Source organism: Methylomonas subterranea (assembly GCF_024505185.1).
Lineage (GTDB): Bacteria > Pseudomonadota > Gammaproteobacteria > Methylococcales > Methylomonadaceae > Methylomonas > Methylomonas subterranea.
The window spans coordinates 1-89,321 of the sequence record NZ_JANIBJ010000019.1; the positions used below are offsets into that span (position 1 = coordinate 1).

At 54.3% G+C, this 89,321-nt stretch carries 82 protein-coding genes and 1 pseudogene; 32 read left to right on the plus strand and 51 right to left on the minus strand.

Features of this window, described 5'->3' with window-relative positions; genetic code table 11:
* Nucleotides 1-49 precede the first annotated feature (49 nt).
* The 9 genes from NP590_RS11250 to NP590_RS11290 form a co-directional block, all read right to left on the minus strand.
* Nucleotides 50-1,399, minus strand: a complete 1,350-nt coding sequence (locus NP590_RS11250; protein ID WP_256602484.1) for a zonular occludens toxin domain-containing protein — start codon at nucleotides 1,397-1,399, stop codon at nucleotides 50-52.
* A gap of 4 nt (nucleotides 1,400-1,403) precedes the next feature.
* Nucleotides 1,404-1,751 carry a DUF2523 domain-containing protein gene (locus NP590_RS11255; protein ID WP_256602485.1) on the minus strand — a complete coding sequence of 116 codons (348 nt, stop codon included), beginning with the start codon at nucleotides 1,749-1,751 and terminating at the stop codon, nucleotides 1,404-1,406.
* A 2-nt stretch (nucleotides 1,752-1,753) separates the two neighbouring features.
* Entirely contained in the window at nucleotides 1,754-2,662 is a 909-nt protein-coding gene (locus NP590_RS11260; RefSeq protein WP_256602486.1) for a hypothetical protein, read from the minus strand.
* 536 nt (nucleotides 2,663-3,198) lie between these two features.
* On the minus strand, nucleotides 3,199-3,429 hold the full coding sequence (locus tag NP590_RS11265; RefSeq protein WP_256602487.1) for a hypothetical protein: 231 nt from the start codon (nucleotides 3,427-3,429) through the stop codon (nucleotides 3,199-3,201).
* A 43-nt stretch (nucleotides 3,430-3,472) separates the two neighbouring features.
* The gene (locus NP590_RS11270; RefSeq protein ID WP_256602488.1) at nucleotides 3,473-3,622 is read right to left on the minus strand and encodes a hypothetical protein; all 150 of its coding nucleotides are present in this window, start codon (nucleotides 3,620-3,622) and stop codon (nucleotides 3,473-3,475) included.
* Nucleotides 3,623-4,036, minus strand: coding sequence for a hypothetical protein (locus NP590_RS11275; RefSeq protein WP_256602489.1), 414 nt, complete (start codon nucleotides 4,034-4,036; stop codon nucleotides 3,623-3,625).
* Nucleotides 4,037-4,056: 20 nt separating this feature from the next.
* Nucleotides 4,057-5,205 (minus strand): phage/plasmid replication domain-containing protein, encoded by a 1,149-nt coding sequence (locus NP590_RS11280; RefSeq protein ID WP_256602490.1) that lies wholly within the window; start codon nucleotides 5,203-5,205, stop codon nucleotides 4,057-4,059.
* Nucleotides 5,206-5,207: 2 nt separating this feature from the next.
* Nucleotides 5,208-5,552 (minus strand): hypothetical protein, encoded by a 345-nt coding sequence (locus NP590_RS11285; protein WP_256602491.1) that lies wholly within the window; start codon nucleotides 5,550-5,552, stop codon nucleotides 5,208-5,210.
* A gap of 122 nt (nucleotides 5,553-5,674) precedes the next feature.
* Entirely contained in the window at nucleotides 5,675-6,370 is a 696-nt protein-coding gene (locus NP590_RS11290) for a hypothetical protein (RefSeq protein ID WP_256602492.1), read from the minus strand.
* A gap of 120 nt (nucleotides 6,371-6,490) precedes the next feature.
* Here NP590_RS11290 and NP590_RS11295 point away from each other — a divergent pair, with 120 nt between their 5' ends.
* Nucleotides 6,491-6,853 carry a helix-turn-helix domain-containing protein gene (locus tag NP590_RS11295; RefSeq protein ID WP_256602493.1) on the plus strand — a complete coding sequence of 121 codons (363 nt, stop codon included), beginning with the start codon at nucleotides 6,491-6,493 and terminating at the stop codon, nucleotides 6,851-6,853.
* Between the two features lie 119 nt (nucleotides 6,854-6,972).
* Here the strand turns inward: NP590_RS11295 and hemN are convergent, their stop codons facing one another.
* The 10 genes from hemN to ccmA are packed head-to-tail and all read right to left on the minus strand — an operon-like array spanning nucleotide 6,973 to nucleotide 15,136.
* The gene (gene hemN / locus NP590_RS11300; protein ID WP_256602494.1) at nucleotides 6,973-8,352 is read right to left on the minus strand and encodes an oxygen-independent coproporphyrinogen III oxidase; all 1,380 of its coding nucleotides are present in this window, start codon (nucleotides 8,350-8,352) and stop codon (nucleotides 6,973-6,975) included.
* Entirely contained in the window at nucleotides 8,352-9,551 is a 1,200-nt protein-coding gene (gene ccmI / locus NP590_RS11305; RefSeq protein WP_256602495.1) for a c-type cytochrome biogenesis protein CcmI, read from the minus strand. The genes hemN and ccmI overlap by 1 nt, the downstream gene beginning before the upstream one ends.
* Nucleotides 9,548-10,006, minus strand: a complete 459-nt coding sequence (locus tag NP590_RS11310; protein WP_256602496.1) for a cytochrome c-type biogenesis protein — start codon at nucleotides 10,004-10,006, stop codon at nucleotides 9,548-9,550. Before NP590_RS11310 ends, ccmI begins: the two co-directional genes overlap by 4 nt.
* The gene (locus tag NP590_RS11315; protein WP_256602497.1) at nucleotides 10,003-10,542 is read right to left on the minus strand and encodes a DsbE family thiol:disulfide interchange protein; all 540 of its coding nucleotides are present in this window, start codon (nucleotides 10,540-10,542) and stop codon (nucleotides 10,003-10,005) included. Before NP590_RS11315 ends, NP590_RS11310 begins: the two co-directional genes overlap by 4 nt.
* Entirely contained in the window at nucleotides 10,535-12,484 is a 1,950-nt protein-coding gene (locus NP590_RS11320; RefSeq protein ID WP_256602498.1) for a heme lyase CcmF/NrfE family subunit, read from the minus strand. The genes NP590_RS11315 and NP590_RS11320 overlap by 8 nt, the downstream gene beginning before the upstream one ends.
* The gene (ccmE, locus tag NP590_RS11325; protein ID WP_256602499.1) at nucleotides 12,481-12,915 is read right to left on the minus strand and encodes a cytochrome c maturation protein CcmE; all 435 of its coding nucleotides are present in this window, start codon (nucleotides 12,913-12,915) and stop codon (nucleotides 12,481-12,483) included. The genes NP590_RS11320 and ccmE overlap by 4 nt, the downstream gene beginning before the upstream one ends.
* The gene (gene ccmD / locus NP590_RS11330; protein ID WP_256602500.1) at nucleotides 12,912-13,076 is read right to left on the minus strand and encodes a heme exporter protein CcmD; all 165 of its coding nucleotides are present in this window, start codon (nucleotides 13,074-13,076) and stop codon (nucleotides 12,912-12,914) included. Before ccmD ends, ccmE begins: the two co-directional genes overlap by 4 nt.
* Complete coding sequence (locus NP590_RS11335; RefSeq protein ID WP_256602501.1) at nucleotides 13,073-13,834, minus strand: heme ABC transporter permease; 762 nt, start codon at nucleotides 13,832-13,834, stop codon at nucleotides 13,073-13,075. The genes ccmD and NP590_RS11335 overlap by 4 nt, the downstream gene beginning before the upstream one ends.
* Nucleotides 13,835-13,838: 4 nt before the next feature.
* Nucleotides 13,839-14,513 carry a heme exporter protein CcmB gene (ccmB, locus tag NP590_RS11340; RefSeq protein ID WP_256602502.1) on the minus strand — a complete coding sequence of 225 codons (675 nt, stop codon included), beginning with the start codon at nucleotides 14,511-14,513 and terminating at the stop codon, nucleotides 13,839-13,841.
* Complete coding sequence (ccmA, locus tag NP590_RS11345; protein ID WP_256602503.1) at nucleotides 14,504-15,136, minus strand: cytochrome c biogenesis heme-transporting ATPase CcmA; 633 nt, start codon at nucleotides 15,134-15,136, stop codon at nucleotides 14,504-14,506. Before ccmA ends, ccmB begins: the two co-directional genes overlap by 10 nt.
* A gap of 292 nt (nucleotides 15,137-15,428) precedes the next feature.
* Between ccmA and NP590_RS11350 the strand changes: the two genes are divergently transcribed.
* From NP590_RS11350 to NP590_RS11385, 8 genes are all read left to right on the plus strand, one after another.
* Nucleotides 15,429-16,223: a hypothetical protein gene (locus NP590_RS11350; protein WP_256602504.1), complete on the plus strand. Its 795-nt coding sequence runs from the start codon at nucleotides 15,429-15,431 to the stop codon at nucleotides 16,221-16,223.
* 226 nt (nucleotides 16,224-16,449) lie between these two features.
* A complete protein-coding gene (locus tag NP590_RS11355) occupies nucleotides 16,450-16,965 on the plus strand; it encodes a hypothetical protein (RefSeq protein WP_256602505.1) in 516 nt (171 codons plus the stop codon).
* Between the two features lie 467 nt (nucleotides 16,966-17,432).
* Complete coding sequence (locus NP590_RS11360; RefSeq protein WP_256602506.1) at nucleotides 17,433-17,585, plus strand: hypothetical protein; 153 nt, start codon at nucleotides 17,433-17,435, stop codon at nucleotides 17,583-17,585.
* Nucleotides 17,586-17,594: 9 nt separating this feature from the next.
* The gene (locus NP590_RS11365) at nucleotides 17,595-18,119 is read left to right on the plus strand and encodes a cupredoxin domain-containing protein (RefSeq protein WP_256602507.1); all 525 of its coding nucleotides are present in this window, start codon (nucleotides 17,595-17,597) and stop codon (nucleotides 18,117-18,119) included.
* Nucleotides 18,112-19,731, plus strand: a complete 1,620-nt coding sequence (locus NP590_RS11370) for a b(o/a)3-type cytochrome-c oxidase subunit 1 (RefSeq protein WP_256602508.1) — start codon at nucleotides 18,112-18,114, stop codon at nucleotides 19,729-19,731. The genes NP590_RS11365 and NP590_RS11370 overlap by 8 nt, the downstream gene beginning before the upstream one ends.
* A 2-nt stretch (nucleotides 19,732-19,733) precedes the next feature.
* Entirely contained in the window at nucleotides 19,734-20,381 is a 648-nt protein-coding gene (locus tag NP590_RS11375) for a c-type cytochrome (RefSeq protein ID WP_256602509.1), read from the plus strand.
* Nucleotides 20,382-20,462: 81 nt separating this feature from the next.
* On the plus strand, nucleotides 20,463-21,254 hold the full coding sequence (locus NP590_RS11380) for an Aq_1264-related membrane protein (protein WP_256602510.1): 792 nt from the start codon (nucleotides 20,463-20,465) through the stop codon (nucleotides 21,252-21,254).
* A 45-nt stretch (nucleotides 21,255-21,299) separates the two neighbouring features.
* Nucleotides 21,300-22,907, plus strand: coding sequence for a methyl-accepting chemotaxis protein (locus NP590_RS11385; RefSeq protein WP_256602511.1), 1,608 nt, complete (start codon nucleotides 21,300-21,302; stop codon nucleotides 22,905-22,907).
* A 209-nt stretch (nucleotides 22,908-23,116) separates the two neighbouring features.
* Here the strand turns inward: NP590_RS11385 and NP590_RS11390 are convergent, their stop codons facing one another.
* On the minus strand, nucleotides 23,117-24,175 hold the full coding sequence (locus NP590_RS11390) for an efflux RND transporter periplasmic adaptor subunit (RefSeq protein ID WP_256602512.1): 1,059 nt from the start codon (nucleotides 24,173-24,175) through the stop codon (nucleotides 23,117-23,119).
* Nucleotides 24,172-27,438: an efflux RND transporter permease subunit gene (locus NP590_RS11395; RefSeq protein WP_256602513.1), complete on the minus strand. Its 3,267-nt coding sequence runs from the start codon at nucleotides 27,436-27,438 to the stop codon at nucleotides 24,172-24,174. The genes NP590_RS11390 and NP590_RS11395 overlap by 4 nt, the downstream gene beginning before the upstream one ends.
* A gap of 148 nt (nucleotides 27,439-27,586) precedes the next feature.
* Here NP590_RS11395 and phoU point away from each other — a divergent pair, with 148 nt between their 5' ends.
* Complete coding sequence (phoU, locus tag NP590_RS11400) at nucleotides 27,587-28,279, plus strand: phosphate signaling complex protein PhoU (protein ID WP_256602514.1); 693 nt, start codon at nucleotides 27,587-27,589, stop codon at nucleotides 28,277-28,279.
* Between the two features lie 241 nt (nucleotides 28,280-28,520).
* On the opposite strand, the gene NP590_RS11405 is transcribed toward phoU, so the two are convergent.
* The 6 genes and pseudogenes from NP590_RS11405 to NP590_RS11430 all read right to left on the minus strand — a co-directional run bounded on the left by NP590_RS11405 (nucleotide 28,521) and on the right by NP590_RS11430 (nucleotide 34,378).
* Nucleotides 28,521-28,682 (minus strand): hypothetical protein, encoded by a 162-nt coding sequence (locus NP590_RS11405; protein ID WP_256602515.1) that lies wholly within the window; start codon nucleotides 28,680-28,682, stop codon nucleotides 28,521-28,523.
* Between the two features lie 187 nt (nucleotides 28,683-28,869).
* On the minus strand, nucleotides 28,870-31,569 hold the full coding sequence (locus NP590_RS11410) for a DEAD/DEAH box helicase (RefSeq protein ID WP_256602516.1): 2,700 nt from the start codon (nucleotides 31,567-31,569) through the stop codon (nucleotides 28,870-28,872).
* 18 nt (nucleotides 31,570-31,587) lie between these two features.
* Nucleotides 31,588-31,851: a type II toxin-antitoxin system RelE family toxin gene (locus NP590_RS11415; protein WP_256602517.1), complete on the minus strand. Its 264-nt coding sequence runs from the start codon at nucleotides 31,849-31,851 to the stop codon at nucleotides 31,588-31,590.
* Nucleotides 31,841-32,053, minus strand: a complete 213-nt coding sequence (locus tag NP590_RS11420) for a YlcI/YnfO family protein (protein ID WP_256602518.1) — start codon at nucleotides 32,051-32,053, stop codon at nucleotides 31,841-31,843. The genes NP590_RS11415 and NP590_RS11420 overlap by 11 nt, the downstream gene beginning before the upstream one ends.
* A gap of 122 nt (nucleotides 32,054-32,175) precedes the next feature.
* Nucleotides 32,176-32,700, minus strand: a pseudogene (locus tag NP590_RS11425) (endonuclease domain-containing protein).
* Nucleotides 32,701-32,902: 202 nt separating this feature from the next.
* Complete coding sequence (locus NP590_RS11430) at nucleotides 32,903-34,378, minus strand: site-specific DNA-methyltransferase (protein WP_256602519.1); 1,476 nt, start codon at nucleotides 34,376-34,378, stop codon at nucleotides 32,903-32,905.
* A 366-nt stretch (nucleotides 34,379-34,744) separates the two neighbouring features.
* Between NP590_RS11430 and NP590_RS11435 the strand changes: the two genes are divergently transcribed.
* Nucleotides 34,745-34,987, plus strand: a complete 243-nt coding sequence (locus tag NP590_RS11435; protein ID WP_256602520.1) for a hypothetical protein — start codon at nucleotides 34,745-34,747, stop codon at nucleotides 34,985-34,987.
* Nucleotides 34,988-35,439: 452 nt separating this feature from the next.
* Here NP590_RS11435 and NP590_RS11440 read toward each other — a convergent pair whose 3' ends face one another.
* Nucleotides 35,440-39,057: a hypothetical protein gene (locus NP590_RS11440; protein WP_256602521.1), complete on the minus strand. Its 3,618-nt coding sequence runs from the start codon at nucleotides 39,055-39,057 to the stop codon at nucleotides 35,440-35,442.
* A 264-nt stretch (nucleotides 39,058-39,321) separates the two neighbouring features.
* Here NP590_RS11440 and NP590_RS11445 point away from each other — a divergent pair, with 264 nt between their 5' ends.
* From NP590_RS11445 to NP590_RS11460, 4 genes are all read left to right on the plus strand, one after another.
* The gene (locus tag NP590_RS11445; protein ID WP_256602522.1) at nucleotides 39,322-40,770 is read left to right on the plus strand and encodes a sensor histidine kinase; all 1,449 of its coding nucleotides are present in this window, start codon (nucleotides 39,322-39,324) and stop codon (nucleotides 40,768-40,770) included.
* Between the two features lie 14 nt (nucleotides 40,771-40,784).
* Nucleotides 40,785-41,360, plus strand: a complete 576-nt coding sequence (locus tag NP590_RS11450) for a hypothetical protein (RefSeq protein WP_256602523.1) — start codon at nucleotides 40,785-40,787, stop codon at nucleotides 41,358-41,360.
* A 129-nt stretch (nucleotides 41,361-41,489) separates the two neighbouring features.
* A complete protein-coding gene (locus NP590_RS11455; protein ID WP_256602524.1) occupies nucleotides 41,490-43,100 on the plus strand; it encodes a sensor histidine kinase in 1,611 nt (536 codons plus the stop codon).
* A complete protein-coding gene (locus NP590_RS11460; RefSeq protein WP_256602525.1) occupies nucleotides 43,093-43,821 on the plus strand; it encodes a response regulator transcription factor in 729 nt (242 codons plus the stop codon). Before NP590_RS11455 ends, NP590_RS11460 begins: the two co-directional genes overlap by 8 nt.
* A gap of 38 nt (nucleotides 43,822-43,859) precedes the next feature.
* Here NP590_RS11460 and NP590_RS11465 read toward each other — a convergent pair whose 3' ends face one another.
* From NP590_RS11465 to NP590_RS11475, 3 genes are all read right to left on the minus strand, one after another.
* On the minus strand, nucleotides 43,860-44,939 hold the full coding sequence (locus NP590_RS11465) for a lytic transglycosylase domain-containing protein (RefSeq protein ID WP_256602526.1): 1,080 nt from the start codon (nucleotides 44,937-44,939) through the stop codon (nucleotides 43,860-43,862).
* A 362-nt stretch (nucleotides 44,940-45,301) separates the two neighbouring features.
* The gene (locus tag NP590_RS11470) at nucleotides 45,302-45,817 is read right to left on the minus strand and encodes a hypothetical protein (protein ID WP_256602565.1); all 516 of its coding nucleotides are present in this window, start codon (nucleotides 45,815-45,817) and stop codon (nucleotides 45,302-45,304) included.
* A 169-nt stretch (nucleotides 45,818-45,986) separates the two neighbouring features.
* Entirely contained in the window at nucleotides 45,987-46,904 is a 918-nt protein-coding gene (locus NP590_RS11475) for an MlaA family lipoprotein (protein ID WP_256602527.1), read from the minus strand.
* A 346-nt stretch (nucleotides 46,905-47,250) separates the two neighbouring features.
* On the opposite strand from NP590_RS11475, the gene NP590_RS11480 reads away from it, so the two are divergent.
* Nucleotides 47,251-48,012, plus strand: coding sequence for an ATP-binding protein (locus NP590_RS11480; protein ID WP_256602566.1), 762 nt, complete (start codon nucleotides 47,251-47,253; stop codon nucleotides 48,010-48,012).
* A 98-nt stretch (nucleotides 48,013-48,110) separates the two neighbouring features.
* On the opposite strand, the gene NP590_RS11485 is transcribed toward NP590_RS11480, so the two are convergent.
* Nucleotides 48,111-48,317, minus strand: a complete 207-nt coding sequence (locus tag NP590_RS11485) for a hypothetical protein (protein WP_256602528.1) — start codon at nucleotides 48,315-48,317, stop codon at nucleotides 48,111-48,113.
* 558 nt (nucleotides 48,318-48,875) lie between these two features.
* Between NP590_RS11485 and NP590_RS11490 the strand changes: the two genes are divergently transcribed.
* The 3 genes from NP590_RS11490 (at nucleotide 48,876) to NP590_RS11500 (ending at nucleotide 51,274) form a co-directional block, all read left to right on the plus strand.
* The gene (locus NP590_RS11490; RefSeq protein WP_256602529.1) at nucleotides 48,876-49,283 is read left to right on the plus strand and encodes a DUF2750 domain-containing protein; all 408 of its coding nucleotides are present in this window, start codon (nucleotides 48,876-48,878) and stop codon (nucleotides 49,281-49,283) included.
* Nucleotides 49,284-49,769: 486 nt separating this feature from the next.
* A complete protein-coding gene (locus tag NP590_RS11495; RefSeq protein ID WP_256602530.1) occupies nucleotides 49,770-50,288 on the plus strand; it encodes an RNA polymerase sigma factor in 519 nt (172 codons plus the stop codon).
* Between the two features lie 17 nt (nucleotides 50,289-50,305).
* Nucleotides 50,306-51,274: a FecR family protein gene (locus NP590_RS11500; RefSeq protein ID WP_256602531.1), complete on the plus strand. Its 969-nt coding sequence runs from the start codon at nucleotides 50,306-50,308 to the stop codon at nucleotides 51,272-51,274.
* Nucleotides 51,275-51,712: 438 nt separating this feature from the next.
* On the opposite strand, the gene NP590_RS11505 is transcribed toward NP590_RS11500, so the two are convergent.
* From NP590_RS11505 to NP590_RS11525, 6 genes are all read right to left on the minus strand, one after another.
* Nucleotides 51,713-52,435, minus strand: coding sequence for an HIRAN domain-containing protein (locus tag NP590_RS11505; RefSeq protein WP_256602532.1), 723 nt, complete (start codon nucleotides 52,433-52,435; stop codon nucleotides 51,713-51,715).
* The gene (locus tag NP590_RS11510; RefSeq protein WP_256602533.1) at nucleotides 52,435-53,421 is read right to left on the minus strand and encodes a HipA domain-containing protein; all 987 of its coding nucleotides are present in this window, start codon (nucleotides 53,419-53,421) and stop codon (nucleotides 52,435-52,437) included. The genes NP590_RS11505 and NP590_RS11510 overlap by 1 nt, the downstream gene beginning before the upstream one ends.
* A gap of 149 nt (nucleotides 53,422-53,570) precedes the next feature.
* On the minus strand, nucleotides 53,571-55,559 hold the full coding sequence (locus NP590_RS11515; protein ID WP_256602534.1) for a patatin-like phospholipase family protein: 1,989 nt from the start codon (nucleotides 55,557-55,559) through the stop codon (nucleotides 53,571-53,573).
* Nucleotides 55,556-56,353 (minus strand): hypothetical protein, encoded by a 798-nt coding sequence (locus NP590_RS11520; protein ID WP_256602535.1) that lies wholly within the window; start codon nucleotides 56,351-56,353, stop codon nucleotides 55,556-55,558. The genes NP590_RS11515 and NP590_RS11520 overlap by 4 nt, the downstream gene beginning before the upstream one ends.
* A 302-nt stretch (nucleotides 56,354-56,655) precedes the next feature.
* Nucleotides 56,656-57,012 (minus strand): type II toxin-antitoxin system RelE/ParE family toxin, encoded by a 357-nt coding sequence (locus NP590_RS20600; protein ID WP_371927296.1) that lies wholly within the window; start codon nucleotides 57,010-57,012, stop codon nucleotides 56,656-56,658.
* Nucleotides 56,999-57,328, minus strand: a complete 330-nt coding sequence (locus tag NP590_RS11525; RefSeq protein ID WP_256602536.1) for a ribbon-helix-helix domain-containing protein — start codon at nucleotides 57,326-57,328, stop codon at nucleotides 56,999-57,001. Before NP590_RS11525 ends, NP590_RS20600 begins: the two co-directional genes overlap by 14 nt.
* Before the next feature lie 286 nt (nucleotides 57,329-57,614).
* Here NP590_RS11525 and NP590_RS11530 point away from each other — a divergent pair, with 286 nt between their 5' ends.
* The 5 genes from NP590_RS11530 to NP590_RS11550 all read left to right on the plus strand — a co-directional run bounded on the left by NP590_RS11530 (nucleotide 57,615) and on the right by NP590_RS11550 (nucleotide 67,115).
* Nucleotides 57,615-60,005: a TonB-dependent siderophore receptor gene (locus NP590_RS11530; RefSeq protein ID WP_256602537.1), complete on the plus strand. Its 2,391-nt coding sequence runs from the start codon at nucleotides 57,615-57,617 to the stop codon at nucleotides 60,003-60,005.
* Nucleotides 60,006-60,136: 131 nt separating this feature from the next.
* Nucleotides 60,137-61,327, plus strand: a complete 1,191-nt coding sequence (locus NP590_RS11535; RefSeq protein ID WP_256602538.1) for a PepSY-associated TM helix domain-containing protein — start codon at nucleotides 60,137-60,139, stop codon at nucleotides 61,325-61,327.
* 106 nt (nucleotides 61,328-61,433) lie between these two features.
* Nucleotides 61,434-62,840 (plus strand): efflux transporter outer membrane subunit, encoded by a 1,407-nt coding sequence (locus NP590_RS11540; RefSeq protein WP_256602539.1) that lies wholly within the window; start codon nucleotides 61,434-61,436, stop codon nucleotides 62,838-62,840.
* Nucleotides 62,837-64,027, plus strand: a complete 1,191-nt coding sequence (locus NP590_RS11545) for an efflux RND transporter periplasmic adaptor subunit (RefSeq protein ID WP_256602540.1) — start codon at nucleotides 62,837-62,839, stop codon at nucleotides 64,025-64,027. Before NP590_RS11540 ends, NP590_RS11545 begins: the two co-directional genes overlap by 4 nt.
* The gene (locus NP590_RS11550) at nucleotides 64,020-67,115 is read left to right on the plus strand and encodes an efflux RND transporter permease subunit (protein WP_256602541.1); all 3,096 of its coding nucleotides are present in this window, start codon (nucleotides 64,020-64,022) and stop codon (nucleotides 67,113-67,115) included. The genes NP590_RS11545 and NP590_RS11550 overlap by 8 nt, the downstream gene beginning before the upstream one ends.
* A gap of 53 nt (nucleotides 67,116-67,168) precedes the next feature.
* On the opposite strand, the gene NP590_RS11555 is transcribed toward NP590_RS11550, so the two are convergent.
* From NP590_RS11555 to fur, 6 genes are all read right to left on the minus strand, one after another.
* A complete protein-coding gene (locus NP590_RS11555) occupies nucleotides 67,169-67,936 on the minus strand; it encodes a symmetrical bis(5'-nucleosyl)-tetraphosphatase (RefSeq protein WP_256602542.1) in 768 nt (255 codons plus the stop codon).
* 38 nt (nucleotides 67,937-67,974) lie between these two features.
* Nucleotides 67,975-68,340, minus strand: a complete 366-nt coding sequence (locus tag NP590_RS11560; protein ID WP_256602543.1) for a hypothetical protein — start codon at nucleotides 68,338-68,340, stop codon at nucleotides 67,975-67,977.
* Nucleotides 68,337-68,699: a NifB/NifX family molybdenum-iron cluster-binding protein gene (locus tag NP590_RS11565; protein ID WP_256602544.1), complete on the minus strand. Its 363-nt coding sequence runs from the start codon at nucleotides 68,697-68,699 to the stop codon at nucleotides 68,337-68,339. Before NP590_RS11565 ends, NP590_RS11560 begins: the two co-directional genes overlap by 4 nt.
* Before the next feature lie 284 nt (nucleotides 68,700-68,983).
* Nucleotides 68,984-69,661 carry a lipoprotein-releasing ABC transporter ATP-binding protein LolD gene (gene lolD / locus NP590_RS11570; RefSeq protein ID WP_256602546.1) on the minus strand — a complete coding sequence of 226 codons (678 nt, stop codon included), beginning with the start codon at nucleotides 69,659-69,661 and terminating at the stop codon, nucleotides 68,984-68,986.
* Nucleotides 69,654-70,901 (minus strand): lipoprotein-releasing ABC transporter permease subunit, encoded by a 1,248-nt coding sequence (locus NP590_RS11575; RefSeq protein ID WP_256602547.1) that lies wholly within the window; start codon nucleotides 70,899-70,901, stop codon nucleotides 69,654-69,656. The genes lolD and NP590_RS11575 overlap by 8 nt, the downstream gene beginning before the upstream one ends.
* An 11-nt stretch (nucleotides 70,902-70,912) precedes the next feature.
* A complete protein-coding gene (gene fur, locus NP590_RS11580) occupies nucleotides 70,913-71,329 on the minus strand; it encodes a ferric iron uptake transcriptional regulator (RefSeq protein ID WP_256602548.1) in 417 nt (138 codons plus the stop codon).
* A 113-nt stretch (nucleotides 71,330-71,442) separates the two neighbouring features.
* Between fur and NP590_RS11585 the strand changes: the two genes are divergently transcribed.
* The 5 genes from NP590_RS11585 to NP590_RS11605 all read left to right on the plus strand — a co-directional run bounded on the left by NP590_RS11585 (nucleotide 71,443) and on the right by NP590_RS11605 (nucleotide 77,546).
* Nucleotides 71,443-71,943: an outer membrane protein assembly factor BamE gene (locus NP590_RS11585; RefSeq protein WP_256602549.1), complete on the plus strand. Its 501-nt coding sequence runs from the start codon at nucleotides 71,443-71,445 to the stop codon at nucleotides 71,941-71,943.
* A gap of 101 nt (nucleotides 71,944-72,044) precedes the next feature.
* Nucleotides 72,045-73,484: a two-component system sensor histidine kinase NtrB gene (locus NP590_RS11590; RefSeq protein WP_256602552.1), complete on the plus strand. Its 1,440-nt coding sequence runs from the start codon at nucleotides 72,045-72,047 to the stop codon at nucleotides 73,482-73,484.
* A complete protein-coding gene (locus NP590_RS11595) occupies nucleotides 73,481-74,716 on the plus strand; it encodes a response regulator (RefSeq protein WP_256602553.1) in 1,236 nt (411 codons plus the stop codon). Before NP590_RS11590 ends, NP590_RS11595 begins: the two co-directional genes overlap by 4 nt.
* Before the next feature lie 2 nt (nucleotides 74,717-74,718).
* A complete protein-coding gene (locus NP590_RS11600; RefSeq protein WP_256602554.1) occupies nucleotides 74,719-75,942 on the plus strand; it encodes a SpoIIE family protein phosphatase in 1,224 nt (407 codons plus the stop codon).
* The gene (locus NP590_RS11605; RefSeq protein WP_256602555.1) at nucleotides 75,942-77,546 is read left to right on the plus strand and encodes an HD domain-containing phosphohydrolase; all 1,605 of its coding nucleotides are present in this window, start codon (nucleotides 75,942-75,944) and stop codon (nucleotides 77,544-77,546) included. The genes NP590_RS11600 and NP590_RS11605 overlap by 1 nt, the downstream gene beginning before the upstream one ends.
* A gap of 225 nt (nucleotides 77,547-77,771) precedes the next feature.
* Here the strand turns inward: NP590_RS11605 and NP590_RS11610 are convergent, their stop codons facing one another.
* From NP590_RS11610 to NP590_RS11630, 5 genes are all read right to left on the minus strand, one after another.
* Nucleotides 77,772-79,112, minus strand: coding sequence for a PAS domain S-box protein (locus tag NP590_RS11610; protein WP_256602556.1), 1,341 nt, complete (start codon nucleotides 79,110-79,112; stop codon nucleotides 77,772-77,774).
* Nucleotides 79,109-79,525: a response regulator gene (locus tag NP590_RS11615; RefSeq protein WP_256602557.1), complete on the minus strand. Its 417-nt coding sequence runs from the start codon at nucleotides 79,523-79,525 to the stop codon at nucleotides 79,109-79,111. Before NP590_RS11615 ends, NP590_RS11610 begins: the two co-directional genes overlap by 4 nt.
* A 13-nt stretch (nucleotides 79,526-79,538) precedes the next feature.
* A complete protein-coding gene (locus tag NP590_RS11620; protein WP_256602558.1) occupies nucleotides 79,539-80,636 on the minus strand; it encodes a sensor histidine kinase in 1,098 nt (365 codons plus the stop codon).
* Nucleotides 80,637-80,759: 123 nt separating this feature from the next.
* Nucleotides 80,760-81,371, minus strand: a complete 612-nt coding sequence (locus NP590_RS11625) for an alpha-ketoglutarate-dependent dioxygenase AlkB family protein (RefSeq protein WP_371927297.1) — start codon at nucleotides 81,369-81,371, stop codon at nucleotides 80,760-80,762.
* Between the two features lie 10 nt (nucleotides 81,372-81,381).
* Nucleotides 81,382-83,049, minus strand: coding sequence for a putative transporter (locus tag NP590_RS11630; protein WP_256602559.1), 1,668 nt, complete (start codon nucleotides 83,047-83,049; stop codon nucleotides 81,382-81,384).
* Between the two features lie 132 nt (nucleotides 83,050-83,181).
* Between NP590_RS11630 and NP590_RS11635 the strand changes: the two genes are divergently transcribed.
* The gene (locus tag NP590_RS11635) at nucleotides 83,182-83,745 is read left to right on the plus strand and encodes a c-type cytochrome (protein WP_256602560.1); all 564 of its coding nucleotides are present in this window, start codon (nucleotides 83,182-83,184) and stop codon (nucleotides 83,743-83,745) included.
* A gap of 95 nt (nucleotides 83,746-83,840) precedes the next feature.
* Here the strand turns inward: NP590_RS11635 and NP590_RS11640 are convergent, their stop codons facing one another.
* Together NP590_RS11640 and NP590_RS11645 are read right to left on the minus strand one after the other, a co-directional pair.
* Nucleotides 83,841-84,356, minus strand: a complete 516-nt coding sequence (locus NP590_RS11640; protein WP_256602561.1) for a glycine zipper family protein — start codon at nucleotides 84,354-84,356, stop codon at nucleotides 83,841-83,843.
* A gap of 12 nt (nucleotides 84,357-84,368) precedes the next feature.
* Nucleotides 84,369-84,746 carry a hypothetical protein gene (locus tag NP590_RS11645; protein ID WP_256602562.1) on the minus strand — a complete coding sequence of 126 codons (378 nt, stop codon included), beginning with the start codon at nucleotides 84,744-84,746 and terminating at the stop codon, nucleotides 84,369-84,371.
* Between the two features lie 345 nt (nucleotides 84,747-85,091).
* On the opposite strand from NP590_RS11645, the gene NP590_RS11650 reads away from it, so the two are divergent.
* Together NP590_RS11650 and NP590_RS11655 are read left to right on the plus strand one after the other, a co-directional pair.
* Nucleotides 85,092-87,386, plus strand: a complete 2,295-nt coding sequence (locus NP590_RS11650) for an FHA domain-containing protein (protein ID WP_256602563.1) — start codon at nucleotides 85,092-85,094, stop codon at nucleotides 87,384-87,386.
* Nucleotides 87,383-89,041: a serine/threonine protein kinase gene (locus NP590_RS11655; protein ID WP_256602564.1), complete on the plus strand. Its 1,659-nt coding sequence runs from the start codon at nucleotides 87,383-87,385 to the stop codon at nucleotides 89,039-89,041. Before NP590_RS11650 ends, NP590_RS11655 begins: the two co-directional genes overlap by 4 nt.
* The last annotated feature ends 280 nt before the right edge of the window (nucleotides 89,042-89,321 follow it).

Below are 89,321 nucleotides of genomic sequence, written 5' to 3' on the forward strand. Positions count from 1 at the left end.
CGGCAGCCTCCCGCAAGCTCCCGGCTGCGCCGAGCCATGCAACGCGGATTTAGTCCGACACTAAACCAGAGGCCGCCGCGACAATCGCATTTTGTGGAATGGGTTTAGGTGTTTTCGGTTCGCCGTGCTTATGACAATCGCGGCGTACGATCTTGGACGGGGAATCGAGAACAGCGGCGCAACGACTAACAAATGCGCTATTACAGCCCAGGCTGAGGATTGAACCGTCAGGGGCTATTAACTTGATGTTACATAGCCCATAAACCGACACGCGAACGCCGGCCGCGAACAAATCAGAGAAGGGCAAAGTTTGCAGACCGTCGACCGAGTCGGTCAACAACGTCAAAAACTTATTATCCGAGTCGTCGGACTGCTGTGATGTAACTTGTAAAACTCGGAATCCTAGGCGATCAAAAAAACCGCCGCCTTGCTGAATAGATACATTGTCGCCAGAAACACCACCAAGCGAAGAAGCAGAACTTTTGCCAGATACCAAAGCGCTTGCCGAATCTGTCGAAGCAGGCTTAGAGCCAGGTTCAAGAGCGGGCGAAACTTTCGGCTTATCGCCATGAATAGCGGCAAACTGGATTGCAGAATAGACAAACAAACCGAGAGACAGAACAATAACAACCATAAGAAGCTTAACCTTTGGGTCGCCAAGGATGCTTTGGTTCGCTTTGCTTTCTGTATGTTCGCCCGTGGCGGTTGATTGGTAGCAATTAAAGACTCTCTCATCGGCTTTATATTTCCTTGGTTTACCAGAGATATGGGATGTCAATTTGCCGCTGTTTTCCGGGTCATGCTGAAACTCATACCAGGTATTTTTAAAGAAAAGCGGCAGTAATTCGCCTAGCGATTTATGCCTGTACGCTGTTTGCGCAACTTCGCGGATAAAATCCTTTACTTTAGCGATATTCGGCGTGGATAAATATATATCCCATTGGAAATGCCGCTGCATGTCGAATGCGGTATCGACATCTCTGGGGCGGTGTACCGTATATTGTGCCCCGGTATATTCGTCATTGATTTGAATATTAAATTCATCGGGTACAAAACCCATTAAATCACATTTATCTAAGTCTTCTTTTTTGAAATCGCGGCGATTAGGATAAACACGTTGACACTCATCAATAATGATTAAGGCTTTAAATGGCGCCCAATGAAACCACCTTGCCATAAATTGCCGGTATTTTTCCTCATCGGTATTAATAAACCAAAGATCGGCGGTATCGGGAAATTTGAAATCAGGGAATTGATCTTGAATGCGATCAATAGAAGTCAAGCCGCGTATGTTAGTGATTACTACCCTGCCCTCCTTTAAGGCGTCGATAGCAAAGCGCTGGACGAGAGTAAACGATTTGAAAGAGCCGGGCGGGCCGTGATGAATACTTGTTGCCATGCCATTAGAACCCTATAAAACGCATAACAAACTTGGTAAAACCAGCGGAAACAATGAGATTAATGGCTTCGGGAATTCTAAAATAAACGAACATAGAAACCATGCGACTATCAAGATAAGACCATGCTTCGTTAATAAATGCGCTGATATTAAGCGATGTAATCAACTCTTGAGCCACATCCCAGGAAAACGCAATAGCCGCGAGTTTCATTTTCCAGTATGCAATAACAGAATGCTTAATTAGCCAGGCGGTGAATTGAGTCAATAAATTGTAAATTCCGGTAGTGATAAAGTCCGACACTGTCTGGCCAACTTCCACAATTGCATTAACAACATCAACGAAAACAGACATATTCAAATATCCAGTATGATTCGAACTGCGATAAATCCGGCAATGAATAGAATAAGATTACCGATGGAAATTAAATCAGTAAATCGAGATAAATCGCTCACAACGTGAACGCCTTTAATTTCGCCGAAATCAAAAACAGGTAAAGCACCAGTGCCCGATAATTCAAGGTTTAGCAATTGCGATGCTTGTGTTTTGATTTGATTAACTTTATCAGCATAAGCAGACTTGGCGGCTTGGGTTTCGGAATCAATGAGGGAATCATCAAAGCCGCCTGGCGTACCGTGATTGATGGTATTGGCCGTACCGGCTTTAAATGATTGCAGTGTCGATTCTTGAGCGCAACCGGGACATGTGCCCATATCCTGGCCGGCAGATGAACTACCGTCCGGCGCCTGGCCTTGAATTGCTCGCAACGAGTCGCCAACCGCTAAACCGGCGGAAGCGGCGGCGCGACCGGCGGCATTGGTGGCCCTGCCTGGCGGATAGTCGGGCGTTATTTCGTCGCGGTAACCGGCAGCATCACCGGCATGACCGGCGGCAGATGCGGCAGAGGCGGCGGCGTTTGCTGCTTGGGCGGCGGCGCTGGCCGCCTGTGCGGCGGCACTGGCGGCAGCGGCCAAGGATTCTACTGTAGGGTTTGCAGTCGCGGCGCTTTGCGCGGCGGCGTTATTTTGTTGAGCGGCAGCGCTGGCGGCTTCCTTAGCTGCCTGTGCTGTTTCGGCATCAGTTTTGGCGTTGTTGGCGGTTTGGGCGCTGGCTTCGGCTTCCGCTTTTTTGGCCGGGGTGACAATGGGTTGTAGCGCGTTATTGGCGGCTATATCGGATGCATTATTACTGCATATATCAGACGACTTTTGACAATCCGCGATAGGGGCACAATACTTGGGATTTTCGCCGATGCAAATAGTCATTGGGCCGGTGTATTCCTTACACTCCTTATCATTGACATCAAAAAAGGTAGACTCAGGACCAGGATTCTGAGCCCAACAATTCGGTGTAGTAACGCATAGGTTTGAAGTGTTGCGATATTGGCCGGCGGGGCAATCTTGAATGATTGGGACCTGGCAAGACCCATTAATGACAGTCTGCCCAGAGGGACAATCACACAACCCGTTAGACCCGCGAACCTGACCGTTAACCGGACATGCCGCCGTGCCAGCATCAACAGGCCATGAGTTTACCGACGCAGTTGCACGATACTGAACAACCGCATTTGTACCATTCCAGGTGCAATATTTAGGATTCCAGATAGTGGGATACAGTGCGTTAAACGCATTGGCATCATTTTGGCAAGCAGTCCAGGCCGCGTCGAATGTCAAAGCGTGAGCAGGACCGGCAAAAAACAAAAGCAGGAATAAATACCTAGCGACTACCGACATCCAAACCAACCAGGAATGCAAATACAACGAGGGAAGCAAGGATGACGGTAGTCAACATAGTGCGGGCCTTATTTACGCAACATGGACACAATAAAGCCAATGCCGGTTACAACCGCAACCATAGAAATGACACCGGCCGCAGCCAAACCCAAGTTAATACTGCCCGATGCGAAAGCGGCCGTAATGTCTTCGCCAATAGTCGCATGTGCCGCCGACACACCTACGATAGACAACGCAACAACGGGAGCAACAACGCGAGTTGCCAGGGCTTTGGTTTTTTCTTTTACAGATTGATACATGGATTTTCTCCAGAAGGTTAAAAATGGCGGCTAACGCCGCCGATCAAGTGCGCCGGATGATCGCAATAATCGCTCCAGCACCGTGGCCTAACGCATAGGCAACTAACGAGCCGCCAATGATGATTTCGAATATGGAAGCATCGAAGGCGAGAAACTGAGTCAAGAGCGCTTCAAGCGCCGTTGTGTCGCACATCTACTTCTTGCCAAAAGCGAGCGCGGGTTTTTCGGGCTGTTTTTCGTCGATTGCTTCAACAGCCGGCGGCTGATCAGCCGCCGGCGCTAGATCAACAACGTTGACTAGCGGTAAACCGGAATCGGGTTTGTCGGTCAGTGAAAAAGTGGCGACTACGTCGCTATCGCGGAATATATGACCGTCGGCAATGCTTGTGAATGGTCGTCCGTTAATTTCGCCGCGACGAATCGGCACCATAATAATGTTGCCCACATTATCGTTAAATTTCTGGAGCCTGGCGGCATCCAGGCGGGACAAATTCAAGTTAAATTGTTCGGGTTGCACGGTTTGACATACTGCTGATTTTCTAATTTCGCCGTCATCAGTTTTTCTTTCTGTTATCTGGATAACTCTAACGGGTAAATAATCGGCCATGGGTATTACTCCTATTTAATTTAAGCGACTAAGCGCAAGTGGTTTGGGTGTTTATAGAATGCGGGCGGTTGTAATTCGCGTTTTTCAATTTCTGTGACTTTCTTGATGACTACCGGGCTAAAGGTGTGAAGGTTGCAGGGCTTGGCTATGTCGATGCCAATTTTTCGAAGGCGAGCGCGGTGGACTTTGACTTGACTCTTGGATAAATCAAATTTTGTACCCTGCATCCATTGGTACGCATAAAGAGTGGTCAGATTAGCGGCCTTGGTATTATCAACAATATGTTGACTCAACAAGGTCTGGGATATTGTTTCTAATTCCATATCGTTCACCTTTAATTTTTCGTCTAAATTTAAAAATTCGCTGTGTAATTGATTGAGTATTGAATAATCGGATAAACCGAAATATTGAAGATTATGTTTTTTTAAGTAAGGCGAATTTAGTTTTTGTTCGAAGCGGGCAACGCCCATTTCTTTACAGTATTGATATAAATCATGGTAATAACGGTACTCTTCGGAATGTTCCCCGTATTTCTTTTTGACCCTGGCCAGGGTGCAGCCACGGCCGTTAATCATTTCGTTGGCTTTGTCGTAAATGCTTGGGTACATCTCACGGGCATTGCCCATGTTCGATAACCAGTCGGCGGTTTTGCCGTCAGGATGGAGACGGCCGCGGCGGTTCAGGTACGACAAGCCCGACACGGCGCGGATATAAGTATCGATACAGGTGCCGGCACCTACGGCAATATTGGTTGTTATGTGAAAGGTAGTAATGATGCAACCGTCAACCACAGGCACAAACTTGATTGCGCCGCTTTCTTGCTTAACTTCCATGAGACCCAGACGAGTACACTTTGTAAGCATGGGCAGGCCGAGAGATTGCAGAATCGTGTTGTAAACGCCTACGCATTTGTCGACTGTATCAAGGCCGAAGAGATTATCGAGACGGTTAAACCTGGACGGATTGCCGGAAACGCACAGACGGCGGCCTTTGACGTGTATTTGGATGCTGGTCGAATAACTACCTTCATGCTGGTGTTTATTCTGCCGAGGGCTTTTAATCTGTTCATCATCTGGCGCGGTGTAATCGATAAAGCACCAGCCTGATTCGGAAATGATCGGTAAATCGAAATCATAATCTTGGTAACAGCTCAACCAATCGTAAAACATGGTTACAACCCGAGCAGGTAAGGCACAGGACCGCCGGGAAACATATTGCGGCGGGTGCGGGTGCAAAAATACCAACGACGGTGCAAAGAACGGAGATGACGATTAACAAAACCGAATCGAACGATGCCGAATTTTGTATATAACGAAGTGGCGCGAAGGGCTTGTTCAGTGGTGGCGACTGTTCGTTCGGAATCGTCTACGGTGTATGTGCCGTTTAATATTTTGTGACGGGTGACGAAAGCCCGAGGGCTTTCGACTTGGGACTGTACAGCAAACGTTTTTAGTGGCTTATCGAGACCTTGAAAAAATTGGCCGAACAGCAAACGCTGTTTGTCGTATTCGGCCATAGGAGCGGCAGGTAAACAGGGTAGACCATCGTCGGATGATAGTTGCGACTGTAACGCTTCGATCCGTGGGCGGTATTTCAATACCACTTGAGCGAAGGCGGATTGTAGGGGCTGGAATTCAATCACAAGACCAACCCCAGAACATGGGTATCCAGCATTGAACGCATGGCGGCACAATCCGGGCAATGGCCATACAAATCCAATTCGTCGAACGATTCGCCGCAAATGCTACAAGTGCCGCAACGGCGCTGAAATGAGCGGACGAAATGAATGCCGGCCAAATAATCGTGGCGAGGGCGACAGGCGTCACACTCGCAAAAATCGTTAATAAATGGTTCGTCCTTGCGGCATTGTGTGCCACCCTGCCCCACTCTCACGGGTTCCGCTTCGACAGCGCCGGGAGTAGTTGAGACCGGCGCGCCGGCAGGGTGGCGCGCAGAGTCGCCGGAATTGGTGGAGTCATTAGGCAATGACTCAGAGTAAGGATAAAGAGTATCGGGATCCCAATCGCTAAAATCTGGTGTATTAGATTTTGCTAATTGACCAGTTTTAGAGACAGATTCGCCGGAATTAGTGGTTTCCACTTGTTCAGAAGAAAATATATCAGGACGTGATTCTTTGAACGCTCTAATCTCCGCAATCCATGCGGCATGACGGCGACAATCACGTTCAAAGGCACGATTTTGAACACGAAGCAACTTTTCAAAATAAGCGGCATTTTCGGCGGTGCGAAAACGAAAAGGAACTTTCTTCATGAATTGAGCATGAAGGCGATTCAATAGCTGGGTGGACTGGGTAAGTAATTCTGATTTTTTCATGGTCTGCGCTCCATGGTGGGTGAAAATGTTGAATCAGTTTCAACATGTTGGAGTCATTTCAACATAGAAAACAAAGCGAGTCAAGCGTATAGTTGAAATAAATTCAACGGAGTTAACACTATGAAATCAATAGAAAACTACATGGACGAGCTAAAAGAAAAAACAGGAAGCGACAACAAAACGGCGCTATTGCTAGGCGTAGACAGATCGGTTATTTCAAAAATCAAAAGCCGAGGAGCTATATCGGACGAGAACGCGGTAAAAGTGGCGGAGTTGCTGGATATAGACCCCGGAGAGGTGCTATTAGCGGCGGCCATGGCGCGGAGCCAAGGCGCGGTTAAATCGGCGTGGGAAAGTGTTTCAAAGCGTGCGGGAATAGCGGCCAGCCTGGCGCTGGCCTTGTTGATTTTTCAGCCTACAAATGATGCGGCACAATTTGACAATTTATACATTATGCGAAGTCATGCCGCCGGGTGCGCCTGACTGAACCTGTCCCGTTGTGGCGTCTGGCTGGCCATTCGGGGCGCCGCTGGAGGCTGGTATATCAGATTCCGACCATAGCTTGATAACTGAAAACCTGGGACCCGGGCGCCGGATGAAACTCAGATCACCCGCGAAAACTGCTGCTGTTTTTGCGCCAGATATTTGTCGAACACCATGCAAATGTTACGAATCAGCAAACGGCCGGCTGGCTGAACCGTGACGCCGGTTTCATCCATACTGATCAAGCCGTCGTCCCGCATGCTTTTGAGATTATTCAATTCGGTAGCGAAGTAATCCGCAAACGCGATATCGAATTGGCGTTCGATTTTGCCGAAGTTCAAATCGAAATGACAAATCAATTGCGTGATGACGGCGCGGCGTAGAATATCGTCGGCATCCAGTTCCACGCCCTTAAAGACGGGCAAGCGGCCGGTGGCCATGGCCTGATCGTATTGATCGAGTTCCTTGTAATTTTGTATATAGGCATTGCCGACCCGGCCGATGGATGTCACGCCCAGTCCGACCAAATCGCAATCCGAATGGGTCGAATAGCCCTGGAAGTTGCGATACAGCTTGCCTTCGCGCTGGGCCGCCGCCAATTCGTCGTCCGGTTTAGCGAAATGGTCCATGCCGATATAAACGTAACCGGCATCGGTGAGTTTTTGGCCGACCATTTGCAAAATTTGCAACTTTACCGCCGGACTGGGTAATTCGGCTTCATTGATCCGGCGCTGGGTTTTAAAGCGGCTGGGCATATGGGCGTAATTGAAGACCGAAAACCGGTCCGGTGCATAAGCCAAAATTTGTTCCAGGGTTTTGGCGAAAGTCTGTTCGGTTTGCAGCGGCAGGCCGTATATCAGATCGATGTTGGTGGAGCGAAAACCTTCCTTGCGGGCGGCTTCCAGCACGGCAAAGGTTTGTTCCTTGCTTTGCATGCGGTTGACGGCTTTTTGCACATCCGGATCGAAATCCTGTAAACCCAGGCTGATACGGTTAAAACCCAGTGCGCGCAATTGGGCGATGGTTTTATCGTTGGTTTCGCGCGGATCGACCTCGATGGAATATTCGCCGCTGTCGTCATCGTGCAAATTGAAATGCTCGCGGGTGGTATCCATCAAGCGCTTCATTTGTTCGTAACTTAAAAATGTCGGCGTACCGCCGCCCCAATGCAGTTGATTGACCTTGCGCCGTCGATCGAACAAGCCGCCCTGCAGGGCAATTTCCTTGCACAGATTATCCAGATACGGCGCGGCATGGGCGCGGTTTTTGGTGACGATTTTGTTGCAGGCGCAGTAAAAACACACCGTGTCGCAAAACGGGATATGCAGATACAGAGACAATGGCCCGCCGGCGGCATTGGATTGCGCGATGTGCCGGCGATATTCGGCATCGCCGAAACCTTCGTGCAATTCCAGCGCGGTGGGATACGAGGTATAACGCGGTCCGGATTTGTCGTAGCGCTTGATCAGATCCAGGTCAAATTTGATTGATTGATCCATTATTCGACTGCTTGATTGATTAATATGCGGGCCGTTTGCGCGGCGAATGGCTGAGAGATTTCGACACTGCCGATCAGATCGCCGGGTTGAGTCGCGGCTTGACCCGATTGCGACACCCGGGCAACGATTCTGAGTTGCTGGTAGTTGCCCAAATGCGTGTCGGCTTGCATGGCCATGCTGTCGTTCAAAACCAGCTCCAGCGGTAAATCGGCCAGTTGCTTACGCGCGATGGCCAGCGGCATTTTGGGGCCGGTCAAGGCCTGGGCATAGATAAACACCGTGCTGTCGGCGGCCGGTAGGTTTTTCAATGCCGGATCGAGTTCGACCCGCAGCGGAATCTCAATGGCGGGAACGGCGCCGGCCTGCTTGGCCAACTCGGCATCCAGCGCGGCCAGCATTTGCCTTACTTGCGGCAGGGATTCCGAACCGGCCGGCAGCAGCCCCGCCAGTTTTTCCCAATATTGCTTGGCTTGCCTGTATTCGCCCCGCTCGGCCCTGGCGACGCCGGCCAACCACAGGGCGTTGTCGTCGTCGGGGTGCTTTTGTAAAACAAGGTCTATCAATTGTTCGGGTTCGCCGCTCATGCGGCCACCGCGCGACATGGCCAGACTATTGGCGTACTGCAATTGCACGTCGCTATCTTGCGGTTGGCTAGCGTACAGCTTGGCATAGACCTCGGCGGCCTGTTGGTATTGCTGTAAATAGCTATAGGAGCGGCCCAGCATTTTCCAACCTTCGATATCTTCCGGTTGTTGCTGCAAACGCTGTTCCAGCTTTGCAATCATCTGGGCCACGTTTTCCGCCGCTTTGGTTTGATTGGCCTGTAATTCAATTTTATTCAAGGCATTGGCATCGCCGAGCATTAAATAGATGAATAAACTCAGGCACGGCAGCAGCAGCGCCAATAGCGGAATCACCCACCTGCCCCTTGATTTCGAAGCCGGCGTATGCACGGCGGACTCTATGTCGTCGCTCAAGATCAATTGCAGTTCGGCATATTGTTCGTCGAACTGGGTTTGCGTCAACGCACCCTCTTGTAACTGTTGTTTCAGCTCCGTCAGGCGCTGGCGGGCGATTTTGATATTGCGTTGTTGATGGCCGTCGTCAACCGGCAACTGTTTTGTCAATAAGGCCGGCACCAGCATTGCCAGCGCTATCAGGATCAGGCCGGCAACGATTAACCAAAATAGCGTATTCAATCCTCTTCACCTTGTTGCAGTATTTCGTTGAGTTTGCCTAGCTGCTTGCTATCCAGGCCAGTTTGCGCCGCGACCTTTTTTTGCCGCGCCAGCACGACTACCGTGACGATGCCAATCAATAAAAAGACAATGGGCCCCAACCATAGCAAAGCGGTTTTGATACCGAAGGCGGGCCGATACATGACAAAATCGCCGTAGCGCTGGGTCATGAAATCCACTACGTCCTGTTGCGATTTGCCTTGCTGCAGCATATCGTAGACTTGCTGGCGTAAATCCTTGGCCAAATCGGCATTGGAATCGGCGATGGTTTGGTTCTGGCATACCAGGCAGCGTAGCTCCGAGATCAAGGTTTGGTAGGCTTGCTCCCTGGCCGGGTCGTCAAAGGGATGGTATTCCACCACCGCCGTCGCCGGCAGCGCCAGTAAGCATAAAATCAAGATTATGACTTTATTCATGCCGGCTCCAGGTTAAGCGTTTGCAACAAGGGTAGGAAAATACGTTCGATATCGCCGGGTTCAACCGGCCCGGTATGCTTGTAGCGGATCACGCCGCGTTTATCGACGACAAAAGTTTCCGGCACGCCGTAGACGCCGTAATCGATACCGACCCGGCCGTCGCTATCCATGATACTGACATCGTAAGGGTTACCCAATTTTTGCAGCCATTGCTGGGCGGCCGAGGCTTCGTCTTTGTAATTCAGGCCGACGATGCTCACCAATTTACGTTTGGCCAATTCCAGCAACAAAGGATGTTCCTGCCGGCACGACACACACCAGGATGCCCAAACATTCAATAGCCATACCCTGCCCTTTAAATCCTGCTGAGACAGGGTTTTTTCCGGTGTTGCCAGTATCGGCAGACTGAAGGCCGGCGCCGGTTTACCGATTAGGGGCGACGGTATGTCTTTCGGGTTCAGGCGTAAGCCGATGGCCAGAAAAACCGCCAGCACCACAAACAACAGCAGCGGCAACAAATATTTCAATTTAAGCATGCGCGGCCACCGCTTTTTTGTTGAGCATTCGATAGCGTCTGTCCATGGCGCCCAGCAATCCTCCCAGCGCCATGAATACGCCGCCCAGCCAGATCCAGCGGATAAAGGCTTTGTAATACACCCGCAGACTCCAGGCGCCCTCCTCGCCCAAGGGTTCGCCTATCGCGACGAACAAATCCCGAAACAGACCGGCATCGATGGCGGCTTCAGTCATCGGCATGGTTTGCACCCGATACACCCGTTTTTGCGGCGACAATTCGGCCACGGTTTCGCCTTTATGCGTGACTGTCAGATAGCCTTGCTCGGCCCGGTAATTGGGGCCTTCGGTCGATTTGACGCCGTGAAAATTGAATACATAACCGAACATGTCCAGATGATCGCCCGGCGCCATACGCACGTCGCGTTCCATGCTGTAGACGGAGGTCATGGTGATCCCCACCACAAACACCGCGATACCGATATGCGCCACGGTCATGCCGTAGAAACCGGCCGGAATTTGCCTGATGCGCTCGAGCGACCAGCTTTGCAGGCGTTGCTTGAAAGCAAACCCGGTGACCGCCAAAGTCCATAGAGCCAAACTTAAGCCCAATACCGCCGCCCAGGAATAAAAAGGCATCAGCAAGGGCAAGGCGGCGGCGAGCGCCAGACATACCGCGGTCATCAGCCAAACCGGTTTGCCCAGGGTTTTCAGGTCGTCGCGCTTCCAATGCAGCAACATGCCGAAACCCACCGCAATGCTAAGGGGCGCCATTAACGGAATGAATACCGCATTGAAGTATGGTGGACCCACCGACAACTTACCCAGACCCAGGGCATCAATGACCAAGGGATACAGGGTGCCCAGCAAAATACTGGCGGCAGTAACCACCAACAACACATTGTTGATCAGCAATACCGATTCGCGCGAAACCAATTCGAAACTGGCGCTGCTTTTTACCCGCGGCGCCCGAATTGCATACAGCAACAACGATCCGCCCACTACCACGCCTAAAAACACCAGAATGAATACCCCACGGGTTGGATCGCTGGCAAAGGCGTGCACCGAGGTCAACACGCCGGACCGCACCAGAAACGTGCCCAGCAAGCTGAGGGAAAAGGCAAAAATCGCCAACAAGACAGTCCAGGTTTTAAACACGCCGCGTTTTTCGGTGGCGGCCAGGGAGTGAATCAGCGCGGTACCGACCAGCCAGGGCATAAATGAGGCGTTCTCGACCGGATCCCAAAACCACCAGCCGCCCCAGCCCAGTTCATAATAGGCCCACCAACTGCCCAAGGTGATACCCAGGGTCAAAAACAGCCAGGCTACACTGGTCCAGGGCCGCGACCAACGCGCCCAGGCCGCATCCAACTTGCCCTCGATCAATGCCGCAATCGAAAAGGCAAAGGCCACCGAAAACCCCACGTAACCCATGTACAGCATGGGCGGATGAATCGCCAGACCGGGATCCTGCAATAGCGGATTCAAGTCCCGCCCCTCGGCGGGTGCCGGAAACAAGCGCTCGAACGGATTGGAAGTGAACAGCAAAAACAGCATAAAACCGACGCTGACCAGCCCCATCACGCCCAATACCCTGGCGCGGGTAGCATCCGGAATGTGCTTGCTGAACATGGCCACCAAGCCGGTCCAGATCGACAAGGTCAAGGCCCAGAGCAATAAAGAACCTTCATGCGCCCCCCAAACCCCGGATACCAGATAAATAAACGGCAAGCCGGTGTTGGAATTTTGCGCCACATAAGCCACGGAAAAATCGTGCACGATAGTGCTATAAGTCAAACAGCCGTAGGCAATCGCCATAAAGAATAATTGCCCGAAGGCCGCCGGCTTGGCAACATACACCCAGCCCGCGATGCCTTTTGAGGCTCCGGCCAGCGGCAGCGTGCCTTGCACGACAGCCATGCACAAGGCCAAAATTAGGGCAAAATGGCCGATTTCGGGAATCATTCGGCCTCCGGGGCTTTTTTCAGGCTGTCGGCCACTTCCGGCGGCATATAGTTTTCATCGTGTTTTGCCAGCACTTCCTCGGCCACGAATACGCCGCGGCCATCCAGGCGGCCCATGGCGACTATGCCCTGCCCTTCGCGGAACAAGTCAGGCAAAATGCCGCTGTATTCGACCGTGACTTCCTTGCTGAAATCGCTGAGTTTGAAACGTACCAACAGATCGGCACCGGGCCGCTCCACGCTGCCCTTAACCACCATGCCGCCCAAGCGGAATAAGGCGTCCCGGGGCGCCTTGCCTTCGGCGACATCCGTGGTCGAGAAAAAGTACATCAGATTTTCGTTAAAAGCCTTCAGGGCGAAGGTTGCCGCCAATCCAATCCCAATCAGCATCAAGCCGATCAGCAACAAGCGTTGTTTACGGTGTGGTTTCATTGTTGTGCGCGTTTTTGTTTAAGGGCCAGTTGTCTGAGTAATTGTTTACGCTGCACGATGGGTGCAAACAGGTTCCACAGCAACACGGCAAGCGTGATGCCGTAGGATGTCCAGACATAAAAGGCGTAACCGCCCATGGCAAAAAAATTCTCAAGACTCATGCGTTTTGCTCCAGCAGGTTTTTCACCCATTGCGCGGAAGGCTCGCGTTTAATCAATTCCAACTTGGCGGCCTGCAACACCGCAATGGCGTAATACACCTTGAAGGCGCCAGCCATCAGCAACAACGGAATCAGCATGCTGATATGAATGGACGGCTTGTCCATTTTGCTGACCGTGGGTCCCTGGTGCAGGGTATTCCACCATTCCACCGAGTAATGAATGATGGGAATGTTTACCACGCCCACCAAAGCCAAAATCGATACCGCCCTGGCCGCGCTACGTTTGTCCTCGATGGCGCCGTACAAACTGGTCACCCCCAGATACAAAAACAGCAGGATAAGTTCCGATGTCAGGCGCGCATCCCACACCCACCAAGTGCCCCACATCGGTTTTCCCCACAGGGAACCGGTCACCAGCGCCACCAAGGTAAAGCCGGCGCCGATAGGCGCGCTGCTGATCAACATTACTTCGGCCAGTTTCATGCGCCAGACCAAGGCAATACCGCCCATGACGGCCATCAGCACGTAAATGAATAAAGACATCCAGGCCGCCGGCACGTGGATGTAAATGATACGGTAACTGTCGCCCTGCTGATAATCGGCCGGCGCCATCACCAAGCCTCCGTACAAGCCCGGAATCAGCAGCAATAAAAACAAAACCGTCAACCAGGGCAGCAGTTTGTCGGCCAGCGTATAAAAATGCGGCGGCGATGCGGTGCGGTGAAAGAAGCGGCTGATGGGGGCGGGAATAAACGACATAGGCTTAATTAACACTCATTTTCAGCGCCGCCGCGGTGGGCAGCGGGGTTAACACCAGGGCCAGCAACAACATGGCTGCCAAAATATTGATCTGGGCGCCCGTCGGCAGACCGCCAGCGGCTCTATCGACGGCACCGCTGGCAAAGATCAGCACCGGAACGTACAGGGGCAGTACCAACAACGACAGGATCATGCCGCCGCGCCGCAATCCGACCGTCAAGGCCACGCCGATGGCGCCGATCAGGCTCAACAGCGGCGTGGCCAGAATCAGGCTCAACCACAGGGTGGGCATGGCTTGTTCCGGTAGACCCATGAACAAGGCCAACAGGGGCGCGACCAGCAGTAAGGGCAAGCCGGTTACCAGCCAATGGGCGAAGACTTTACCCAGCACCAGCACCGATAGGGGGTGCGGACTCAGCAGCAATTGCTCCAGCGAACCGTCTTCAAAGTCCGAACGAAATAAGCCGTCCAGCGACAACAATGCCGCCAGCAGCGCGGACACCCAAATCACGCCCGGCGCCATGGCCCGCAATAAATTGGGCTGGGCACCGACGGCCAGCGGAAACAGAGTCACCACTAGCACGAAAAAAAACAAGGGGTTGGCCATTTCGGCGCGGCGGCGAAAAGCCAGCAACAAATCACGGCGCACAATGGCGAAAAAGGCTTGAATCAAGGGCATGAATCCAGGTGAATGCGTTGCAGACCGAGGTGCGGGAATGTCAAATCGTGGTGAGAAGTCAATATCACCATGCCGCCGTTTTTGGCATGCTCGTCCATTAATGTTTCAATCAGCTCTATACCCTGTTTATCCAATGAGGTAAACGGTTCGTCCAGAATCCATAAGATACTGTGCGTCACCAGTAGGCGCGCCAGCGACAAACGGCGCTTCTGTCCGGCGGACAAGGACTGCACGGGACTGTCGTCATACCCGCTCAAGCGCACCTTTTGCAGAGCCAGATCGATGCTGTATTGGCCGGGATGCCCCAAAGCCAGGGCAAAACGAAGGTTTTCCAGAACCGTAAGCTCTTTTTTGGTGCCGTCGGCATGACCGACATAGGCCATATCGGCAAAATACCGGCTCTCGGCAATCCGCCGACCGGCCCAAAATATTTCACCGCCGTCGGCCTCGCGAAAACCGCATAAAATTCTCAATAGCGTTGTTTTACCGCTACCGTTGCTGCCTTCCAACAATAAAACCTGACCGGGGCGCAAACCAAAGCTCAAGCCGGAAAACAGCAGTCTGTCATCGCGACTGCAGGATAAACCGGCCACTTCAAGCATTGCCGAGGACGAATGTTCCATCAATCTCTATCCGATTCCATCTCAAAGCTCGGCATTTTAGCAATAATTCGGGCCCGATTGGCGAACAGAACAAAACACCGCATGCTGCTCATCGAAAATTGACGGACGCACGCCTCACCGATATTCTGCTCAACTGTTCAGATACAATGAACCAGCATTACCCGACAAGACGCTACAAGTCGAGGGAAAGCCGGACACAAACTTTTATTTTCGCTAATAACTATTTTTATGGTATGAATATTCGAAAGAATTGGTTTGCTTCACTCTATCAAAATACCTGTCGGAGACTGCGATGAAATATTCCACTAAACATCGATTTTCTATCGGTCTGCTTCTCAGCTTTACCTCTCTAACCACCCAAGCGGCACTTCATGATCGCGGCGGCGGCCTAATTTATGATGACGTACTCAATGTTACTTGGCTTCAGGACGCTAATTACGCCGCGACTCAGGGTTACAGTTTGCTTCAGAATGGACGGTACCTGAGTTGGTACGACGCATTGACTTGGGCTGAAAACCTTACTTATTTCGACTCTGTACGTAATGTTACTTGGACTGACTGGAGGCTGCCAAAAATCACGCCTCTAGATCCGACAATTGGCTGGCAGATGCAGATAAGTACCAACGGTGATCAGGATGACGCGTACAACGTCAGCGCCCCCGGCACTAAATATGCCGGTTCAACCGCCAGCGAACTCCCTTACATGTTTTTCAATAACCTCGGTAATACGTCGCGTTGCCCAGTAGGCTTCGGGTTTGCTGACTGCAGTACGGACAGTTATCTGAACTATACGCTCAATACCGGGATATTCATCAACATGGAAAAAGGCGGTTATTGGACTGGTAGCGACGAGAATTTGCCATTTAAAGACGGTTGGGGCTTTGACATGGGGGCTCAGTGGGGCTTGCAGGGCGCTTTCAATGCCGGTGTTCCCCGTATCGCATGGGCTGTACGCGATGGCGACGTTGCCGCCGTACCGTTGCCAAGCGCGATTTATATGTTCGCCGCAGCGATTACTGGATTTTTGAGTTTAAGGCGTAAACATCATGTTGGAATTTGTCAACAGCCGCACCAAGAGTCAATGTAATTTTTATCGCAATATATATTGCTAAATTTTGAAACATTTCATGTTGTTTTTTGGTTCTTTCTGCCCAAGGACAGAATTTAAAGCAGGTATAAAAATTAGATGTAAAAGAAATTTAAGCATACTATCGTTCCTTGACTAGTCTAAATCCGCCTCATAGCCATAAAATTTGGCTCACAAAGCCAAAAGTGGTGGATTTAGCTCCCATTACAATAACAGAGGTTGGCTCATGAAAATCAAAACCATATTTACCGCCGGCGCATGCAGTTTCTTGTTTTTGGCGGGTTGCGACAACGATTCCGCTACCGAAACCCCGCCCCCCGCGCCAGCGGCGGCGACCAGTCCTCAACCCGGCATTGCCGCGCCAATCACAGAAACAATCGAGTCCGTCCAGACCCAAACCCAGGAAGCCGCCGACAACGCGGCGGAGCGTCTGAACGGCGCGATTGAAGGTGCTGTCGGCGAAGCCGCAACCGCCACTACCGAAGCCGTGGATGCCGCCGCGGCGGCTCATGATTCCGCCGCACAGGCGGTCGACGCGACCGTTGATGCCGCCCAAACCGCCGTTACAGCCACCGGCGATGCGGCCAATGCCGCCGTGGAGGGCGCTAAAGCCGCCGTCGAAGAAACCGCGGGAACCGCGACCGAAGCCGTAAAATCCGCCACCGAAGGCGCGACCGAGGCGGCCGACAAACTGGAGAAAGCCGTGGATGCCGTCAAAACTCCTCTTCAGCCGGCTCAGTAAGCCCATCGCGATTTTTATATAGCAACGTTTTTATCTGACCGGGCGCGGCAAGGGATAAATCTTTGCCACGCCCGCCTTCTCGATCGATTTTTCCTACCCCGCAATCAGGCAAACCCTTGGTCGATTTTCGCTTGTGCGGTAGCAAACACTCCGAAACTGCTCAACCGCGCCCCGCTTAAGTCAACAACCGTCCTTGCCATCCGCTATTTCGGTTGCGGGCTTAAACCGACAACAAGACTCTCCGCCCTCGAAAAATCGGCCAAGCTCGGCTTGGCAAGCTTGTGTAAAAGTCTTGCGCAAGCATATAAAAACATTCGTAGTTTCTTTTGGATTAGCGGCTTCTTAGCTGTATGATTACCTCAGCAACGAAATGGTAAAGTCATCGCCAAGAATGATTTGCTTTAAGCCGCTCCCGCCGTTTCTTGCCAGTTGATTCTTACTTATCACCGCATACAAGAGGAAAAGCTATGAATTCAGTTAGCGAAGAAGAACGCAAGAAAATTCTGGAAAGCTCGCCGGTCGGCACCTGGGCATTGATGTTGATCGTGGGAGGCGGCATGGTCATCGCATGGCTGCTGATGTACTACGGGGTATTTTTACCTCGCGGCCATATCGGTTAAGGGGGCATCATGCATATCGATCAACTGGAAAAAAAATGGGCCACGCTATCGCTGGGAATTGCCGGCCTGTTTGTGGCTATCATCCTGGGCTCCGCATTGTTCCACGGCATCCATGCGCCGAGTAACGTCGAAACCATTGATTCCGCCCGCCTGCACCTGTCGGAAGAGTTTGCCGAAGACAATCTGGGGCTGCAACGCAATCCGGACGGCAGCGTTACCGTGCGTCTGGTGGCCGGCCGTTACGGCTTTTACCCGAAAACCCTGACTTTACCCGCCGAAACGAATCTGACCTTTCGCTGGGTCAGCCTGGACGTCATCCATGGCGTGCATATTCCGATGACCAACATGAGCACCATGATAGTGCCCGGCTATGTGGCACAGGTCAAAACCGTGCTGCGCCATACCGGCGATTACCCGCTGTTGTGCAACGAATATTGCGGCATGGGCCATGCGCACATGTGGAGCAATATCAAAGTGGTCAGCAGATCGGAGTGGGACAAATCGAATAAATCAGCGGGAGTCAGCCATGAGTAATACCGAAGAGAAAAAATTGGCGCTCACCCACTTGTGGGTGGCGTTTGCCGCCTTTGCCCTGGCCGCCGTGATGGGGCTTTATCAAGTCGTCGAGCGTAGCGGCTTTTTCGGCTTTCTGGAATCGCGGGAAGTTTATTACGCCTCGGTCAGTACGCACGGGGTATTGATGGGCTTCGTGCTGACCACCTTCTTTATCATGGGATTCGGCTACTACGTCGCCACCAGCAGTCTGAAACTGCCGGTATGGAATAAAAGCTTCGCCTGGGCCGGCTTCGGCGTGTCCTTGCTGGGCGTGGTGTTGGCCGCCCTACCCTTGCTGGGCGGAGCGGCATCGGTATTGTTTACCTTTTACCCGCCGATGAAAGCCCATCCACTATTTTACATAGGCGCAACCTTGCTGGTGGTGGGTTCCTGGTTTTGGTGCGTTTCCATGATAGTAATGTACATGCAATGGAAAAAAGCCAATCCCGGCGCGCCGGTACCCTTGGCGATGTTCGCCACCACCGGCAATGCCATGCTGTGGCTATGGACGAGTGCCGGCGTGGCGGTTGAAGTGCTGTTTCAATTGATACCGTGGTCGCTGGGCTGGATAGACAGCATAGATCCCGGCTTGGCTCGCACCTTGTTCGCCTGGACCTTGCACCCCATCGTGTATTTCTGGCTGATTCCCACCTACACAGCATTTTATTGTCTGGTCCCCAAACAAGCCGGCGGTTATTTGTTCAGCGACGAAATGGCTCGGGCGGCCTTCATCCTGTTGATCGTTTTCAGCCTGCCCATCGGTTTCCATCATTTGTACATGGATCCGGAACAGGCACACGGCTGGAAAATCCTGCACGCCATCGGCACCTTCGTGGTAACCCTGCCCACCTTCGTTACCGGCTTTACCGTGATTGCCTCGCTGGAAATCGCCGGCCGGCTGAACGGCGGCAAGGGCCTGTTCGGCTGGATAGCCGCCCTGCCGTGGACCAACCCCATGGTGCTGGCCATCATTCTGGGTTTGTTGATGCTGATCTTCGGCGGCTTCGGCGGCCTGGTCAATGCCAGCTATGCCATGAATGCCATGGTACATAACACCGCCTGGGTGTCCGGCCACTTTCATCTGATTTTCGGCGGCACCACCATCATCATGTACTTCGGCATCGCCTATTATTTCTGGCCGATTCTGACCGGCAAACCCTTGCATAGCCCATCCTTGGCCATCACCCAGTTATGGAGCTGGTTCATCGGCATGATCATCATGACCACTCCCTGGCATATCCTGGGCTTGCTGGGACAACCGCGCCGGATCGACAGTGTCAATTACAACAACCTGCTGACCTTGTCCTGGGAGCCTTATGAAGTCACCATGATATTCGGCGGACTGATTCTGTTGGTTTCTTCGGGCTTGCTGGTCTACAACCTCTACAAAACCCAGATCGGCGGCGAGTCGTATCAAGGTGAAGTCGAATACGCCGAGCCGATTCATGCCCCAAGCGATTTACCCGAATACTTAAACAGTTTCAAAGTGTGGAACATCATCATCGCGGTCTTCATGCTGATTGCCTTCGGCTATCCGATATTGCAATTCTTCCGGATGGAAACCTTTGGTTCAGGCGCATGGGGGGTCTGATCATGAAAAATATCATTTTAAGCCTAGCCATTTGTTTACCGGCCTTCGCCCAAGCGCAACCGTCCTCGCAAGTCGCCTGGACTCCGGAACAGCTGAATTTCGCCAAGGCCGGCGATCCGGTAAAAGGCCAGGAAAAGGCTAAACTGTGCGGCGGTTGCCACGGCGAAAAAGGCATTAGCGCATCGCCCAGTTATCCTTCGCTGGCCGGACAATTGCCGACTTACCTGTACAAGCAACTACAGGATTACAGCAACGGCAGCCGCCAGGATCCCATGATGGATGGGGTTGCCAAGAGTCTGACGCCGCAAGACGCCGCCGACTTGGCCGCTTGGTTTGCATCCCTGCCGCCGGCTTTTCAGTCCCGCAGCCCCATGGTGTACGAGCAAGCCGGTAATTTGGTGAAAAACGGCGACCGCGACCGCATGCTGCCGCCTTGCGAGGTTTGCCACGGTAGCGCGGGTAAGGGTCAAGCCATGGATATCCCGGCCTTGTCGGCTCAAAATGCGGCTTACATTTCCTTTACCCTGAAAGCCTTCAAGTCCGGCCAGCGTCACAACGACATCTACGGCCGCATGCGCATATTGGCGGAAAGTCTGAGCGACCAGGAAATAGAAGAGCTGGGTTTTTACTATCAAAACATCAGGAATTAACGCCCTCCGCCGCTAAACAACAAGCGGGTCGCCGTTGGCCCGCTTGTCCTGTTCCGATTACCACCCCTTACACGGATTTTTATGTCTTCTGAAAACAACGTCCCAGTTAAATATGCCTACAAGGGCGCCAATTTGATCAGTTTCGGCACCTCGATCAAATTATTGTTCACCGGATACCTGACCACCATAGCCGCCGGCTACCTCATGGCGCTGATTCAGATTTTGTTTACCCATGGCATGGCGGACGGCAAGTTTGGTCTGTCGTTGAATGACGTAGTCTACAGTTATTACGGAGATCGTTCCGGTTCGGTTTTGGAATCCAAACTAAACGGCTCCATGAAATTCAACGCGCCGGAAGAAGACCGCTTCAAAATCATCCAATGGGTACGCGACGGCGCGAAACAAACCGAATACGACGCCGATATCAAACCCATCGTGGAAAAAAACTGCCTGATGTGCCACAACGCCGGCGCGGGCTCGATACCGGATTTCGCCGACTTTACAAATCTGCAAAAGCTTTCGGAATCCAGCGAGGGCGCCACCTTTCAATCCTTGACCCGCCTGTCTCACATTCATTTGTTCGGCATCAGCTTTATCTTCATGTTCGTCGGCCTGATTTTCAGTTTTAGTACCGGCGTGCCGTGCTGCTATAAATACCCTGCCATCATCATGCCCTATTTATTCTTGCTGATAGACATTGCCTCCTGGTGGCTGACCAAACTTAATCCGCATTTTGCCTGGCTGGTGATAGTCGCCGGTATCGGCCTGGGCATTTCCTTTGCCTTCATGTGGTCGGTGTCCATGTATCAAATGTGGATACTGGGCGGCATACGCAAGCAAACCGACCGCCGCAATGCCATCATGCGGGATTGAATGCACTATTCTTATCACTTTAGCCCAACCTGATCGCGAGCCATCATGGACAACCCCGCCTCCATTCAAAGTAAAATTCTGTTAAGCATTGCCAGCGTGTTTCTGGTGTTGATGTCCGTCAGCATGTTGTTCATGGTGGACAGACAAAAACAAATGGTGCTGACCCTGGCCACCGAAAAAGCCCGCGACATTGCCAACAGCTATTTCGACGGCCTGAACGCCATGATGCTGTCCGGTTCCATGGCGCAAAGCCGGGTTCTGCGGGAAAAAATTCAATCGCATGACGATGTCATCGAAGTCCGCCTGATTCGCGGCCAAGCCATCATCGACAGTTACGGACCGGGTTCCGGCGAACAACGCCCGCTAGACGATCTGGATAGAAGCGGCTTGTCCGGCAAGGCCGCCAGCCGCTACCCCGACGGTACCAACGGCAACAGCGTGGTCACGGTCGAACCCATCCTCGCCAGCGCCAATTTCAAGGGTACCAATTGCCTGACCTGCCATAATGTACCGGAAGGCACGGTGCTGGGGGCGACCCGGGTCAGCTATTCCTTGACCAGCCTGCACGACAAGATCACTGGTAATTTCGCCATTGCCGCCGCCATCGCCGGCGCTTTGTTTATGGCCGGCATGATCCTGATTACTTGGCTGATGCGCAAAATCGTCGTCACCCCGCTGGAAGAAATCCGCGGCACCATGAACACCATCAGTCGCGATGCCGACTTGCGCAAGCGCTTGACCATCAACTCGAATGACGAAATAGGCCAGCTCGGCAGTTCTTTCAACGCCATGTTGAATAATTTTGCCACCAGTCTGAGCCATGTCTCCGATACCAGCCTGCAACTGAGCAAGGCCACCTCGCAAATTTCCAGCGTCGCCCGTCAAACCACGGAAGCCGCCAGACAGCAACGCCATGAAACCGAATCGGTCTTGCGAGCCATACAGCAATTGGAATCGTCGGTGCATGAAGTGCGCTCGGGCGCCGGCGGCGCCTCGCAAGCCTCCATAGAGGCCGACCAACAGGCGGCCACTGGCGCCGCCACCACCAAAAATGCCATTGACGGCATTTACGAGCTGGTTTCGCAAATCGAGCGGGCCTCTGAAGTCATCAAACGTCTGGACGAAAAAAGCAAGGGCGTCGGTGCGGTATTGGATGTAATTAAAGGTCTGGCGGAGCAAACCAACTTATTGGCGTTGAATGCCGCCATCGAAGCCGCCCGCGCCGGCGAACAAGGCCGCGGCTTTGCCGTGGTGGCCGACGAAGTCAGAACCCTGGCCACCCGCTCGCACCAAGCCACCGAGGAAATCGAAAAAATCATTGCTCAATTGCAGCGCGAAGCCAAGGATGCCGTTGCCGTGATGGAAAACGCCAAGGACAGCGCCGAACAGCGCCGCTCGCAAGTGCAAAGCGCGGACGAAGGCTTGAATCTGATCGCCGAGCGCGTCACCCATATCCGTCAATTGAATGCGCAAATGGCCGAGGCGGCCGACAATCAAAATCAATTGGCGCAACATGTCAGCCAAAGCGTGTCCAACATCAGCCGCCTGACCGACCGCACCGCCCACGACGCCGAGCAGACCAATCTCGCCAGCAATGAACTGGTGCAACTGGCCAACCGGCTGAATCAACTGGTGGAACAGTTCAAGCGCTAAGGATTCCGCTCAAAATAACTTCCGTATTCCGTCCCCTCTTCCTCCGGGAGAGGGCTAGGGTGAGGGATAAAACGAGGGAAGTTATTAAGAGAGGAACTCTAAATACCCGATCATGCCAACCCGCGCCGCACTCCAGGCAAGGCTATCGCCACCGCGAACAAGCCGTCAGGCGAAAGTCCAGCCGCGTAATTTGTCTTTGCGAATCCGGCCTAGGGCAATACGATCCGCTCTCCCGCCTGCAAACCGGCAATGATTTTAATTCGGCCGTCCGCATAGCGTTGGCCCAAACGCACAAAACGCCGCGTGATTTGCCCGTCATGCAGCAGCCAAACCGCGTCCAGTTGGCCGGCCTGTTGCAGATAGTTTTGCGGGATCAGCAATACCTGCTCTTGCCCTTGCGGAATCCGCAGGCGGGCAAACTGGCCGGGAAACAATCCGGCCCGCTGTTCGGCACGGGTTTTGATCAGCACGCTACGGGCCGCGGGTTCCGCCGCCGGCACTATCTCGGCTATCGTCACCGGCAAGGTTTTATCCAGCGCGTCGATACGGGCCTCCAACTGTTGACCGGGTTGCAGGCCGACGGCAACGGATTCCCGCACATGGGCTTCGAAACGCAGCGACGCCGGGTCGTAAAGGGTCAATAATTTTCCGCCGGGCAGGGCGATGTCTCCAGGTTCCGCATGGCGGTCGATCACGCGGGCGGTAAAGCCGGATTTTATCCGGCCGTAGTCCGCCACGTGCCGGCTTTCATTCAGGGCCTGCCGGGCGGTGCCGAATTGCGCATTTAGACTTTCATAATCCGCCTTGGCGCTTTCCAGATCGGCCAGCGTGGCACTTTGTTTGGTATAAAGACCTTGGGTTCTGTTGAAGTGGCTCCGGGCGCTTTGCAAGCGGGCGCCGATGGCCGCCAGGTGGGCCGCGGCCTGGGCACTGCGGGCCTTGATGTTTTCATCGTCCAGCGAAATCAACAGTTGGCCGGGTTTGACCGTATCGCCCGACTTGACATGAATAGCCTGGATGCGGGCCTGAATCTGCGCCGCCACCTCGGTGGTTTGCCCAGACTGCACCGTGGCGGCAACCTCTTCGAACAGCGGGATGCTCTCCAGGGCCAAAGTCAATGCGGGGCCGGTGTAACTATCGCCGGCTTCGGCAAGGCCCGGCCGGATTTTATGTTCAAAGGCGCCGGCCATCCACAAAATCATCAGCAGCAAACCCGACAGCGTGACTGCCGATGTGACGAGGGTTTTATGGGACCTGGACAACATCATGCCTCCGAACCTGAGTAAATGAGGTAGTAAACCGCCGGTATCGCGAACAACGTAAACAGGGTGGAGCCGATAATGCCGAAAATGATGGCAATGGCCAAACCGCTGAATACCGGATCCAGCACGATGACGATATTACCCAACAAGGTGGTGCCGGCCGTCAATAACACGGGCCGCATTCGAACCGATCCGGCTTGCAGCAAGGCATCGCGCAAGGCCAAGCCTTCGTTTCTGGCCTGGGTAATGAACTCCACCAGTATCAGCGAGTTTCTGACCACGATGCCGGCCAGCGCAATCATGCCTATCATGGCTGTGGCCGTAAACAATACCGGTTCGGGGCTGCCGTCTATGCTGCGTTCGCCGAACTGATTCAACAGCCAAAATCCCGGCATGATGCCGATCACGGTCAAGGGTATCGCCGACATGATGATCAAAGACAAACTGGTCGAGGCGGTTTGCAGGCGCAATACGAAGAAAATTCCCAGCAGCGCAAAGGCGAACGCCAAGCCCATGTCGCGAAACACTTCCACGGTGACCTTCCACTCGCCTTCACCGCCCCAATTCAGGCTTACGCCATCCGGTAGTTGCCAGGGAATGCCGCCGCCGGAATTGAAAAAGGTGCGTTGCGTCCAATGCGCCGCACTGGCGTCCGCTCCGTGCAGATCGGCGGCGACATCGGCGATGACTTCCGCCGGCGTGCGCCCTTCCAATTCCGCCATGACGTAGACCACCGGTTTCAAATCCTTGTGGTAGATGGCTTGGTCGGCCGGGGATTCGACAAACTCGCCGAGTTCGGCCAAGGAAATCATGGCCGGCCCCGCCCGACTTTGCACCCTGAGCGGCAATTCGCCGAAGGCCTGTCGGCTGTCGCGCGCGGCCGCCGGCAGACGCACCTGTATCGGGACCGGATGGATTTCCCGTTCCTGATTGAAATAGCCGGCTGTAGCCCCCCGGTTGGCCAAACTTAGGGTTTGCGCGATATTTTGGGTATCGATGCCGGACAGCGCCGCTTTTTCCTTATTGGTCACGAAACGCCAGCGGGTCTGGGCCGATTCCACGCTGGAATCGATATCCACCACGAACGGCTCTTGCGCCAAGCGCCGCATCACGACACCGGCGGCCTGTCTCAGTTGCGCATAGGGGGTCAGAGTCCGGCCGTAAAGCTCCGCCACCAGAGTGCTGATGACGGGCGGTCCGGGCGGCACCTCGACGACTTTGACCGAAACGTCGTCGGTATTTAGCGGCGCCAACAAGGCCCGCAGCCGCATCAGAATAGGGTGCGATTGGTGCTCGCGCCGCGCCTTGGGCGCCAAGGTCAGGCGAATGTCGGCCAGATTCGGCGCCAGCCGGTAATCGTATTGGCGCACCAAACCGTTGAAGTCTATCGGCGACGGCAGGCCGACATAAGCCGCCCGTGCGGCGATTTCCGGCAATTGCGCGGCCAGTTGCGCGGCCTGTCTGGTCACGGCGGCGGTTTGTTCCAGGCTGGCCCGTTCCGGCATATCGATGATGATCTGCATTTCGTCCTTATTATCGAAAGGCAGCAGTTTCAGCGGCACCATGCGCAAAACCGGCAACATGGCGGTGATCACGAACAACACCAGCATCAACAAAATCAAATACCAAGCCGCTCTGCGATTGGCGATGCAGGGTGCCACCATGCGGGCGTATAAACCGCTGGCGGCATTATCCTCCGCCACTTCCCGGCTTGGCTTGAGCGCTTTTGCGGCCAGCCAGGGTGTGACGATAAAGGCAACCACGGTGGATAACATCACCGCCACCGGCACGTTAAACGCCATCGGCGCCATGTAAGGCCCCATCATGCCGGTAATGAAGGCCAAGGGAATGAAGGCCAGAATGATGGTCAGGGTCGACATCAACAGCGCCGGACGAATTTCAGCCATTGCCGCCACAATGCGTTCATGCGGAATGCCGCTACCCTGCCGCATAAAGCGTTCGATGTTGTCGATGCCGGTAATCGGGTCGTCGACCAATAGACCCAAGGCCAGAATCAGCGCAAACAGGGTCACCCGGTTGATGGTGTAGCCGAATGCCATATCCAGCAGCAGCGTGGCGCCGTAGCAAATCGGTATCGCCAATCCGACCACCAAGGCCGGCCGCCAGCCCAAAAAAATGCCGATGAACAACACTACGGTGGCGATGGCGAATCCCAAGCTGCTGACCAGATCATTGACTTTGTCGTTGGCCGTCTGTCCGTAATCGCGCAGCACTTCGACATGCACTTCAGGCGGCAACAAGGTTCGAGAGAGTTCGCCCAGCTTTTTGTGAATGTTTGCCGCCAAGGTTACCGCGTTGGCGCCGCGCTTTTTGGCGACCGCCAGCGTGACCAGCGGATAATCGTCTTCAAACTCGTTCGCCAAGGGGTGGGCCGGCGCAAAGCCGAGCCAGTTGTAATGGTCCGGTTCGGCCGGACCGTCCTGGATGTCGGCGACATCGGTCAGATAAACCGGAACGCCATCGATACGATTGACCACCAGTTTGCCCAATTGCTCGCCGGCGGTCAGAAAATCGCCGGCCTCCAGCCGAATGGTCGTGTTATTGGCCGAGACTATGCCGGCATCCAGCAACTGGTTGGCCCCCCGAATGGCCGCTACCACATCCAGCGCCGTGGTATGCCGTGCCGCCAGACTCTGCGGATTCAGTAACACCCGCAGGCTGCGCAAGCGTCCGCCGATCACGTTGATCTGATTGGTGTCCTTGATTTGTTGCAATTCGACGGTGAGTTCATCGGCAAAGCGTCGTAATTCGTAATCGCCGTATAAATCCGGCTGGCTGCTCCACAGGCCGGCGATCACGATAGGCACGTCATCCACTTCCACCGGCTTGACCAGCCAGTTCGCCACCACGGCCGGAATCTTGTCCTGATTGGAATACAGCTTGCTGTAGACGTTCAACAACGCATCTTCCCGGTCTTCGCCGACAAAAAAACGCAAGGTGACGATGGTTTGGCCGTTGACGGTGCGGGAATAGACATTCTCCACGCCGCTGATTTGGGTGAGTAGTTTCTCCAGCGGCTGAGTCACCTGATTTTCGATCTGCACGGCCGACAACCCCGGCGCGGACACCAACACATTCGCCATCGGCACCACAATCTGCGGCTCCTCTTCGCGCGGGGTCAACAGCAATGCCAACACCCCCAGCGCGATGGAGAGCACGAACACCAACAAGGGCAAACCGCCTTGCAGCGAATAGCCGACCAGACGATCCAATACATGCGGTTTGGGGTTATCGGGTAAGTTTGGCAAGGCGGTGGCCGGTAATTGGTTTCAGTTACCGGGCTTAGTGTAGCGTTTCATGAAGCTCGCGTCACCCCGACCAGTCCCGTGACACATATTCGTAACATTGTCCTGCTATAAGCAAAAGGTTTATGCCAATTTCCCGAAGAGTCAATGTATGTCAAATATTACTGAACATTTGGTGCGCGGTTTCGACGACGAAATCAATCATGCCCGACAACTGGTCATTGAAATGACGCAATTGGTCACCCGGCGGATGGAGCAAGCCTTACTGGCCCTGGAAGCGGGCGATGACACCGTGGCTCGGCAGGTTGTGGCCGGCGACAAGCAGGTGGATCGATACGAAGTTGCCATCGACGGCGCGGTGCTGAAGATTCTGGCCCGCCGCAATCCGGTGGCCGGCGATTTGCGCACCGTATTGTCGATTTCCAAAATAGCCGTCGAGCTGGAAAAAATCGGTAACGACATTGCCGATTTTGCCGGCTTGGTGGCTTATCTGTTCGGCCCCGACACCAGTAATCCAAACCATGCACTACTGTTGGAAATTTCCAAATTCGGCAATTTGATCAAAAGCATGCTGGATAGGCTAACCCTGGTCTTGGAAAAAAACGACATCCAACCCGCCTACAGCCTGCTGGAAAACGAGCGGGATTGTCAGGAAGAGTTCCGCGACGGCATCAGGCAGCAACTGGATTTTGCCATTCAGGACGCGCGCCGCATCGGCCGGGCGCTGACCCTGATGCGTATGATGAAAGTGCTTGAGGGCTGCGGCGAACATTGTTGCCATATCGCCGAATACGTCATATTCATGCAGGACAGTATTGATGTGCGCCATCAGATGCCCAAATAGGATTTCGTTACAAACAATCTTCCCTTTGAAAAAGGTGATGGCGGGGAATTGCTTTAAAAATCTCCCCAGCCCCGCCGCTCCATCGCGCCGGTTGATTTTGCACGGCGCGCAGTGATTGATAACCTTATTCCATCAGTAAAATTCAGGCACAAAAAAAGCCTCTATCTTGAGCAACGATAGAGGCCATAGAGTGCGCGGTCCAGGAGTACCGCTTGACAAGCAGGGAGGTCACACAAAAACTTTACGCACGGGCGGTTTGAGCCAAAATCCGGGTATGGGTTAAAAATGCCATGCTAAACAGCATGGTGGAGGCGACGAACTGAGCCGACAAAAAACTCGAAATGCCGGTAAGCACAAACAGTCCGGTCATTACGTTTCTATACCAATGTTTCGATGTATTCATTCGCGCCACCTTGAAAGTATTCCGCCGTTGTTAAGTACGGTTTCACTATATACCCCTGAATATTATTTTCAATCAGGCATTTAACGATTTGTTTGTTTCAAAATACCAAACAATAGCGGGTAAATTTTTCCTATATACTGAGCGGATTAGTCGGCTTTTGCTTTCATGGCTCGTGGTTCGGCCGCGCTTATGTCCGACGCTCCTTGAAGATCAAATCCTGCATCTGCCGCGTCACATTCCGCCCATCGCTATCCTGCTCCAAGGCCATAATAAACAAGCAACGCCCTTGGCTGGATTTCGCCCACAACTCGCCTACCGCGCGCTTTTCCGCTGAATCGTCGTTGCTGGCGTAGGCTTCGCCCTTGTACTCGACGACCAGCATCCGGCCGTCTTTCAATTCGCAGACAAAATCCGGGTAAAAGCGGTTATGTGCCAGCGGCAGCCAAAACGAGGCATGATCCCGGCGAACCAGATTCCGAATCCAAACCTTCACTTCCGGCAGGCTATCAATGGCTTTGGCGCATTCGTATTCCTCGCCTTGAGCTTTCAAATCCTCAATGATCGGATAAAAATGCTTCTGGAATTTGTAGCGGCCGGCGTAATACGGTGGCCGTGCCGGGTAGTGTTGCGGCGAAAAGCGATAAACAAACTCATCGCTTAATAAGACCTGGGCATCGTCGCCGAACAAGGTTTGCTGGTAACCGGTTTTTTGCGCGCGTTTGCGGTATAGGCCAATTAAATCCCTGACCGCTCGTAACAAGGGGTATTTATTGCGGACCAGCGCCGTCAAATTGATGTTGGCTGTTTGCAGCAAATCGTTGATCAACAAGGAACTGAATTTAATCAGGTCGCGCTGCATCACATCGGCTTGCTTGCATTCTCGATCCAGCCAGCCGATCAAGTCTTGTTCGGTGACCTCCAACAAATCGTCATTGAGATTGATCACCTCGTTTTGCCGGGCAATGTGGTAACTGATTTCCTTGCCATCCATGTCGATGGAAAAACTGTTGCTGGTTTCCTGTATGCGGAAGTTATTCAATTTGGCCGGATAATCGAGCAAGTTCAACTGACCATTTTCCAAAATGGTTTCCGGTTCGACCAGTTCCAATTCGTCTTGAATGACAGCGCACAGCAACGGCAAACGACCAAAGCTTTCGCCACGCTCCGAGGGTGATTGTTGCGCCTGGATACTTTGATTGTGGATGCGCAAATCACGGGCGATGGCTTCTTGCGCGGGCTTTTTACCCACCGCTTTCAGCAAGGCTTGCTGCAACGGTTCGGACACTTCACCGCTAATGCGCACGACATACGCGCCGTTATCCTCACTAATGGCCAATTGGCGTTTGTCGGCCTCGTCCAAATGTTCCAGATTCGGCATGGTAGGCAATTCAATCACCAAAGCAGCCGGCACCGGTTTGGAAACCTCGGCACCGTTAGGTCCAAATAAATCGGTTTGCCCGCCGCCCACCGGCGCTTGCTGCCGCAAAAACGCCGCAACTTCCATTTCCTCAAAGCCCATCGCAATCAACTTGTCGGTCAATTCCTTGGCGGCATTGGCAAAGCCCTTGGTGGCTAGATGCGCATAGGCCCGGTTCAGATCTTCGATCATCCGTCGGCGGGCAAACGGCATCCGCAGCACCCGGCCCAGCAATTGTTCGGCGTCCTTGCTGGAACTAACTTGCTTGACCGAGCAAAACACATAGGCAAACGAACAATCCCAGCCCTCTTTCAAGGCTTCGATGGTGATGATGTATTCAATCGGGCAAGCGGGATCGAACAAATTCAGGCCATCCAGTTCGCGTTGGTTGCCGGTGGCAATGGCGATGGTGTCGGCTTCGATGTGCAAATCATCGGTTAGATAGGCTTTCAACACCTCAACCGTGACTTCACCGTTTTTGGCTTCGGCTTGCAGCAAGGCAAGCGGGCGAATATAAGCCTCGTCCTTTTGCGCATCCAGAGCGAGTTTATTGCGAGTGATAACTGTATCCCGCACCGCATCCTGCCAGTTTTGATGCTCGGTCAAAATGATCGGCAGCTTAATCATCTCTTCGGCTTTCAATTCCGCCGCCGAAACGTGGTAAAGAATGTTGCTGCCGTTGGTAGTCGAGGTGTTCGGCGTGGCGGTAAATTCGATAATCGCCGCCGGATGCACACGCTGCAAGGTGTCGAAGGTCAATGAGGTTCTGGCGTTATGCGCCTCGTCGACTATCAACAGCGGACGGTGCAGGGCCAGCAGGTTGGCAAACGAGTATTTGATTTTGCCGAGTTCTTGAGCACTTAAACCCACTTCCTGAATATCGGCTGCGCCGACTTTTTCCAACCGATCCAGATATGGATGGTTGGGCGGCAACTTGGCGAAATGCGGCTCGAAGTTTTCGTGATAGGCATACACCTTGCGCCCCGAGGTATCGTTAACGCGCAAATTAGCCAGCGTCGACACCACCACAATGGCTTTCTGTCCGATGTCTTGCGGCCTGATTTGCGTGACTTCGTCAATGTCCAACACCAGCACTTGATGGTTAAAGGCAAAATCCAGTTTTTCCCGATAGGGATGACCGGGCTTTTTCAAGGCTTCAACGGTTTGTTGCCGAATGGTATTACTGGGAACCAGCCACAAGGTGATCGGAAAATCCACATCCAGATAACTTTTAGCCGCCGTGACGATGGCATGAGACGCCAGCAGGGTTTTACCGCCGCCGGTGGGAATGCGGAAACACACATAAGGCACGTCGGCAAAGCCGTAATCGCGATAAGCCAACGGCGGTAAGCCTTGTCCTTGCAGCGTTTCGGCGTAAGCTTCAGTGATGTTTTGCCGGTCGCGAGCCTTGGACAGAAAACTGTCCAGCGTATCGATGGCGCGTTGTTGGTAGCCTTTCAGTGTCAGCATGGCAATTCTTGCTAAGTGCTAGTTATAAACCGACGAACGGTGATCCAGCGAAACCACCAGCACGATCAATGTGTCATCGATAATCCGCGCCAATATTCGGTAATCACCCACGCGGTAGCGCCACAGCTCGGACAAGGCGCCGTGCAGGGCTTTACCACTGGCGCGCGGGTTGTCCAATCCTTGCAATTTCAGCAAGAAATCCTGTAGCCGTTTTTTGCTGGCGTTATCCATTTTGGCAAACTGTTTGGCCGCCTTGGGAGTAAACTCGACTTTATACCCCATGTTCCGCGATCACTTTCTCTAATGGTAGCGAGGCTTCGCCGCTATCGATGAATGCCTGATAAGCCGCTACGGCGTGTTCCGCGTCTATCTTGTCTTCTAAATAAATATCGAGAAGCCGATCCACAAATTCAGCCAAGTTTCGGCCTTCGTCCTGGGCGGCGTGAATCAAACGGTTTTCGGTGTTTTTGGGTAGATCAATCATGGTGTTTACTCCCAAGTTAAAATAGTTTTTCGTCTCTCGTTCCCGCGCGGCGAACTTATCGATAAAAATCCCCGTAAAAACGGGTTAACCTATTCCCCCCGTAACTATTCAGTGTTGAATAACTATCCCTTCTCCCTCCGGGAGAAGGTTAGGATGAGGGGATAAAACAAGGCTTTTTGCCTTTCTTTTTCTCCCTCACCTGCCCTCTCCCGCTGGAGAGGGGCTTTAGTGCTTCGCGCTGAATAGTTACTTCCCAGGGGGTTAGGGGGATTCTTACGCCCCTGTATTGTGGCATTTATGATTGCCAAAACCGCGTCTGTTTCCAGTAATACCTGCCCGTTATCGAAACGCAGTACCAACAAGCCTAATCCTGCCCGCAATTCATCGCGTTTTTGGTCTTTCAATTTATGCGTTGTTTCAGCATGCTGGCTACCATCAATTTCTATAACCGACTTTGCCGCCGGACAATAAAAATCGACAACAAAATTTAACAATGGCTTTTGCCGATAAAATTGCACGCCTTATATTTGTTTGCGGCGTAGTCGATACCACAATATTTGTTCCGCATCGGTCATATTCGTTCTCAGCGAACGAGCCGTTGCTTTTAAATGTTTGTTGTATTTTTCCAATGTAAAAATCCCCCCCACCCCCCTTTTTGCAAAGGGGGGAATGGCCGCGCCAATGCCGTTAAGTTAAACATTTCACCATTCACCCCCTCTTCGAATTCGCTCTCCTCTTTGAAAAAGAGGGGTAGGGGGAGATTTTTTAAAATACCCCTTTCAATCCCCTTTATGCCCTTGGGTACTTATTCAAAGTGGAAGTACGCTTCACTTTACAGCACTGCACACATCACAACGCCTTCACATCATACGGAATTTGTTTGAAGGTGATGTTGTGCTCGGCCAGACGGGACGGGCCCAGGCGGCAGCTTTCACCGTAGATCGTGACCGGGCCGGCGTGGTCGGCTATGCCCTGCAATTCGGCCAGCACACGCGAAGTCAGCACGTTGCCGCCTTGCGGGCGGCGGTCGCCGAGAATGCCGTTGTACAGCAGATAGTAGGCGGTGCCGTCGTCAACGCCCAGCAACGGCGAATACCCCGGCGGGCACAAGTCGGCCGGTTTGGCCAGCGGCGTTTTGGTTTCCGCGTACCAAATGTGCGCGGCCAGCGCGGCGAATTGGATGTCGTGATTGAGTTTGCCGTAGGCGTCGAACACCGGTTCGCCCAGCTTGAAGAAGCGAAAGCCGCCGCCACCCTGCCAGTTGACGGCCTTGGAAATGCCGCCTTGTTCGCCATCGACAACCTTGCACAAACGGGTTTGGCAATGGCTTTGCGCGTGGTCGCCCATTTCAATGCCGATGTAGCGGCGGTTCATTTTGTGGGCCACGGCGGCGGCGGTGCCGGAGCCGAGGAAACTGTCGAGTATTAAATCGTTGGGGTTGGTGGCTATTTGGAGAATGCGTTCAATTAATCTTTCTGGTTTTGGTGTTCCGAAAACATCTTCAGCAAATAAGCCAACGATCTCTTTTTTTGCGTCCTGAGTGTGTCCAACATCCTCATAAGACCAGAATGTTTGTGGCACAACGCCTTGTTTGACTTCACTTAAATATATCTTTGGTGCAGGCACATTGTTTCCATCTTTGCCCCACCAAATTCGTCCAACTTTATCCATGTCCCAAAACTTTTCTTCTGAAACACGCCAATACGAGCCAGCCGGTGGCCCCTCAATCAATCTTCCGCTCGGGCACCGAATCGAATAAGTCCCCTTACTATAAAAATTTCTTGCTGCGAGGTTATTCGGCCTCCAAAGCCCTCGCGGATCGTTGTCAGGATTTTTATAAGCTTTATCCTGTTTTTCAGACCGAGGCATGGGATTGGGAACCCAATTGTTACCATTTTTGGCATAAACAACGATGTAATCGTGGTCTTCTGAAAAATGGCGTGCGCTGGACTTCGGGGCGTAATTCTTTCTCCAAATCACTGAGGTTACAAAATTTCCCCGCCCAAACACCTCGTCCATCATCACCTTCAAATAATGGGCTTCGTTGTCGTCGATGGAGACCCAGATGCTGCCGTCCTCGCTGAGTAATTCCCGCAGCAGTTCCAGACGCGGGTACATCATGCTCAACCAAATCGAGTGTTCCAGATTGTCGTCGTAATGGCTGAAGGCCGAGCGGGTGTTGTACGGCGGGTCGATATAAATGCATTTGACTTGGCCGGCATAAAACGGAATCAAGGCTTTCAAGGCTTCCAGGTTGTCGCCTTGAATCAGCATATTGCGGTTGTCCATGTCGCCATATGACAATCCCTGCACTTCTTCCAGCAAACGGTAAGTGCATTGGCTAGCGGTTTTGACGGCTTGGTTTTTATTGAGCCAGTGCAGGATGGGCACGGTAGGTTCCTTTGGCGGTGTCCTTGGTTCGGTGATTGAGGCTGAACAGCGTGCAGCCCCTCTAACGATCATCGGCTGATGAATGGCCGGGAATTATATAGCATCGTCCAGCTTGCCAGCGGAGGGCGGCAATATTGCCGTCGTTTTCAATGCTAGTTTGGCCTTATTTCCGGCCCATTGACGTCTAAAAGACATTTCCAGCCCTCCAGGGCGGTCGCGGCAAAATTGGCAATAACTTGTTTCATGCGGGGAAATAATGACCTATACTCCAAAACTCCTAGTATCGGATGGAGATTTAGCATGAAAAAACTGGTATCAATTCGCGCGCTGACTGCAAGAATCAATCGGAAACTGGCCAAGGAATCCAAGAGGCTGATGAAATACAAGCCGAGGCTGGAAGAAAACCAGCCGATTGTCGAGTACGCCGTCGTCGATTTGAAGACGAACTCCATCATCAATTTTCACATGGCCAGCGAAATACAGGAGTTCGCCCGCGGGCTGGGTTGCCTGGCTTCCCTGGAAGACGTTTCACTGGAAATATAAATCACGCGTCAACCGATGATCAAAGCCGGGGCAACCCGGCTTTTTTGTGCCTAACGCTCATGAACCCGGCGCATCCCCCCGGCAAATGAAAGACAGTCGCGATGATGAACTTGCGAATCGCGACTGTGCGTCGCTCCTAGCATATCTTTCAGAGTAACGCTCATGAACCCGGCGCATCCCCCCGGCAAATGAAAGACAGTCGCGATGATGAACTTGCGAATCGCGACTGTGCGTCGCTCCTAGCATATCTTTCAGAGTAACGTTCATGAAGGTCTGGCGATCGCCCCGGCAAATGAAAGTAGTGCAGCTGGGTACGGTTCCTCGCCGGACAGGACGCCGTAAATACGTCCGTGTAGGCTCGACGGCAGCATCCTTGCTGCCGACGCCTGTCCAACAAGCAACCGTACCCGCCCGATTTTTTACTTTCAGAGTAATACCGGCAAAACGCCGCTTCAATATCGGGTCAGGGTCTGATAATCATCCCGCGGCAACACATAAAGCGGGCTGGCCGAAATGGTCAACCGCGCGTGTCCGCTATCGTCCACCGGCAATGGGCGACTTTCTCCCACCACGTCGACTACCAGCCAGGTTTTGCCGGGATCGAGCTGTAACGGCCATTCCGATACGCCTTCGTCATCGCGCCATACCATCAGGGTGGAACCGAAGCTGGCGGCTTGAATCTCGCCATCGCCGCCAGCCACGGCTTGATACGGCAAGCCGTCGATCAGGGCGCCCGCCGTATACAAGGCCGCTTCGCCGGGCTTATGCCCCATGGAATAATCCCACATGCGGCCGTAAGCCAAGTCGTATTCGTGGGCGATACAAAAGGCCAGACCCAGATAATCCGCGCGGCTGTTGACCCAGGCTATCATTTTTGCCGCCTGCTCGGCTTGCCAGCGCCGGCCGTTGAAACCGTGCATGGCCTTGGCGCCGGTTTCGCCCAGCCAAAAAGGCAAACGATTTTGTTGGCCCAAGCTGTCATATACCGCCAACACGCCGCGTTCGTCTTCCGTGCCGCCGTTGCCCAGGGGACGGTCGAAGCGGGGAGCTTTTTGCGGATAGGCGTGTACATCCCAGGCGTCCTGGTAGCGATCCAAACCCAGTTGCAGAACTTGCTTAAACCAGTCGCCCTCGCCCGGCCGCACCAGACTGCCGCCCACGTAATGAGCATCCGGGCGGGCTTGATGGGCCCTTTGATATTCCGATTTGACCCGCGCCAGCCAATGTTGAGGTTCGCGCAATGTTTGCCATTCGGCCTCGTGGCGTATGTCGATTTCATTGCTGGCCTTGAAATAGCGGGTAAATCCGGCGGCGGCATCGATGAAATTCCGCCCGGCTTCCATCTCGTCGTTCAACCAATGGCTGTCGCCGGCCGAATCGGCAAACAGCTGCAATCCCAATTGGCGGGCCTGTTGCCATTGGGGCAGATATTGGCTGTCGAAGCCCGGATAGCTGCCGTAACTGTTGAATATGCCCATGCGCCGCAGCCATTCGAAGTATGCGCCGGTTTGGCGAAAGCTGTTATCGCCGTCGGCCAGCGCGTAATAATCGTTATTCCAGAGTTTCTTGTCGGCCAAGCGCTGTTTTTGCGCCGCGTGCCCCGCCACCACGCTAAAACCGTCGGCCGGATATTGCATGATCAGCCGGCCATCCGGCGTATACAGGGATGGGAAAACCGCGTAATAACCGGGCTCGCTTATCGGCCCCAGATCGACGTCGACCTGCCCCGGAAATACGCCATCGATTTCCCGCTCGGCCATGCGCTTGCCGCTGTAATTCAACACGCGCAGGCGCAGTTTGGCCTGAAAACGCGACAAGGGCGCCGGCAAGGCGTTTTGTTCCGAAATCGGCTGCCAACGCATATCCAGCGTAAGTTTGACCGCATCGCCCGCATGCGGCAGATTGGCTGGCGCATCAACAAACACCAGCGGCCTGATCAGGCCGGCAATCCGATTTAAGGCCAGATCGGCGCTCGGGTCGCTCAGTTGGGTTTGCAAGGCTTGACTGGGCTGGCCGTCGGTGTCGGTGAACAGGGTCTTAAAGAAAAATCGCTGGCCTTGCTCATGCCGCATTACCAGTTTCAACAGCAGGCTGTGCCAGCCCGGCGCAAAGTCCAGTTCGGCCAGTTGCGGGGCTTCCCGGGCCGGCGCGGTCGAACCTTTCAGCAAACCGGCGCCAGGTTCGCCGGCGGATGAAAAGCCGGCGGGCGGCTTGGGGTTGGCTTGCAAGCGCAGCGTCCGCCCATCCAGCCAAGCCGCAGAGCGAATGCCGGATTGGGCCAAATGCAATTGCAGCCGCGCCGACCCCGGGCTGTGCAAATACAGCTGCGCGTAGCCGGTGCCGCGCGACCAATCGTAAGTGTGTTCGGCCGAATCAAATATTTCCACGCCGGCGTCACTTTGGGTAACGGCGGCGCGCCAGAGTTTCATTGCACCGCCCATCATTTGCTGGCTCAAATACGCCTGATCGGGATTGGGTCGCAGCACGGTTTCGCTGTCCAGGCCATTTATCGAAACGCCCGCCGGACCGTCCTGCAAACCGCCCACTAGCCAGGCCGCGGGCATGCCCCGCCGCAACGGTTGCGGCACGTCGGCATAGACCGGCGGCGGCGCTGGCATATGGCCGGCTTTCGCCGGATCGGCCAAAAACGCCGCTACTTGCTCGGCACTGCGAGGCCTATTCAACACCCCCAGCAGGGTAAATTTGTTGTCGCTGACCACGGCGGCCGGCAACAGCGAAACATTTAAGGCCTTGGCCATTTCAAGAGCCGGTTCGCCCAGCAGGTACTCGACGGACATCGGTTGCAGATGCTTTTGCGCTTCGCCGGCGGCAAGGCCGGCAAACAGCAATTCACCGCCCTCCCCCTTGCCATCCAACACGTACAATCGGCGTTGCGCATTGGCTTTGATCGCGGCCGAGGACAGAAAACGCTTTCTGGCTTCGGCCTGCTCCGGACTCATCCAGTCCCCTTGCGGAGTTTCCAGTTGCAATAAAAAGGCATCGAATACCTTGGCGCCGTCCGCCCGGCCGCTATTGCCGATTTCCAGCCAGCTATCGCCCGGCAGCAAGTTAATGCTGTCTGATGCGGCCAACCATTGATATTCCCACGGCGTGCTATTGCTGGTGGTCAAATCGGCTCGCATGGTCAAGCGCTCCGGGCTGGCGCCAGCCTTGACGCTGAAACGCTGGCTCACCTGAGAAGCTTCTCCGCCGCTTTTATAGCGGGCAAAAAAACGGTAGCGGCCGGGGACCAGGGCCGGCTCAGCATGAAAGGCAAAATTCGCTTGCCAATCCCCAAACCCTTGATGAAACACCTGTGCTTCGTCGTCCAGCATCAACAAGGATTCGGCACCCCGCCCCGCTTTGGCGTCGCCGGTGATGACCCGCAATCCGGCCGGCTTTTCCAGGCCGGCCCAGTGCGGAGCCTTGCCCAATTCCAGCAATACCGCCGGTTTATCGGGCAGTAGCGAAACCGGCAAGGTCGCTTTAGCTTGGGCCAATAAAAAGGCGTCGAAAGCTTTGGCGTCCTGGCCGGCACCGCTATTGCGCACTTCAACGACACGGTCGCCGGAGCGTAAATTCAGCATGCCTTCCGCGCCTATCCAGGCCGGCTGCCACCCCTTGGGTTTCAGCGCAAATGTCGCGCGTTTTTCCAATTGTTCGAGCTTCGGCCCGGCCCAGATTTCAAAGTTCTGTATGCATACATCGGGCTCGCCGCCTTGCCGCCAACGGGCCCAAAAACGGTAAGCCCCGGCCTCGGGCGCCGCGGCCAGTTGGAAACGAAACGCCGTTTCCCAGTCGCCAAAGCCGGGATGCAGACTGACTATCTCATCGTCAGCCACCTGAACGGTAGCCTCCGCCGCATTCAACCGCAAATCGCCGCTGACGAGGGTTAACGCCGGCTCCGCCATCCGCATGGGCCGGGAACCCAAATCCAGCAACAGCGCGCTGGCGGGTGTCGAGCTTACAATGGGAAAGTCGGCGAATGCCGGTGCGGCATACAAAAGAACCAAGGCGAAAACGAATTCCGCAACAAAAAAAACTGTTAACTGCGACAATGTTTTAATCATGAGATTATCCGAAAGCAGCGAAACAAATTCGCAAAACCGCAGGCATGCTAGAATTTGTTCGCATGGTAACGCCATAAACTTCAAACCTGCCAAACACTTTTAGCACCAAACCATGCCGGGCCTAAAAAAAACGGTTTTAAGTCTGCCGCCTCATCGTATCGATACCAACATCAAGTTCCGGTCAAGCTCAATTTTTCTGTTAAATTTTCATGAATTCCGAATTTGTCGGCGGTACCGCCGCTTTTTTTCCTTAGTTGTGTGTGGATGAAATATAAGACTCTGTTATCTTTGAAATCGCTGATCGTACTCGGTTTCGCCACCGCGGTGATTCCGCTGTTTTTGGGCGTCATCTACGCGGCATACGGACTGAGGGAAACCGCCGAACTCGGCAGAGTCATCAATTCGCAGGTATTCGAACAAACCAAAACCATACGCTTGGTACTGCAAAAATCATCGGATATCGAGCGCAAGGCTCGCTTGTTCGTGTTGTTGTCCGACCCCGGCTTGCGGCAACCCTATGAACGGGAGTCCTACGAAGCGGCGCGGGCATCCTTTAAACAGGCCTTGAGCGACCTGCTGAAACTGCACGTGGACAACAAGATAGCCCTGCTGGTGAACGAATTATCCGAAAAGGAAAACCTGATTTATCAGCAAATCATCGGCTCGGAAACCGAACAAACCTTTAAATTACCCATCGATGAAGCCTTTCAAGGCTTTCGGGAATCGTCCACTGTTTTGTCGCGCGAATTCGAAAACCACGTCGAACACACCTTTAACGAATTGCGCCAGTTATCGGAGGCGCTGGAACAGGGTTTATTGATCAAGGGCGCGGTTTTGCTGTTACTGTCCTGCGCTTTGGTGACCGGCCTGTTGGCGGTGCTGTCCGGTTCCATGCGACAACTGGACGCGGCCATACGCCGCCTGGGCTCGGGCGAACTGGAGCAAGCGATAGAAGTCACGGGACCCGCCGATTTGCATTCGCTCGGCGAGCGTCTGGAATGGTTGCGCACGCATTTGATGGCGCTGGAATCGTCCAAGCAACAACTGATGCAAAACCTGGCCCGCGAAATCGAACAACCTCTGCAACATATCCGCGAAGGCGCCGAACACTTGAACGCGCCGGACGAGCAAATGCCCGGTAATCCGGAAACCGACCTTGCGCAACAGGTGGAAGCCAGTGTCGACAAGCTGCAAACCGTCTCCGAACAGCTGTTAAAATACAGCATGATCCAGGCCGCCCCGTCGGCGCAAGACATGAGTCTCGTCGACATGCGCGAACTGTTGGAAACAGAGCTGGAAAGTTTGCACACCGCCTTGCAAGCCAAGGCCATCAGGGTGAGAAAACTGCTCAAACCGCTAAAAATTACCGGTGTGGCGGAGCAATTCCGAGACTTCACGCGGGAATTGCTCGCCAATGCCATTCAGTTTTCGCCGGAAAACGGTGAGATTCGCGTCATGCTGCGGGATAGTGGCGATTACATGGAATTGGAAATAGAAGATGACGGCCCCGGTATCGAGCCCGAGCTACGCCTGCATGTTTTTGAGCCATTTTACCGCTCCGGCTCCGGCGACCGCGAACGCCACGGTTTGGGATTGGCAATGGTGCGCGAGTACGTCGCCCACCATCAAGGTAAAGTAGAATTTATCGACCCCAGACTGGACTATTTCGGCGCCCGGGTCAGAGTCCGGATTCCGCTGGATATTGCCGAATGAGGCAAGGAATTTTTATGCTATTTTCATACCCCGCGCGTTTATTCTGCTTAGTGTTAACCATGTTGCTGCTGGCCGGTTGCGCGGGCTTTAATTCCCGTTCCGATCGAGACGCGCAAAACCGTTACGATCCCTACGCACAATCGGGCATTGACGAACTGCTGGCTTTCGGCGCCAGCATGGCCGGCATGGCGGAAGCTGACAGGGCCGAGTTATGTAAATCCTTGCTTAACACCCAAAAAATATCGCCGTCCGACGGTAAACAGTTACATCTGATGGTCGGCAGGTTGTTGTCGGACACTTGCGGCGATATTCCCGATATTCTGGAAGGCGTCCAGACCATGGCGCCGGCTTATGCGTCAGACGTCCGGGTACAGCGGCTGATCGCCATCCATGTCCAGGCACTCAAACGTCTGCAGCGCCAATCCGAAAAAATCGGCGCGGTGCAACAAAAGCAGAAAAAAGCCAAAACCGCCCTGGAAGCCAAAGATGCCACGGAACCGAAACAAACCGAAAATCGCTTGTTGCGGGAAAAGCTCGAGGCCATCCGCTCCATGGAAAAACAACTGGATGAAAGCGTGGAAAGCAACTAAGGACTCCGTCCTTAATCCCTTATCTATTGATATCCCACACTCTAACCCTCTCACGGAGGGCGAGGGAACGGAATACGGAAGTTATTTTGGGCGGAATCCAATCTTTTTTGCAGTGAGCGCTTAAACCGTATGTTCCGCTTCCGTCTGGCCTTGGTGATTGCAATTTCGTTCTGTTTCGTGTTGCTGTTGGACGGCATCATGTATTGGGGTTCCAATCAGGTAGCCGGCCATTTTCAACGCAGTCAAACCGCGTTTGAGGCATTCGACCGCTACGAAAACCTGTCGCAGGAAGCCTACCGTTACTTCAAGCAACAAATGGACAGGCTGGTGACCAGCGGCGGTAAGGCTGAAGCCGATCTGGCTAGCTCCAAGCAAGGTTTACTTGAAGCCATGCGGGCGCTCAGGGAGCACGCGGTAAAAGAGCCGGCGCCGATAGCGGACAAACAAGCCATGGACCAGGATAAGGCGGCGGAACTGGAACGGGTAGCCAATCTGACCGCGTTTCTGGATGCCAGCGAATACCGTTTCAACGAAGTAGGCCACCTAAGCGAGCAAGGCAAAAGAAACGAGGCCTTGCAAGCGTTATCCAAATTTTCCGACGAAGAAATCGACAGCAAATTTCAGCCGCTGATCGATGCGGCCATTCACGTCGAGCGTACCAAGGCCGCGCAAGCCAAGCAGGAGCTGGAAAACCTGATCGTCCAATCGCGCTGGGTGACTGCTTTGGCAGCGGCGGTTGCGGCGATTTTCAGCCTCACCGGCGGCATATTCCTGCTCAGGCGGGTTAAGAACCCCATGGAAGCCCTGATGCAAGGCACCAACGAAATCGCCTCCGGCAATTTGAGTTACCGCATCATTTTGAACAGCCGGGATGAGTTTGCCTATCTTGCCAGCCATTTCAACAAAATGGCTATTGAGCTGGGCGTACAGCAGGAAAAACTGCGCCAAGGCCGGGCGGAGCTGGAAAACCGCGTCGCCGAACGCACGCATGAATTGCAACAATTAAATCAAGCCCTGAAACGCATGGATGCCGAACGGCGCGAATTCCTGGCGGATATCAGCCATGAACTGCGCACGCCCATCACGGTAATCAGGGGCGAAGCCGAAGTAACCCTGCGCGGATCGCAGCGCGACCCGGACGAATATAAGGATACCCTGCAACGCATCCTGGACTTGTCCATGCAGTTGGGTAAATATGTCAACGACCTGCTGTTTCTGGCCCGCTCCGAAACCGCCAATCTGCAATTCGACTGGCATGAACTGGACCTTTCCGAGTTACTAGCCAGCAGCCTGGAGGATTTCCGGGTAATGGCGGAAGAAAGCGCCATCAGCCTGTCGTTCACGCCCCTCGATCAATCGGTCTGGCTGTTCGGAGATAAACTGCGTCTGCGTCAGGTACTGTTTATCTTGGGCGATAACGCCTGCCGCTATTCAAAACCGGGCGGACGGATCATAATTAACACCTGGCTGGATGAAACAGATGTTTACATCAGTATTTCAGACCAGGGCATAGGTATCCCTTCCCAGGATCTGGAACGAATATTCGAACGCAACTTTCGCAGCGAGAACGCCCGCCGTTTACACGATGACGGTTCCGGACTCGGGTTGCCCCTGGCCAAATCCATTTTAAAGGCGCATGGCGGACAAATCAGTGTCGACAGCGGCGAAAATGCCGGCACCACCTTTACCATCAAGCTGCCGTTAATTTCCACAGACGAGAATCAAGATTCCAATGAATGAGCTCCCCGCCAAATCCAACCAGCACAGCGACTTCGGTTTTCTGCGCATCCTGTTAGTGGAAGACGATAAAAGGATTGCCGATTTCGTCGAACGCGGCCTCAAAGCCGAAGGCTATGCGGTGGAAGTCGCGCGTTTCGGCCAGGATGCCATTGCCATGGGTTGCGAAAGCCAATTTCAGGCAATTATTCTGGATTTGGGATTGCCGGATATCAGCGGCCGCGAGGTGTGCGAACGCCTGCGCAAACAAGGCGTCGACACGCCGATTCTGATGCTGACCGCCCGCGACACGGTGCAGGATAAAGTCACCGGCTTGCGCTCCGGCGCCGACGACTACATGACCAAGCCCTTTGCCTTCGAAGAATTGTTGGCGCGAATCGAGGTGTTGATGCGCCGGCGCAGCGGCGAAATCAAGCTGGACTCGAAGGAATTGCAATTGGCCGATCTGCAACTGAACGTGGACACTCACGAAGTCCGCCGCGGCGACACCAACATCGAACTGACGCCCAAGGAATTCGCCTTGCTGGAATGCTTTATGCGCATGCCGGGCAAGGTGTTGAGCCGCACCCGGATTTTGGAGCAGGTATGGGGTTATAGCGCCGATCCGCTGACCAACGTGGTGGATGTTTACATCCGCCAGCTGCGCCGCAAGATCGACGACGATTTCGAACTGAAGCTGCTGAAAACCGTGCGCGGCTACGGCTATAAAATGGACGCCACCTGACGGCCCGATCTAACCAGTCCGGGGCCGCCGCGCCCGGCTTATTCGGCGGCCAGATATTGCCCGGGATTCAACGGCGCCTCATAGCGTATGCCTTCGCGAAAATAAGGCTCAGGATTGTTGGCGATTTCCCGCGCCGCCAGAAACTGCGCATAGTAATTCCTGGAGGCAAACCCGAAAGCCGGGCCGTCGTACTGATCGACTATGCGCATGAAATCCTCGCCCATACTGTCCTGAGCCCGCTTCATCCCGCCTATGCCGTGATTGTAGGAAGTCACGGCGGCCGGCCAGTTCCCCAGTTTTTTGTAGGCATGGGTCAGATAGCGGGCCGCGCCGTTGGCCGAGGCAAACGGATCCAGGCGCTGATCGACTTTGTCGCTACCCGGCATAAAGGTTTGCGCGGCGGCCTTGGTAAATTGCCACATACCGACAGCGCCGGCGGAAGAGCGGGCCGCCGGCTGAAATGACGACTCCACATGCGGCAAATAGGCCAATTCCTCCGGCAAGCCGGCATTGCGAAAGATTTGCCTAAACTGCAAATCGTATTGACCGCTGATTTCCAAACCGCGCTTGAAACGTTCCCTGGTACCGCGCTGGGCTCTGACTCTGTCGGCGGCTCCCGGTAAAATGCTGTTTAAAGGCCGGCCGCTGCTCTCCAGTTTGGCAATCAACTGCCGGTCGGCGGCGTTAAGGGCCGCGTTATAACGCAGCTTGCTATCCAGTTCGGCCAGACGGGATTTCCAAAAATCGCGCCGGCTATTCATCGCCAGCTTCTGTTCCGCCGTCAAGCCTTCCGCCACGTAGCCCGGCAAGGGCATAACCTCGTAGACCACATCCAGAAAGCGGTCGTCGTGATAAGCCACTTCCGAGCGTTGCCACACCGCGTAAGTTTTGCGCCAAAAATCCACCGCCGGTTCCAAACTGGCCGGCTTGGGAAAAATCCCGGCGTAACTGGCCGTCGGCGCTTTGTTGACATTAGGCCGGTAAGCTTGGGTTTGCGGCGGACTGCTCCGGTAACTGACCGGCTTATCCCGCTTATAGTTGGCCTGATTGCTGCCGCAACCATTCAACAGGAGCAACAGAACAGGTAAAAACGATACTTTTAAAATCAGTCGATTCATGGTCTTGTCGTAGCGGCTTCGGCGGCATGGGGTGATTCGGGATCGGATGAGGATAATAGAATAGCGCTCATTTAATCGTTCAGCTTAGAACAAGCGTGAAGACCATCACATTTGTACTTGTATTTGCAGCGCTTATTTTAACCCGATCCCGGCAATCGACAAGGCCGGCGTAGGTCTAGGCCCTTAATTGAATTCGACTCGCTCAATGCAGCCATGCATCGATTGCGGGCGGCTGGGTATTAGCGCGGAAAAATCGCCCGTGAATTTTGCCTTGCCGGCCGGCCTGCCCGCGGACGGCATTGCGTGACGCAACGGGGGAATGCGGATTGCTTGAACTTATTGAAGCCGCATGACGGCACGCTTTACATCGCCACGTAAGAGGCCAGGAAGAAAATACCCGCCGTGGAAATCAATTTCAACTTATTGCTTAACGGCAAGGACAACCAGTAAATCAAGCATTCAGTCTTGCGGCGTTCCCAGGCTTGGCGGACAGAGCCTGTAAATTGTCGCCAAAGCCCCGGCAACAATCGATACAGCCAAAGCAACAACAAAGCGCCTATCGACAGCAAAATATAAAACGTGATTATTTGACTGCCGTGGCGGGAGGTATGAAACAAATGCTCGACGCCGTGCTCTATACCCAACTCCAGCCATTCGTAGAGGATGTGGAGTATGCCGAAAAGCAGGTGTAGTAAGTTTAAACACAGATCCATTACCGCGTCGTACATGGCGATGGATAACGCAAGCAATGCAACAACAAGCAAATCAAAATTTTCTTTAATCATGCCAATCCCCGAAGATTCAGCTTTATGAAGCTGCCAAAAACAAGCAATCGGATTGCCGGCTTGGATTGAGATGGCGATTATTGAAATCGCCATCGCCAAAAATCCGCCTGGAAATGTTCCCTTGGGGTGTGAAAATTATCCGGCGGATTTGAGATGATTATATATAAATATCGAATCGATACAAGTTATTTTCACCGCCACTCCTATTTTTCGATATTTTTGTACCTCACCAATTTGAAGGGTTATACGGCAAGCAGCCTACCTAGTTTCTAATCGATAGCTTGCCTTGGCTCAAGCGGTCCATTTTCATAGAGGCTTGCTGGTAGGATTTAAGCATGTCGTCAAATGCCTCCGAACGCCACGCCTTGGCATCCGCCACCGTTTGCTCTTCGGAGCCGCTCACGCTTATGTCCTCGCTGCCCTCGGCCTTGGCGGCCGCCGTATTATCGTCAACCTCGTCCATGGCCACATCGGCCTCCCATTCATAGTGGCCCTGGTCGGTTTTGCCGTCATTGACCAAATGGCGACGGTATTGCATAAAGGATTCCCGGGTAAACACGTAAGGATCCAATGCCGCCTCATTGATGAAATTCAAGGCGCCTTCCGCATTGGCGCGGTCGCTGATTCCTTCGAGAACACTGGTACCCGGAACATAAGTACCCGGGTTCGCGGCCTTGTCTAGGATCAAGCCACCGCCGTCGCGCAACGTTGTGGGACCGATGATGGGCAGTACCAGATAAGCCCCTTCATCCACTCCCCAAACCGCTAGCGTTTGTCCAAAATCCTCGATATTGTTTTCCAAGCCGAACTGGCTAGCCACGTCGATCAAGCCGCCGACACCAATAGTGGTATTGGTAAGAAAGCGGCCGGCATCGGCGGCGCCTTGTTGAAATTTGCCTTGCAAAAGATCATTCAACACAACGTTAATGCCCTTCAAGTTGCTGAAAAAATTACTCACGCCGGTTTCCATAAAGTCGGGCGTAACCCACTTGTAGCCGTCGGAAACCGGTTTGAGGAAATATTTATCCAATCCGCTGTTAAAGGCGTACATGGAGCGGTTGAAGCCCTCAAACGGGTCGGCCCGACCGGTCATCGCGGCGGCCTGTTCCGCCGAAGTTTCCGCATGATTTCCGGTGCTCGCGCAACCGGCCATCGTCAATGCGCCCGCAACTAAAAACATTCGGCCCGATAGGGATAGGCCTTTGTCTGGACAAATTCGGTTAAACATTTCTTACAACTCCTGCTGATTAAGTGTTTTGAGTAGTTAAAATTTTACGCAAAGACATGACGGCAAAATACGCATAAAGTTTCGATTCGATATTTTAAGGTCGGCACTTTACCCTTTTCATGCCACTTTGTCAGCCGGGTAAAGGCATATCGCCGATTTAGAGGTTTACCAACCGACTTGGCCGGCGGTTCGCGGGAAAGAATAGACGTTTATCCGATGTCGGTATCGTGAAAACTTTGTTATAAACTCGCCAGACCGACATGACCTCCCTTTTATTCTATCCTGTTTAGCCATGACCATGATTGACTGGAACACCACTTATGCCGCCATCTGGCGCCAACGCCAGGCTTTTTTGCGCCCCGTGCAGCAAACCGATCCCATACGCCTGGAACAACTTTTGGGCATTGAATCGCAGAAACAGCAATTGATTGCCAATACGGAACGCTTTATCGGCGGGCAAGCGGCCAACAACGCCCTGCTATGGGGCGCCAGGGGCACCGGCAAGTCTTCGCTGGTGAAAGCCTTGTTGAATACCTATCGCGATCGGGGCTTGCGTATCATAGAAGTGGACAAACAGGATTTGCTGTATCTGGCGGAAATTGTCGACGAGATTCGCGAATTGCCGCAACGCTTCATTATTTATTGTGACGATTTGTCTTTCGATAACGGCGATACCCTATACAAACCGCTGAAAAGCGTGCTGGAAGGTTCCATCGAACCGCCGCCGGCAAACGTGCTGTTTTATGCCACTTCCAACCGCCGGCATTTGCTGCCCGAGCAGATGCGCGACAATCTGGATACCCAATTGATCGACGGCGAAGTGCATTATTCAGACACCATCGAAGAAAAAATTTCGCTGTCCGACCGCTTCGGCTTGCGGCTGGCGTTTTATCCGCAACCCACCCCCACCTACCTGGACATCGTGGACAGCTATTTTGCCGATTTTGCCGGCGACCGGGCCGTATTGCATAAAGCGGCGCTGGATTTCGCCCATCAAAACGCCGGCAAAAACGGCCGCACCGCCCGGCAGTTTTTCAATAGCTACAATCAAAATAACTGATTTGGAATAAGCAACCAAACCTTTCGGGCAAGCGCGGGTAAAAGCGCTCAACCCGGAGGCGGCGAATCGAGGACGCCGACTCCGGGTTGAAAAATGCATCAGGCGGTATGGAAAGCGGCAGCGCACCGAGGACAGGCATTGACGGGTTTAAACTTTTCCGCGGCTTTTTTCAGCGCGCTGCCGCAACTGGCGATAGACCCCAGATAGAGTCTGGCTTCCTTGGGCGGCAGCGACTCGCAAGTCGCAAAATGCACGATGTGTTCCCCATTGCCTTGGGCGGTAGTGTCTACATAAAACTCGGCCATAATGAATTCCTCTTGATTGAATTGGTTTAGCCTCGAATCGCGGCGAACCCGGCTCCCGCATCTGTCGCTCATCACACATTGCGCGGCAATAATGTGGTGAAAATGACAGAAAAACCGCCGATTCAGCCGATTTTCCAAGGCAAAAAACTACCGGGCAAAACGCGTACCAACCTAAAACGCTAAATACCAATCGTCCCGCGCGGGACGCGGTAGGCAGCGGATCGTCTCCCGGCCCTCGCAGTGTGTCGCAAAGTTCGACACCGGCCCTTCTCCGTTCGGGATAAGGCCAAAAAGAGGGCGTATAAAACGATAACTTGCCAAGGATTCCGCCCCTAATAACTTCCCCGTTGATATCCCGCTGGCAGAGGGAGCGGAATGCGGAAGTTGTTGTGGGCGGAACCAAAGTCATCCGCTGGCAGCATCGCTCCGCCACGAGCAGCGGAGAGGTTTACGGCAAGGCCCGGGCTTCCGCCGCGAGCGTTGCGCCCTGCCCGCCCGCAAGTGATGGTGTGTTATTTGCAGGTAATTGCTTTTCCAAACCACACAAAGCAATCGACCATGCGCTACGAACCCTATCAAGACGAATACGACGCAGTCCCGACCATGACGGATGAAGAGTTACTGGAATATTTTTTGTACCGCATTCTGGAAACCGACGAAGTCTGGGGCTTGAAAGACGGCCCGCAATGGATGACACGAAACATCGATGGCATGCAAACCCTGCCGGTATGGCCGTTCAAGCGCTTTGCCGCCGAAGCCGCCATCGGCGAATGGCAACACCTTAAACCCGCCGCCGATGCCATGGAGTTTTTTATCTATCGCACCCTGAATAATTCGGCCCGCCAAGGCTTGACGATAGAAATCATGCCCAGAAGCACCGGCAAGGGCTGTCTGATTTCGCCGCAACGCCTGCTGACTATTCTTGAAGGCACCATGCATTCGGGGGAATACACCTTGGAGGATTGAGGACAGGCGTTGGCGGCAAGGACGCCGCCTTCGAGCCTACACGGACGTATTCACGGCGTCCTGTCCGGCATGCAATCGCACCTTGTTAGTGCTGCTTTCATGGGCCGGGCGATGCAGCGGCTTCATGATCGTTAGGCGGAAAAATTGCGCTCCGTTTGATCCTGCATATCCCGCATTTCCCTGGATCAAAATAGGTCATATGCCATGGTTTTTCTCCAAAACTTGCCCGTCTCACCTGGCGGGCCGCCCGCGCACCTGCTGTATAGCGCTTTTCAATGCATGCCAAATTATTGATTTAATAAGATTGTTATCACAGGCAAGCAGAAAGGCGCGAGCACATCCCGGCAATTGGTACTTTAATTGCTTTAAAAGTCCCCACTGAGAACAACCTATTTGAGGGCCGCAAGGTCGGCAAGCCAAGGGAGTGATCGGCAACCCCATTCAAGATCAACAAACAACAATTGCGGCGCTCCAGGCATTATCGATATGCATATCAATGGCTTGTTGGACAATTTGTTCCGGAAACATAATAAAGAATTACTCCACTATGCCACGCAACGAGCCGGTAACGTCGCCGACGATCTGGTTCAGGAGTCGTTTTTACAACTGCTGAACCATCCGGAGCCCGGCGGCATCGGCAACCATCGGGCCTATCTCTATAAAATCACCAACAATCTGCTGAACGCGCATAATCGAAGGCTGGAGATCATCGCCAAATACCACGAGGACTGCGAGGAACTGGACAGTCTACCCTCCAAGACTCCGGGGCTGGAAATGGCCCTGCATCATGAACAGATTCTGCATCTATGCCTACAAGTGTTAAAACAATTGCCGGCCATGCAACGAAACGTGTTTTTTCTGCACCGCATCGATGGGCTCACTTATCCGCAAATTGCCAAAATGCTCGGTATTTCCAGAGCCACGGTCGAACGCCACTTTGTTGCGGCGATGGAAAGTTGCGTGGCGGCTTCCATGCGCCGAAGAGGCAATACCCCGTCACGCTGAGTCGCTTGAGGAATCGCATGTCAGACACCGCCGCATTGTCCAAGGCACAAAAACAAGCCATACGCTGGCAATCCCGACTTGGCGAACGCGACTGCCCGCCGCAAGTCAGGCGGGATTTTGAACAATGGCTGGCCTCCTCTCCGGAAAATGTCGAGGCCTTCAATACGATTCAATATTTTTGGGATCAATTCGGACTGTTGTCCTCGGTCGGCGAATCGGAAATCAAGGAGGCCCGGCGCTTTGCCAAACAAGCGCAATCCGGTCGCCGTATACGGAATGTGTCGCTGTTGGCGCTTGTCGCGCTGGTCGGCTTGAGCGCGTTTCAACCCGATTGGGCACTCAAACTGAGTTCGCGGCATTACCAAACCGCCAGGGGCGAAACGACCGACATCGAACTGAGCGACGGCGGTTCGATTAAACTCAACACGGATAGCGACATCCGCGTGGCCGATCTGTTCGGTTGGCGCAAGGCCTGGCTGAAGCGGGGAGAAGCCTGGTTTACTATTCATCACAATCCCGGGCAACCGTTCGAAGTCGTGACGACGCATGCACAAATCAGGGACATCGGCACTCAATTCAATGTGTATTCCGATGCCAATAAAACCACGGTCAGCGTGCTGGAAGGCGAAGTGGCGCTCGCTTCGGCCAACGGCGAAGCGCTACGCTTAACGGCTAACCAACAAGGCAGTATCGAGAATTCAGGTCGTGCCGGCGAAAAGACCGAGATTAACGCCGAAACGACCGGCTCCTGGCGTTCCGGAGTTTTGATCTTTCAAAATCAGCGTTTACACCAGGTATTGCGGGAACTTGCGCGCTATCACCTTGCGGAATTCAACGTGCTGGAGCCGGCGGTCGCCAACTTGGTGATCAGCGGCCGCTTTTCGACCACCGATCTGAATGAAACGCTGAACACCTTATCGCAAGGCATGCATCTCAATATCAAACAACAGCGAGCCGGGCAGTTTCTAATCAGCAAGGCGAAATAGCGCCGCAAGGCTTTGGGGTGTAGGCCTAAAGCCATGGGCCGGCAAACATTTTCATACCGAAAAGTCAGGCTGGAACCGACGCATGTTCGCGCTTCGCCAGGACAGGTTCGCGACTACGCATCGTTCCTTGACGCCGCACTGTCGGCAATCGCAAGCAAATACCAAACTGTAGCAACCTGCAGTCAAAAACCCGTAAACCAGCGATCAGGGCAATTTTAGACCAGGATTAAACGCAAATAGCGGGCGTTCAAACCGACATTATTTGCAAATGAAATATGTCACTGGCCATCGGCGGCAGCCGGCCAATTTGAGACATTCAAGAATTTCCGGTTATGTCGCTATTTAAGCAGTAAGCAGTCCTTCAATCATTAGTTCGGTAGTCCAATGAAATCAAAAGCGATTCTAACGCTACCAGCGATACAATCCCTATCTGCTTTATTAAGCCGCAATCCGATTAGTAAGTTTAGAACTAACTCGTCCATAGATATAAATCAAAGGCCGATCTTCGGTTCCATTAATACGTTCAATTACGCCAGCAACTATATCGCTATCCAACCAACGAACGAAGGCAGGACTCTGAACTTTATTTACATATCCAATTTTTCTGCCTGTAACCTCGATTCTCACAGCTTGATGATCATATTCATTTTCCGGCTCGACAGCGAAAACAACAGGCATTCCAACTGAAATATCTTCTAAAGAAATGGCTTTCTGATAACGGAAGCCAGCCACTTCAATATAAAACTCATGCGGCGCACTAACACCATCAAATGGATTGATTAGTGAGAAGCCATCGTTAGGCAATTTTGCTCCTGTGTGACCAAGCAACGCAAAGTCAGATATAACTGCATCGGGCGCCAGTCGCCATTGCTCAAGATATTTATTAAAATCGCCACGTCTTCTAGGAGGTATTCGACGCAAAAATGTCTCTAAAATATTCTCGCTGTATTCTTGATTTAGCTTGCGAAATGCGGGATAGCACATAAATCCTTCGGCACAAGCATTGGTAAAATCGTCGGTATTGGGCAAATAGCGAAACACACAATTACCATTGATCAGGCATATCTCACCAATGACAAATCTTTTCCGAGATTTGCCTTCTGGCGATTGCCAAACCAATAACAAACGGCTTGGTTGGTGAATATGGCGTATCAGATTCATTACAGTTGGTTTACTTCTGCTTCAATAGTTCTTTGTCTCGATATAACTAAATGACTAATAAAATCAGCACGTTTTTGGGTTAATGGAACCGGTAAGGAGTATTGCCTGCAATTTTCCATGATAGAACGTAATCGATCAGGATCAAATAAAGCCAGTTTTTCTCTGATACGACCTTTCAACGTTGGAAATTTTACTGCTAAGTCCAGTATGAGGTCCACGTGCCGGCATTGTAGTTCGTCTTTTGACTGCCAGCGAAGGTGGTGTCTACCTCTTCTGATGTAGGCCGCCATTTTATCTGGTTGGTAGAAGTCATCCATTTTCGATTCCAATATTTCATAACCAAGGCTCGTGCCATTATCAAAAACAGGCGACATTCTGACGTGTCTAGCTAGCACTTGGTTCCATAGCAATTCCCAATTGTCCTGATGGCGATCTGTGTTACCGATTATGGCGTCAAACAAGAGCATATCGCACCAGAAAATTAGCCAATTGTGTTCAAATGAAAAATTTCTATCTACAACCGCTAAATAACGAGCTATGGTAACAAAATTATGCTCCTTACCCCTTTTACGGTCATAACCTGGAATCATGTCCACCATGATATCACCACCAGGAACCCGCCTCTCTTCTGGCTGATCGGGGTAATTCAAAAACCATTCTATTAAGGCGCCACAAACGTTATTGTCACTATCATAAGCAACAAAAGCCGGTGGCACGGGCACATCCAACATACAACCAATTCGATAGGCAACGATTTCCGCCCAGTATTGATCCGGATGACACCGCTTTCCCTTCTGAAAAGAATGCTTGAATAAATACCGATGACCCGGAATCAGAAAATCATATCCAGGTTGACTCGGACTTATCAGAAGTGACTTATCACGTGCACCCTCTGGATAAATTTCAAATTCATCATCCCCCTTCCAGTTAGCAATGTCGATTGTTTGATTGACCGGCTGATCAATCCATTGACCTTCACGTCCCATACAAGCTTAATTTTCTAATTCTTAAAACTAACGGACTTGTAATACACTTTATTCGATCTTCAAAAACAATAAGCGCCAAAGCTCTGATTATGTTATTAATTGTTAATAATACGCATTGAGAATGAACAGCAGTGCAAAATCCATCAAACCTAATCGTAAGGGTGCACTGCCTCTTCAATTTTCCTAAAAAGCGATCTCTCAACATTTCGGTAATTATCTGCCAAAGTAGTAGTGGACGAAATCAAGCGAAGCGAAGACAAAGGCTTTGGATGCTGAGCAGGTAGTTTTGCAATTACGTCCTCTACAATCACTGCTCGGACAGACTTCACACCCGAAGCCAAACAATGGAAGAACCTCGTATTGCCGTCAATCAGAACTAGCGTGTCTGCGTTCAAACGCTCTAGTACTGGCGGAGTAACTATTGTACCCGAATCATTGAGTAGCTTAACTTGGTTGACTTCAAACAGGTCACAGCTGTTTGCCCTTAAATCCTGAATATGCTGTTTTATCTGGAGAAGCTTGAACTCCTTCACCGCCTCCTGCAAAACTAAAACCTTGTCGGATACCTCAACATCGGCAAGCTTAAACTTTGCTTGAGCGTACTGATGGACATTCTTAAGTCGGTTGAATAGTTCTAGATCTGATATCCTTTCGTAGGGTAGAGACCTTTTGGAGTTTGGCTTCTGTGTCCAATGACCAGTGAGACTCTCTGCCAGCATTTCTAGAATAGCAGGGTCGCCATCATGAGAGTAGAAACGAACCGACTCCTGAGCATATGAATTAGGGGTATCGACATTGCTATCAAAAGTGGTCAAAATCGCACTCGCCTTATCTGTGCCCACATCAAAGACGAATCCGTCGAATCTCGGCTTGAGCTCCCCCAGCCTGTATACTATATCGGCTCCCAAACCTGACAATAGCCATTGTCGACGCTTTTCATCCAGCTTCTCGGGTTGTGATGTCACGCAAACAATTTGAACACCACGCCTTGCAACGGACAAGAGTGTTGGGAAAATAAAATCCACCCAATACATCGACGTTCCGACTGCGAAAAAAACCTGGCTACACTCTTGTAGCTCCTGTACCAACATCAGCATCTTTTCATCGAAACCCCGGAATAACGGTGCTGACGTACTAGAGCGAACGTAGATACGCTCGTGACTTACGAAACTCCTGACTGCATCAATCCCTGCTTTATGTAGTTGAAGTTTCTCATTTTCGCCAACACCCACAAAATCGGTCGACTTTATCGACCCAGTAGGTATTGGAATGACATATGTGTTTTGTTGAAGGATCGCTTGAATGTAGGACGCACCATCAATTACAGCATTTGATAAACGGCCAGCAAAATCAGCTAGATCTGAGATACCCTTGCGAGTATTTGCATCCTCAATCAAACGAAAAGCGAGCACACGCGAGAGCACCGAGCGCCCTTCTCCTGAATTAAGTAGCTCAGTGAAGACAAATGAAGGGAGGTTGCTAACAGCTCCACCATCCACCAATACAGACTGCTTGTTATCGACCGCTTGATAGAAGAAAGGGATGCTGCAAGAGCAACGCACTGCAAACGCTACCGCTTCATCCGGTGTCTTTTCTTTAGACCACTCCTTTGGTTTGCCGGTCGTCAAATCAGTCGCGACGATATGAAGTGGTAAGGTGAGTTCATGGAATTTTATTGGTCCAGTCTCGCCAGGTGCTCGCAGATGAGCTACCAAATTTTTCAGATTATCTTCCATCCAGTCTTCGAGAGGCTTTGAGCTGTAGAGTCCGGAATTTAGTGCCACCTTAGCAAAGACTCTCAGCTTGCCCCAGGTAATGCATTTCAAAAGCTTAAGCTTCCAGGTACGCTCGGCAAATACAGAGTCGCGAGAATCAGCCGCAGACTGGAACCGGGACAAATCCGTCCTCAGTAAAAGATCACTGAGGTACTTAGGAGATGCATTGGCAGCGATCAGTGCCGCTACGATGGAGCCACCAGAAGTCCCCGCCACTCGTCCAAAAGCTATACCAGCTTCGCGTGCTGCCTCATAAGCACCTGCGTGCGCCGCAGCTCGAACGCCACCGCCTTCGAATGCTGCCCAACAGTGTGTGAAGTATGTGGTAATCATGGGACCACGATCGTAGCCTGAATCGGTCACTGGCTGTCCTCCATAACTGATTCAAAAAAGGAGATGGCTGAGTCCGTCAAATCTAATATGCAATAAGTACGAATACCGTCTACCACCACTTGCCTTCTTTCGTTTGTATTGCACACTGAGACGAGGAAATCTCGTACGGTATCGGAGAGTTCGCACTGCAGTCGCACCGCCAATATAATTGCTCTAGCCGCCTGAAAAAGTGGTTGCGCGACCTCGTCTGCAACAAAGTCGAGCACCCGTGTCTGTAGTGAAGAAACTGCTCCGGAATCCAGCAAACTTGCATGATGAAAAAATTGCATAGGCTTAAATACGACCGCGTTAACGTTGTAGTCAGCTGTTAAAGGTAGTTGTTCAAATGTGACGGGAAGTCGATGCCGCCTAATAAGAAATGTTTTGGGTAAGTCCCACGAATCGAGATGGATACTGGAAGCCTCTGTTCCAAATCCGCCAAATGGGTTACGAATCGCTGAACTGGGTAACGCTTGTTCAACCGATACCGAGCCATGCGTTACTAAGTCAATGTCTCGGGAAGTATGGTGGCGATTATTAATAAGCTCAGCGAGTCGATCACGAGCCCAGCCACCAAATATGACCGCCTCTAGTCCGAGAGATTGCATCTGGTGAATATAGTTGGACAGCAACTCGTCTTTACATAACAAATCATCGAAACATTCTTGCAAATACTGGGCTGCGGAGATCAAAAATCTCTCGTTGTCACAAATATCGAGATGTAGATCGCGCCCTGTGGGGAGTCGATAAACTTCAATGGCTGGCAAACCTGAGCATTCTGTCATGTCAGTTGCTGTTATCAATAATCTGAACTAACTTCACCTCATTGTGCACGAGCAAGAAAGGAGGTAGTTAAGCAATAAACCGGAAAGTTCACTTTCACATAAATGTTTATCGATTGGTGAATATTTGAGCATTTTGCATACCATTGGTTAGAGGTATTAATGGCGGGTTATGTTGAAACTGCAGTCATTGAACCAGATGGGGCGATTGCGTGCAATGGGTCGTCAGCAACGATTCGCGGAGCATGAAAACAGACATTCCGGAACGTCTTCTTTCAGAAGAAACCAGTATCCGCAGAGGCTGATTAGGTCAAACGCGCATTTCGGGATTGTGTGGTACCGAACTTCCCAATGATTAAATGGCGACTGGTGGCACGACTGCTTGTTATAGCCAATCTTCCGCATCCTGATGACCTAAAATAGTCATGATTTCGACTGTGCCACCATTGATCCGGTAATAAATGCTGTCGGTGCCGCCTGTATCCGGCACGGATAGAGTCAACCGCCTGATATAAATATGGCTGTTCAGCGATGTGTGCAAAACGATATAGCATCCCTTGATGATATTGATCGGCTCGCTGATTACCGTGCGTTTTAACGCCGTATAACCAGATTCTCTTCAAATCGGCGCGGGCTTTTTTCGAAAGTTTATAAGAGCCCATCTTGCCGAGCTTCTTCCTTGAAGTTGGCCAATAATTCGTCCGGCTGCTCGTCGATAAAACCGCTCTGTTCCGCTTTAATCAGTTCAGAACGAATATGCTCGATTTCAAGCTGCCGCCGCCGTGCCTGCCGGATAAGATCGTTAATCGCCTCGCTCTTACTGCTGTACTCTGCACTGGCCACTTGGGCTTTCAACCATTCGTCGTTGGGTTCCGATATGGATATGCTTTGTCTTACCATGGTCTGACCTTTCAAAAACAGGTTATGCACCAATATAGCACCAATTTCGCACCACATAAAACAAAATACAGCGTCCAAAAAACCTACGTTTTCTGGTAGCTATCTCCTGCCCGTTACCGATATACAAGGCTTTCTGAGTCGATAAACCTATTCCACAATACAAGTTCCAGCTCGCAGGGTGGATAAGCCCCGCGCATCCGTCATGATTGCCGAACAATTACAGCAATACCATTAATTATCAGAGCATTACAAAACATTTCCATGAGCCGGCGGGGTTATGCGAAAAAAGTTTGCAACTTTTTGAGGTGTTTTAAGGGGGTAAATCGATCTTATACGGGCGACCATTAAAATTTAAGGAGAAATGATGCTCTCGTTACGCCCACTGTTGCTTGCCACTCCATTGCTCATCGGTTCCAGCGTCGGTATCGCCGAGGAAAAAAACTTTGCCATCCACATACCCGCTCAGCCGCTGCCGGCGGCCCTGGAAAGCCTTGCTGAACAAACCGGCTTGAAGCCTTTTCTGGTCAATGAAGTGGCGAAGGGCAAAATCAGTCATCCGGTCAACGGCCGATACAGCGCGCACCAGGCACTCACCATATTGTTGCAAGGTACCGGCTTGAGTTATTCCTTTTCTTCCATGGATTCGGTGGTAATCAAGGCTCCCGAACAGGAAGGCGACGCTTCGACATTACCGGCCGTCAAGGTAATAGGCAAGGCGCAATACGATGCCGACGATCCGTACAACGTTAATTACAACCGGCCGAACGCCTCCACGGCCACCAAAACGGACCTGCCCATCATGCAAACGCCGGTATCGATTCAGGTCGTGCCTAAATCCGTCATGAACGACCAACAGTCTATCCGCTTCGAGGACGCGGTCATCAATAACGTCAGCGGCATACAACGTTCCTACGGCACCGCCGACATGTACGAAAGCTTTATCGTGCGGGGCTTCAGTTCCGGGGAAAACAATTACCGCAACGGTTTCCGCCGCTCTATGGGTAAATTCGACGTTTCCAACATGGAACAAATCGAGGTTTTGAAAGGTCCGGCCGCCGTGCTTTACGGCCGCTTGGAACCGGGCGGCATGATCAACTACGTCACCAAAAAAGCACTGGATGTGCCTTATTATTCGCTGCAACAACAGTTCGGTTCCTACAGCGAATTTCGCACCAGCGTGGATGCGACCGGCCCGCTGGACCGGGATAAAACCCTGCTGTATCGATTCAATGGCGCATTCGATACCGGCAACTCATATCGGGACATCGTCGAGCATGAACGTATTTTCATCGCCCCAAAACTAACCTGGCGCCCCAGCGACCGTTTCGAAGCCAATTTCGAATTGGAAAAACGCCACGACAACTATATGGACGACTACGGCGTGCCGGTATCGGGCAACCGACCGATTAGCGGTCGGCGCACTTTATTCACCGGCGATCCGGCTTTCAGACCCAGCCAGGATAACACCCTGGTTTACGCGGACTGGAGCTTCAAATTCAACGACGACTGGGCCATCCGGCATAAATTCCAATGGGACGAAACCGACATCGTATTCGGCGGCCCAGGCCCGAACGATAGAGTGAACGGCGACGGCCGCACACTCGGACGCTGGGTCATCACCGGCACCGCCAACCGCCGCTCATACGGCACCAGCCTGGATCTAAGCGGCAAATTCGACACCTTCGGAATGAAACACAATATGCTGGTGGGCGGCGACTGGTTCTTCTTCAACCAGGACATGCCGGACAATATGTTCGCCTCCAGCGATTGGGGCGACCCGATCAATTCAAACTTCGACATCAACAACCCGCGCTACGACACCATAGACCTCGCCGCCGTCCGGTCCATCGCGCCAAACTGGTTCTGGCGCTCCAGGGACGACTGGTATGGCGTCTACTTCCAGGATCAGATTACCCTGTGGGATAAATTGCATATCATGGGCGGCGGCCGTTACGACATGGCGGGTTACGGCGGCTTCGGCGATACCTCCTGGGAAGCCACCCAGGCCGGCTTTGCCATGCAGCACGAAAACAAATTCACCCCCCGGGTAGGCATTTTGTACCAGCCTTGGGAATGGCTGTCGGTATACGGCAACTACGTCGAATCATTCGGCTCCAACAACGGCCGCAATGCACTGACCGGCGGCACCTTCCAGCCGCAAACCGCCGAGCAATACGAAATCGGTTTTAAAACCGAATTTTTCGACCAACGCCTGTCCACATCGCTCGCCTACTATCATCTGACCAAGGACAAACTGCTGACGGCGGATCTGTCCACGCCGGATCCGCAGGATCAAATCGCCATCGGCGAAGCGCGCAGCCAGGGCATCGAAGTGGATATCAAGGGCCGGATCACCGACGACTTTAGTCTGGTAAGCACCTATGCCTACACCGACGCTCGGGTCACAAAGGACGCCGGCGGCCTGGAAGGCAAACGCCTGTTGAATGTACCCGAACATCAGGCCAGCCTTTGGGGCACTTACCAATTCACCGAGCAATTCAAGGTCGGTCTTGGCGGCGTCGTGGTCGGCAAGCGCGAAGGCGACAGCGGTAACAGCTTCCAATTGCCCGGCTATGCCAGGCTGGATGCGATGGCGGCTTACGTGATTTCTCTCGGTAAAACCCGTCTGACCGCGCAAGTCAACGTATACAACCTGCTCGACAAGGAATATTTCACCGGTTCGACATCCTGGCTGCCGACAGCCAACGTCGGCGCGCCGCTGTCCGCGTTGGGATCGTTGAAGTTGGAATATTAAGGCCGATGGTCCACGCCCCCCTTGAAAAACATGGGGCGATGAACCGGCCAATCCGCCATGCAAACGAATCACTCGCGCACCGTGAACGGCTTGTCCAGCGCTATCTTTAACCCGACGATTAACTTAATTTTATGAAAATTCGCCATTTTTGGGTGCTTGCGCATCGTTATACCGGCCTGGCGCTCACGGCATTCCTGATCGTGGTCGGCTTAAGCGGCAGTATGCTGGCCTTTTTCAAGGAACTGGATACCGCGATCAATCCCGGTTTCTTTGTCAGCGCCCAATCGGGCAAGCCGGTAGATCCGGCAAACTTGCTGGAAACCGCCGAAAATCTCGACTCGGCGGTCAGGGCCGATGCCGCATGGATCGGCGATACGGCGGCGATAGTGACGGTATCGCCCAGATCGGCGGCCCCCGCGGCTTACGACCAACTGATATTCAACCCCTACAACGGCGAATTGCTGGGCCGAAGATCCAGCACCGATCTGTCGCACGGAATCGACAACCTGATGCCTTTCATATACCGCCTGCATTACGCCTTGGCCCTGGATGAACTCGGCGGCTGGATTTTAGGCGTAAGTGCCTTGCTCTGGACGCTGGATTGCTTTGTGGGGTTTTATCTGACCTTGCCGGCAACCGGCAGCCATCGCGCGGCACACAATCCGCCGGGAAAAAGCTATCGGCGGCGGTGGCAAGCGGCCTGGCTGGTCAAGTGGTCGGCATCCGGAACCCGCATCAATTACGATCTGCACCGCGCCGGCGGCTTGTGGTTCTGGCCGATGTTACTGATATTCGCCTGGTCCAGCGTCTATATGAACCTGAGCGGCGTCTACGACAAGCTCATGAAATCGCTCGGCGAGTACCATCAGCCTTGGACCGACTTCCCCGATCTACCGCAACCCCTACAGCAAGGCCGAATCGGCTGGCGACAAGCGCGGGAGATTGCTGAATCGGCGTTGAATCGCTTGAGTCTGGAGCAAGGCATAATCGTGCATGGCCCCAGCGGTTTCTGGATCAACCGGGCCAAGGGCTTTTACGTTTACGATGTCAGAAGTAGCGCGGATATTCAGGAACGCGGGGGCAATACCCGCGTCGTGGTCGATGCCGAAAACGGCAGCGTCAAACAGGTCTTGCTGGCCACCGGTCAATACAGCGGCAACACGATTACCAGTTGGTTGTTGGCTCTGCATACCGCCAATATCTGGGGCATGCCCTACAAAATATTGGTCTGTCTGTTGGGCATGGCGATAACGATGCTGTCGCTAACCGGCCTGTTGATCTGGTTGAAAAAACGCCGGCGTCATCGGTCGCCGCTTTCCTAATGCGGAAAAAATATTGCGGCTTTTCCGGTCCTCGTTCGTCTTATAGGTCTGAAGGCAAAACCGATCCGCTCCACACCCGACAGCGAACGCACACCCGGCATCTTTAATGGCATTACAACTGCGCAACTCCAAGACTTGGCTGTCAATGGGATTGTCGGCCTTCTTAACCGTCGGCTGCGGCTCCCCCGCATCCAGGGACCCGCAACAATTGAACCTGCCCCTACCCGGTCAATGGCAATCCGCTTCGGCCCTTCAGTCTCGGGTGTCGGCGCATTGGCTGGATAGCTTTGCCGATCCGGACCTGACGCTACTGGTCCAACGCGGCTTAAGGGACAACTTCGATCTCAAAAGCGCGGCCGCCCGCGTGTCGGCGGCTCGCGAACAGGCGGCCATCGCCGGTTCCGCGCGCGCGCCGCAACTGTATTTCAGCCCAGGCTATCGAGGTGGCCGCGATGGGGCCAACGATGAAAGCGGCGGTTTTTCGGCTCTGTTCGAACTGCAATGGGAGCTGGATGTCTGGGGCCGCATCCGGGACGCCCGTCAAGCCGCGATGGAAGACGCGGTTGCGGTCGGCGAAGATTATCAAGCCGCCCGCTTATCGCTCGCCGCCCGCATTGCCCAGGTCTATCTGGCGTGGCGAGAGGCTATTTTGCAGGCACGGGTTGCGGCGGAATCGGTCAAGGATAGGGGCGTCATCGTCGAACTGGTGCGCGGCCGCTTCAACAAGGGTTTGACCCGAGGTCTGGATTTACGGCTGGCCCTGACCGATCTGGCCAACGCCGAGGCACAAGCGGCGGAGACGCAAAATGCCGAGCAAGCCTTGCAAAAACTGCTGACGACCCTGTTGGGCCGCTACCCCACCGATTCGGCGGCATTACATGCGAAGGTAAACGAAACGGCATTCGCAACATCGGCCCTGCCCCAGCCGCCCCCTGCCCTGGCCGCCGGTTTGCCGTCCGAGTTGCTGACGCGGCGTCCGGATGTGATAGCCGCCTTCAAGCGTCTGCTGGCGGCCGACCAACGCCTGTCCAGCAGCGAAAAGGCCTTGTTGCCGCGAGTGACGCTAACCGCAGCCGGCGGTAGCGTGGGCACTGCCTTGGCCGACATCGTCGATCCCCGCGCCGCCGCCTGGCATCTGGCCGCCGGCTTGTTGCAACCCTTGTTCACCGGCGATCGCCTGCAAGCCGACATCCGCTTGCAACAAGCCAACATCGAGCAGGCCTATCGGCAGTACCAAAGCGTGGCCTTGAATGCCTTCCGCGAAGTCGAACAGGCCTTGGCGGCGGAAAGCCGCTTGCGCGCTCAGGAACTGGCCTTGCGCGAAGCCGTGGCGCAAACGGAAGCCAGCCGCAAACTGGCGGTGTATTCCTACCGGCAGGGTTTGATCGAAATTTTGACCTTGCTAGACAGCTATCGCAGCACCTTGAATGCGCAAAGCGCCCATTTGGCGGTGCGGCGGCAATTGCTGAACAACCGGATCGGCCTGTATCTGGCCCTGGGCGGCGGCGCATGAGCGAAAATCACGGCCGCCGCCTCGCGGCCGCCGGGCATAGTTTCTTGAAAATACTGCTGCCGGTGGCCGTCATGCTGATTGCCGGAGCGGCCAGTTGGGCCTTGTTTGTCTTGAAAGCGCAAAGCGGGCCGCAAGCCGAGCCGGAAGCCGCGACCGAAGTCAGCGTGACGCGAGTCGAACCGGAAAGCCTGCGCCTGAACGTGCTGTCCCAAGGCGTGGTGACGCCGCGCGAGGAAATCGATCTGGTCAGCGAGGTCAGCGGTAAAGTGGCAAGCATGCATCCCTCGCTGGTGGCCGGCGGTTTTTTCAAGGCCGGCGAGCGGCTGTTGACCATCGATCCCCGCGATTACGATTACGCCATTACCGTGGCCCAGGCCGGGGTGGCCGAAGCCAGGCGGGCGTTGATTTCCGAACAGGCCCAGGTCGAACAGGCTCACAGCGAATGGCGAGCATTGGGAGAAGGCGAAGCCAGCGAGCTGACCTTGCGCAAGCCGCAACTAGCGGAGGCCCAAGCCAAACTGCAAGCCGCCCGGGCCGATCTGGCCAAGGCCAAGCTCAACCGGGAGCGCTGCGAACTTAAGGCGCCGTTTGCCGGCCGGGTGTTGAGCAAACAGGCCGGTGTCGGTCAGTTTTTACCGGCCGGCGCGCCGGTGGCGCGCATTTACGCCAGCGATCTAGCCGAGGTACGCCTGCCGATAGGCGCCGAACAACTGGCTTTTTTGCGACTACCCTTGACCGTGCCGCCCGCCGATTCAACGCAGTGGCCCAAGGTGACGCTGAGCGCCGATCTCGGCGGCCGTCGGCGTTTTTGGCAAGGCCGGATCGTCCGCGTCGAAGCGGCGGTCTCGGAGGATAGCGGCCAGTGGTATCTGGTGGCTCAAATAGCCGATCCTTTTCGCCCCGGCGCCGATGGTCCGCCGCTGTTGAAAGGGTTGTTCGTCGAAGCCGAAATCGAAGGCATTCGGCAAGACGGTCTTTATCGTCTGCCGCGCGCCGCCGTCAGCCCCGCGCAAACCGTTAAAACGGTAGACAGCCGACAAACCCTGCAAATCAAGCCCGTGGAGGTATTGCGCGGCGATAGCGATTCGGTGGTGATCCAGTCCGGTCTCAATCCGGGCGATCGCGTGATTGTGTCAGAACTGCCGGTCGCCGTGGCCGGTACTCCGGTCAAGCTGCGCAATGACTGAGCGCCCGCCCACCCGCAACCCGGTAGCCTGGTTTGCCGCCAACCCGGTTGCCGCCAATCTGTTGATGTTGCTGATCGTTTGCGGCGGCCTGCTGGGCTTCGCCCAGGTCGACAAGGAAGTGTTTCCGCGTTTCAGTCCGCATCGGATCGTGGTTGAAACCCAATATCCGGGAGCCGGCACGGCGGAAGTCGAAGAGTCGGTGTGCGTGCCGATTGAAAATGCCATTTACGACATTCCCGGCGTCAAGCATTTGCACGCCGACATTCGCGGCGACGATTGCAAAATCGAACTGGAAATGATGCCCGAGGTCAGCCGCGAACAGCTGGTGGCCAGCGTGCAAGGCAAGCTGCAAGGCATTGTCGGTTTACCCCGGCAGCTGGAAAAAATTCGCGTGTCGCCGGCCGAGCGCGAGGACGACGACGGCGTGATCTGGGTGGCGCTGCACGGCAACACCGATGCTTTCACGCTGCAACGTTTCGGCGAGCGGATACAACAGCGGCTGGCCGCGATTCCCGGTGTCCGCAAGGCCCGCAATTACGGCGAAATGGCCTACGAACTGGCGATTGAAGTGGCGCCGGAAAAACTGCGCCAATACCGGTTGACGCTGGACGAAGTGGCGCAAGCGGTGCGCAAGGCTTCGATCGATGCGCCTGGCGGGCTGATCAAAAACCCGGATGGCGAATTGTTGTTGCGGGTCAACCGGCGCGCCAAGGATGCCGACGCTGTCGGCGCCTTGATCATAAAAACCCTGCCTGACGGGCACAGGCTGCGCCTGGACCAAATCGCCAACATCAAGGACGGTCTGGAGGAGCGTCTGTCGGAATGGCATCACAACGGCGAGATTGCCCAAGGTTGGGAAGTTCACAGCGCGCGGGACAGCGTGGCGGTCGCCCGTCAGGTCAAGGCCGAGGTCGAACGCTTGCGCCGGCAATTGCCGGCCGGGCTGCGGCTGATTACCTGGTGGGACGATTCGCAGGCTTACGACGAGCGCATCGACACCTTGCTCGAGGACGGTTTGAGCGGCTTTTTGCTGGTCTGTCTGGTTTTGTCGCTTTTTTTGCGGATCAGGGTGGCGCTATGGGCCGGCGTCGGCATCTTTACCTCCGTGCTGGGAGCGTTCTGGCTGATGCCGGCCCTGGATTTATCCCTGAACATGCTGTCGTTGTTCGGCTTTTTATTGGCGATGGGCATACTGGTCGACGACGCCATCATCATCGGCGACAGCGTGCACAGTCGCCAAATGGAAAACAGACTGCCGCCGTTGCAAGCCACCATTCAAGGGGTGCAAGACCTGGCGCTGCCGGTGATTTTATCGGTGTCGGTTGTGTTGGTGGCGTTTCTACCCGGCCTGTTCCTGCCGGGCTGGGGTGGCCAAATGATGAAACCGATTTGTCTGGTGATGATTTTGACCTTGGTGTTTTCCCTGGTCGAGGCCTTGCTGATTTTACCGTCGCATCTGGTCGGCGAATCGGCATCCGTGCTTCGGCCCAATCGCTTGCAACGCATCCGCGCGGCCCTGAACGACGGACTGGACCGCTTCGTCCTGTATCGCTATAGGCCATTCCTGGAAACCGCCATCGCCTGGCGCTATTTGACTGTCTCGCTGTTTCTGGGCCTTATCGTATTTTGCCTTGCCTTGGTCGCCAGCGACACCGTCCGGCAATCGTTCAGTCCCGACGTCAGCAAGGACAGCTTCTGGGTGTCCATGCAATTGCCGCAGAGCGCGCCGTATGCGGAAGCCAAGGCCCTGGCCGGCAAGGTTGAGCAGGCCTTGTTCGAATTACGCGACGAGCTGGACCACGGTCATGCCGACAGCGTAATCGTCGGCGTGGAAACCATGATTTGGGAACATGGGGCCGGTATCTGGCTGGAGTTTTCGCCCGCCGGCCGGCAACGCTTGAAAGTGGAGGATTTCATCCGCGCCTGGCGCCAGCGCATGGGCGATATCGGTCGCGGCAAGGTGGATTTCATCTACAAGGAAGGCGACGTGCCCTACGATATCGAGTTGCTGCTGGGAGCCGGCGACGCCGGACTGTTGCCGGAAGCGGGCGAACAGCTCAAACAGCAATTACGCGCGCTGCCCGGCGTCTATGACGTGGTCGATTCCAGCGAACCCGGCAAACCCGAAATCAAACTCAGTCTGAAGCCCAATGCCGAACGCCTGGGCTTGCGTTTGGAACAGCTGGCCGAACAAGTGCATCACGGCCACTACGGCGCTGAAGTGCATCGCTTTGCGCGCGGACGCAGCGAAGTCAAGGTGATGGTGCGTTATCCGCTGCAACAGCGGCAATCCTTGGACCACCTGAAACAACAGCCGATCCGCCTGCCGAATGGCGCGACGGCACCGTTGGAGGAATTGGCCGATCTGCAATCGGTCCCCGGATTTTCGCGCCTGGTGCGCGAAGACCGGCAACGGGTATTGAAAGTTCAGGCCCGCGTCAATCCGACGTTGGCGGACGTCAATGCTTTATATACCGAGTTGGAAAACAACCGCATACCCCGGTTGCAAGGGACTTTTCCCGGTTTGGACGTCAAAATCGGACAGCAACGCCAGGAGCAGGAAGCCATGCTGACGGCATTCGCCCAAAACACCCTGCTGGCATTGCTGGTGATTTACGCGCTGATCGCGGTGCCGTTTAAATCCTATTCCAAACCCCTGATCTTCCTGCTGGCGGCGCCGGTAGCCTGGTGCGGCGCGGTGCTGGCTCACTGGGGTTGCGGCTTGCCTTTGTCGTTGGAGTCCCTGGTTGGTATGATCGCCGCCAGCGGCGTGGTGGTCAACGACAGTTTGGTGCTGCTGGATTACCTGCGTCAACACGGCGATGACGGGCAACCGATGGAGCGCCTGATCGCCGATGCCTGCGGTTCGCGCTTTCGCGCCATTTTGCTGGCCTTTTTGACCAACTTTGCCGGTTTCCTGCCGACCCTGTTGGAAACCAGTCCGCAAGCGCAGTTTTTGATTCCCATGACCTTATCGCTGTCGGCCGGTCTGTTGATGGGCATGAGCGCCAGTCTGATCTTGACGCCGGTCTGCTACGCCATATTGAGCAAATCCGCGCCGCTCGGGCAAAAATCGATGGCCCTATAAACATTTGCCGTCGGACCGCGGGCTTATTCGCGGCATCGCTTGTGGCGAGTAGATCAGTCGTCCAAAACCATCGCGGTAAGCCGGTCAACAGCCGGCAAGGGATGAATACCCGGAAAGGCCTCCTGATCCTCGAAACCGGCATCGTCGGCAAATAATATATGTATATGGGCCGTTCCGCGCTCCGCTTGCCGATACCAGGGCATCAGACCTTCGGCCTGATGCCGCATGGCCCCGCTGGCGCCAAAATCCAGCTTGCCTTGTTCGTTGCAATATTTCATCAGCGTGTAGGCATTGGCGATGAAGTTCAGCCGTTTCCAGCCGGTCAGTTTGGCATGCCAGCGGGTTTGGTCCTGGCGGCGGTTTTCCATGAAGGTCGGGTATTTATTGCTGGACAAGGCCGATTCGACTTCGTAGGCAAAGGTCAGGGCCTGGCTGAAACTCCAGGCGCCGGGGATGCCGGCGTGTACCAGCGCGGCGTTGCGCTTGCCGTCATGGTGTATCAGGCCGCGTTGGCGTAGCCATTTCAACAGTTCTTCCCGGTCAGGCGCGTTGAGTATGTCGTCCAAACTATCGTTTGGCTTAGTTTCGGCGACACCCGCGGCGCGCTGCAGCAAATGCAGTTCCGCGTTACCCAGTACGGTGACGGCTTTTTTGCCCAGAGCTTTCACCAGCCGCAGCACCGCCAGGGAGTCCGGCCCGCCGCCAACCAGATTGCCGCTAAACCACAGGCTGTCTTTGTCGGGATTGAAAGCTATTGTTTCCAGCAGCGATTTCAGCGCTTGATGATCGCCGTTGACACTGCCTATGGCGTAAGTGGTCATTAAAAGCTCGCGTTGTGGAAGTTTACGGCCAAACCGATCTAGGTTTCTTCGGTTTCGTTAACGCCGTCCAGCAAGCCTTCCCGGCGTATCATGGCTTTAAAGCCTTTCATTACCGGCCGGGAAAGCGTGGTTTCCGCCAGCAGGCGTTGTTCGTAAATGCGGTTTTTCAGACCATCGTCAGGGTTTATAAGCGCCTCGGCGATCAAACCGTGCAGTTCGGCGGCCAACACTTCACCGGCTTGGGTTTTGACGGCATCGTACAACAACGCCATCACCTGCTTTTCAGCCGTCGGCATTTTGCATTTGCCGTCCAGAATCTTCAGCATCACGGCGGTGGCGCAATCGACATGGATAGGCGACAGGGGATGCAGCAGCAACCATTGTTGCACCTGGGCAGCATTCATGTCGCCGCCAGCTGTTCGGCAAGCTTTCCGGCATACGCCAACAGCGAGGCTTCGATGGCTTCGTAGGCGTATTCGGCAACCGCCCGCACGCCGATGTTGTTGAGTCTTTCGGTGGGGCCGTCGCCTATTTTGGCCACAAACACGGCGTGGCAATCCTTGATCGCCTCCAAAATACCGGCCATGGCCGCTTGATCGCCCTGCTGCCCCAGGCAGTAATGCGCCACTTCGCGGGTTTCGATATATCGGCACTGCTCGGGATCGGCCTGATAAATGCGAAATTGCTTGGCATGACCGAAATGTTCGCTGATGGCCATACCTTCCTTGCTGGCGACAGCCACCAAGAGCGGAAACCCGCTCATCGGCGGCACTCCGGCCGGCGTTGACGAAACCGGTCCGCAAGCGGATCGAACGTGTTTAGAAATAATCGGTGCATCATGGAGCCTGACTGCTTAGGAATTACTAACAGCAAGCAAAACAAATACCAATTTATGGATGTAGCGCCGCGCCTGACTTGCAAGGCACGGGCCGCCGAAGGGAATTAAAAAATTGTAGGATTGACGACAAACGGAGTGTTTGACCAAGTGCATGGAAAGTCATTTCGTCCCCGCCTTGTCGGGTCGGCAGCAAGGCCGGCAAGCGAATGCTACACAATCAACCCATCTTCCATATGCAATACATGGTCCATGCGGCCGGCCAGTTCCGGGTCGTGGGTGACTACCAGAAAGCTGACTTGCAACTCCTGGTTCAATTCCAGCATCAGTTGATAAATCTGATCGGCGGTTTTACTGTCCAGGTTGCCGGTCGGTTCGTCGGCCAGCACGCATTTGGGTTTATTGATCAGTGCTCTGGCCACTGCCGCGCGCTGGCGTTCGCCGCCGGACAGTTCGCCGGGTTTATGCAGAATCCTGTGCCCCAAGCCGACCCGTTTCAACAACTCCGCCGCCTGCTCCTGGGCCTGTTTGATCGGACATTTGCCGATCAGCAAGGGCATGGCCACGTTTTCCAGAATACTGAATTCGCCCAACAGGTGATGAAACTGATAGATAAACCCCAGAGAGCGATTGCGCAATTGGCTCAATTTGGCCGAGCCGACCTTATTCAAATCCGAACCGTCCAGAATCACGCTGCCCGAACTGGGTTTTTCCAAACCGCCCAACAAATGCAGCAAGGTACTTTTGCCGGAACCGGAGGCGCCCATGATGGCCACCCGCTGGCCGGCTTGTATGGATACGTCCACGCCCTTCAATACCTCGACGTTCAAATCGCCTTGCACGAAGCGCTTGGTGAGCTGACGGCATTCCAAAATCACGGAATTACTCATAACGCAGCACCTCGGCCGGATTGATACGCGAGGCCTGCCAAGCCGGATACAGCGTAGCCAACAGCGACAGGAAAAACGCGGTGGCGGCAATCCAGTACACATCGCCCCAGATCAGCTTGGAAGGCACTTCGCTGATGTAATAGACGTCGGCCGCCATGAATTGCACGCCGAAGGCTTTTTCGATGGCCGGCACGATGGTTTCCACATTCAGCGCCAAAGCCACGCCGCCCGCGGTTCCGATCAATGTACCGACGCTGCCGATCACGCAGCCCAGCACGATAAAAATACCCATCACCGAAAGATTGGTCAGTCCCTGGGTTTTCAAAATGGCGATATCGCCGCGCTTGTCGGTCACTACCATTACCAGCGTGGAGACGATATTGAAGGCGGCCACGGCCACGATCAGCAACAGGATGATGAACATGGCGCGCTTTTCGGTCTGCACGGCGCGGAAAAAGTTGCTGTGGGCCTTGGTCCAGTCGCTGACCCGGTAGTCGTTGCCCAACGCATCGGCGATATCCTGGGTGATAAGGGGTGCGTTGAATAAATCATCCAGCTTCAGGCGCAGGCCCGACACGGCCGGCTCGATACGGAACAACTTGCCGGCGTCATCCAGATGAATCATGGCCATGTTGCGGTCGTATTCGTACATGCCGACCTGAAACACGCCGACCACGGTAAAACGCTTCAGGCGCGGCAATATGCCGGCCGGGGTCGAGTTGACCTGCGGCGTGATGATGGTGACCTTGTCGCCCATGAATACGCCCAGATGGCTGGCCAGTTCCGCTCCCAAAATAATGCCGAATTCGCCGGGCTTAAGGTCGCCAAGCGTGCCGTATTTCATTTTGTCACCCACCTCGGATACCTTGGGCTCATAGTCCGGCAAAATACCTTGCACCAGGGTGCCGCTGACCTGGCGGTCGGCATTCACCATCACTTGGCCTTGGATAAACGGCGCCGCACCCTCCACATGCGAAAGTCCGTGAGTGCGTTCGGCCAGTTCCCGCCAGTCGTCCAACTGTCCGAAACGGCCAGTAATGGTGGTGTGCGAGGTCATGCCCAGAATACGTTCGCGCAATTCGGCCTCGAAACCGTTCATCACCGACAACACGGTAATCAAGGCGGTAACGCCCAAGGCAATGCCCAGGACGGAAGTCAGCGTGATGAAGGAAATAAACTGAGTGCGGCGCTTGGCGCGCGTATAGCGCAGCCCGATATAAAGAATCAGAGGTTTAAACATGCAATAAATGATCAGGGGTTCCGGCAGTCGGCGCAATAACCGTAGAGATACAGGCTGTGTTCCACCAAGGTGTATCCCAGCCGCTGAGCGATTTCCACCTGGCGTTTTTCGATGAATTCGTCGGAAAATTCATCGACCTTGCCGCATTTCATGCAGACGACATGATCGTGGTGGCTGCCTTTATTGAGTTCGAAAATGGAGTTGCCGCCCTCGAAATGATGCCGGTTCACTAACCCGGCGGCCTCAAACTGGGTCAAAACCCGGTAAACCGTGGCCAAACCGATTTCCTCGCCTTCCGCCAGCAATATCTTGTAGACCTTTTCCGCCGATAAATGCCGGTCGTCTTCCTGTTTCTCAAGAATTTCCAGAATCTTGACTCTGGGCAAGGTGACTTTCAAGCCGGCGTTGCGTAATTCCTGTGTTTCCATAGTCTTTACTCATCGTTCATAGTAGCAGGCCATTGTAGCGTTTTTTGCCCCGAGCCGCTGCGAGAATTATGGGATAATGGCCTTCCATTTTCGGCCGAAAGCTATCCCATCTCATGAAAAGAACCGTTTTCCTGCTGGCCGTTGCCGCCCCCCTGGCGCTGACAGCCTGCGAAACCATTCTCAACAATCTGCCCGGCGTCTATACCATTGATATCGAACAGGGCAATATGATAGATCAATCCATGGTGGATCAGTTGCGCCCAAACATGAGCAAGCGCCAGGTACTCTACATCATGGGATCGCCGATGTTGACCGACGCTTTCCACGACCGGCGCTGGGATTATCTGTACTCCGACCAACCCGGCGGTGGGGCCCGGCTGCAAAAACGCCTGTCGCTCTATTTCGACGGCGACCATCTGATCGGGGTACAGGGCGATTTTCGGCCCAGCCAGTTACCGGTAGTCAAAGAGTCCACCGAAACCACCGTCGACGTTCCCAAGCGCAATTTGGACCGAACCATGTGGGAAAAAATCACCGGTCTATTCGGCGGCGACGATACCCCCGCCGCGCCGGTCAAAACCGAAAACAAGCCGGTGGAAGCGGCAGCGGAATAAGCGCGCTTATCATTGCGTCCGCCCTTGCAAATTCGACTCGAAATCGCACACTGGTGCCAATACCTGAGTAAAATCGGGCTTGAATCCCATCCACAAAGCCCATGATCAATTTGTTGCAGCGCCACCCCCTGGGCCTCCCATCCCTAATCGCCGCATCGCTGGGCCTGCTTTTCCCGCTGCTGGCCGTCGCCCTGATGTTCTGGCACGAAAACCTGAGCCCCAACTGGCAAAATCTGGTGGCCCTGCACAACCGGAACTTCTTGTTGTACATCATTTGGAGCGCACCCGTGGTACTGGGTATTTTCGGCTTTGTGCTCGGCAAAACCAGCCAGTTGTTAAAACTGCAAATGGATACGCTAAAGCACCGAACCACCGAGCTGAATACCATATTGGACACCGCCGCCAGCGCCATCATCACCATAGACACCACCGGCGGCATCACCAACGTCAATAAAGCCACCGAACTCATTTTCGGTTACAAGCCCGCGGAGTTGCTCGGCAAGAATGTCAATGTCCTGATGCCCGCCGCAATGGCGGCGGAACACGACCATTATCTGCAACGTTATTTGCAAACCGGACAAGCCGTGATCATGGGCAAGCGCCGCGAAGTGGAAGCGCGCCGCAAGGACGGCACCACATTCCCCGCCTTGTTGCGGGTAAATCCCATGCGCATGGACGGCAGGATTTTTTTCTCGGGCGTCATAGACGACATCAGCGATACCAAAGCCTTGCAGACCCAATTGATACAGGCGCAAAAACTGGAAGCCATCGGCCAATTGGCGTCGGGCGTGGCGCATGAAATCAACACGCCGATTCAGTATATAGGCGACAATTTATTTGCGTTGAATCAGAACTTTATCGACATACTGGCCTACCTCCAAGCGCTCGCCGAACTGATACCCGCCGAATCGAGAGCTCGGGCCGATCAGCTTGCGGAAGACTACGATATCGAATTCATGCTGGAAGACAGCCCGAAGGCGATACAACAATCGCTGGAAGGGGTGGAGCGGGTCGCGGAGATCGTCCGGGCCATGAAAACCTTTTCGCACATTGAGTCGACCCAGGGCAAACAGCGCATCAATTTGCACGATGCACTCAACAGCGCGCTCACCATCAGTCGCAACAGTTACAAATATTTCGCCAAGGTGGAAACCGATTTCTCCAACGAGATCGGCGACATCGAATGCCATGCCAACCAACTCAATCAGGTGTTTCTCAATCTGATCATCAATGCCGCGCACGCCATAGAAGAAAGCCATGGTGACGCGGGATTGATACGCATAGTCACTCGCAAGCTGGCGGGATATGTTGAAATCCTGATCCAGGACAACGGCGCCGGCATACCCAAATCGATTCAGGATAAAGTGTTCAACCTGTTTTTCACCACCAAACCGGTGGGCAAGGGTACCGGCCAGGGACTCAGCCTGGCCCACAGCATCGTAGTCGATAAACATCGGGGGAAATTATTTTTCGAATCCGAAGTGGGACAAGGCACCACGTTTCATATTCAATTACCGGTAAATCCGGCCCAAGGCCAATGATGGAGTTGAAAAAACACATCCTGATTGTCGACGACGAGGAAAACATCATCAACGGCCTGCGGCGCCAATTGCGCCCCTATCGCGATCAATGGCGGCTGAGTTTCGCTCTCGGCGGCCAGCAGGCCTTGCAATTGATGGCGCAAAATCCGGTCGATTTAATCATCAGCGACATGCTGATGCCGGAAATGCGCGGCGACGAATTATTAAAGCGGGTCAGCCAGCTTTACCCGGCCACCATAAGAGTGATTTTGAGCGGCTACGCCGACGAATCGGCCATACAGCGCGCGCTGGAAGTGGCGCATCAACATCTGGTCAAACCCTGTGGCGTCGAAACCTTGCGCGAAACCATCACGCAGATCTTTAAAATTCAAGCCTGCGTGAAAAATCCCCGCATCATCGCCGGCATCGGCGACCCCGGCCAATTACCCAGCCTGCCGAAAATTTATCATGACATCAATGCCGCCATTGCCAACGAAAACACCACGGTCAACGACTTGGCCGAGATATTCGCCCGCGACATGGTGCTGTCCGCCAAATTGTTGCAGCTGGTCAATTCGCCGTATTTCGGCTTGCGCCGGATAGTCTCGAATCTCAGCGAGGCTATCAACATGATAGGAATCAAAAAGTTGAATAACCTGGTGTTGTCCGTGCATCTGAAAACGGCCTTTCCGGTCCTGGATCCCGCGACGGAACGCCACATGCAATATCTCTGGAAAGACGCCGCCAGAGTGGCCGAATTGGCAAGGTTGATTTCGCTGTCGGAGCGGCAACAACAGGACAGACCCGACCAAGCCTATCTGGGCGGCCTGCTGCACAACATGGGTTTATTGATATTTCTGTCCCGTGGCGGCAATCAACTCAAAACCCTGATGGAGCAAGTGGTCAATACCGACACGCCCGTCAGCGAGCTGGAGACGCAAATTTTCGGCTTTACCCGCTCCGAGGCTTCGGCCTATGTGCTGAGTTTATGGAAAATTCCGCCCCGCATCATCGAAGCCATACTGCTGCAAAACACCCCCAACGAAGCCGCCTACGACGGCGTCAGCGCGCTGACGGCGGTTCACGTGGCCGCCTGTCTGTTAAAGCCGGCCGTCATGGCCGATTGCGACCGTCTGTTTGACATCGCCCTGGACAGCGCATACCTGCTGCGCATCAACAAACTTCAGCGTTTGACGGAATGGCGAACGCTGGCGGAGCGGGTCATTGCCCAGTTCGACGCCGCGGAAACCTGAGCATGACTAAGCTACGTAGCGATACCCTGCTTTGCGTGGACGACGATACCAACATGCTGCGCATGTTCGAACGCATCCTGGGGCGCAAACACAAGGTGCTGACTGCCTCGTCCGGCGAACAGGCCCTGGCCGTGCTGGCTGAAAGCTCCGATATCGCCGCCATCGTGTCCGATTACAACATGCCGGGCATGGACGGCGTAGAGCTGTTTAAACGAGCACTGGATATATCGCCCGATAGCGTGCAGATCATGTTGACCGGCAATCTCGACCTGGAAGTTTCCATCAAGGCCATCAACGAAACCGCCATTTTTCGCTATCTGCCCAAGCCCTGCCCGACCGCCGTGCTGCAAAAAGTCGCGGAAGACGCGCTGAAACAATATCAGCTGCTCAGGGATAAACGCCGTGTCGAGCTGGAGTTGAAACAAAAAAACCGGGAATTGGCGACCAGTAACGCCACTCTGGAAAAACAAAAATATCTGCTGGAACTCGAACTGGACATGGCCAAAACCGTTTACGGCAATGTGGTATCGCATCAGCACGAGCAACTCGACGGCCTGGATTATATTAGCGTCCCCAAGCAGGAAGTCGGCGGCGATTTCCTGCTGACTTATACAGGCAAGCACAGAAAATCGTTTTACCTAATGCTGGGGGATTTGACCGGACACGGTTTGCAATCGGCATTAGCCGTTTTATTGGTGGCCGAATGTTTTGAACTCAACTGCCAATCTCAGCCCGACCTCGAATCATTGGCCATGAACATCAATGCCAAAATGCGCGCCAAACTACCCATCGGTTTATTTTGCGCGGCGACCCTGATCAAACTGGACTTGATCGAACAACGCCTGATGCTGTGGACGGGCGGCATGCCCGAGGGCTATTTTCTGGATGCCGGCGGCCGCATAGCCGACCGCATGGCGTCGGCCAATCTGCCGCTGGGCGTATGCGGCGAACAAAATTTTGCCGGCACCTCGTTCAGTTATCCGATAGCCGACGTGCACGGCCTTTTCCTGTACACCGATGGCGTCAGCGAACAAATAAACCTTGTCGGGCGCCAATTTGCTGAACCGGGCTTGCAAAATGCCATCAAAGATACCCCAGCCGAATTACGCAGGGTGGATTTTGTGATGACACGATTGAAACAACATCGGCAACAGCAAGAGCAATCGGACGATATTTCGCTGCTCGAATTAAACCTGCCGCGAATTTGCAAGGCATTGGAGCAGTGATGACCTCTTCAAGCGATATTAGCCGGAAAATCCTGTTTGTCGACGACGAAGTCCTGGCGCTGAACAGCATGAAGCGCCAGCTCAGGCGCAAATTCGACGTCAGCGTGGCGGAAAGCGGCGCCGAGGGGCTGGCGTTGATCGCCGAGCAAGGCCCGTTTGCGGTGGTGGTGTCCGATTACAATATGCCCAACATGGACGGCGTGCATTTTTTAAACGCCGTCCATCAATGCCAGCCCGAAACGGTCCTAGTCATGTTAACCGGCTTGGCGGACTTCGATCTGGCCGTTGAAGCGCTGAACAATACCCATATCTCCCGCTTTCTGAACAAACCCTGCCCGCAACAACTATTGCACGATACCCTGACCGACGGTCTGGAACAATACCGTTTGCGCATCTCGGAACAGTTGCTGCAGGCGCAATTACGCCAAGCCAACCAGGAACTCAAGCTGTTGAACGGCGAGTTGGAGCAATTGGTGGCGGAAAAGACCCGCGCGCTGCAATTGCAATACCGGCATGTCGCCAATCTAGCCCGCATGACGCATTCCCAGGCGGTCATAAGCGCCTTGATCAGCGCGGTGACCGAACTGACCCGGCTTGACAGCATGAGCTTGTGGCTGAGTCCGCAAATCGATCAACGTTTCAGCCGCCACCACCCCTTGACCTCGGCAGCGGACGAATTCGATATTTCCGCCTGCCCGGCCGGCGTGATGAGCGACATGTTGCACAACCGGAAAATCTGGTTGCACAACGCCGTGTCCGGCGCGCGACTCAACGACTTCGACAAAACGCTGTTTCCCGGCCACCCCCTGATGTCGATCCCCTTGCACGGCAAGAAGGGTTTATTGGGCATATTGAATCTGGCCGGCGCGCCAAGAACCTTTTCGACCGATATATTGGAAGCCTTGTCCGGCATAGTCGACGTCACTAGCACGGCGATACAAAGTCACTGGAACCGAGAGGCTTTTGAAGAAGCGCAGGATGCCATCATCACGGCATTGGCCAAATTATCCGAATATCGCGACCCGGAAACCGGCGCGCATTTACTGAGGCTAAAAAAATACTGCGGACTGATTTGCCGGGAATTGGCCAATAACCCAGCCCACAGGGAAAGCGTCACCCAGGAATTCACCGAAGATTTGATCCGTTCCTCTCCCTTGCACGACATAGGCAAGGTGGGTATACCCGATGCCATCCTGAAAAAACCCGGTCGCTTGACGGCGGAAGAATTCGAAATCATGAAAAACCATGCCGCCATCGGCGGCGATACCCTGCGGGCGGTCTACGAACGCTATCCATCGCAAAGCTTTATCAAGCGCGGGATGGAAGTGGCCTACTGCCACCATGAGAAATGGAACGGCAGCGGCTATCCGATGGGTCTGAAAGGCGAGTCCATTCCGCTGGCGGCCAGGATTTTGGCGCTGGTGGACGTGTACGACGCCCTGAGCAGTCGGCGGGTGTATAAGCTGCCGTTTCCGCGCGAACAGGTAAAAATCATCATTCAGGAAGGTTGCGGAACGCATTTCGACCCCGATATCGTCGCGGCTTTTTTGGCCGCCGAAGACGCCTTTAATCAAATCGCCAAGCAATATGCGGATATCGTCTAAGGATTCCGCCACTGATAATTTCGCTATTAATATCCCCCGGAAGCTGTCGTAAAAGCCCTCTCTCCTCGCGGGTTGGGGTGAGGGGGATGAAAACTAATAAACTATTGTTTTATATACCCTCATCCTAACCTTCTCCCCGTGGGAGAAGGGACTGTTTCGATTTTTACGACAGCCTGCGGAGGGAGATGGTACAGCATGCGGAGTAGAGATGTGACGGCCTATCGATCAATAAACCGTGCCGACCGCTCTAAATATCAGCACCGCCCCGACTACCTTACCGTCGACGCACATCGGCTGGGCCGAACAGTCCGCCGCCAGGGCGCTGCCATCCTTGCGGCGGAAGGTATCGGAACCGCGGCGGGCATTGCCGTGGCGAAATGCATGATAAGTACAACATGTTTCATCGGCACCGGTCGTACCGGGATGCAGGGTGGCGCAGACGTCCCGGCCCAGCAGTTCCTCCTGATCGTAGCCCAGCATGTTCAGGGCCGTCGGATTGACGAAGGTGCACAGGCCTTCGCCGTCCACGCCGATAATGCCCTCGCCGGCCGATTCCAGCAGCAGCCTAAAGCGGGCCTCGCTGGCGCGCAGGGCCGCTTCCGCCCGCTTGCGTTCGCAGAGTTCGTGGTCCATGCGGGCGTTGGCGGATTCCAGTATTCCGCTCTGCTTCTCCAATTGCTCTGTGCGTTGGGCAACCAGTTCTTCCAGGCGGCGGCGGTAATAATACAGTTCCTGGGCGTTCTCCTTGTCCAGCGTGATATCGACCAAAATCCCCTGCAGGCACAGGGCGCCGCGATTTTCGTCCTGCACCACGTTGGCCTCGTCCAAAAACCAGCGCGCCTGTCCGCTGTGCGTAATCAAACGGTATTCGCAACGCAAGGGCGCATGGTTATCATAGGTGGCGGCATAGGCTTCGATGGCGGCGCCCCTGTCCTCCTCGTGCACCCGCCGCAAAAAGCCCTCGCATCCGTCCAGCCAGCTTTCCGCCGCAAACCCCAGTTGCTGGATTTGCGGACTCACGTATAGCAGTTTTCCGGGCGTATCCAGCGAGGCGATGTAGGTAATCGCCGGCATTTGTTCCACCAGACAGCGGTATTTGGCTTCGGCCTCGCGCAGTTGCGCCAGGGCCTCCGCCTTGTCCAGCAGGGCCTGTTGTTCGCGTAGCGCCCGCATCACCACGGCCGGCAGCCATTGCATGGCATCGCCGCCGGAATCGGCGCCCTTCACCACATAATCGCGCGCGCCCAGTTTCATGGCATCCACCGCCACCATGGCGTTATCGGAGCCGGTCAGCATCACCACCGGCATAGGCAGATCGCCGGAATCCTCGGCCAGTTCGGAGAGAAATTCCACTCCGGACAGATCGGGCAGATGATAGTCCAGCAAAATGCAATCTATTTTTTCATCCCGGGCCACTTTCAGGCCCTGGTTGCCGGTTTCCGCCTCAAACAGGATAAACTCGTACTCGCCATGCTGGGCCAGCGCCCGCTTGCAGGCCATGCGGTCTATCTGATCGTCTTCCACCAGCAACAGGCGTATCACCGGCTTGGCGCTTGACTCGGTCATAGCGGCGACTCGCTGATGGTCCAATAGGCGTCGATGGTGCGAATGATTTCGACAAATTGCTGGTATTCCACCGGTTTGCGCATGTATCCCGCCACGCCCAACTCGAAACTTTCCACCTTGTCTTCCTGTTCGTCGGAGGTGGTTAAGGCAATGACCGGAATACGCTTCAAATCGGGCAAGACCTTGATGGCGTGCAGAAATTCGATGCCGTTCATAACCGGCATATTAATATCCAGCAGTATCAAACAAGGTTGCGCGGCTGGGCTGTTCCGCAGGTAGGCCAGTCCTTCCTCGCCGTTTTCGACGTGCACCAGCGGATTGGCCACCCGCAATTCCTTCAGGGCTCGCCTGACCGTCATGGCGTCCACGCTGTCGTCTTCAATCAAAAGTATGGGGTTGCTGTTTATTCTCATGCCGCGAATTAGGTTACAGGTTTAGGGATATTTTCGGAACGCTGAAATAAAACGTGCTGCCTTGACCGAGTTCGGATTCCAGCCACACGCGGCCGCCGCTCTGTTCGACGATTTTCTTGACGATGGACAAGCCCACGCCGGTGCTTTCCACCCGGTCGCGCGGATGCAGGGTTTGAAACAATTGAAAAATACGCTCGAAATGGCGCGGTGCTATGCCGGGCCCGTTATCGGCGACACTGAGTTGCCAACAATCCGCCAGTTCGACGCAGGCTATGTCGATGCGGCCGGCCGGTTTGTCAAGATAGCGGATGGCGTTGGACAACAGATTCTGCAATACCTGATAAATGCAGGTTTTTTCGGCGCGAACGGTCGGCAGATCCGGCGCCACCGAAACCACTATATCCGGCGGCGGCGCCAGCGAATCGATGACATCCCGCGCCAGCTCGTTCAGGTCGATTGCACTGACGGCCTCGTGCACGCGGCCGATGCGCGAATAGCGCAACACGCCGTCTATCAGGGCGTCCATGCGCCGCACGCGCTGGATCAACAGCCGCAGATGTTCCTGGCCGTCCGCATCCAGACGCTCTTGCTGATCGGCGGCTATCCAGTCGGCCAGCGAGCCGATGGCGCGTAGCGGCGCTTTCAGGTCGTGGGATACCACGTAAGCGAAGTTTCTCAATTCCTCGTTAACGGCCTCTAACTCATGAATCATGCGCTTTTGTTCCTCTTCCAACTGCTTGCGGTCGGAAATGTCGTACACGGTAACCAGTACGTGACCGTCTTCGAACGGGCTGATACTGACGTCCGTGGCAAATTCGCCGCCGTCCTTGCGTAAGCAGTACAGTTCCAGACCGCTGCCCATGCGGCGAAACTCCGGATGGTGGGCAAAGTCGGCGCGCTTTTCGCCATGCGAGTCCCGAAAACGCGGCGGAATCAGATCTTCGACAAGCAAGCCGCTGAATTCGGCCAAAGAATAGCCGAACAGGCGCACCGCCGCCGGGTTGGCCAACAGAATGCCGCCGTCCGCGCCAACCACCAGCATCGCGTCGCCGGCGCAGTTCATCAGCCAACGGGCATCGTGTCCATGCAAAATGTCTTTAGCGGGAATCATGCGGGAATCCTTGACTTACCAACAATATCGCCGGGGATCATACAATAAAAGCACCGATAAATGATTTTTCCGTCGAAAAATGGGATAAGCGCACGGCCGGCCACAATCACGGCAAATCTGAGCTCAGCTTGTCGCGTCGCCGAGCGCGATAATCCTCCTAAACGTCAGATTGATACGCGGCTGTTTGGCTTTGCGGGTTTTGGGCAATTCATGCCGCCAGCGGTGTTGCAGCTCGCCGGCCATGATCAACAAATCGCCGTTTCGCAATTCCAAGTCCAGTTTTTGCCCGGTTTTTAGATGTTTAAAACGCAGCAAGCGGCTATCGCCGAAGCTGAGCGAGGCAATCAGCGGATTCAGACCCAATTCCTTTTCATCGTCGGCGTGGCTGCCCATGGAGTCGCCGCCATCCCGGTAAAGATTGGCCAACACACTGTTGAAACCCGCCTTGCAAGCCGCTTCGACTTCACGGCGCAGGCATTGTAACGCCGCCGTCCAGGGCAAGGGCAGGTGGTCGACGCCGGAATATTTATAGTGCGCGCAAGGGTCGCCGTACCAAGCCGTCAAGCGCGGTACGTTTACCCATCGGCCGTGGATGAAGACCTGCTCCCGCCGCCAAGCCAACTCGCGATACAGGGTTTGATAAGCCGCATCGGCTTGCCCGGCGCTGTAAAACCCGGGCAGGTGATACAACTCGCCGTCAAACGGCGCCAAATTCGGCAATTCGAGCAATTGCAAACTTAGCCTTTCAATTGACCAGCACGATAATCAACTGCGCCGCCACTATCCGCAGAAGCATGACCAGCGGATATACGCTGGCATAGGCCAGCGAAACCGCCGCCGAGCCGTGCAGATTGTTGGCAAACGCCAGCGCCGGCGGGTCGGTCATGCTGCCGGCCAGCAAGCCGCACAATGACAGGTAATTCAACTTGAAGACGATGCGGCCGAACAAGGCCACGATCAACAAAGGCAGCAAGGTGATCAGACTGGCGCAGGCCATCCAGTAAAAGCCGCTGCCGTTGAATAGGGTCTCCAAAAACTCGTCGCCGGAATGCAATCCCACGCAAGCCAGAAACAATACGATACCGATGTCCTTCAGGATGATGTTGGAGCTTTTGGGTAAGTGCCAGGTCATGGTGCCCCAATTGCCGATCCGGCTCAGCATGATGGCGACCAGCAAGGGGCCGCCGGCCATGCCGAGTCTTAATTCGGTAGGCACGCCGGGCAGATAAAACGGCCAACTACCCAGCAAGACCCCCAGGCTGATGCCGATAAAAATCGGCATGACTTGAGGATGGTCAAGCGCTTCCAGCGAATTGCCCAAGGCTTTTTCGATGTTGTCCAACGCCTCCTGACTCCCCACCACATTCAATTCGTCGCCGAAATGCACGTGCATGGCGCTGGTCGGGGTAAATTCGACATCAGGCCTATGCACGCGCGAAATAGTCACTCCATAACGCAGACACAATTTGCCTATGGTCTGGTTGATGGCCGCCTTATTGGTGACCAATAAGCGCTTGCCGAGCAAATTTCCGGGAACTTCCTGCAGATTGATATCGGCATCAGGGCCGATGAGGATTTTCAAGCGCCGAAGCGGTTCCGCTTCGCCCACCAGCCGAATGGTATCGCCCGACATCAAAGGCGTATCCCGGCCGGCGATTTCCACTTCGCTGGCACCCTTGCGCAGAATGCGGGTTATCACCACTCCCATGCCTTCGAAGAAGGGAATTTGCGCTATGGTCAAGCCGTTCAGATTGGGGTTGTCCACCACCAGATCCTCCCAGACCGGTATTTGCGCCTGTTGCCGTTGATGGCGGGCAAAATCTTCGGCCTCCTTGTCTACCTGAACGTTAAACAGGCGCTTGACCAGCAGCATGGACAAAATAATGCCGACGATGCCGAACGGATAGGCCACGGCATAGGCCAGACCGGGCATTTTCAGGGTTCCGCCGTCCACATCGGGCAGACTGCTCAACACCTGTTGCGCGGCAGCCAATGAAGGTGTGTTGGTGGTGGCTCCGGAAAACAAACCGACCGCCACCGGCATCGGAATCTCGCCGACCACGCTGATCGCCACCGCGATCAAGGCACCCAACACCACGATGGCGGCCGCCATGCCGTTGAGTCTCAGGCCGTATTTGAAAAACGAGCTGACGAAACCGGGCCCCACCTGTAAACCGATGGCATAGACGAACAACACCAAACCGAATTCGCGCAAAAAATGCATCACCTCGGCGTTGATCGTCAAATCGTAATGCCCGAATATCAAGCCGGAAAACAGCACGCCGGCTATCCCCAAGCGAACTCCCGCCACTTTCAGTCCACCCAATACCAAGCCGCTTGCCACGACCAGACTAATTACCAACATGGCATGGGGCACGGAATCATGCTGAAACAAATCGGCAATCCAGGGCATCGGAAACCTTTTGGCAAGTTATGGGAGAATTGGAATTACTGTTTGCCATATTGGCGGCCGCCTGCTTATCATGAGGCCCGGCCAAGGCATTAACAGCCTTGAATTGTACAACAAGCCCATGAGGTGATCATTATGAACGCAATTGGTAAAACCGCTATCGGCCTTGTATTCGCACTTTTACTTTCGCCCGCCCGGGCCGCCGACATCAATGCCGGCAAAAGTCGGGCGGCCGCCTGCATGGGCTGTCACGGCAGTGCCGGCGTCAGCAACAGCGGCCTGTTCCCCAGTCTGGCCGGGCAGAGCCGTACTTACCTGGAAGCGCAACTGAAACATTTCCGCTCGGGCGAGCGCGTCAATGCCACCATGAACGCCATGGCCAAGGATTTAAAGGATGAGGAGATACAAAATCTGGCGGCCTACTATGCCGGCTTGCCGGGCAAATCAGCCGGTGGAGACGCCAAACTGGCGGCGGCGGGCAAGGAAAAAGCCGCCATGTGCATGGGCTGTCATGGCAACGAACTGCGCGGCAACGGCCAATTCCCCAAACTGGCGGGCCAGCATCCGGACTATATCGCCCGCCAATTGACGGATTTCAAAAGCGGCGCCCGTAAGGCCGGCCCGATGAACCCCCTGGCGCAAAGCCTGTCCGAAGACGACATCAAGGCCCTGGCCGAATACGCCGGTTCGCTGCACTAAGGCTTCTCGTCTGCCCGCCCACGACAGGAGGCATGGCCCAAGGATTCCGCCCAAATTGAGAAGTGATTAAGGTCGGAGTCCTTAACTCCTATCGATTATCTTGGTGGCGGCGGCGGATCGCCCGGTGGGGGAGGCGGAATCGGCGTACTTGCCCCGTACGCCGGTACCGGGTATGCATCGCTGAAGCGACCGGACACCGGCACCCGATGCCCCTTGCCGTACATGCATTGAACATAGGCGTTGTCATAGCCATCCTGCGTGGCATAAGCGGCTTCCCTGCCCTCGCCCAAGCCCACCATGCTGCCCGCCACCAAGCCCGTGCCGGCACCGATCGCCGCGCCGCCGCCACCTCCCAGGGCCGCGCCGGCCGCCGCCCCCAACGCCGCGCCTACCACGGCGCTGCCGACTCCGCTGTCGGCGGCGGCCTGATTCGGCGTCGCGCCGACTCTGGCGGCCGCATACTGTTGGCAGACATAATCGTCCTGCTGAAATTGTTCGAACGACATTCGCGACCCAGGCAAGGCCATCACGCTGGGACCGCTTGGCATCTGAGCGCAGCCGGATATCAGCAGCAACATGCCGCAGCCGACTATCTTTAATCCGCGATTCATGGCTGTTTTTACTCAACGTTGAGGAACGGGATCGACCTGCCGCCAGCCGGCCGGACAATCCGTTACATAGGGATAATAGCCTTCCGGATTGTTGCAGTAATACCAATAGCCGGCCGGAAATTGTTGCCGCGCCATGGGCGGCGCCGGCCGCTCAATATACACTGGTGGGCTGGACGGCACGGTCACCACGGTGGGCGGATAATAGGGTTGATATGGGTAGGGATAATACGCCCGAGGATATAGCGGCAAACCAAAGTAGAAACCGTAGCGCGGATAAGCGTGAAACCCGCCGCCCCAATGACCGCCATGACGGTGCCGGTGGTCAGCCTGAACCGCGCCGCCGGCTAAAATCGAACCAACCAACAGCAAGAAAACAATAGGTTTTAGCATTTTAACGACCCCCAAATTCGGATAAGGCAATGCGCCGACTCGACTGATACAGGCAACCGGGGCGTTTGAACCCGCCCTATAATTGCAAACGCGAACGCGCAACCTTATCGCCGGTCCCTTACCGTTGGCTTAACATATTTTCGCCGTAGCCTATATGGATCGGCGGAAATATGTTACTAAATATGGCTTGGTATCAATCAAGCAAGAAGTCCGCAAAGCCGATTCAATATTCCCGACGCATTAAACTGGCTGAAACATGGTTACTTTTAATAAAGACGCTCAGAATTCGCTTCCGCCGGCCGGCCGGCTACTCGCGCTTACGCTGTCACATAACGGGGCGGCGGCGTGATCGGGCAATTCGGAACCATAGAGTTTCATAGCTCGCTGAGCCGGAAAAAAATTACTCGCCGGATGAATATCCGGGAAAACCTGACGGCCGGCAGCGGCGGCGATCTGGTTCTTGACGGGCCCGACGTGGGAAGAACCCATCTGAGCATTGCCTTCGACGATAACGGTTTTCAGATTGCCCCCATCGGCAACGCCCCGGTATCCATCAACGGCAAACCCATCCATCAGGCCAGTACAGTGATCGATGGCGATTGGCTTGCGCTGGGAACCACGTTGTTTCAAATCCGACTACCCGAGCAATCCGCAACCACCCGGCCAACCTCGCCGCATCGAACCGAGCCCGTGGCAGCCTATCCGTCTAAGTCCAGTATTCTGACCATGGGACGTTCGCCCCAGTGCGATTTCCCCCTGCCCTCCCCGCTGGTTTCGCGCGAGCATGCGCGTATCGTCTCAAGCTCGGATAACATCTTTATCGAAGACCTGGGCAGCACCAACGGCACCTTCGTTAACGGCAAGCGCCTGGAGCGGCGGGTCGCCCTGCATAAGGGCGACAGAGTGTGCATAGGTTCCTTCGCCTTTGTTTTCACCGGCGACGAATTGAAACCGTCTGATTTGTCCGGGCGAGTCAGGGTGGTGGTTAAAGGGTTATACAAAGAGGTGATAGATCACGCCAGCCGGCAGCGCAAGCGTCTATTGGACGATATCAATTTGGTCATAGAACCCGGCGAATTCGTGGTTTTGTTCGGCACCAGCGGATCTGGCAAATCCACCTTGCTGGATGCCATGAACGGTAGGCGTCCGGCCACGGGCGGACACGTGCTGTACAACGATACCGATTTATACAGCTCGTTCGATAGCTTCCGCGCCTCTATCGGCTATGTGCCGCAGCAGGACATCGTGCACCGGAAGATCGTTACCGACCGGGCGCTGACCTATACCGCCAAGCTAAGGTTGCCGAAAGATACGGACGCGACTGAAATTCACAATCACATTCGGCGGGTGTTGGAAAAAGTCAAACTGACCGACAAGGCCCGCGCGCCCATCGATACACCGGCGCCGCTCAGCGGCGGTCAACTCAAGCGTGTCAGTCTGGCCGTCGAACTGGTGGCCAATCCAAACATCCTGTTTCTGGACGAGGCCACCAGCGGTTTGGATGCCGGCACCGACAAACACATGATGAAGCTGTTTGCCGAACTGGCTAATGATGCAAAAACCGTGGTCTGTGTGACCCATAGCCTGGAAAATATCGACGTATGCGATTTGGTCGTACTGCTGCATAAGGGACGGCTGGTGTACTTTGGGCCGCCCCGCGAGGCATGCGCTTATTTTGGCCTTGAGCGTTTGAGCGGAGTCTATGATTTATTGGAGGACGAATCGGTAAGCCCGAGCGAGTGGGCCGAACGCTACCGCGCATCCGATTTGTACGCGCAATATGTGGCCGGCCGCATGCGAAAATCAGCGGATTTTCCGGATGGCGCCGGCCAGACCACGCCAAAAAAATCCTGGTTTGGCTGCGATTTCAGACAGGCGAGCACCCTGACCCTGCGCTATGTAGACCTGGTTTTGGCCGATCGCAAAAACCTGATGATTCTATTGTTGCAGGCCCCCCTGATCGCCGTTTTACTGGGTCTGGTGTGTTCGCTCGAGGGAGACGAGGTGGTCAGGGCGCGCTTGGAAGGCACCATTGCCTTTTTATTGATTTTGTCCGCCATCTGGTTCGGCACCCTGAATTCGGCCCGCGAAGTGGTGAAGGAATTACCCATTTATTTACGCGAACGTTCGGTCAACCTGGGCATAGCACCCTATTTACTGAGCAAATTGTTGCCCCTGGCAATCCTGTGTCTGCTGCAATGCCTGATGTTATTGGGTATCGTGCACGGCATGCTGTCGCTGTCCTTCAGTTTGCCCGGCAGTCTGGCCGCGCTGTTTCTGGCCGCGTTTTCCGCGACCTGCATGGGGCTGGCGGTCAGCGCATTCGTCGACAGCAACGACAAGGCAATAGCGATCGCGCCCATTCTATTGGTGCCGCAGGTGGTATTATCGAACGCCGTGGTACCGCTTGGAAAAGTCAGCCTGTGGGTGGCAAAATCCAGCATGATTTCATTTTGGGCATTGGATGCCATGAAAAACACTCTACCGGAAAAAACCTTGGCACTTAAAGATTTGGCCGGAAACACGGCCGTAGCGTTATCGGAAAACTTGCAACACGACTTGAGCATGGTCGGTCTGCTTGGCTTGGCCTTCATCGCCGTTGCCGTCACGGGCCTGAAACGGAAGGATCGTCCGGCATGAATGACGAAACCGTACTCAGACCCACCAGCCAGACCCAGGCTTCCTATCGGCTCTGCCCCATTTGCGGCGGCTCCAACGAACTTGGCCAGTTAATTCGCGGCGCTTACAACTGCAGCCATTGTCAAAAGGAAATCGCCCATATCGATTACGCCCAAAACGGTGCAATCCGGGGCATTTTCGGCTGGTTGCTGTCGCCCGGCGACGTGGTTTTTTCCCGTTATCAAATCAAGTCCGTGTTGGGCAAGGGCGGTTTCGGCGCGGCCTATCTGGTTGACGATCTGGAACTGAGCGGCAAGCATCGCGCGTTGAAGGAAATACCCGTGCAGATGTTTGACGAGTATGAAACCGCCTTGCTCAGCCGTCTTGATCATCCCGCCATCCCGGACATTATCGACCGACGCATCATCGACGGCATGTGCTATCTGGTGCTGAAGTTCGGCGGTAGCAGCACCTTGGCCAGCGAGCGTAAAAACTATCCCGGCAATCAAATACCGCTGGCAAAACTATTGCCGTGGATGCAGCAACTCTGCGAAGTGCTGACCTACCTGCACGAACAAAATCCGCCCATCATTCATCGCGACCTCAAGCCGGGCAATATTCTGCTGGATGAAAGCGAAAGGATCATGCTGATAGATTTCGGCATTGCCAAGGAAGTGGTCGGGGAAGACATGACCCGCACCTTGGGCAGAGCGGCCAGTTTGCATTTCAGCCCTCCCGAGCAGGTCATGGGCACGGGCACGGATGCGCGGGCGGACATATTTGCCTTGGGAGCGACTTTTTATGCCTTGCTGACCGGCTGCAATCCGCCTCCCGTGCACGAGCGCGTGGCGGGCAAGGAGTTGAAAGCGCCTTCGCAATTCGTCAACAATCTGCCGCCGGCCATCGAGGACGCCATCCTGCGCGCGCTCGAGCTGAACATGAACCATCGCCAGCAGACGATTCGGGAATTTGCCCAAGCTTTAAGCGTCCTAGGCGATGCCGACCTAACCCACCCCCCCCGGCAAAACGATTACGCCGAGCGCACCGTGTTAGGCAACGCTGCGCCCCAGGCCGGCAACGTCCCATCCCGCAGCATCAAATTCAGCAACGATGGCATTGCCGTCAGTCAGGAACCGCTATCGGTCCGCACCGGCAACGCCGCCTCCAGGCAAACGCGCAACGTCGTCATGGCGTTGGGCGCGCTGGCCCTGGTTCTGGCGGCCGCGTCGAGCTGGTTTATTTTGCAACAATCCAAGGACGCGCCCGAGCCCCCGGCGGAACCAGTCGCATTAACGGAACAACCCGCGCCGGTCTCGCCACCGCTACCGGAGCCGGAGCCGGAGCCCAAACCCGTGCCGGCCGAAACCGCCGAAACCCTGCTGCAACCTCAGCCGCAATCCGCCAGCGTAGAGCCAGCGGCGCCTGTCCCGGCGCCATCCACGGATGCGCAATCACCGCCCCCCCCGGCCGACGCCATTAACGCACCCATCACGGCCGAAGAGGCCGTGAAACCCGCCGCGCCGGCCGAACCGCCGCCGGCGCCGAAGCGGGTGGCGAAGATTCCGCCCAAACCGGCCGCCAAGCCCAAGGCAGCCAAAGTAGCCCGCGAGGAAATACGTTCGGCTCCACAGCAATCGTGGGTTATCATCCCCGGCGGCACCCAAAAAACCGATTGATAGCACGATAAAAAATTAAGATGGCGCTTGCCGGGCAATTTGTGGCTTATCGATACTACAATTACCCCCAACCTTCCGCTTGGTTATTTGAAGCGACAGTTGGCGACCGGCGGTATTGGCGGCGCCGGACAGCATAAGCAATACACCATAAATCAAGGAGATCACATCAGATGAAAAAATTAATCAGGGTTACCCCCGTTTTATTGATCGTTTCCAGCCAGTTCATCGTTTCCGGTTGCGCCACCACGGAAGGAAACGACTTATTGAAGGGCGCCGGCGT

Excerpts from the sequence above, each read along its gene's own strand:
- NP590_RS11460 (WP_256602525.1), top strand. The coding sequence starts at position 43,093 with ATGAATGAGCTCCCCGCCAAATCCAACCAGCACAGCGACTTCGGTTTT.
- NP590_RS11370 (WP_256602508.1), top strand. The coding sequence starts at position 18,112 with ATGAGTAATACCGAAGAGAAAAAATTGGCGCTCACCCACTTGTGGGTG.
- NP590_RS11470 (WP_256602565.1), bottom strand. The coding sequence starts at position 45,817 with ATGGCGATTTCAATAATCGCCATCTCAATCCAAGCCGGCAATCCGATT.
- NP590_RS11455 (WP_256602524.1), top strand. The coding sequence starts at position 41,490 with ATGTTCCGCTTCCGTCTGGCCTTGGTGATTGCAATTTCGTTCTGTTTC.
- NP590_RS11335 (WP_256602501.1), bottom strand. The coding sequence starts at position 13,834 with ATGTCGTTTATTCCCGCCCCCATCAGCCGCTTCTTTCACCGCACCGCA.
- ccmA (WP_256602503.1), bottom strand. The coding sequence starts at position 15,136 with ATGGAACATTCGTCCTCGGCAATGCTTGAAGTGGCCGGTTTATCCTGC.
- ccmB (WP_256602502.1), bottom strand. The coding sequence starts at position 14,513 with ATGCCCTTGATTCAAGCCTTTTTCGCCATTGTGCGCCGTGATTTGTTG.
- NP590_RS11610 (WP_256602556.1), bottom strand. The coding sequence starts at position 79,112 with ATGACCGAGTCAAGCGCCAAGCCGGTGATACGCCTGTTGCTGGTGGAA.
- NP590_RS11260 (WP_256602486.1), bottom strand. The coding sequence starts at position 2,662 with ATGACTATTTGCATCGGCGAAAATCCCAAGTATTGTGCCCCTATCGCG.
- NP590_RS11560 (WP_256602543.1), bottom strand. The coding sequence starts at position 68,340 with ATGAATGCTGCCCAGGTGCAACAATGGTTGCTGCTGCATCCCCTGTCG.
- NP590_RS11310 (WP_256602496.1), bottom strand. The coding sequence starts at position 10,006 with ATGAATAAAGTCATAATCTTGATTTTATGCTTACTGGCGCTGCCGGCG.
- NP590_RS11600 (WP_256602554.1), top strand. The coding sequence starts at position 74,719 with ATGACTAAGCTACGTAGCGATACCCTGCTTTGCGTGGACGACGATACC.
- NP590_RS11355 (WP_256602505.1), top strand. The coding sequence starts at position 16,450 with ATGAAAATCAAAACCATATTTACCGCCGGCGCATGCAGTTTCTTGTTT.
- NP590_RS11415 (WP_256602517.1), bottom strand. The coding sequence starts at position 31,851 with ATGGGGTATAAAGTCGAGTTTACTCCCAAGGCGGCCAAACAGTTTGCC.
- NP590_RS11545 (WP_256602540.1), top strand. The coding sequence starts at position 62,837 with ATGAGCGAAAATCACGGCCGCCGCCTCGCGGCCGCCGGGCATAGTTTC.
- NP590_RS11360 (WP_256602506.1), top strand. The coding sequence starts at position 17,433 with ATGAATTCAGTTAGCGAAGAAGAACGCAAGAAAATTCTGGAAAGCTCG.
- NP590_RS11280 (WP_256602490.1), bottom strand. The coding sequence starts at position 5,205 with ATGTTTTACGATTGGTTGAGCTGTTACCAAGATTATGATTTCGATTTA.
- NP590_RS11655 (WP_256602564.1), top strand. The coding sequence starts at position 87,383 with ATGAATGACGAAACCGTACTCAGACCCACCAGCCAGACCCAGGCTTCC.
- NP590_RS11375 (WP_256602509.1), top strand. The coding sequence starts at position 19,734 with ATGAAAAATATCATTTTAAGCCTAGCCATTTGTTTACCGGCCTTCGCC.
- NP590_RS11505 (WP_256602532.1), bottom strand. The coding sequence starts at position 52,435 with ATGAATCTGATACGCCATATTCACCAACCAAGCCGTTTGTTATTGGTT.
- NP590_RS11385 (WP_256602511.1), top strand. The coding sequence starts at position 21,300 with ATGGACAACCCCGCCTCCATTCAAAGTAAAATTCTGTTAAGCATTGCC.
- NP590_RS11565 (WP_256602544.1), bottom strand. The coding sequence starts at position 68,699 with ATGAGCGGGTTTCCGCTCTTGGTGGCTGTCGCCAGCAAGGAAGGTATG.
- hemN (WP_256602494.1), bottom strand. The coding sequence starts at position 8,352 with ATGGATCAATCAATCAAATTTGACCTGGATCTGATCAAGCGCTACGAC.
- NP590_RS11450 (WP_256602523.1), top strand. The coding sequence starts at position 40,785 with ATGCTATTTTCATACCCCGCGCGTTTATTCTGCTTAGTGTTAACCATG.
- NP590_RS11485 (WP_256602528.1), bottom strand. The coding sequence starts at position 48,317 with ATGGCCGAGTTTTATGTAGACACTACCGCCCAAGGCAATGGGGAACAC.
- NP590_RS11540 (WP_256602539.1), top strand. The coding sequence starts at position 61,434 with ATGGCATTACAACTGCGCAACTCCAAGACTTGGCTGTCAATGGGATTG.
- NP590_RS11645 (WP_256602562.1), bottom strand. The coding sequence starts at position 84,746 with ATGCTAAAACCTATTGTTTTCTTGCTGTTGGTTGGTTCGATTTTAGCC.
- NP590_RS11520 (WP_256602535.1), bottom strand. The coding sequence starts at position 56,353 with ATGACAGAATGCTCAGGTTTGCCAGCCATTGAAGTTTATCGACTCCCC.
- NP590_RS11640 (WP_256602561.1), bottom strand. The coding sequence starts at position 84,356 with ATGAATCGCGGATTAAAGATAGTCGGCTGCGGCATGTTGCTGCTGATA.
- NP590_RS11320 (WP_256602498.1), bottom strand. The coding sequence starts at position 12,484 with ATGATTCCCGAAATCGGCCATTTTGCCCTAATTTTGGCCTTGTGCATG.
- NP590_RS11500 (WP_256602531.1), top strand. The coding sequence starts at position 50,306 with ATGTCAGACACCGCCGCATTGTCCAAGGCACAAAAACAAGCCATACGC.
- NP590_RS11265 (WP_256602487.1), bottom strand. The coding sequence starts at position 3,429 with ATGTATCAATCTGTAAAAGAAAAAACCAAAGCCCTGGCAACTCGCGTT.
- NP590_RS11595 (WP_256602553.1), top strand. The coding sequence starts at position 73,481 with ATGATGGAGTTGAAAAAACACATCCTGATTGTCGACGACGAGGAAAAC.
- NP590_RS11490 (WP_256602529.1), top strand. The coding sequence starts at position 48,876 with ATGCGCTACGAACCCTATCAAGACGAATACGACGCAGTCCCGACCATG.
- ccmE (WP_256602499.1), bottom strand. The coding sequence starts at position 12,915 with ATGAAACCACACCGTAAACAACGCTTGTTGCTGATCGGCTTGATGCTG.
- NP590_RS11575 (WP_256602547.1), bottom strand. The coding sequence starts at position 70,901 with ATGTTTAAACCTCTGATTCTTTATATCGGGCTGCGCTATACGCGCGCC.
- NP590_RS11275 (WP_256602489.1), bottom strand. The coding sequence starts at position 4,036 with ATGGCCGATTATTTACCCGTTAGAGTTATCCAGATAACAGAAAGAAAA.
- fur (WP_256602548.1), bottom strand. The coding sequence starts at position 71,329 with ATGGAAACACAGGAATTACGCAACGCCGGCTTGAAAGTCACCTTGCCC.
- NP590_RS11350 (WP_256602504.1), top strand. The coding sequence starts at position 15,429 with ATGAAATATTCCACTAAACATCGATTTTCTATCGGTCTGCTTCTCAGC.
- NP590_RS11285 (WP_256602491.1), bottom strand. The coding sequence starts at position 5,552 with ATGGCCGAATACGACAAACAGCGTTTGCTGTTCGGCCAATTTTTTCAA.
- NP590_RS11495 (WP_256602530.1), top strand. The coding sequence starts at position 49,770 with ATGCATATCAATGGCTTGTTGGACAATTTGTTCCGGAAACATAATAAA.
- NP590_RS11615 (WP_256602557.1), bottom strand. The coding sequence starts at position 79,525 with ATGAGAATAAACAGCAACCCCATACTTTTGATTGAAGACGACAGCGTG.
- NP590_RS11290 (WP_256602492.1), bottom strand. The coding sequence starts at position 6,370 with ATGAAAAAATCAGAATTACTTACCCAGTCCACCCAGCTATTGAATCGC.
- phoU (WP_256602514.1), top strand. The coding sequence starts at position 27,587 with ATGTCAAATATTACTGAACATTTGGTGCGCGGTTTCGACGACGAAATC.
- NP590_RS11410 (WP_256602516.1), bottom strand. The coding sequence starts at position 31,569 with ATGCTGACACTGAAAGGCTACCAACAACGCGCCATCGATACGCTGGAC.
- NP590_RS11585 (WP_256602549.1), top strand. The coding sequence starts at position 71,443 with ATGAAAAGAACCGTTTTCCTGCTGGCCGTTGCCGCCCCCCTGGCGCTG.
- NP590_RS11590 (WP_256602552.1), top strand. The coding sequence starts at position 72,045 with ATGATCAATTTGTTGCAGCGCCACCCCCTGGGCCTCCCATCCCTAATC.
- NP590_RS11635 (WP_256602560.1), top strand. The coding sequence starts at position 83,182 with ATGAACGCAATTGGTAAAACCGCTATCGGCCTTGTATTCGCACTTTTA.
- NP590_RS11420 (WP_256602518.1), bottom strand. The coding sequence starts at position 32,053 with ATGATTGATCTACCCAAAAACACCGAAAACCGTTTGATTCACGCCGCC.
- NP590_RS11315 (WP_256602497.1), bottom strand. The coding sequence starts at position 10,542 with ATGCTTAAATTGAAATATTTGTTGCCGCTGCTGTTGTTTGTGGTGCTG.
- NP590_RS11365 (WP_256602507.1), top strand. The coding sequence starts at position 17,595 with ATGCATATCGATCAACTGGAAAAAAAATGGGCCACGCTATCGCTGGGA.
- lolD (WP_256602546.1), bottom strand. The coding sequence starts at position 69,661 with ATGAGTAATTCCGTGATTTTGGAATGCCGTCAGCTCACCAAGCGCTTC.
- NP590_RS11630 (WP_256602559.1), bottom strand. The coding sequence starts at position 83,049 with ATGCCCTGGATTGCCGATTTGTTTCAGCATGATTCCGTGCCCCATGCC.
- NP590_RS11270 (WP_256602488.1), bottom strand. The coding sequence starts at position 3,622 with ATGTGCGACACAACGGCGCTTGAAGCGCTCTTGACTCAGTTTCTCGCC.
- NP590_RS11250 (WP_256602484.1), bottom strand. The coding sequence starts at position 1,399 with ATGGCAACAAGTATTCATCACGGCCCGCCCGGCTCTTTCAAATCGTTT.
- NP590_RS11530 (WP_256602537.1), top strand. The coding sequence starts at position 57,615 with ATGCTCTCGTTACGCCCACTGTTGCTTGCCACTCCATTGCTCATCGGT.
- NP590_RS11440 (WP_256602521.1), bottom strand. The coding sequence starts at position 39,057 with ATGATTAAAACATTGTCGCAGTTAACAGTTTTTTTTGTTGCGGAATTC.
- NP590_RS11380 (WP_256602510.1), top strand. The coding sequence starts at position 20,463 with ATGTCTTCTGAAAACAACGTCCCAGTTAAATATGCCTACAAGGGCGCC.
- NP590_RS11255 (WP_256602485.1), bottom strand. The coding sequence starts at position 1,751 with ATGTCTGTTTTCGTTGATGTTGTTAATGCAATTGTGGAAGTTGGCCAG.
- NP590_RS11390 (WP_256602512.1), bottom strand. The coding sequence starts at position 24,175 with ATGATGTTGTCCAGGTCCCATAAAACCCTCGTCACATCGGCAGTCACG.
- NP590_RS11295 (WP_256602493.1), top strand. The coding sequence starts at position 6,491 with ATGAAATCAATAGAAAACTACATGGACGAGCTAAAAGAAAAAACAGGA.
- ccmD (WP_256602500.1), bottom strand. The coding sequence starts at position 13,076 with ATGAGTCTTGAGAATTTTTTTGCCATGGGCGGTTACGCCTTTTATGTC.
- NP590_RS11435 (WP_256602520.1), top strand. The coding sequence starts at position 34,745 with ATGAAAAAACTGGTATCAATTCGCGCGCTGACTGCAAGAATCAATCGG.
- NP590_RS11480 (WP_256602566.1), top strand. The coding sequence starts at position 47,251 with ATGATTGACTGGAACACCACTTATGCCGCCATCTGGCGCCAACGCCAG.
- NP590_RS20600 (WP_371927296.1), bottom strand. The coding sequence starts at position 57,012 with ATGGGCTCTTATAAACTTTCGAAAAAAGCCCGCGCCGATTTGAAGAGA.
- NP590_RS11550 (WP_256602541.1), top strand. The coding sequence starts at position 64,020 with ATGACTGAGCGCCCGCCCACCCGCAACCCGGTAGCCTGGTTTGCCGCC.
- NP590_RS11510 (WP_256602533.1), bottom strand. The coding sequence starts at position 53,421 with ATGGGACGTGAAGGTCAATGGATTGATCAGCCGGTCAATCAAACAATC.
- NP590_RS11605 (WP_256602555.1), top strand. The coding sequence starts at position 75,942 with ATGACCTCTTCAAGCGATATTAGCCGGAAAATCCTGTTTGTCGACGAC.
- NP590_RS11475 (WP_256602527.1), bottom strand. The coding sequence starts at position 46,904 with ATGTTTTTAGTTGCGGGCGCATTGACGATGGCCGGTTGCGCGAGCACC.
- NP590_RS11445 (WP_256602522.1), top strand. The coding sequence starts at position 39,322 with ATGAAATATAAGACTCTGTTATCTTTGAAATCGCTGATCGTACTCGGT.
- NP590_RS11620 (WP_256602558.1), bottom strand. The coding sequence starts at position 80,636 with ATGATTCCCGCTAAAGACATTTTGCATGGACACGATGCCCGTTGGCTG.
- NP590_RS11405 (WP_256602515.1), bottom strand. The coding sequence starts at position 28,682 with ATGAATACATCGAAACATTGGTATAGAAACGTAATGACCGGACTGTTT.
- NP590_RS11465 (WP_256602526.1), bottom strand. The coding sequence starts at position 44,939 with ATGAATCGACTGATTTTAAAAGTATCGTTTTTACCTGTTCTGTTGCTC.
- NP590_RS11535 (WP_256602538.1), top strand. The coding sequence starts at position 60,137 with ATGAAAATTCGCCATTTTTGGGTGCTTGCGCATCGTTATACCGGCCTG.
- NP590_RS11555 (WP_256602542.1), bottom strand. The coding sequence starts at position 67,936 with ATGACCACTTACGCCATAGGCAGTGTCAACGGCGATCATCAAGCGCTG.